Origin of the sequence: Paenibacillus nicotianae (assembly GCF_042681745.1) — a bacterium.
Classification (GTDB): domain Bacteria; phylum Bacillota; class Bacilli; order Paenibacillales; family Paenibacillaceae; genus Saccharibacillus; species Saccharibacillus nicotianae.
This window is the reverse complement of record NZ_JBHUGF010000010.1, coordinates 3,181,908-3,297,250: the sequence shown is the minus strand read 5'-3', so window position 1 is coordinate 3,297,250 and position 115,343 is coordinate 3,181,908. Positions and strand designations below refer to the sequence as shown.

Below are 115,343 nucleotides of genomic sequence, written 5' to 3'. Positions count from 1 at the left end.
GAATAGTAGATGACAGCAAAATTAGTGATCATCATGCGATTATCCCGACAGAAGAAATAGTATCTTTGAATGTACTTACAGCGGATGAACGCAAACTATATGATCTTATTGCGCGCCGTTTTATCAGTTTATTTTACCCACCGGCTACTTATGATACGGTTCAAGTGATTATCGAAGCGGCAGGAGAGCAGTTTTATGCCAAAGGGGTTACAGTCAAAGACTCGGGTTGGCGTGCTGTATATGGTGATCAGTGGAATGAAGAAGATGAGGATGAAGAAACAGAGCAACATCATCATCGTTCATCAGAGCGTGGAGCAGATCATCGGGGAACACAGAAATTACCTAAACTCAAACAAGGGGAATCGAAAATGATTGCTCGCTGCGTTGTCAAAGCAGGTCGTACGATGCCTCCTAAACGGTATACCGAAGCAGCTCTGTTATCACAAATGGAAAAACATAGTCTGGGTACACCAGCAACCAGAGCGGATATTATTGAAAAATTGGTCTCTTCAGATACGATCGAACGCAAAGGCAATCATCTGCATCCTACAGGAAAAGGTGCACAATTGATCGAATTGGTCTCGCCTGAACTGCGAACACCTGAACTCACAGCACGCTGGGAACAACAATTAGAAAAAATTGCTCGTGGACAAGGACAACCGGCTCCATTTTTGCAAGAGATTCGTCAAATGGCTCAATCGATGGTCGATGGTGTGAAAAAGAGTGATGTGCATTACAAACCGCATAATGTCTCGTCAAGTCATTGCCCTGAGTGCGGAACACGAATGTTAGAGAAAAAATCGAAGCGCGGCACATTCTTGATCTGTCCAAGTGAAGATTGTAGTTATCGCCGTTCAACAGAAAAGCAGTTATCCAATCGTCGCTGTCCACAATGTCATAAAAAAATGGAAATCAAAGACGGTAAAGCTGGAAAGTATGTACAATGTCTGGCTTGCGGAATTACCGAAACGCTGAATAAAGACGGTGGTCGTCCGGTCAATAAACGAGAACAGCAAAAGTTAGTGAAGCAATTTGAACAAAAAGAATCGTTTGGTTCAAGTCTGGGCGATTTGTTGAAAGCTGCTCTGGAAGAGAAAAAAGAATAGATATAACCTCATCATATAACCGTAAGCTCTTTAGCTATTTCATCTGCTAAAGGGCTTTTTGGTATAGCATTATATTTATTTTCTTCAAATAGTCATTGACGAAAATAGTTTTCATAATCTATATTTAAAAGAAAATATTTTCAGGTGGTGGAAACGAATGAAAACTTTTTTCGAGAAGGCACAACGGTTTGGTAAATCTTTTATGCTTCCGATTGCTGTATTACCGGCAGCAGGGTTATTGCTAGGAATAGGGGGAGCGCTCTCTAATCCGAATACGGTAAGTACCTATCCTGTATTGCAGATTAGCTGGTTACAGTATATTTTCAAAGTGATGAGTAGTGCAGGAGATATTACCTTTAGCAATCTAGCATTGATTTTTGCAATCGGGGTAGCAGTTGGACTAGCACGTTCGGATAAAGGAACAGCAGGGCTTGCGGCGGCACTCGCATATCTAGTAATGAATGCTTCGATCAATGCTATGTTGATCAATAGCAATCAACTGGTTACTGATAATATGGCGGCAGCCGGTCAAGGCATGATTCTCGGTATTCAATCGTTACAGACAGGTGTACTAGGCGGAATTATTATCGGTCTGGTGACAGCGGGTCTTCATAACCGATATAACAAAATTGAGTTACCTCCATTTCTAGGATTTTTCGGCGGGTCACGTTTTATTCCGATTGTTTCTTCATTTGCAGCTATCTTTGTAGGGTTAGTATTATTTCTAGTATGGCCAACTATTCAGTTGGGTATTACGAAGCTAGGTGGAATTGTAGATGCGACCGGATATATAGGCACATTATTTTATGGATTCTTTCTACGGATGTTAGGGCCGCTTGGATTGCATCATATTTTTTATCTCCCTTTCTGGCAAACCGGACTTGGTGGTACAATGGAAGTATCTGGTAAGATAGTGGAAGGAACCCAGAACATTTTCTTTGCTCAATTAGGCGACCCTTCGACTGAAAAATATTTCTCAGGCACATCGCGTTTTATGTCAGGACGCTTTATTACGATGATGTTCGGATTATTGGGAGCGGCATTGGCGATCTATCATACGGCACGTCCAGAACGCAAAAAGGTTGTCGGTGGATTAATGCTATCAGCAGCATTGACTTCTTTTTTGACAGGGATTACAGAACCACTGGAATTTGCTTTTTTGTTTGTAGCTCCATTTTTATATGTGATTCATGCTGTGTTTGATGGGTTTGCTTTTATGCTGGCACATATATTTCAGATTACGATTGGTCAGACATTCTCGGGTGGGTTGATTGACTTTATTTTATTCGGTATTTTACAGGGAAATGCTAAAACTAACTGGATCTATGTACCGATGATCGGTGTGGTCTGGTTCGCTCTGTACTATGTCACATTCCGCTTTTTGATTGTAAAATTCAATCTCAAAACACCAGGCCGTGAAGATGAGACCGTAGTAGAGACGAGCGGAAATACAGCAGGTGGAAGTGGATCAACAACATCTATAACAGATGCTGTACCTACAGATCATAATGAAGTGAATACTTCTCGCCCGGCTGTGATTCTCAGTGCATTGGGTGGCAAAGAAAATATCAAAGACCTGGATTGTTGTGCAACTCGTCTACGCATATCTGTCTATCAACCTGATCAGGTATCTCAAGATCGCTTGAAACATTCAGGGGCTAAAGGTGTGCTGATTAATGGTAACGGGGTGCAAGTGATCTATGGTCCGCAAGTGAGTGTGATTAAAAATGAGATCGAGGAATATATGGAAATGGAGTGAACACAATATGGATTTGGATTCATTAGGATTACAGCAGGGGTTGATCGTATCATGTCAGGCGCTAGAACATGAACCTCTGCATAGTTCTTTGATTATGGGAAAAATGGCAGTTGCTGCGCAAGAAGGAGGAGCTGTCGGTATTCGAGCGAATACAGCGCAAGATATCAAAGAGATCAAACAACAAGTATCATTACCTGTAATCGGAATCGTCAAACGCAACTATGGCGATCATCCTGTATTTATTACACCGACGATAACCGAAATTCATGAATTAGCAGAGTCTGGTTGTGAGATTATAGCATTGGATGCTACTTCACGTCCTCGCCCGGATGGTGTGGAATTAGCGGATCTGGTTAAACAAATTCGTCTACTGTATCCTGAACTGTTATTGATGGCAGATGTATCAACGGTGGAAGAAGGGCTTGTTGCTGAACAGTTAGGATTTGATCTGGTGTCGGCTACACTGGTAGGATATACCGAGCAGACGGCGCATCAGAAAGTCTACGAAAATGATTTTGCTATTCTCAAAGAAATGATTCGCCAAATTAAAACACCTATCGTAGCTGAAGGCAATATTATGACACCGGAGATGGCGGCACGTTGTCTGGAACTCGGTGTATACAGCGTGGTAGTAGGCGGCGCGATTACACGTCCACAACAGATCACAGCACGTTTTATAGACAAAATGAAACAAGTTCGTCCTGCATCGACTGTTAGAGAATAGACTGGTATTTCAAATTCTATGTGATCGATATAAATCATAACAATATCAAAAAAGAACCGAATATGATTATCGGTTCTTTTCTTTGTATAGAATTAGCGTTACGAATGATCTTGTTTGTACAAAGCATGGAGTGTACGCTGACGTGCGGATAGTAGTTCTTCATTTTGAAGCAATAACATAGAGATCATATCGAGCACATAAATAATCGCTAATTGGCTATTGATAAACGGGATATCGCCCATACGCTGTAACCCGGGTGTGAACAGACATAAATCGGTTATTTCTGTAAAAGGCGTATGATCAAAGTTAGTAATACCGACAATCTTAGCTTGATTCGATTTGGCAATACGTAGAGCACTATTCACTTCAGTAGTATGACCGGAGTTGGATAATCCAATCACTACATCTTGTTCATCCATAAGAGATGCATTCATCATCATCATATGAGAATCCGTAACAGCGTCGATTAAGATATTCATTCGCATTAAGCGATACTTGAATTCTAGTGCTGATAATCCAGAACTACCTAATCCGAATACATAGACACGTCTGGCTTGCTGAATCTGCTGAACCACTTCTTCAATCATCTGAGGCTTGATCATATCGGCAGTCGCCATAATAATTTCATTGTATAAATGCCTTGTCTGTGCAAAAAAATTGAGTTCATCTCGTGGAATATCAATTTCTCGATTCAAGCTTAGCTTAAAATCTATAAAATTACTAAATCCGGCTTTGCGACAAAAACGTGTGATTGTAGACATCGAAGCTTGTGTGCGCTCGGAGAGATCGCGAATATTGATATTATGAATAGAATTTTTATTACGCATAATGTAATCTGCAATCTCTTTTTCTTTGGCAGATAATTGTTGGTATCGTAATTGTAGTTCATCGAGTACATTAAGAGCCATAGTTAATCCTCCTTCAACGCTTGATGATATAAGCGCGACTCAGCTTCTAACAAAAAATGATCTGGTATGATCTTGATCCATATAGATTAGATCGCATATAGATAGTAGGAATCGAACAATTGATTTGTTTCTATTATAGTATAGTTTGAAGAGTGATCTCTATATTATAGGATAGTGCCATCAAATAATGGAATTATGCTATGTGCTTTTGACCATTTTGCCGTTACACTAAAAACAAATACGCTAGAATAACTGGATATTCGGCCTTGAGCCGATCCATCAGAAAGGGATTATTCCATGTCTATATTTTTCGATACAACGCAATCGACGTTTCATTTACAATCTCGTTCAACGAGTTATGTGATTCAATTAATGAAATCGACTCACCTGGTTCATTTATATTGGGGACCTCGTCTACAAGGAACATCTATTGGTAGTCTGTTACAACAAATAGAGCGTGCTTCTTTTAGCCCGAATTATCATGCAGATGATCGTACTTTTTCATTTGATACTTTACCACAAGAATATCCAGGGTATGGTCGTGGCGATTATGGCGAACCAGCTTTTGAAGCAAAACATAGCAATGGTACCACAGTCAATGATCTACATTATGTAAGTCATACGATTACAGCAGGCAAACCGACACTTGAAGGATTACCAGCTACTTATGTAGAGCAGGAGCAAGAAGCAGATACACTGGAAATTGTATTGCGCGATGAACTGACTGGACTTGAAGCGGTGGTCAGCTATACGGTATTCAATGAATTGAATGCGATTACACGTTCTGTGAAGTTCCGTAATGACGGAGCAACAACACTTCATATTCAGCGCGCATTAAGTAGTAGCGTTGATTTAGCAGACGATGAATATCGTATGATGCAATTGTCGGGTGCATGGATACGTGAGCGTCATGTTCATTACCGTACACTGGCTCCAGGATTGCAACGGATCGAAAGTAAACGTGGTTCCAGTAGTCATCAGCAAAATCCGTTTATCGCTTTGCTTGGTAAAGATGCAAATGAAGATCAAGGGCAAGTCTATGGTATGAGCCTTGTCTATAGCGGTAACTTTGTCGCTCAAGTCGAAGTTGATCAATTCCATACGACTCGTATGCAAATCGGATTATCACCGTTTGATTTTGAATGGAAATTAGAAGCAGGTGACACATTCCAGACACCTGAGGCAGTACTGGTTCATTCTTCTGAAGGATTGGGAGGAATGTCTCGTACGTATCACAAATTATATCGTACCCGTCTCAGTCGCGGAGAGCATCGTGATCAAGTGCGACCAATATTGATTAACAACTGGGAAGCGACTTATTTTAACTTTGATGCACCTAAGATCAAATCTATTGCAGCAGCAGGTAAAGAATTAGGGATCGAGTTATTTGTACTCGATGATGGTTGGTTCGGTCATCGTGATGATGATCGTACGTCACTTGGCGATTGGGTAGAAGATCGTCGCAAATTACCAGAAGGTCTGGGCAAACTGGCAAAAGAAATTACAGCTACTGGGATGCAATTCGGATTGTGGTTTGAGCCAGAAATGGTATCGCCTGATAGTGACTTATATCGCGCTCATCCTGACTGGTGTCTTCATGTGCCGGATCGCAGTCGTACAATGGGACGAGAGCAGTTAATTCTGGATTTGTCCCGTCAAGATGTGTGTGATTATATTGTAGAGTCTGTTAGCGCTGTGCTATCTTCTGCACCGATTACGTATGTAAAATGGGATATGAACCGCAATATGTCCGAGATCGGTTCTGCTCTATTACCAGCCGATCGTCAACGCGAAACCGCGCATCGGTATATGCTTGGATTGTATAGCGTATTAGAAAAAATCACTTCAACGTTCCCGCATATTTTATTTGAAAGTTGCTCCGGTGGTGGAGGTCGATTTGACCCGGGAATGCTATATTATATGCCACAAACATGGACAAGTGATGATACAGATGCAGTAGAACGTCTTAAAATTCAGTACGGTACCAGTATGGTATATCCAGCAAGCGCTATGGGTGCACATGTATCTGATGTACCGAATCATCAAGTAGGACGAATGACTTCGTTTACAACTCGTGGTCATGTCGCGATGTCTGGTAACTTTGGTTATGAATTGGATCTAACCAAGCTGACTGATACAGAAAAGCAAGAAGTAAAAGAACAAGTAGCTCAGTATAAAGAGTTGCGCGAGCTGATTCAATTTGGTGAATTTTATCGATTGCTCAGTCCTTTTGAAAGTAATATTACATCCTGGATGTTTGTCTCGGAAGATCAGCAAGAAGCATTTGCAGGTTATTTCCAAGTGTTAAGTGTTCCGAATGGCCCACTTCGTCGCCTGAAATTAAAAGGGCTAGATCCACATCGTCGTTACTCGATGTCTGTCAACGGTGTTACAGATGCTAACACTTATGCAGGTGATGAATTGATGTATCATGGTATTATTGCTCCGTATGCACAAGCAGATTTCTATAGTGCTTTGTTTGTATTCAAAGCGGTGGAATAGTACACTTACACTGTAGAGATTGAATTTATGGAGGCAGGCAGAAATGGAACAGCTATTATGGGTCTGGCTGCTGATTGTCAATATTGTTGCTTATATCGTAATGGCAACAGACAAAAAACGGGCACAACGTCATCGCAGTCGTGAACGTATACCGGAGAAAACATTATTTATCTGGGCGGCTATTGGTGGCGCATTAGGAATTTGGATTGCTATGATGACCAAGCGCCACAAAACCAAACATCGTTCATTTGTTATAGGCGTTCCACTGCTATTGATTTTTAATATCGTAGTATACGGCTATGTATGGATAACGTGGATACGCTAAATAAAGCAACAAGCAAAGACCTGATGAACATTCGTCAGGTCTTTGTTTCGTTTCATCAAATAAGCATAACGGGTAATAAAGGAGTATACTAAAAGTATAACACTTAGGCTACATGAGATAAGTGTTACGGATGGATGATATCTTCATTCTGTTGACCAGCTTACATAACAACAGATATCCTACAGAATCCTGATCTCAGAAATCCAGACGCAGCATAATCACACCACCAATGGATACCCACTGGCATAGAGGAGATGGATAATATGTTATTTTCCAAAATTTTATTAGCATACGATGGTTCTAAAGCATCCAACAAAGCATTAGATCGTGCAGTGGAATTAGCCAAAGCAGCGCCACATGCTGAGATTCATGCGATTCATGTGTTTGATTTTCCACGTTACTTTGTAGGCGAAGGGATTGTGCCTGTACCGACAACGTCTAACGAGGAATTGTATGAATTAGCAACACAGACAGCGAAAGAAGCAAAACGTCGTCTAGAAGCAGCCGAAATCAGTAATACGATCAGTGTTGAAATGATTCAAGGAGCAGCAGCACAAAATATATTGGAATATGCTGAAGCCAATCACTGTGATGTTATCATTATCGGTAGCCGCGGACTTGGTAGTATTCGTGAATTTGTACTCGGTAGTGTCAGTCATAATGTAGTGCAACATGCTAAAATTCCAGTATTGATTGTGAAGTAAATGTACAGCAATCGATAAGAGTTATCAGTAAAGAGTAATGTGTTAAGGCGATGAAGACGCATCGAATCCTTGTCCAAGCGATAATGGTTCAATGCGTCTTTTTTATTTTGATATCTAGTAACAGATAAAAAAATCAAAGCTGAAAGCCTTTAAATACGAACAATAGAATATTAGCAACATAAAACGTTCGTCTTTAAGTTGACATGATGTGTTGTAGATTGGTACACTAACACATGAAGCTTATTAAACGTGTGAAATAATGACTCGTATAAAACCGGGAATATGGCCCGGACGTTTCTACCCGAATACCGTAAATGTTCGGACTACGAGAGCAAACAGATGGATTGATGTGATTGCAGTTATTACAGCAGAACATTCCTTTGTGTTGAAAGGATATGTCTGCGCAGGCTGATGACATCACTTTCTTTTTCTGTCTGCTCCTGAAGTCCAAAGAACCTGGAAATGAACATCTTTCTAACAGGATCTGCGGATTTTTTTCGTGTTAAACGGTTCTAACATTGTGAGAACAAGTGAATGCTATGCTAATTACAATTACAGATTACTTATAGAACACGATAAATTAATTTTATTCTGGAAAGTAGGTTATCACATGTCGGTACAGGTTGCTGTTGTGATGGGTAGTAAGTCAGATTGGGAAACGATGCAACATGCTTGTCAGATGCTAGATGAATTAGAAATTGCGTATGAGAAAAAAGTGGTATCAGCGCATCGTACACCGGATTTGATGTTTGAATTTGCAGAACAGGCACAAGAACGAGGCATTAAAGTGATTATTGCAGGTGCAGGCGGGGCGGCTCACTTGCCAGGTATGATTGCAGCCAAAACATTGTTGCCTGTCATCGGAGTACCTGTCCAATCAGCCGCTCTTAAAGGTCTGGATTCATTGTTATCGATTGTTCAAATGCCTGGTGGAATTCCTGTAGCGACAGTAGCGATTGGTAAAGCAGGAGCCACCAATGCAGGATTGTTAGCGGCGCAGATGATCGGTGCTTTTGACCCTGAAGTGATGAAGCGTGCAGAAGCGAGACGTGAACGGATTCGCTTAGAAGTGATCGCTTCGAGTGATACGCTATGAGTGAGATTCGATCTTCTAAAGTGATCCCGCCCGGTTCTACAATCGGTATTCTGGGTGGCGGACAATTAGGACGGATGATGGTACTTCAAGGTTCACCACTAGGGTATCAATTTATTACACTTGATCCAGCGACCAATGCGCCTTGTGGTCAGGTGAGTCAGCAAATTGTAGGACGATATGATGATCCACAAGCGGCTGAAATGTTAGCCAGTCAAGCCGATGTGATCACTTATGAATTTGAAAATGTAGATGCAGATGTAGCCGCATTGTTAGAGCAGAAATCGTATGTACCGCAAGGAAGCCAATTGTTATACACAACGCAACATCGCTTACGTGAAAAGCGCGCTATTGAAGCGGCAGGGGCAACAGTTGCTCCCTATATGGAAGTGCGAAGTGCAGCCGAAACATTAGAAGCTGTTCAACAGTTCGGAACACCTTGTGTACTCAAAACAGCTACAGGCGGATACGATGGCAAAGGGCAATTCGTTATTCGAAGTGAAGAGCAAGCGGGGCAAGCATACGATGAATTAAGCGTCGCAGGAACAGAGTTAGTGGTCGAGCAATTTATTCATTTTCAATGTGAGTTATCTGTGATTGCTGCTCGTAGCTCCAATGGAGAAATCAAAACTTTTCCCGTAGCTGAAAATATCCATATCGATAATATTCTTCATCTCTCGATTGTACCTGCTCGTGTAGCGGAAGAAGTACAGCGCCGGGCAGAACAGATGGCGGCAGATATTGCAGAGTCGATGGATGCGGTAGGATTATTAGCGGTTGAACTGTTTTGTACCGAAGATGGACAGTTATATGTGAATGAATTAGCACCTCGTCCTCACAATTCAGGTCACTATACCATCGAAGCATGCGAGACGTCGCAGTTTGAACAGCATGTAAGAGCAATCTGCGGATTGCCTTTAGGAAGTACAGCGTTACGCTCACCTGTGGTGATGGTCAATATTCTAGGAGAACATATTCCAGCGATTACTGAAAAGATGGTACAGGTGGATCTCTCGGCAACAGCATTACATGTGAATCCTAAGTACCATTTATATGGGAAAGAAGAAGCCAAACACAAGCGCAAGATGGGACATATCAATGTGCTGTGTCATAATATAGAAGATGCTCTGGCATGGATAGACCAAACGAATATATGGAGGCACGAATAAACTTATGATCGAACGTTATAGCAGACCTGAAATGAGAAATATCTGGAGTGAAGAAAACAAATTCAAAGCATGGTTGGAAGTTGAAATTTGTGCTTGTGAAGCATGGTCAGAATTAGGTGTTATTCCGAAAGAGGACGTCGAAAAATTACGTGCAGGTGCTTCTTTTGATATGGATCGTATTTATGAAATTGAAAAAGAAACCCGTCATGATGTTATCGCGTTTACCCGTGCAGTCTCTGAAAGTCTTGGAGAAGAACGCAAATGGGTACATTACGGCTTAACTTCTACAGATGTAGTTGATACAGCACTTGGTTATCTGTTGCGCCAAGCGAATGAAATCTTAGAACGTGATATTATCAATTTTATCGAAATTTTGAAAGAAAAAGCGATCGCTTATAAAGATACACCGATGATGGGACGTACGCATGGTGTTCATGCAGAACCAACAACTTTTGGCCTGAAAATGGCATTGTGGCATGAAGAAATGAAACGTAACTTGGAGCGTTTCCGTCATGCAGCCGACAATGTTCAATACGGTAAAATCTCTGGAGCTGTAGGAACGTATGCGAATATCGATCCGTTTGTAGAAGAATTTGTATGTAACAAGCTAGGCACCAAAGCGGCTCCAATCTCTACCCAAACGTTGCAACGTGATCGTCATGCTGAATATATGGCAACACTCGCGTTGGTAGCGACATCGCTTGATAAATTTGCAACCGAAGTACGTGCTCTACAGAAGAGTGAAGTTCGTGAAGTGGAAGAAGCGTTTGCTAAAGGTCAAAAAGGTTCATCTGCTATGCCTCACAAACGTAATCCGATCAGCTCTGAAAATATTTCCGGTCTGTCCCGCGTGATTCGTGGTCATATGGTATCGGCTTATGAAAATGTAACATTGTGGCATGAACGCGATATTTCACATTCATCGGTAGAACGTATTATTTTACCGGATGCAACGATGCTGTTGAACTATATGCTTAATCGCTTTGGTAACATTATCAAAAACTTGACTGTATTCCCTGAAAATATGCAACGTAATATTCAACGTACGTATGGTGTTCCTTTCTCTGGTCGTGTGATGACCAAGTTGATCGATAAAGGAATCAGTCGTGAGCAAGCGTATGATACAGTTCAACCTCGTGCGATGCAAGCATGGGAAGAACAGCGTTCATTCAAAGACATTATTTTGGAAACTCCTGCTATCACAGAACTATTGAATGCTGAAGAAATTGAAGAAGCGTTTAATCCATCGTGGCATTTGAAGCACGTTGATACGATTTTCAAAAAACTCGGTCTGGAATAGGAAAGAGGGGACACAACACATGATATCGCAAGCAATCACAACAGCGGTTGATCTGGTCAATGCACCGCTAATTTACAAAGGTAAAGTGCGCGAATTGTATGATCTGGGTGAACATTATCTGATTGTTGTTACCGATCGCATTTCTGCATTCGATTATGTACTTGATCCACCTGTACCACACAAAGGTGAAGTATTGAATCGCTTGAGCGCTTTCTGGTTCGGGCAAACGACTAACCTGATTGATAACCATGTTGTACATATCGATGTTGATCAATTGGGGGATATTGTACGTGACAAGGATGCACTGCGTAACCGTATTATGGTGACACGTAAAGCAGAGCGAATCGATATGGAGTGTGTCGTACGTGGTTATATTACAGGCGGTGGATGGAGACAATATCAAGAAACCGGTCAGGTGAACGGTATTGATCTTCCAGAAGGCTTGCATAAAAATGGTGTGTTCCCCAATCCGTTGTTCACTCCAGCCGCCAAAAATGATATCGGTCATGATGAAGATATTTCTTTTGACGAAATGAAAAAGCGTATCGGTGCTGAGCTAGCTGAAGAGTTGAAAGCGAAGAGTATTCAACTGTATGAATATGCCCGTCACTATTGCGATCAACATGATATTATTTTAGCGGATTGCAAGTTTGAATTTGGTTTGATCGATGGAAAAGTAATCTTGATCGATGAAATTTTCACACCGGATTCGTCACGTTTTTGGGCGAAAAATAATTATGCGCTGGATATCGAAATCGACAGTATGGACAAAGAGCCTGTACGTACGTATCTTGCAGGCACCGATTGGGATAAAAACAGTCAACCTGCTCCTTTACCGGAATCTGTCGTCCAAGCCACATCCGACCGCTACCTAGCTATCTATCAGAAGTTGACGGGGGCGAAATTGGTTTGATCCTTGGGGACCGCTGCGGGAAAGAATCATCCTGCCGATCGCTGGTAAGACTTGGATATCTTGAATAACCGCCCAGCGGTTGATATCCAAATCTTAAAGGCGAACGCTACGCTTCTTATGTATGATTTCTTTCCCTCCGCTCCGTCGGATCGAGATCAATTTGCGCTCCTTAGGGGTAGGGCAGAAAAGATAGGATAAAGGCATGATAGGGTTCATTTTGTAGATTTTTTATATCGAAGTGGTGGCGTGAGATTAAAGAGTGTAAACAAGTGATTGGAGAACATAACGAAACTCAAAACCTCTACGATCTTAATCAATCACGATAGCGGTCTACCAAGTAACATTGTCTGCTCACCCCACCATCTGAATTGAGATTGCGAACTGACCTATCAACCATAATTGTAGCTCTTTGCTCCAACAAAGCACTTCTAAATAAGTACAAATGAAGTGATTCTTCGTTCCAAGCGAAAGGAACGGAATGATTCTGAAAGGAGCCTTTAAGACTCGGATATCGACCGCCGTGCGGTCATTCAAGATATCCGATCTTACCAGCGACGACCAGAATCATCCGCGACCGTAGCGAGGTATCTACAGAATCACCAAATCTTTATTTTCAAAGTAAAGCAATCACTACCTGATACACCAAGCAGTATCAAATCAGCATCACCTAATCTAAGGAGGAACAAAAATAACATGATTAAAGCTACTGTCTACGTGACTATCAAACAAAGCGTACTTGATCCACAAGGTGTTGCTGTTCAAGGTGCACTTCATTCTTTAGGATTCAATGAAGTGGAGAGTCTTCGCATCGGGAAGTACATGGAGATTGAATTGGATACAGATAATCGTGAAGAAGCAGAAGAACGCCTGAAAGTGATGTGCGAGAAGTTGCTAGCTAATACGGTTGTTGAAAATTACCGTTTCGAACTGGAGGGTTAAATCCATGAAATTTGCAGTCTTGGTATTTCCGGGCTCTAACTGTGATATTGACTGTTTTAAAGCAGTTGAAGATACGTTAGGGGAATCGGTAGAGTATGTATGGCACACAGCGACAGACTTATCAGCGTATGATTGTATTTTAGTTCCAGGTGGCTTTTCGTATGGAGATTACTTGAGATGTGGAGCGATTTCTCAATTTGCTCCGGTGATGACTGAAGTTGCCAAAGCAGCAGAGCAAGGCAAATATGTACTGGGTATTTGTAATGGATTCCAGATTTTGACCGAAGCTCGTCTGTTACCAGGTGCATTGCTTCGTAATGAATCAATGAAATTCCGTTGTCATGATACTTTGCTTACAGTAGTGAATAATCAGACTCCATTTACTCGTGATTATGCAGATGGAGAAGAAATAACGATTCCGATTGCTCATGGTGAAGGCAATTATTATTGTGATGATGCGACGTTAGAACAACTGAAAGCAAACAATCAGATTGTTTTCCAATACGGACATAATCCGAATGGATCGCTACATGATATTGCAGGCATTTGTAATGAGCGTGGAAATGTTGTAGGTATGATGCCTCACCCTGAACGTGCAGTAGATGAATTGTTAGGATCAGCAGACGGTAAAAAAATGTTTACATCTATTTTGAAAGCTTGGAGGGATCAACATGACGCAGCAAACATCCGTTAAGGAACCGACGGCGGAGCAAGTCGCAGACCAGCAAATATACAAACAAATGGGTGTATCGGACAGCGAGTATGAGTTGATCTGCGGTTTTCTCGGACGGAAACCGAACTACACAGAAATCGGCGTATTTAGTGTAATGTGGTCGGAACACTGCGCGTACAAAAACTCCAAACCGTTACTTCGTCGCTTCCCGACTTCTGGCCCGCGTGTATTGATGGGACCGGGTGAAGGTGCAGGGATTGTCGATATCGGTGACAATCAAGCGGTTGTTTTCAAAATTGAAAGTCATAATCACCCATCTGCGGTAGAGCCTTTTCAAGGAGCGGCAACAGGTGTAGGCGGAATTATCCGCGATATTTTTTCTATGGGCGCACGACCTGTAGCAGTATTGAACTCTTTACGCTTCGGTAAATTGGAAAGTGAACGTGTCAAATATTTGTTCGAGCATGTGGTATCCGGGATTGCAGGTTATGGGAACTGTATCGGTATTCCAACGGTTGGCGGCGAAGTGATGTTTGATGAAAGTTATGATGGTAATCCGCTCGTCAATGCAATGTGTGTCGGATTAATCGACCATGACAAAATTCAACGTGGTGTCGCTAAAGGGGTAGGTAACCCTGTATTTTATGTAGGCCCTCCTACAGGACGCGATGGGATTCATGGTGCTACATTTGCATCTGAAGAATTGACAGAAGAATCAGAAGCTCGTCGTACCGCAGTACAAGTTGGTGACCCATTTATGGAGAAGCTAGTTATGGAATCTTGCCTGGAATTGATTGATTCCGGTATTGTGCTCGGGATTCAAGATATGGGTGCGGCTGGTCTAACATGCTCTAGTGCGGAAATGGCAAGTAAAGCAGGCAATGGTCTGGAATTGTATCTGGATCAAGTACCTCAACGTGAAGACGGTATGACTGCTTATGAAATGATGCTTTCTGAATCTCAAGAACGGATGTTGTTCGTTGTTGAGCCGAAAGACGAAGCGCAAGCGATGGAAATTTTTGAACGTTGGGGCGTAATTTGTGCCAAAGTTGGTAAAGTTACCGATGATGGACGTCTCAAATTATTGCATCATGGCGAAGTGGTTGGCGATATGCCTGTTCATGCTCTAGTCGATGAATGCCCTATCTACGACAAGCCTTCTTCAGTACCTGCTTATTATGAGCAACAAGCCAATGTTGATACCAATCGTTATGAAGAAGTGACTGACTTGAATGGTGCTTTGAAATCGATTCTTGCTTCACCAACGGTAGCTAGCAAAGCATGGGTCTATGATCAATATGATTATATGGTTCGTACAAGCACAGCCGTTCGTCCGGGTTCCGATGCAGCAGTCATCACGATTCGTGGCACACGCAAAGCACTTGCAATGACTACCGATTGTAATGGACGCTATGTCTATCTTGACCCAGAAGTAGGCGGTAAAATTGCTGTCAGTGAAGCGGCTCGTAATATTGTCTGCTCAGGCGCAGAACCATTAGCAATTACAGACAACTTAAACTTTGGTAGCCCGGAAAAACCAGATATTTTCTGGCAAATGGAAAAATCAGTAGACGGTATGGCAGAAGCTTGTCGTGTACTGGATACTCCGGTTATCGGCGGTAATGTTAGTCTTTATAATGAAAATACTCGTGGTGCGATCTATCCTACACCTGTTGTTGGGATGGTTGGATTGGTACATGATACCGATCATATCACTACACAAGGATTCAAAAACGAAGGCGATATTATTTTCGTATTAGGTGATACATTTGCAGAATTGGGCGGTAGCGAATTCCAGAAAGTGTTGCATAATGTTACAGAAGGTCGCCCGCCTGCATTAGATTTAGAGATCGAAAAGAAATTGCTAGGTAGCGTACTGAGTGCAATTCAAAGTGGACTGGTACAGTCTGCACATGATCTATCTGAAGGTGGATTATCTGTAGCTTTAGCAGAGTCTTGTATTAGTGGTACATTAGGTGCAACAGTCGCTCTAGATAGTGAAGGTCTGCGTCATGATTTGTTGTTATTCAGCGAAAGTCAATCTCGTATTTTGTTATCAGCTACTCCTGCGCAAGCAGATGCTTTGGAAAGTCATATTCAATCTCAAGGTGTACCTGTACGTCGTATCGGTCAAGTGCAAGGAACAGAACTTCAAATCCAAGTGGACGGCAAACAAGTCTTGGCAGAGCAGGTGAGCAATCTGCGTCAAGTCTGGGAGGATGCGATTCCATGTCTGATGAATTAAACAAACAGACGTTGTGGACAGGTGATTACTATAATCAAGGCACCGGTCCGAATGATATTTTTGATACGTTAAAAGAAGAATGCGGCGTTTTCGGAGTCTACGGACATTCCGAAGCCGCTTCCCTTTCTTATTATGGATTACATGCGCTTCAACATCGTGGGGAAGAAAGCGCAGGTTTATGTGTAAGTGATCGTAATCAATTCCATTACCATCGGGGTATGGGACTGGTAAAAGAAGTCTTTGATAAAGATACATTAGGTTCATTAACAGGCGATATCTCGATCGGTCATGTACGTTATTCGACCAGTGGAGATAGTCGTCTGACTAATGCACAACCATTGGTATTCCGTTATCGTGCAGGTGAGTTAGCACTAGCGACTAACGGTAATATCGTCAATGCTCCGCAGATTCGGCGTGAGCTAGAAGAAGCGGGTTCGATTTTTCAAACGACCAGTGATACAGAAGTGGTCGCTCACTTAATCGCACGTTCCAATAAACCTCTAGTGGAAGCGGCAAAAGATGCGTTTCGACAAATTGTAGGCGGTTTTGCTTTTATGATTATGACCAATGAGCAATTAATCGTTGCTTCTGATCCTAACGGATTGCGTCCAATCACAATGGGTCGTCTGGGTGAAGCGTATATTTTTGCTTCCGAGACCTGTGCTCTGGAAACGATTGGCGCAGAGTTAGTACGAGATGTTCAACCAGGAGAATTACTGATTTTGGATCAACACGGATTGATCGAAGATCGTTATATCGAACCGCAACGTAAAGCGCTATGTTCGATGGAATATATTTATTTTGCAAGACCGGATAGTGATATGAATGGTGCTAATCTGCATGCCGCTCGCAAACGGATGGGTTCGGTGATGGCACAGGAATCATTTATCGATGCTGATCTTGTCACAGGTGTACCGGATTCCAGTATTTCAGCGGCGATCGGATTCGCTGAACAAACCGGTATCCCGTATGAACTTGGGATGATCAAAAATAAATACACCGGGCGTACATTTATTCAACCAAGTCAGGAATTGCGCGAACAAGGGGTCAAAATGAAGCTCAGTGCTGTGCGCCGTGTGGTTGAAGGCAAACGTGTCGTCATGATCGATGATTCGATTGTACGTGGAACCACTTCACGCCGGATCGTGAATATGTTACGTGATGCAGGAGCGACAGAAGTACATGTACGGATCACGTCTCCACCTTTTAAAAATCCATGCTTCTATGGAATCGATACACCGGATCGACGTGAACTGATCGCTTCAACGATGTCGATTGAAGAAATGCGCAAAGAGTTGAATGCCGATTCTTTAACCTTTTTGAGCTTTGAAGGATTAATCAAAGCCGTTGGTGGCGACAACAGCACCGACTACAAAGGCGGTATGTGTATGGCATGCTTTGACAACGACTATCCTACCCAAACCGACTTCGGCGGCGAAGAACAATTCGGATGTGGGTGTTAGTCGAAGGCTTTACATCGGGAAAGGGTGGCTGGTGTTTGAGCTAGGGACCGCTATGGGATAGGAATGATCTTCCCGATCGCTTGTTGTAGATGGATTTTTTGAACAACCGCTCTGCGGTTAAAATCCATCTACAAAGGCGAACGCTACGCTTCTTACAGATTCATTCCTATCCCGTCGCTCCGACGCTCAAAAGCCACCATTTCAGAGTGATGCAAAGTTCGATCTAGTGGGAGTGGCAGGGTAGATCAGAATGATCTAAAGCAGTGGATTTTGATGCTATTCTTTTAGGGAGAGTTTGAAGAAGGGTAAGGCACTGTATTGTCCTGTCGTCCTCACAGTAGGGATTTAGAACTTTTTGAACTTATGATGATAGATTTTAGAAAAATAACTATTTGTATCATATGTATAGTACTACCGAATTTTAGAGTTTCGTATGGAATTGTATTCAATATTGTTTTTGAAATATAAATAGAAAGTTTAAGAAATCTACGCTTTTTGGAATTCATGAAAAGTGTACATTCTCTCTGAATGTTCATTCTATTTTTACCTACTATATTGAGTCTATGTTAAACAGCGCTATACTCTCTATAAAAATGAATTAAGTTTTCAATCTAAATAGCAATTTCTCAAAGATCACCTATATCTATTTAAATTAAAAATTATAAACTTAGTCAACAAGCAACAAGCAACAAGCAACAAGCAACAAGAATGAACTCATACCAACAAAACCAGCGATTACGAAGTAGAGCCTCCTCAATCTACATTACCAAAACAACCTTAGAGAATTAGGGTCTGCCTTTAGAAAAGTTGAACCACGCTCAAGCGGAGAGGAAAAGGATTGTTCGAAAGAGCGAAGCGCTCGCCTTACAAGTTTTCGATAGAAAACTACATCGGAAGCATAAGCTAAGGTTGGATATCGACTGCTCAGCAGTCCTATCAAGATATCCAATCTTAACAGCGACGATAGAACAACCTTTTCCTCGCAGCGCTGTAGCTCACCAACTCTTCTACCCGCAACCCCATTTCCTAAGCCCAAACGAAAGGTGCGATGTACAGTGTCAGATGCCTATAAAAGTGCCGGGGTCGATATCGCGGCAGGGAATGAAGCAGTAGAACGTATGAAAAAGCACGTCAAAACAACGTTTCGCCCGGAAGTGATGACAGAGCTTGGTGGTTTCGGTGCATTGTTTGGCCTGAACAAAGATAAATATGATGAGCCTGTACTCGTATCCGGTACAGATGGTGTCGGTACAAAGCTAAAACTGGCATTTGCGATGGATAAGCATGATACGATCGGGATTGATGCTGTTGCCATGTGTGTGAACGATATCGTTGTACAAGGAGCAGAACCGTTATTTTTCTTAGATTATCTAGCCTGTGATCGTGTTATTCCTGAAAAGATTGAAGCGATTGTATCAGGTATTGCAGACGGTTGTCGCCAAGCTGGATGTGCGCTGATCGGTGGCGAAACGGCTGAAATGCCAGGAATGTACTCGGAAGGTGAATATGATATTGCTGGATTTACAGTAGGTATCGTAGATAAGCCTAAAGTGATCACAGGTAGTGATATTGCAGCGGGTGATATCGTATTAGGACTAGCTTCAAGCGGTATCCACAGTAATGGATTCTCACTGGTACGCAAATTGTTACTTGAAGATGGTGGATATGATCTCAAAGATACGGTAGCCGAACTGGATGGTGCTGTACTTGGAGATGTATTGCTAGAGCCTACTAAAATTTATGTGAAGTCTACACTTGCGCTTCAAGAAGCCGTTAAAGTCAAAGGAATGGCACATATTACAGGCGGAGGCTTTATCGAAAATATTCCGCGGATGTTGCCGGAACATGTAAATGTAGATATCGAGTATGGCAACTGGCCGATATTGCCGATTTTCCAATTGATGCAAGCTAAAGGCGGTATCAGCCATAAAGATATGTTTACAACATTCAATATGGGGATCGGAATGGTTATTGTGGTGCCTGCGAATCAAGCAGAACAAGCATTGACATTGCTAGCAGAACAAGGTGAAACCGCATATCAAATAGGTACAGTGCAAGCAGGAACTAAAGTGGTAACATTTACCGGAGTCGATGTGTAATGAAGCCTTTTCGAATTGCTGTTTTTGCTTCGGGCGAAGGCACTAATTTTCAAGCGATGGTAGAAGCATGGCAACAAGGATATTTCGGTGAACCAGATGCGACAACGATCGAATTATTAGTATCCGACAAACCACAAGCTCCTGTTGTTCAGCGTGCGATACAAGCAGGTGTGGATACGTATGTTTTTCAACCTAAAGAATACAGCAGTCGTGAACAATATGAACTGGAAATCGTAGCTGAATTGAAACGTCGCGAGATTGATCTGATTGTGCTAGCAGGATATATGCGCCTGCTAACTCCAACGATTGTAGATCCATATATGGGTCGAATGATCAACGTGCATCCATCGTTATTGCCTGCTTTTCCAGGTAAAGATGCGTTAGGTCAAGCGCTATCATACGGTGTGAAGGTAACCGGGATTACGGTTCATTTTGTCGATAATGGAATGGATACAGGGCCGATTATTGCGCAACAATCGATCGAAGTACAGCAACAAGATACAGCAGAGACATTAGCAGAGCGGATACACGATATCGAACGGACATTGTATCCGCAGGTTGTAGCTCAGATTGCTAAAGGAAAAGTAACACTTGAAGGACGACAGGTGATTGTGCAAGCTTAAATTCTTTTTAAATTTGAAGGAGGAATACATCCATCATGAGTATCAAAAGAGCGCTAGTGAGCGTGTCCGACAAAGCAGGTGTGGTTGATTTTTGCCGCGAGTTGTCTCAATTAGGTGTTGAAATTATTTCGACAGGTGGGACTAAAAATCTACTTGCTGAAGCAGGCGTACCGGTAATCGGCATTTCAGAGGTGACAGGATTTCCAGAGATTTTAGATGGACGTGTCAAAACGTTACATCCGGCAGTACATAGTGGTCTGTTGGCAGTTCGCGATAGTGCAGAACACCAACAGCAAATGAAAGATTTGGAATTGGGATATATCGATCTTGTCGTTGTTAATCTGTATCCTTTCCAAGAAACTATCTCCAAACCAGATGTAGCTTATGAAGATGCGATCGAAAATATTGATATCGGTGGACCTACTATGCTACGCAGTGCAGCGAAAAATCATGCATTTGTTAGCGTGGTCGTTGATTCTAATGATTATACTAAAGTATTAGAAGAAGTACGTGCAGAAGGCGACACCACACTGGATACACGTAAACGTCTAGCAGCTAAAGTGTTCCGTCATACTGCGGCTTATGATGCATTGATCTCTGATTATTTGTGTGATGTATTGGGCGATCCTTTGCCAGAGCGATATACAGTTACTTACGAGAAAATCCAAGACCTTCGTTATGGCGAAAATCCGCATCAAGCAGCGGCATTCTACCGTAAACCGATGGCTCCAGCAGGTACGCTTACGACTGCTGAACAATTACATGGTAAAGAATTATCTTACAACAATATCAACGATGCGAATGCGGCGCTACAAATTGTAAAAGAATTTACAGAGCCTGCTGTTGTTGCTGTTAAACATATGAATCCTTGCGGAGTGGGTGTAGGCGAAACGATCGCTGAAGCGTACAACAAAGCATACAATGCAGATCCTACTTCTATTTTCGGTGGAATTGTAGCGGCTAATCGTACAATTGATGCAGCTACAGCGCAACCGCTCAGCGAAATTTTCTTAGAGATTGTATTAGCACCAGACTTTACACCGGAAGCGTTAGAGATTTTGACGAAAAAGAAAAATATTCGTTTGCTTAAAATGGGTGAATTGACTTCATCGGAAGCACGTACTGCACAACATGTTGTGACTACGATTGAAGGCGGTATGGTGGTACAAGAAAGTGATGTACATTCAATTACGACAGATGATCTCAAAGTCGTGACAGATCGCTCTCCTTCTGGCGAAGAATTAAAGCAATTGTTATTTGGTTGGAAAGTCGTGAAGCATGTAAAATCCAATGCAATCGTACTAGCCGCTGATGATATGACGGTAGGCGTAGGTGCAGGACAAATGAATCGTGTCGGAGCGGCGAAAATTGCAATCGAACAAGCAGGAGACAAAGCAAACGGAGCGATTCTTGCATCAGATGCCTTTTTCCCGATGGGCGATACCGTTGAATTAGCAGCCAAAGCAGGCATCAAAGCGATTATTCAACCAGGTGGATCGATCAAAGACGAAGAATCGATCAAAATGGCAAATGAATATGGAATCGCTATGGTATTCACAGGCGTGCGTCATTTCAAACACTAAGTATAGGACTATAATTTTGCAAGAATGAAGATAGATTCACTGAGAGATCGTTATCAATAGTTGTTGGTATTTCTATAAATCGACTTGCAATAAGCAACAAAACAGACCGAATATTTTTTGTTCGGTCTGTTGCTTTGTTAGTTGGTTGCATTTGCTTAATATGCTTGAAATAGAGCTTTGTTATGCTAGTTTGAGGCTTTGTCGAAAGTGAAATAATGCTATCAAAATAGTTAGAAAAATCCTTCTCTATTCAAAGGAGTGTGACGTTATGGATATTTTAGTTGTTGGTGGTGGCGGACGTGAGCATGCAATCATCTGGTCACTTGCTCAAAGTCCCAAAGCAGACAAAATCTACTGTGCACCTGGTAATGCAGGAATTGCACAATTAGCAGAATGTGTACCGATTCAAGTGAATGAATTTGAGAAATTAGCTGATTTTGCCACAGAAAAAAAAGTAGGTTTGGTTGTGATCGGGCCTGACGATCCGTTAGCAGATGGAATTGTCGATGTTTTTGAGAACCGCCAGATTCCTGTCTACGGCCCTCGAAAAAATGCAGCACATATCGAAGGTAGCAAAACATTTATGAAGGACTTGCTACATAAATATAATATCCCTACTGCTGCTTATGCGAAGTTCGATGACTATGATTCTGCACTGCATTATCTAGAGCAACAATCGATGCCTATTGTTATCAAAGCAGATGGTCTTGCCGCAGGTAAAGGGGTAACAGTGGCTCATCATATGGATGAAGCAATCGATGCGTTACAGTCGATTATGCAAGATAAAGTATTTGGAGAAGCTGGTAGCAAAGTGGTTATCGAGGAATTTCTAGAAGGACAAGAAATGTCGATTTTGGCATTTGTCGATGGCGAAACGGTTCGTCCGATGCCTGCGGCGCAAGATCATAAGCCTGCCTATGATCATGATTTGGGGCCCAATACAGGTGGAATGGGTACGTATTCTCCTCTTCCTCATATCAAGCAAAGTATTATTGATCAAGCGATCGAGACGATTATTGTACCAACAGCTAAAGCAATGGTTGCTGAAGGACGTTCATTTAGCGGTGTGTTATTTGCCGGGCTGATGATCTCACCGGATGGTACTCCAAAAACGATTGAATTTAATGCACGTTTTGGTGATCCCGAGACTCAAGTCGTATTACCGCGTCTAGAAAGTGATTTACTTGAGATTTTTCTAGCAACGGTTAACGGTACACTTGCAGATATCGAGATCAAGTGGAGCGAGGAAGCGGCAGTATGTGTGATTTTGGCTTCAGGTGGGTATCCAGCATCTTATCCCAAAGGATTGCCGATTAGCGGACTTGAACATACAGATAAACAGGCGCTAGTCTTTCATGCAGGCACAGCACTAAGCACAAATGGAGACGTCGTCACCAACGGTGGACGTGTACTGGGTGTTGTTGGTGTAGGAGCAGATATTGCAACAGCACGTGCCAAAGCTTATGAACATGCTGAAAAGATTACATTTGAAGGTAAGCATCAACGTAGTGATATTGCAGCTAAAGCATTGTTGGATGTATAAATGAAGCAAGCCGTCTGAGTAACCATAGACGGCTTTTTTTGTTGATATGATCTTTGAAGTCACACAGTTAATTAAGCGTATGAAATATAAAATGACGTTAAAAAATATTTTACAGAAAATTTACGGTTATTTTCCAGAATTATGTTGACTGATTTCCCATATATTGATTAGATAGTAAGGTCTATTCTTTTTCAGGAAAGAATAATCTAAAGGTGAAAAAGATTGTCATTACTGAGGAGGTGAATACAAAACAATTGAAAAATTTAACTTTTGCTAGCTAAGTTGCATCAATCAATGATATTGAAAAGGGAGAGGGAATCAATACAATGAGAAAGATTAGTACAATCGTCATACTCAGTATGATTAGTATGTTACTCACAGCTCCATTTATGTATGCAGCAGAGTATCAATATGATGATCTAGGTCGAGTCATTTCAGTAACCAAAGATGGCAAGCAAACCCTATATACGTATGATCAAGGTGGGAACTTGTTAAGTGTGACATCCAACACGAATACTAAATCGTTACGCCAAGCATCTAATATAATGGCAGGTTGGACAGCGTATAGTACGAAAGGAATCAAAGCGAATTATCGTACAGCAACAGAAGATGTATATGCACCTATAGCAAATATGACACCTCAATCAGTTGTACATAATGTATATGGCGACAATACCGTAGCAAGCGATGTATACCATTCCTCTTCTTCTATGATGAACACACAATGGATCGATGTATCTTCCAAACGCACAGGTGGAGCTAATATTTATCGCGATATTCCTGTCAAAGCAGGACAAACGTACTCTTATAATGGCTGGGTACAGAGTAGCAATATCAAAGATGCTGTCGTGCAAGTGATTATTAATTATTACGATAAAAATAATAAATTGGTACATTACAACAATATTTTAAATCTCAAGCAAAATTCGGACTGGCATACATATGGTGCTAACTTAAAAGCTCCAGCGAAAGCAGTCAAAGCCCGTGTTCATTTACAGATTGTTCTTCTCAAACCAAACGGTACAGCGCAAGCCGGATTTGCTGATCGCACCTTTGAACAGACAATACAGGAGGACAACCGTTAATGAAAAATAAATATATACGGTTAGCCTTTCTTTTTGTTGTCTTATTGGCTATTTTTGTAGGTTTTAAAATGCATTCTGCTTCTGCGGCAACAGGTGTATATTCACTTGGCTCAGGGCAAAGTGTAGATATTACTTACACAGCTTCTTCTTCTGCTACTGTATATGTAACAGGTAGCAATTATGATTATGTAAAGTACTTAGCAAGCGGAGATGTATCAGGTTTTTATACCAAAACTGCATATGCTCCACTTAGTTTGTCTACTAATCAAAAATTAAGGATTACTAATAATTCTTCTTCTAGTATGACAATTGATATGAAGTCAAAAACATTTGATTTAGTTTCCACTGTTGTACCTGCTTTAAATCGATTTAATTTATTACCAGGTAACAGTGTTTTAGTTCAAAATCAGAATCCGGATTATTCGCAGCCTGTTGATATTGGTGGAGTCAACGCTAATATTCATTATGGAGCGGATGGAGAATTATCCTCTGCTACATTTATACGGAAAAAAGCAAAGGGTTCAGAAACTGTAGCCAAAAATGGCTCAATGATTGTAACAAATCGGGATACAGTAGCATATGATCTTGTTGCACCTGCATTTCCTATTCAGTTTTTAGGTTCTGCTCAACCAGCAGATTTTCGCTATAACGTTCCTATTGGTGGATCGTTTCAAGCGACTAACCAATTGAGCAAACCATTCTATGTCTATGTTGATAATGGTGGAACTTACGAATTTACTTTATATAATGAGGACGGTTCTGTAAGTTCAACAGGCACAACCAAAACAGTAACCAAATATGTTGGTGCGGGTGAGACACTAATTGTTACTAATGTCGATGGGCCATCGATGTTAGTCAGTGGAGCCTATGGAGCATTCTATACTACGACTCAAGTAGAACCGCCAATGATTACCAAAACATTAGCTCCCGGCAAAAGTATTAAAGTGCTCAACAACTCTGGCGATACCATGAAACTATTAACCGATAACGGGGATAAAGGGTTTCAGATTGCTGAGTATAAGTCCAATGGCGCTGTAGATAGCTATGATATTTTGAATACAAGTGCTAACTATATTATGGGAATTGGTAACTATGTTGTTATTACCAACCCTGCTTATAATGGACAAGCGATTAAAATTAAAATTCCTAAAGTGAATTCAGTGATCTCAGATTCGGCTGATCCTGCTTTACTGGAACAAAATATTTCTCCAGGTAATTCGGTCGAAGTGAAGAACGTATCTCCTACCAAAACCGGATTGTTTGTGACAGGTGAATTTGATTATGCTGTGTATGATAGCGCAGGAATTAATGAGTATGCACCTAACGTAGGATCTTCACATCTATATCCTGATCCAGGTGAAAAAGTAGCTGTAACTAACACAAGCAAAGGCAATGTCACCATGAGTATCAACGGGCCTTATGAAGCGTTTGTAGCTACTGCTCGCACGCAACCGGTCACGTTTAATCGTGTACTGAATGTAGGCGAAACGTTAAAAACGATCAATACATCTAATTATTCATTCTATGTCAATGCAAGTGGACAGCATCATTATGCTATTTATAAAAAAGAGAATAATAAAGTCGATGATTTTGATAATCCAATTGTGAATGCAAAACATCTGATTAGTAAAGACGAGAAAATGATCACCACCAATAGCGGTAATCAAGCGATGACGGTATCCGGGCCTTACGATGCATTTGATATCAGCAGTCGCGCAGAACCGGCTCTATACAAAGGTTATCTGAATGCAGGGCAAAGCGTAAAATTAAGCAACACCAGTCCGGCGATGTTCAGTATGTATACAGATGGCATGTACGATCAAGCGAGTTATCGTGCAGATGACACATTACGCTCATTGGATCATGATCGTGTCGCCAAATCACTCCCTTTTTATAATGGAGAACGAGTAACATTAACCAATTCAGGTAGTAGTCAGCTTGTTGTATTGAGTCCGTATGATGTAACGACTGCTCAATCCAGTAGCGACCCTGCACTCCTTGTGAAGCAATTAGCGATTAATCAGAGTGCCGAGTTTATCAACAAAGATAAATCAAACGAAACGGTTTATTTTACAGGTAAACATGACTTGATGGATTATGATACCGCAGATCAACCTAATAGCTATTATCGCGGTACAACGACAACGTATCGTTCGGTAGATCCTAATCAGCGCTTAGCTGTTATGAATACTGATGCAAAAACAATCGATGCGTACGCTGCATTTGAATTGTTCACAGGTAAAGATCGCATCAATCCAGTAACATTTAAGAAAACATTATCTACAAAACAAAGTCTGGATTTTACGAATAAAACAAGCAAAACATTCTTTGTCTATCCAACAGGAACTTACGATTTTGCAGAGTATCAAGCAGGGCAATCTATAGATATGGGCAAAAATGAGACAAGTTCTACTCAAAGTATCCCTACATCTAACAGAATGTCGTTTACTAATGCTAGCTCTACCAATCTCACAGTAGAAGGCCCCTATGATGCTTTCACGATTCAATCACGTACGAATCCTGCTTTGGTAGAATACAGTCTAGCTCCACGTCAAAGTGTAGAAGCAGAATACACAGGAGTAAAATCAGGACAAATACGTGTAACAGTTGATTACGATTCTGCATTATTTGTAAATAACATATTGAATGTATATAGCCGTAACCATATCAGTTCTACTGCCCAAATCGTAGAGAATGGTGAACGTCTAGCTGTACAGAATATGGATGAAACTTCTGGATCTATGTATGGAGCATATGACACATTCAAAGTCACCTCACGTACAAATCCAGTCACATTCCAGAAGGTATTAAATACTGACGAGAATGTGGATATTACCAATACGCAACCGTCCAAATCATTTAGCGTGTATCTCAATGCTGTAGATAATATCTACGATTATGTCAAACGAGATGCAAATGGTGGAATCGATGCAGTAGCACGAGCAGCATCAAGCGGTGTTGAACTTCTAGAGCATGGAGAACGTATTGCGATTACAGCACCTACAGCGCATTCGGTAACGATTGAAGGGTCTTATGATGCGTTCAAGATTGCTAATCGTACCAACCCGGCTTTGGTGAAAAAAGCATTAGCACCTGGTCAAAGTCTGGAAGCCACTAATATAGACAGTATTCCTTCTCAATTAACGATTGAGCAAACCTATGATATGGCGACTTATGACAGTACAGGAGCATTAAAACAATACAGTTTTGGATTAAGTGGAACACCGAGACAAATGCTAGATCCTAACGCTAAAATAGCGATTCAAAATAGTGCTAGCATGTCCAATGTGGTGTATGGTCCTTTCGAATCGTTCCGGTTCGTTGATCGAAGCAATCCAGTCACATTTATCAAAACGTTATCTACGACTGATTCTATAGCGTTTGAGCAAAATGCGTTAAATCAAATGTTTTTATATTTCAATGGTAATCCTTATGATTACGCACAATACAAAGCGAATAAAGAAGTGCGTGAGTATAGTTGGGGAGAACTCTCTTCACAAGCGATGACCAAAGGAGATCGTCTTGTTGTTGCAGCATCAGGTACATCTAACGTAACAGTTCAAGGATCGTACGATGCGTACAAAATAACAAACGTTAGCGGCAAACCTGTAACGATCAAAACGCTTGAAATCGGTGAAAGCTATTCGATCCGTAATATTTCACCAGGAAGCTTTTTCGCCAAATTAGCAGGTAATCATAGTTATCAACTGTACAATGCGAATGGCACACTAACCACTTCGAGTACAGGAACAACAGCCAGTTATCACGCTGTTCCTGCTTCGTCACGTCTCGTAGTTACTAATGTCGATGTAGCACCGATTACCGTCTATGCACCAACTGAAGCGATCAGAGTGACACAAGGTGATGATCTATTAGTCAAAACATTGACGATGGATCAGACGATGAAAGCTACCAATACATCAAGCAATTCAGCTACTTTATCTGTAGATGGTAAATATGATGTGGCAGTGTACGATGCTTCAGGTCAACCTGTTCAGTATGATCGCAAAACAACCGGTAATTCGGTATCTGTTCCGGCAGGTGGTTATGCGATTCTAACAGGTCAACAAACAGCGAATACACTGGTTAACGGCAATAAAGATAACTTTAATTTCGAAGATCAAGAAAATCCTGCACTATCGCTCTATACATTAGCACCGGATGCGATGGTCAAAGTCAAAAATGTACACGATCATGCACGTACGCTTAATGTAGGCAGTAAGTTCAGTTATTGGACAGAGCAAGGAGAAGAACAAACAGGTTCAGGTACAGTTACGATCGGAGCAGGTAATACGACCGTTATTCGTAACACAGGTACAACGACGTATGAACTGTACAGTCCTTATGGATCGTTCCAAATGGAAGCTACCACAACGACTCCAGTTCCTGTACCACCAGTAGTGAACCCTTCTGTGGGGACAATCGATCCAGCCGATTATGATCAACAGACGTATTATGCAGATCCAGTAGACACTTCTACAGGAGCACAAATTATTAACAAAACGATGATGGTTGCTCATGGAACTGTCGATATTCCTTTCCAAGCTCAGTACTATGCTCTTTTACAAGGCAATGGTGGTCTGGGTAAAGGATGGAGTCATAACTTTGAAATGCGTTTGAGTAAAAACAATACAACAGGTCAGATGACGGTGTATTGGAATGCTTTCCGCACCAATAACTTTACGCTAAATAGTGATAAAGCTACCTATACTCCTGTTGAACGTGCAATCCGTAATGACCAATTGCAAAAAAATGCAAATGGCACATACACATTGACTCGTTACGATGGAACGCATTATATTTTCGCTGCTAACGGAGCACTACAATCGATGGGTGAACGTGGCGGCATTACAATGACGATGCAATATGATAGTGCAGGCAAATTACTATCGGTGACTGAACCGACCAGCGGAGCGAAGATCGTCATCACTTATAATGCGATCGGTAAAGTAGCAACTGTTGCCGATCAAGCCGGTCGTACATCTACATTCACGTATGATGATACCGGTCGATTAATTACACTAACTGATCCAGGCAGTCACAAGACGACGTATACGTATAACAAAAATAATCAGATTATGACAGGTTCATTAGACGGCAAGCTGGTATTCTCAAATGCGTATGATAGCAAAGGCAGAATACTGCGCCAGAATGATGGAATCACTACACATCAACCAACAACATTTGCTTATAGTAATGCAGATGGTATGCTCACGACGACGATTACAGATCGCAACGGTGATATTCAAAAACGTGTGCATAATATCAACTATCAATTAGTTGAAGTTCAAGATGGCAATAGCGGTAAAACAAGCTATACCTATGATGCTCAAGGCAATCGTACCAGTATTACAAATGCGCTAGGTCAGACAGCGAAGTTCGAATACGATAGCAAAGGGAATTTGACCAAAAATACCGATCCATCTGGTCTATCGATGACTTTGACCTATGATGCTAAAGGGAATCTACTCAAAGCAACAGGCCCTGATGGCAACAGTATTACAAGCACGTATGATGCCAATAGTCGTCTACTCAGCACAACCGATACCGAAGGTTATAAAGTATCGTATGAGTACAATGACAAAGGCATGTTAACAGCCGCAACCGATCCTCGTGGTGGCAAAACGATCTATAGCTATAATGGCTACAAGTTAGATACGGTCACTGCATCTACAGGCGAGATCATGAAAGTAGGTTATGATGCCGCAGGTCGTATGACGACTCAAAGCGATGCAGAAGGTAACCTTTCACAAGTCGTTTACAATTATAATGATCAATTAATCAATACGATTGATCCGCTCAAAAACAAAGTAAGCTACACGTATGATCGTCAAGACAATCTAGCAAGTGTTACTGATGCGCGTGGCAATACAACAAGTTACACCTATGATGCCAATGGACAATTAACAGCGGTTCGTAATGCACTAGGTGGAACACTTTCGATCACTTATGATAGCGAAGGCAATATGACGGCTGTCACTGATCCATTAGGTCGTAAGAGTTCATTTACGTATGATCCTGCTGGTCGTCTAATGACAGAAACGAATGCCGCAGGTGCAACTGTGAAGTATGCATATGATAAGTTGGGTCGTCCGATCGAAGCTTATGATGCACTCAATCACAAAATGTATACGGTGGAATACGATACCGCAGGCAATCCGGTCAAAATGACAGATGCGCTAGGATATACGTATACAAGCACGTACAACGATCTTAATCAGTTAACCCAATCGGTCGATCCATTAAAACGCACAACGACTTATGGATACGATCGTAAAAACCAATTAACATCGGTTAAAGATGCGATTCAAGGCAGTACATCGCAGACAATTGATGCATTTAGCCAGATTACTCAAATGGTCGATGCTAACGGTAATCGTGCCAAATACCAGTACGATCTGCTTGGACGCCTGACTTCAGAGCAAGACGAAGCAGGAGGCAACCATAGCTACACGTACAACAACGTAGGATTACTGGGTAGCGATACCGATAAAAATGGTCGTCACAGTCAATATAGCTACGATGCCGCAGGGAACTTGAGCCAATTTACCGATGAAGCAGGTACTGTATCATATGACTATGATGCCAATGGAAATATCACTTCCGTTAAAGGTAGTAATGGCGAAGTATTAGTACGTAACTATGACAAATTGAACCGCGTAGAATCGTTCACTAACGGAGATGGACAGACCATTTCATATAGTTACGATGCCGCAGGACAATTAACAGGACTTACGTATCCAGATGGCAAAAAAGTAGCGTATACGTATAATGCCAATGGTCGACTAGCTACAGTGACCGATTGGGCAGGACGCCAAACTTCTTACACATATGATGCGAACAGTCGCTTATTATCGACAACTCGTCCAGATGGAACGAAAGAAGTTCGTACGTATGATGCCGCAGGACAAGTATTAACATTGAAAGACCTGCAAGCAGATGGAACGGTATTGTACGAATACAACTATACGTATGATCAAGTAGGACAAGTGAAGAATGAAGACGGTGGCGAAATCACCACTGATCTGACTGGCGTTACTTCAGATGTCTATGGCCCTGGATTATCACCATCGCTTGAAGATGTGATGATTCAAAGCGAAGGATTGCCACAAACCACAGACAATGTATCATCAGATGTTCAAACCGATGTATACACACAGCCAGCAAGTGTAACCGCAGATGTATACGGTACAGGCGATATGACCATGACATATAGTGCAGACAATCGTCTCGCTACAGTCAATGGCGAAGCTGTGAAATACGATGCCGAAGGAAATATGTTAGTCGGTCCACTTGCTGGACAGATGCAAAATTATACCTTCGATGCTCGGAATCGTCTGGTGGAAGCCGGCGGTGTACAATACGGCTATGATAACGAAAATCATCGCACGTCGATGACCGTTAACGGAACCACGACAAAATATGTGATTAATCCAGAAGCTGTGTTGTCTCAAGTGCTGATGGAAACAGATGCATCAGGCAAACCAACCGCATGGTATGTGTATGGTAACGGCTTAATTGGACGCCAAGATGCCAATGGAGCGTACCAGAGCTACCACTACGACCGTCGTGGAAGTACACTAGCATTAACCGATGCTAACGGACAACTGACCGATACGTACAGCTATGGTACCTACGGAGAATCGTTAGGACACGAAGGCACCACCGAGCAACCGTTCCAATACAACGGACGCGACGGAGTCATGACCGATCCGAACGGGTTGTACCAGATGCGAGCAAGGTACTACAATCCAGAGATCAAACGCTTCGTGAACCGAGATGTTCTGAGTGGAAGTATCGACGACGGACTGACGATGAACCGCTATGCGTATGTGAATGGGAATCCAATATCGTATATCGATCCGTTTGGACTGAGTGCAGATGGAGATTCGTGGGTAACGACAGGATTGAGCTACGGAGCCGATGCGATTCCTTATGTAGGAACGGTAAAAGGGATTCAAGAAACGATTACGGGAGTCAACTACATTACAGGAGAACAACTCTCTGTAGGAGATCGCGTTGCTAATGGTGTCGGTACATTAACAAGTTTGATTCCAATTCCAGGTGCGAAGTATGTCGGAAAGTATGGAACGGAAGGTGTTATTGACGCAGGTAGTTGGGTTCTTAAGCAGTTTGGGAAGAATGAAACAAAGCAAGTAACGAGTAATTATCGATTAAGGATGAATTTACAGTTGTTTGCTGAGGGGACGGTTAATGGTAATATAACGTCAAAGGAACTTAACGCATTTGGGAATCGTACTGAACCGAGAGGTGCTAGACCTTCAAATGACTTTGGGGTTTCAGAATCCACCGATGTCGTTGGACCTCAAGCACCCCCACTTCCAAATGGAGCTTCTACTGTAACTGATGTAAATCGTATACCACTTAGTGGACACTACCATACTCTTCCTGAAGGAACAGAGTTACCTGATGGGTTAGGTGTAATTCATGATGGAAGTGATGTTTTACCAAATTCACCTCGTGGTCATGGACACAATACCATTTATCCAACTAGGCCAATGACTGTAGAAGAATTTAATCAATTATTTAAATCATTACCTTGGAGATATGGAGGTAAAAAATAAGTGAACGATGGAATAATTCCACCATATGAATTGAGACTTCAAAACGAACTTAATAAAGTATCACCAAACGTATATGACAGAACGGACGACATCGAAAGTTTACCTGAAAGCATTGGAAAAAAAGTTCTCGCCGTACTTGTCGAATTTGCCTGTTATTCTCAAAATCTGACTATGATTGAGTTAGCAAGAAATAAGATTAAAACAATTCCTTCTAATTGGTTAATGAAGTATTTCCCGGAGGTAGCAAAAAAGTCGATTAATTTTGAAGACGAATGGGAGTATCGTAGATTGTTAGAGCTTTTATCAGAAGCAACTCCAATTTTATTGAAATGGGGAGTAGAGCTTGGAGTAAATTCAACAAATGAAGAGGTTAGAGAAGCGGCAGAGGATTTTAAGGGACAGTAATTAGATTATTAAGGACAAAGGAAAATGCGTTGAAACCTCGATTGGCTTGTGCCTTTCGAGGTTTCTTTTAAGTGGCTATACCAAGTGCCGAATGAATCCATTATTCAACCAATAACACATTTAATACTCGTATAAAGATTTCGTCATTTCGGTTGTATGTACGAAAATTTTTAATTTTACACCCTAAATAACGCTATTTCGTTTTATCAAACAGGTCAATTATGGTCAGATATCACCATGATTGACCTGTTTTTCTATCTCCATTTTATTACTTTTTTTAAAATTAAAAGGAATTTTTCAGATAGAAACTCCGATGGATACATTATCAGAGAAAATATACTTACAATGCCACAGGACAAGTATTGACACTCAAAGACCTGCAAGCCGACGGAACTTTATTGTACGAATACAATTACACGTACGATCAGTTTGGACAAGGCACCAATGAAGACGGCGGAGATATCAACGCCCATCTGAATAGGGTTACAGTCGATGTCTATGATAGAGACGTATAGTACAGACAATCGCTTAGCTACAGTGAATGGCGAAGCGGTGAAATACGATGCCGAAGGAAATATGCTAGTCGGTCCACTGGCTGGACAAATGCAAAACTATACTTTTGATGCACGTAACCGTCTGGTGGAAGCCGGCGGGGTACAATACGGATACGATAACGAAAATCATCGCACGTCGATGAACGTTAACGGAACCACGACGAAATATGTGATTAATCCAGAAGCAGTTCTGTCTCAAGTGCTGATGGAAACTGACGCATCAGGCAAACCGACAGCATGGTATGTGTATGGTAACGGCTTAATTGGACGACAAGATGCAAATGGAGCTTATCAGAGCTACCACTACGACCGTCGTGGAAGTACACTGGCATTAACTGATGCTAAGGGACAACTAACCGATACGTACAGCTACGGCACCTATGGTGAATCGCTGGGACACGAAGGCACCACCGAGCAACCGTTCCAATACAACGGACGCGACGGAGTCATGACCGATCCGAACGGGTTGTACCAGATGCGAGCAAGGTACTACAATCCAGAGATCAAACGCTTCGTGAACCGAGATGTTCTGAGTGGAAGTATCGACGACGGACTGACGATGAACCGCTATGCGTATGTGAATGGGAATCCAATATCGTATATCGATCCGTTTGGACTGAGTGCAGATGGAGATTCGTGGGTAACGACAGGATTGAGCTACGGAGCCGATGCGATTCCTTATGTAGGAACGGTAAAAGGGATTCAAGAAACGATTACGGGAGTCAACTACATTACAGGAGAACAACTCTCTGTAGGAGATCGCGTTGCTAATGGTGTCGGTACATTAACAAGTTTGATTCCAATTCCAGGTGCGAAGTATGTCGGAAAGTATGGAACGGAAGGTGTTATTGACGCAGGTAGTTGGGTTCTTAAGCAGTTTGGGAAGACTAGCGTTGATAGCAAAGTTATACATGAAACCCTAGATTACCGAAAAGTGCAAATTCTCAAAAATAGTAGAGGAGAAAATTTAGCATCTAGGAAAGAGATTCGGCAATTCAAGAAAGCATGGGGACAAGCTGGTATTACTATAAATGTAGATAAAAAAGGAAAAGTTCTTACAGGAAAATTTGAAGCAGGATTTGATTATAGCAATGGAGCAATATGGATCAAGAAAAATCCGAGTCTTATTAATTTATATCATGAAGGATATCATGCGGAGCAATGGTTAGCGATAGGGAAAGAAGCTTATATGAATCTTAGTCGATTAGAACGAGAGGAATATGTCTATTCAAGAGTAATGCAAAATGAAGAATTGTTTGACGATAACTCAATCAATCATTCAAAAGAATATATTAATGATTTGCGATTAAAACACAGATGATTTGGAAGGTGAGTAGAATTGAAAAGATATAATAGAACTAAAGAAGAATTAAAAAAAATACTCGATGAAGTAGATCGGAATTTTCCAAGACATCATCGCAGAATAAACGAGATTACTATGGATACTGTATTAACACCAGAAGAAGCAATAGCAATTGCTAAAAAATATCATGAAGAAAATAAAGAGGAAGGGATCGTAAGTGAAGAAATCGAAAGATTATATTTTGATGAAGGATATACGTTCAAAAGAGATGAAAATAATAGAGAAAATGATGATATCCGACCAGCATGGCGAGTAACCGTAGATTTACCACCTAACCCTTTTTTGTTTGAAGATTATACGTTAATTGTATCGGATCGAGATCGTAAAGTAATGGGAATGTTAGGTCAAAATGGACAACCAGTAGAATTGTAACGGTTGCGTATGAAAAAAGAAATTTTGGAAGATTATTTCTTTCAAGATTTCTTTTTATTTAATAATTTTCTGATCATACTATACGTACAAACTATTAAATTTCCAAATGTGTACGACACCTACAGTGAATCTTTAGGATGCGATGAAGCCATATCCGATCCAAACGAGTGGTGCACGAGATGAAAAACGTATTACAATCCAGAGATCAAACGTGTCGTCAATCGAGATTTTCTAATTGGAAGTATAGACGATGGACTGACGATGAACCGCTATGCGTATGTAAATGGGAACCCAATTTCGTATATTGATCCGTTTGGATTGAGTGCGGACGGAGCTTCTTAGGCAACGACAGGATTGAGCTGTAGCACTGAAGCGATTCTATATCTAGGAGCGTTGAAAGGCTTCAAAGAAACAATTACCGGAGTTAACTAAATTACAGGTGAGCATCTATCTATAGGAGATCGTATTGCAAATGGTGTAGATACACTAACAACGTTGCTTCCCATTCTTGGGCGAAATAAGTTAGGACATAATGTAATATTGGATGTAGGGAGATCATAAAATGAGAGGGTTAATATGGAACTTATATCATATAAATATTTATGGGAGACTAATGAATATTTTTTGGAAAAAATGAGTGAAGGTTATTTGATTATGCATAAAAAAATAATGCTGCGCTCCTAATAGAAGATGATGGCTTATACGATAAAATCGTAGAGCAAATGATAAAAGCTAAATGTGAAATTGTAGATTAATTTAGATTACTAATGACGAATCAAACAAAGAAAGTAGCGAGCAAGTTACCACTAAAAGTTAATTTGCAGGGGAAAGACCAGAATTTATGATAACTCATAGAATAGAAGTTAAATTAAAAAATGATTATTATCATTTATTAGATGCAGAAACTCAAAGTAATGAATTTATTTTTAGAGGATCTATTCGTAATAGTAAGCATGCTGATTTTAATGTAAAGGAGAATGATTTCTAAATGAGTAAGAAAAAACTAATCATTGAGAAAGAAACAGAACTTCTTGCTTTACACCGTATTTTATTTGAAACTAAATTTACTCCTCATCTAACAGATAATCGTATAAGTGCAAGTCCATTTACGGCAAATTTAGCTAACTCTACTTTAGAAGCAATTATTAATTTACAGTGTGAGCAAAATGCTTCTAAATTAAAAAGTTGGAAGGATTGGCTTGAGAAAAAACAACCTTGGATATGGAGACGTTCATTATCTTATTTATTGCAACGACCACCTTTTCAATGGGATAAGATGAAACTTGAAAATCGATTTAATTATATAAGATGGGTTTTTAGTCCATATCCTATTGCAGATGATGAAATATCAAAATTCATAAAGGAATATGAGCATTATCTACAGATTACACAAGATGGATACGATTCCAAATTGAGAACATTTGGGCAGGCTACAGAATCCATGATTGAAAAGTTTACAGATTACCATAAAATTTCTCTTCCTGAAGATTATAAGATGTTTTTGAAAAATAATAATGGTGGTACTATATTAACTCATTATTGGTTATTCATAGTACAGGAAATAAACGAGGCGATTCCTTTAGAAGCTTTATATGGAATTGAAATAGAATCTTCTATGAGTTTAGAAGTATGGAATAGAGACCAAGACGAAATTCCATCTCATTATTTGGTCATAGGTGAGAGTGGAGATAATGGTAAGATTTTATTAGATACTGGTTTGTCTAATGAAATTTATTTTATGAAAAATGAATTTAGAGAAGAACCAGAAAGTGAAAATGGAATATATCGAATCGCAGAAAGTTTTGATGATTTTATGAAAAGTTTAAAAAAATTTGATAGTAAAATTAGACTATAACAAATCTGAATTAAAATTTTAAATATTTATTTTATTGATGTAGATTAGAAATATATAGAATATGATTCCATTAAAAAATATGTTCTAAAGTAGTAAAGCTTTAACTATGAGAAAGAGAAACCTTGATTGGCTTTTGTGCTTTTCAAGGTTTCTTCTTTACCTATCTAAATTGAAGGTAAAAGCTACAATGAAAAAATGGAATAATAACGAATTTCTTTCAGACTAAATAATAAAAATTCCATTTAGTCTGCATCATCCTAAAGTCTATACCAGAGAATTTAATTCATTATGGTACAAATTTTGGGGAGGTTAGAAAAATGAATACTATTTTTGATTTAGGCAAATTCAGAAAGGCAGTAGTATGGAAAGATGAACATCCACTCATTATGGATAAAGCAGATTATGAATTAAAAACGTTATTACAATTGAATGAACCAATAATTTCTAAATATCAAAAAATAGTACTTGAGTTAAAATTGCCTAGGAACAGTTCATACTATGCCATGCTTGGGGTAGAATATAACCCTAATCAAAAATCAGAATTAATGATTAAAATTAAAGTAAAGAATTCTAATACTATTTTTTATAAATCTAAGCTTCAATTACATGAAGAGATTTATTTAGGTATTCCCACTGAATATGTTGATTCAATCATTAGTTCTGCAAAGGAGAAAATACTTGAGTCTAATTGGAAGTATACAGGTAGCATTGTTTTTCTCTTAGGTGCTCATAGTTTGATTGGTTCTAGTGAAACAGTATTCTCAAAAGCTACAAAAATTTTAATCGCTTTATTATTAAATGAATTGTCTGAAGAATCTTGTTTAAGTGATGATTCAGTAATTAAAGAAGAATTAGATAGCTATCAATACAATAATAGCTTTGCTTAGCTTGATGCTTTGCAAAGTTTCTTTGTTGTGAAGTGCTATTCATTGTGGAAATCAAATCTCGTGCACTGATCCATTTTTACTAAGTGTGGATAGCGGTGAGATATTTAAAACGTTTAGCAATTTCTTAGCTATGCCTATTTTGGGAACGGTAAAAACTGTATAGGAAGTTTTTACAGGAACAGATTATGTGACAGGTCAAAAACTTTTTGTAAGAGATTGAGTTGTCACTGGCATGGACACGTTGGTTAGCTTTATCCCTGGTTCTAGTTGGCTATTTAGGCATTTTAATAAATAAGTATGATATGCCAAACCTTCTGATTTATTCAAAGAAAATACGTATGCTCCTTTTGGACAAAGAATTGCTCCAAAAAATCTTTATCATGAGTTGAATAAATCTCAAGTAGGGCAAGAAATAATTAGATTGCTACAAAGTAATAGCACAAAATTAGATTATGGGGAATTACCAACTGATAAGATAGGTAACCAGACCTTAGGGAAAGCAAATATGCTTACCAATAATGCTACAATTTATGTGAAAGGAACCGAGTCAACTACTAAAACGGCTCAAACAATTATTCATGAGGTTACGCATATTTCGCTTCAAAATCCTATATATAATCAGCGTGAAGAAGTGATTGCTTTCATGAGAGAAGTTAAACATTCAAGAGATAATCTTTCTTATACACAAATAAAAGCGATTATTCAGGAAGTGAAGTCTCTTTATCCAACTATACCTCATAGATAAAGGAGAACTGATATGAATTTAAAAGAAGAAAATTCAGATATTGACAAAAGAGTTTTAAAAGGTGAACAAGTACCTTGTCCGTATTGTGGTGAAATTTTAATATATCAAAGCATAGAAACAGGAAAACATCCGGCTATTATTTGTAGCAACGGAGATTATTGTGTTTTATTGGAAATTAAAAGAAGTAGTATATTAGATGATTTAGGATTAACAAAAAGAAAAAGCAAAAATTAAATAATAAAAAAACCTGAAGGAATTTAATTCTTTTAGGTTTTTTTATTATTCAGTCTATAGGAGAATGAATAGCTGATTATGAAATTATTACAATATTATCATCAGAAAAGTATGAAATAATAAATGTTACTGAGTATAGAGAAACGCAAAAATTTGATTAACATACTATTTATTCTGATGGTAAGTATATCTATGATCCTCGATTTAGTAATCAATCGATTACTACTAAAGGTTATATAGACATATTAAAGGAGCTAAATGGTGGGAAAATATCTATAAGTAAATACACTTTAAAGTAGGTGAAAAGAAATGGTTCCTAATAGTATTTATTTTTCAGAAAATGGAGAAGTGGCAGATTTTGAGTTGATGGCTTATACTATTTCAAAACTAGGATCATTTGAATGGCATCGGACATCAATGTATAATCCTGGTAATATTTATGATCGTCCAGCAGGTTTTTATTTCAGATTTCATAATGAGAATGAAGTGTATTTACAGTTACAGAAATGTATTCATATGTTTAAAGGTAACCTTAAATGGGGTATGAATATCAGTCATCATACTCGTCATAGGAATTATATCATCGAGCCAACTCAGGTTTATGAAGCTAAGTTGAGTGATAAACATGCTATTAGTTATGACTTAAAGGAGATTCTAAAAGATGATTATGAAAGTTTGTGTGAAAAGGCAATATTAGATATCCCGTCTTTATGTAATCATATTGAAGTCTGGTTTGAACTAGAAAAAAAACGTCCTTTTTGCCAACTATGCCAGAGTAATTTAAAGCTAATACTTCAATGTCATAAGTAATTAATAATGTTAAATAATTCTTTTATTTGTTCAACATGTATCATTTATTCTAAACTCCTTTCTTTTTATAAAAACCAAGTCAATTAGAGTTAGATAATAATTGACTTGGTTTTTTTACGTAGAAAATTTTAAGGTTTACTCCAAATTATGATTATAACGGACGCGACGGTGTTATGACTGATCCGAACGGATTGTATCAGATGCGAGCAAGATACTACAATTCAAAGATTAAGCGCTTTGTGAACCGAGATGTTCTGAGTGGCAGTATCGACGATGTCATTGTCTCAAGAACTACATCCTAAAGTTACTGGAATTTACGAAATAGAGTATAGACTTCCTGCATTAGATAGGGAATTAACGGTAGTGTCTGGGCAGTATAAAACTATTTCTCAACCAAAGACAGTCTATGATCCTAGCGTAGTTTCGAATGAACAAATTATTGCATGGGGAAAAGAAGCTATGAATAATGGTGTGATCAATGGTAGATTAGTGAATGGATATTCATCTAATGGACTTAGGTTCACTGGATATCTTGATAATAATGGTAACATTACAAATTTTCATCCTTCATTTTAGTTGAAATAGGGAGGAAAAAGTATGTCAAATGAGAATGATTCTGTAAATAAGTTAATAGATCTTTACTATTTTGCTATCGGAGATAGTAACTTTATCAAAGCTTTGGAAAAGTATTGTAAAGGACAGGGCTTTGGTAATGAGCATATCTGGTGTTTATTGGCAGGTGAACTAGAGGAATGGGAAGAAGGGTACTTCGGAGAAGATGGAATTTGTTATTTTTTTGATCAGCCTGCAGTTGATAAAGATGTAACTCTCGTATTGAATTACCATGCTTTCTATATTTATCTCAAAGAAGCAAGCCAAGCATATTTATTAAGGCGTTCTGATGATACGGATATAGTTGAATCTCGATTATGTGAAATTAAACGAAGATTTAAATTATATGAGTAGTATTTTGTTGATTGCAAATGAATCCATCATGCAACCCATAATTTCTAAAATCTTTTTATAAAGATTTTTTAGTTTGGGTATAAGTATGTAAGCTTCAAATTTTATAACTCAAATAATGTTGTTTCTTTACTTTAATAAGTCAATTATGGGGAGGTGAAACCATAATTGACTTGTTTTTCTTACCCTTATTTCATTGTTTTTTGATTATTACAACTGCATAATTTTGAATATGACATTAAAAATGAGAATGAAATAAAATAATAATTATTTGATGAATAATCAAATTTTTAAAAATTGTAAAGTGAAAGGTTCTAAATATGTATAGAGAATTAGATAATCTCCTATCAGCTAACACAACAGTAGATTCTTGGTATAATGACGGTTGTACAATTGCAAGTGAGATTCTATCAGAATTTAACAAAGAGGATTGGGGAAAATTATCAATTGAAATATTTAATAAGTCCTTAGAATGGCAAAAAAAAATAGCCTATTGTTTGGATAGTAACTGTAACATATATGAATTGAAAATTTTGTTATCATTGCTTGAGACTAAAGATGAAGAGCTTTTTCAAATATGTATAGATACTTTAAGAAGTTTTACAACTTCAGAGAATAAACAAATGATAATCAAAAATGCATCTATCTTACAGCGAATTAATAATTTATTACCTAAGTCAGGTATAGCAGTAAAAAAAGTATTAGAAGATTTTGTCATTAAAATTTATTCTTAGAGTTTTAACGGAAAAATATTTTTTGGAATCACGAGTGATTATTTAGTAATTAGCAGAAACAATTTATAACCAAACAGGAAGGAACAGTTTCAGCTTCGATAGAGGTGAAAATATAGGTGAAGGGTATTTAAGGGGCGGACAAAATTTAGTTTCTTCTTCTAAAGTAACTGCTGTTTTTAGAAATGGGAAATTATATACCTTATATCCTAAATTAAGAAATTGAGAGGTGTTATATTAGTGATTATTATGAATTCCGATTTACTAGATTTATTTTTAGCTCCAATTACTGGATTAGGAGATGATAGTGAATCAGTTGAATATTATCGAAAATTAAAAATTCAAGATAAGAATGATTATAAAAAAATAATCAATGAAATTATTGTAGAAGAATTTGAAGAATTAAACGAACAGCAAAAACTAAATGCAAAATTAGTCTTAAGCTATTATTTAACAAGTAATGCTATTGATTTTGAGAGAGTTTTTGAATCAGTTTTACCACCATTTGATCCACCTTATCCAGTAAGAAATTTCTTCTTATGGATTTGGGAGTGTATTTTTCTAAATGAAAGTTATGAGTTTACAGAAGAGTATTATAAAATAATTAAATAATTTATAGTATGTAAGCAATCTACTTTTTTATGAAAGTAGATTGCTTTTTTATCTTAATTCACAAATTGACTAAACTATAATTTAATCTAGGATATGAAAACCATCTTATTAGAGCTGAAAATTTTACACAGAAAAGCGGAGTGAGTGATGGACATAATTTGAAGGATATTTTGATGAAACTGGGGCAGTGAAAAATCTTTATCTGACTATAAATCGCTAATTAGGAGATGAGATTTTGACATTTAGAATATTTAGAAAAAAAGTTGAAAATGATTTATTGCCAGCAATTAATTTCTTCAATGCTATTCCAAACCATAGATTTGTTGAAGTAGTAACCTTTTTATCTAAAGGTATAGGATATACTATTGAATATTGTAGTTGTGATTTTTCAGATGATTTGTATCTATGGGAAGAGCCTTTTGAGGGAATACGGTTTGTCAACTCTGCTTTGGATATAGAGAGCATTCTTGATTACGAGATTGTTCAAGAACTTCTAAGAGAGTCGAGTCATTCTTTTTTGAAAGAACGTCCAGAATATATGGATATTATTAATCAATCCTTATTTGATTTTTCAAAAAAGTATAATTTGCTATTTAAGAAATTATACTTTTGAGCCACAATCGGAAATCTTCATTCGATTGTGGCTTTTATTAATTTATATTATGAAGGGTATCATACAGAGCAATGATTAACACTAGGCAAAGATTCTTATATAAACTTAAGTCGCTTGGAACGAGAGGAATATGTATATTCAAGAGTAATGCAAAATGAAACAATATTTGACTAGGCATCAATAGACCACTCAATAGACTATATTGAGAACTTAAGAGAACAGCTTAAATAAGAAGGAGGAGTAACGATGTTTTCAGATAAGTACAAAAAAATGTCTGATAAGGAATTTAAAAATTTAAATAAAAAAGAATTTAAAGAATATTTGAGGTTGCTCGATGAGGATTTTCCAAGACATCATCGTAGAGTGAATGAAATTACGGTAGAGACTGTATTAACACCAGAAGAAGCCATAGCAATCGCTAAAAAATATCATGAAGAAAATAAAGAAGAAGGAATCGTAAGTGAAGAAATTGAAAGATTATATTTTGATGAAGCCTATACGTTTGGAATTAATGAAGAGGATCGAGATAATGATGATATTCGACCAGCATGGCGAGTAACGGTAGATCTACCACCTAACCCTTTTTTGTTTGAAGACTACAGGTTAATTGTATCGGATCGAGATCGTAAAGTAATGGACATTTTAGATGTAAATGGTCATCCAGCTAATTTAAGATAATTATAAATAAAGGGATTTAAAAGGAATGGATCATAGATAATTACTATATGGGAGTTTTTGTTTGTTTTTGAGAGCGTATAAAGGTAATTTACCAATTGGATCCTGATGAAAACACAATGGGAAACATTAAATTTAAATCTTTAAAAAATTGGATAGACTTGACCCTGTCGAAGGCTCTTTTTTATTTTGTATAAATTATGTATTTAAGGAGTGAGTACCTTGAATGATAATTATTTGAAAAAATCTACATTTTTAATTCGACTGCATGAGAAGCATTTCAAAGATGAGTTCAATTGTTTAGGAAAGCAACTGGTTGAAATATTGCATAGCATTAGAGAGGAAATTGCTGATCTTATTTGGTTTCCATTTGATGTAGTTGGTAGCCGTGATCAAGTAGTTACAGAGTTATTTTCGCATCCATATATAACCTTTCTAAGTACAGATGAATTGATTCACAAGTCAAATGAGGTTGTTCAGTTCTATTCAGGGGTGTTTATAGGCATTAAGAAAGGTAAACATGTAGAATGGAACTCTGATATGTTACCAGAAACCGAAGAAGATGAAGGCTTACAGCACCCCGAAGCTGAAATCGAAATTCGACCATTTGATACTTCTTATTTTGAAGTCTATGGTATGGATCGCAGTATCGAAAATAAAATTAAATCGTATTTTATGCTATCCGATCAATAATATAGTTTAAATAAAAACGAAGTAGAAAGACCTTTTAGATAAAGGAGAAAATAAAGTGAAAAACAAGCCACAATATGCAGAAAATATTATCGTTTTAGTTAGATATATGGAATCTTACAAATGGTTTGTTACCGATAAAGAAATATGGTTTTTAGATCTCAAAAAACGAATCACTGCGTATATTGAAAAAGGGTTTCACTTTCCCAATCCAAATGATTTTTCAGAAAGATTTGATATTCCAATAGTCAACGAAAATACAGCACAAGAATTTTTGGAGCATATTAGCGATAATGAAGTTAAAATAGAAGAATTCAAACATATATTGAAGCAAGACATAGATACTGATATTTCAGATATGTATCCTGCTTTATATATCGATTTTGATCAAAAAGTATTAATATCTTACTATCCTGAACCTGCATCTTACGAATTGTATGTACCGGATGGATGGAATGGATATTATAAAAATAATGTTGAAGATATTCCCGAACAATATTGGTATTGGATCATAGATGGGAAAAATATATTTACCTAAGTAGATGAAGTGAAATTATGCAAAATAATCGATACAGAAATGAGACATTTCTATGACTTTCAAATACTCTCTTATAGACGACAATAGTAACCTTACAATTGGATATTGCAATACTGTGCAATTCTCAAATACGCCTATTCACTTACTTGCTAATCAGCTAGTACTTAATCTATTTACATTTACAGAAGAATTCAAATCATACATAATACAGCGCAAAGAATCTTTTTCTAGACTGGCTTACATCGGAATACTTAATAAACATCATCATGTTATCGGTAAATACCCGATCTTTATTCATGACGATATCAAATATCACCAGTTAGGTTTTCCCGCTATACCTGTCCACGTACATCTGAATATTTCTTCGGACTATATTCCGTCTGTCAAGCAGCTTCAACTATGGGAACGATGGAGAGAGTCTAGACCTACTAAAAAGAATGAATGGGCTGTATATGATGAAGAGAGTAAGCGAGATTGGTTAAATATAGTGAGTCTTTATAATGACTTCTATAGGATACAACAAGCTAATAAGTCAGTTAACCACCATTTTGAACTCGATGGTACATGTATTGTAGATTATTCTTCATTTTTTTGTGCAATAGGCGAAGCTGTAAATGGAGCAGGTGGTTATTTTGGCAAAAACATCTATTCAATGATTGACTGTACTTACGGTGGATACGGCGCGTTAGCTCCATTTACACTTGTATGGATGAACAGCCATATAGCAAAAAATAACTTAGATCAACAAGCATGGCAAAAGGAGATTGAAGCGGTACGCCAGCAAAATACTTTTATCGGTGAAGAAGATTTTTTGGGAGAAATCGGAGATCGTCCTTTAATCGATGCAATAGTAGAGAACTTGGAGCGGGTCGGTGTGACTGTTATTTTGAGATAAGATAACGCTTCTTCTATACGATAGCCAATATGTACATATCTCAATACCAAGACCTCAATGCTAAGACTTAAACACAACAACACTGAAACGGGGGAATTACAGATGCAACTGGAAACACAGCGATTGATTATTCGTGAAATACAACCTAACGATTGGGAAGCGATTCATATCTATACACAATTGCCTGAAGTGACTCAACATACCGCATGGGGACCTAATACAGAAGCAGATACTAATACATATGTGGAAGAGGTCATCGCTCAGCAACAGCAACCTTTGCGTCAAGACTATGAATTAGCGATTTGCCTGAAAAATGAAGAACTATTGATTGGTGGGATCGGTATTCATGTCCAGAATACTAATGCTGAAATAGGCTATGTGCTCAACCCGGCTTATCAGGGCAAAGGTTATATGACAGAAGCCGCACAGGCTGTACTAGCTTATGGATTTGAGACATTAGGAGTACATCGAATCTTTGCCACCTGTCGTCCGGCTAATAGTGCTTCGGAGAAAGTGATGCAAAAAATTGGAATGAAATGCGAAGGAATCATGCGTGAACACTGGTATTATAAAGGTCAATTTCACGATTCGTGCTTGTATTCTATACTGGCAAAAGAATATGCAGATCATTCCAAATACTAAGCACTATTAGATGATTTATACACGTATATAACTCTATAATGACACTTTAACCGACAAAGAAACCCTGATAAGGATATACCTTTCAGGGTTTCTTTATAATACTCATTACCAAAGAAAGTAGACTCTAGAATGACTATATTTTGCTATTATGCAAAGCATTTTTCAAATTTGATTAGCAATTTAGGGTTACCTTTGAGCCGTAGTTTTCCTGTGAGTAAAGCTAGACCTACATTTTTTTCTTTTGCTACGATTTTAAGCCATGTTTTGCTATCTACTGTAATCTGTATGTCTGGTGTACCATGCAAACCGTCCTGTACCTGAAGCTTTTTATCTCGAATATCGAAAGTGGTTTGTCTATTTTCATTACCGGTGAATGTAAAATGATACGTGCAGTTTAAGTCTGCTGACTGATTCGGTTGGAATACATGAGGCATCAGCGTCACCAGAAGACTGACCGAATTGGGGATCAGACCATTTCCCACACGTTTGGTCGTTTTATGGGGGAACCGTTTTTTAACATATGCTTCTGCATCTGAGTTCGGAATGACATAAATCGTCTCTTCTTTCGCTTGTAGCGGTTTTACTATATCTTTCATAAATCCTTTACGATCTTCTAGAAATGGCCCGATAACATCGTCGCCTGCCGGGCAAACAGATAAGCAATAAGCCGCTTTATAATTAGCTCCAAAACTCAAACTTTGCCACCATGAAGCCGATTCTGTGATAGGTACTTCACTGCGAAAGTCTTTGGTATTTTTGCTCTCTACAATCGTTTCTACGAAATCACTAAAACCGCCCATAAATTCGCGGTAATTATGCGTAGCACAAGAGGAGAAATTGAATTGTCCGTCTGCACCGATTGCACCTACCGGGCAGGCTGCTACACAAAGTTTGCATTCAAGACAAGGATTATAGTCGATTGGACGATCTTCTTTGTTAACCGGAGCATCTAATATAATAGCGCCAAGTAGAATAAAGTTCCCGAATTTGGGATGAATCACATTGCGATGAATACCCATCTTGCCTAATCCTGCTGCAACCGCAACCGGTTTGAGTGAAACAACCCATGCTTTTCCAGGAAACTTATCCATTTCCATCGGGAAACCCATAGCTGCATTCAAAGCCCGTATTCCTTTGGCTTCTAATTTAGATACGATGTTATGAGAAATATCGGCTACCCTATCACCAGTATGATGAAATTCAATATTAGCCAGTGAGCGAGCAGGGGTGCGGATCGGTTCGCGATTCATTTTGGCCACAAAACTAATCATCGTCTTAGCATGGGGAAATGCAGATAGAATATCATCACGTTGATCATCCAATTCGGAGCGTTCCATAGAGATAACACCTACATCATCGGCTCCGGCTTCCATACATAAATCACGTATCCAATCATAATCAAGCATTTCATTTTGAACAGTAGTAGATTGTCCGGCAGATTCATAGTAACGCAAAACAGTAGGATGTTTTTTCATATCAGCCATGTATATCAATCCTTTCAAAAATAAGTGCATATACACCTAATTGGGCAAAAAAAATTAATTTTGTCTATTTAGCTTAACAATATCAGATAATTGTCCAAGTAATCCTCGATAACGATCTTCACCCATATATTCTTGAACACGAACTTGTGCCTGTTCCCATAATGGCAATGCAGTATTAAGAAGTTGCTGACCATCAGGTGTCAAAGCAATAAAACGTTTTCTACGATCTTCTCCTGGTGTAATAGATACCCATCCATTTCTCTCAAGCGGTTTTAGATCGCGTGGTAGTGTAGTCCGATCCATCAAAAGTAATTCAGCCAGAGTAGTAATAGTGACAGAGCCTGCTTGTTCGAGTGCCATCAGCAATGATAACTGGGTCGCTCGAAGTCCTACAGGTCTTAAATATTCATCGTACAAGTTAGTGATAAAACGTGACGCTTTTCTAAAATTTAAGCAGGCGCACTCTGCTGTATAATCGGTTGTTTTTGGAAGATTAGAATTATAGTTTCTCATAAATATGAGTATATACACATATTTCTTGATGTCAATCTTTATACTTGTTGTGCTACGCAATGAGCAGATTAGATATTCTTCAAAAATAGCCATTTGTGCTACAATGAATCCTTACACTATGATAATATTCAAACACAGATACACCATATCGATATGAGCATCTGTAACTACACTCGGATCATAGAGAAAGGGCACTAACTATGGCGAAAATGACAATGGCAGATGTAGCTCGTGAAGCAGGAGTATCCAAAAGTACAGTCTCCCAATATCTCAACGGGCGTTATGAATATATGAGCAGTACCACTAAAGATAAAATAGCTGTGGCGATTAAAGCATTGGATTATCGTCCAAATGTATTAGCACGTAGTCTCAAACAAAAACGTACGTTTACAATTGGCGTAATCGTTGCAAATATGTTACATCAATTTTCTTTGGAGATTTGTCGGGGAATCGAGAGCTATTGCCGAGAACAGGGGATTAGCGTGATTTTATGTAATACCGATGAAGATGAAGCGAGAGAACGTGAAGATCTAGAATTATTGCGTTCCAAACAAGTGGATGGAGTGATCGCTTTTCCATCCGGTCAATTAGCGCCTTTGTATCAGAAGTTAGTGGAAGAAGGTTTTCCATTAGTATTTGTTGATCGCAAGCTTGAAGAGGTACAAGTGAGTCGTGTAGTTGTAGATAATGAACAAGCTGCCTACAAAGCGACAGAACATTTGATTGATGCAGGTCACCAACATATCGCAATGCTTACCGCACCGTTGTCTATTTCTACTCGTGTCGAGCGGGTAGATGGATATACCCATGCGATGAAGAACAAATTACCACAGATTGCACCGATCATACTATCTGATGAAGTCAAGCAATTGCGTCATACATTACGTGTTTGGGCGAAGCAACAGCAGTTGCCTACAGCTATTATTGCAGGTAATGATCTGGTATTGCTAGAAGTGCTTGCTTTTCTCAAAGAATATCAATTGCAGATTCCGCAAGATATGGCATTAATCGTATTTGATAATATACCGTTTGCTGAATTGCTTACTCCAACGTTGTCTACTATTGTGCAACCTTCTCATGATATGGGAAGACAAGCCGCCGAAATGTTGATTGCTTCTATTTCTGCGCAGAGTACACAACAAGAACAGCCGGCTATACAAGAAAAGCAATTTACTTGTACATTGATGATTCGCGAATCATCTGCGCAACCGATGAATATACAATAAAATGAATAAATGATATTAAAAAAATAATGATTAGAATATACGTTTATCATAAAAAAAAGACGATCTAAAATCAGATGAATTTGATTTTAGATCGCCTTTTTTTGTGTTATACAATCATATAATCGACCCAATCGATTTTTGTACATCCCATCCGATCGAAAAAGCGATGCGCACGTGTATTATGTGGTGCAGCTACCCAGCTCATATGAGCAAATCCATGATCTTGAGTATATGTCTGACAGTGCTTAAATAGTTGAACTTCCACCTCGGTATCACGCAAATGTTCTTGTAGATAAAGATCGTTCATAATCGTGACTTTATCGGCTTTGATAGAGCTATATGAAAAGTATAATGTAGCAAAACCTACAGTCTGCTGTTGTTGTTCGACTACAAACTGTACACCAGCTTGACCTTGCAATAGTGAAGTGATGAGCTGATACAACTTTTCTACAGGAGGCTTAGGCTTTTGATAAAAATCTCCGATATATTCATTCATAATCGTGATCAATGCTTCGATATCTTCTGTAGTGGCTTGGCGAATTACTGTCGGTACAGTCTCCAAACATATCATCTCCTTTATATGTAAAATATAAATATACGTAAAAATGAATTAAAATACAAATATAATTATATTTATTAGGTATTTATTTCACAGTGGGTCGAAAGTACCTTTTACCATATAAATACAGATAACGTTTACAAAAAGACTTGTATTTATAAAATTGTTGCATTATACTGACCTCATAAACCGATTTACTAAACCGATTTATGTAATATAAATGATCTTATACTGTAGAACACTTTTGTATGATTGAAGCTGATTTGAATAGATGGTAGTACCAAGTATTTGACACGATAAGCGCATCACACTCTAATAAAAAATGATTTTTACCAAGCAAAAAATCTTACATCCTATTTTTTAGGTGAAAGGAGATTATCAATGTCGATCACTATTATTCCGACTTCTGTTTTTGCGGATGTTGTTAGTCAAGAAGTTGCACAATCACAAGTAGCTACACGGGTTGCTAATCTTGGAGCACAAGGAATAGAGATTCGTCGTGAACTTTTTGTAGAGTCAGATGATCATTTGCCTTTAGAACAGTGCAGACAAGCGATCCAACAGTCTAATCTTTCATTTACCGTCTATTCTGTACCTGCCTCACTATGGCAAGAAAATCATTTGCTGAATCAAAAAATATTATATCGTTCTTTGAACGAAGCACAGCAATTAGGAGCTTACGCCGTCAAATTATCACTCGGGCATTATGATCGTGAGCACTCTTCTATAGACTTATTACTTACAAGTTTGGATCAATTTTTTGCAGAGCATTCGTCTGCCGCTCCTATCCACTTATGGATCGAAAATGATCAGACCCTATACGGTGGAGATCCTATACGTCTACTACAGTTTTTTGAGCAATTAACTACTTTGGAAGCGCATTCGCAATGGTATTCTATCGGAATGACATTTGATATAGGTAACTGGTTGTATGCAGGACAAGATGCGCTTGAAGCGGCGCAACGCTTATCGCCTTATGTGACTTATATTCATGCCAAACATGCAGTGAAGCAACACAATACGTATATGACTCTTCCTTTACCGACAGAAGAACAAGCATTATGGAAACAAGTGATTGCTCTTCTTCCAGACCAAGCTTGGCGAGCAATTGAATTTACATTATCTGATGATACACAGATTGGATATTACAACGATTTACTAAGTACAGCAGAAGGGAGTATGTATACGATGAGCGACAATCGGGAACAGAATCTTTTACTATCATCTATATTATCTACACCAGTCGATTCGACGTTACTGGATATTGTGACATTTGGCGAAGCGATGACTATGTTTGTAGCTGAAGAAGTAGGCGATCTACATGAGGTGGCTTTATTTAGTAAACGTTTAGCAGGAGCGGAAGCCAATGCAGCGATTGGATTTGCACGTCTGGGTCTTCGATCCGGTTGGGCAAGTAAAGTTGGCGCAGATGCGTTTGGTACTTTTGTACAACAAAAGCTAGCAAGTGAGCATGTGAATCTAGATCATGTACGGGTAGATACAGAGCATCCTACAGGATTTCAGCTCAAGTCCAAAGTGATCAGCGGTGATCCACAAGTACAATATTTTCGTCGTGGATCAGCAGCAAGTCAGATGAGTGTAGATGATCTTGATTCTACTTATTTTAGCTCTGCACGACATTTGCATATGACTGGTATCCCTTTAGCATTATCAGATCGTAATCGTGAATTTGCACAGCATGTGATACAACAGATGCGCGCTCATCATAGAAGTATTTCATTTGATCCGAATTTGCGTCCAGCATTGTGGAGCAGTCACACCGAAATGATCCAGACGATCAACGCTTTTGCTGTTCAAGCTGATATCGTGTTGCCTGGTATAGAAGAAGGGCAGATATTAACAGGATCAGCGGTACCTGAAAAAATTGCTGAATTTTACTTGAAGCAAGGTGTCAAAGCGGTCGTCGTCAAATTAGGGCCAAGCGGTGCTTATTATCGCACGCAGGAACAATCAGGTACAGTATCTGGTTTTATAGTTGATCAGGTCATTGATACAGTAGGTGCAGGAGATGGATTTGCTGTTGGAACGGTTAGCGGTTGGTTAGCAGGGCTACCCATAGAAGAAGCAATAACCAGAGGATGTGCGATAGGAGCTTTAGCTGTACAATCGATCGGTGATCATGAAGGATACCCGTCTGAAAACGAATTACAACAGTTTATAGAGACTTGCCCGCGTTATCTATCCGATCAAGTTCTTTTGACTGAAAATGCTGAAAATGAAAAATCTACTGTTGAACATGATTATAGCCCTGACCCATCTTTGGAAGGAGTGAAATAAACATGCAAGAAAAGACAGCATTACCTGCTTCTCGTTGGTTGAGACTGATTCCGGTTATTTTTATTACGTATAGTCTTGCTTATCTAGATCGAGCTAATTATAGTTTTGGCGCGGCATCAGGTATGGCACATGATCTTAATATCTCGGCAGCGATGTCCTCATTACTGGGAGCGCTTTTCTTTCTAGGTTATTTCTTTTTCCAAATTCCAGGTGCTCATTATGCAGAGAAAAAGAGTGCGAAAAAACTTATTTTCTGGTCGTTGATTCTGTGGGGTGGACTTGCATCGGCTACAGGTATGATTACCAATGTCAATCTGTTGATCGTGATCCGGTTCGCGCTTGGTGTTGTTGAAAGTGCAGTTATGCCAGCGATGCTTGTATTTAATGCACACTGGTTTACGAATAAAGAACGCTCGCGTGCAAATACATTTCTAATTCTAGGTAATCCTGCAACTGTATTATGGATGTCGATTATTTCCGGTTATTTAGTGACTGCTGTAGGTTGGCGCTGGATGTTTATTATTGAAGGTATGCCAGCTATTATCTGGGCATTTGTATGGTGGAAAGTCGTACAGGATAAGCCTTCACAAGCCAAATGGCTAACGGATGCTGAAAAGCAAGCTTTAGAAGATGAGTTAGAACGTGAACAAGCAGGAATGAAGCAAGTGAAGAATTACCGCGAAGCTTTTCGGTCACCGACTGTGATCAAATTAAGCTTACAATACTTTTTCTGGAGTATCGGGGTGTATGGATTTGTGATGTGGTTGCCTTCGATTATTGCTAAAGCTCCAAATATGAATATGGTATCGACAGGTTGGTTAGCGGCTGTTCCTTATTTGCTCGCTGTTATTCTTATGCTAGTGACTTCATTCTTTTCTGATAAAATGCAAAGTCGCAAAAACTTTGTCTGGCCGTTTCTATTGATCGGAGCACTTGCTTTTTATGGTTCCTATCTGATTGGGCCAAATCATTTCTGGATTTCATTTGTGCTATTGGTGATTGCTGGCGGAGCGATGTATGCACCGTACGGGCCATTTTTTGCTATTGTACCGGAAGTATTGCCACGTAATGTAGCAGGTGGAGCGATGGCTTTGATTAACAGTATGGGAGCGTTAGGTTCATTTGCAGGTTCTTATATTGTAGGATATCTGAATGATCTGACAGGCGGGTTCGATGCATCGTATATGTTTATGGCAGGTTCACTGCTTCTGTCTGCGATCTTAACGATGATGGTACGCAAGCCACAGCCGCAGAAACCTCAAGCTTCTCCAGAATGGAAAGCAAAAGTCAGTGCAACGTAATCACAATAGGCATAGAAGCGCAAAATAGCGTCATACTAGAAAATAAAGTAGGTCGTTTCGATAGACTTTACAACCAAGATTAAAATGTATAAGACATTTTATAAGATCATGCAATCACAAGATGATCACAGTGCATCTCTTTATATATAAGAATGCTCCAAATATAATCTATATTTGATAAAGGAGTGAATTTCGAATGACTGAACAACAACCAGTACGTGTACAGTTAGCGTTAGATCGAATGACTATTCAGGAAGCGATCACAATGGCAAAGCAAGTGGAACAATATATCGATTGGATCGAAGTCGGTACATCGCTGATCAAAGAGTTCGGTATCGAAAGTGTACGTCAGATCAAGCAGGCTTTTCCAGATAAAATTATCGTAGCAGATATCAAAACATTTGATAATGCTACATATGAATTTGAACTTTGTTTTGAAGCAGGAGCAGATGTAGCAACTGTGATGGGAGCCGCGCCTGATGCTACATTAGAATTATGTATGAAGGCAGCACATCGCTATCAAAAACAGACAATGATCGATCTACTTAGTGTATCGCCTGATCGAATCTATGATCTTGAACGTTATACTGATGCTGTATTATGCCATCATGTTAGTAAAGACGAGCAAGAACATAATGGACAAATGGCTGGACAATCGCAGAATCACAAAGTTCATTCCGCTACTCATTCCACCACTACAATTCCTCAGATTGCGGTAGCAGGAGGAATTACGTTAACAACGTTACCAACGATTTTGCAACAATCGCCGTCTGTTATTATTGTAGGTTCCGCGATTACTCAAGCTTCTGAACCTGCTCAAGCAGCGCAGCAGATTCGCGAACAGATCAACCTATTTTCTAATCAACCGTCCAATCCTTTAGCTTCTCTATAATGATTCTATAACGATACAACAAGGAGTGATATTTAATGAATCAAGTTCAATCCACAGCAACAGCAGAGCAGATTATGGCAGAGATCAATCAAGTCATCACAAAGGTTCCTCAAGAAACCATCCAACAGTTAGCAACCCAGTTAGTCAATAGTCAGCGTATTTTTGTAACCGGTGAAGGACGATCTGGATTTATGGCTAAATCATTCGCTATGCGCTTAATGCATCTAGGGGCAGATTGCCATGTGATAGGAGAAACCGTCACACCTGCGCTTGCTGCGGGCGATCTATTAGTGGCTGTGTCTGGATCAGGAACAACCAAAGCGGCTGTATGGACAGCAGACAAAGCCAAAGAATTAGGATGCCACATTGTGGCGGTGACTACCGACGATTCATCGCCACTGGGTACTTTAGCAGATACAATCTTGCATATTCCAGCAGCTACAAAGTACAGACGAGAAGGAGAAGCGCCAAGTATTCAACCACTAGGTTCTTTATTTGATCAATGTACCCATGTTTTATTGGATGCTGTTTGCTTAACGTATGGACAGCTCAAGCAAGTTCAGCATGATGATGTATTTGCCAAACACAGCAATGTAGAATAAGTGGTTATATCTACTTTTGGGATAATAGATAGACAAGAATACGTTAAATACCAAAAACCCTGCACACCATGTTTGGATAAAAAACACTTGGAAGTAAAAAGTGCTTATCCATCAGGTGAGCAGGGTTTTGGTGTATTATTGGCTATAGAAAAAATGGCTAGTAACATAAAGCTACAATAATAGGATACTACTTACTATTAGCTTATCCCCAAAGATAAGTGACAATCATGACTAGATAAACAGGTAAACTAAATAACAACATACTCCATGAATTCACCATATTGCGATCTCTAGAACTAGGATCAATCGCTTGATTCGCACGCATCCGATCTCCACTGACCATTGTACCTGAAAGAGCCAGTGTCGCAATAATTAAAATGATGGTTACGACTCTAAGGATATCATTGAAGTCGTATGGTAATAGAAAATGAATCAAATACAGCAAGCCAAGAAAAAGAGCACCTGATCCTAAAAGCAAACCTGATTTTTTCATATTCATCTACACCTTTCTACTATGTATGGAAAACGATGATCAATCTACAATCTACGATGATAAAACAAAAGACTGTCGAATAATCTATTCGCAGTCTTTTGTCTATTATATCAATTAAACATTTGACATTATACCTAGCAACTAACAATAAGATATTTACAATCGAACGTCACGATGCTAATGCTACAATATTGCTTTATAACTTAAAGTACTTTTTCTAAAAAGCTAATCGTACGTTCATGCTGAGGATTGCCAAATACTTCTTCAGGCGTACCATCTTCGACAACATAACCGCCATCCATAAAGATCACACGATCAGCGACTTCGCGAGCAAAGCCCATTTCATGAGTTACGATCATCATCGTCATTCCTTCTTTAGCAAGGGAATTCATAACACCCAATACTTCACCAACCATTTCAGGGTCAAGTGCAGAAGTCGGTTCATCGAATAACATTACATCTGGATTCATAGCGAGTGCACGCGCAATAGCGACACGTTGCTTTTGTCCACCAGACAATTGGTTAGGTAGAGCATCTGCTTTATCAGCGAGACCAACGCGGTCTAACAATTGCAAAGCAATTTTACGAGCTTCTGCGGGAGAAGATTTTTTGAGTTCGGTTGGAGCTAACATAATATTTTTGATCACACTCATATGCGGGAAAAGGTTAAAGTGCTGGAATACCATTCCGATATTTTCGCGTACTTTGTTGATATCGGTTTGTTTATCATTGATATTGTGATCATCCACAATGACTGTACCTGCTGTAATATCTTCCAGACGATTAATACAACGAAGGAAGGTACTTTTACCAGAACCGGATGGACCAATAACGCATACCACTTCGCCTTCTTTAACTTCCAGATCGATACCTTTCAGTACATGATTGGAACCAAAGCTTTTTTTCAGACCGGTTACTTTAATTTTATCCATTGCTGACCTTCCTTTCGATGTGGTTAGAGATTTTAGTAAGAATAGTGATCACGATCAAGTACATTAGAGCAACCATTAACCAGATTGTAAATGAATCCAGTGTACGAGCAATAACGATTTTACCGGATTGAGTCAATTCAACTAAACCGATTGCAGATAAAATTGATGTATCTTTCAACGTAATAACCAACTGATTAATGAAAGAAGGAATCATTAATTTAACAGCTTGTGGAATAATAATTTTGATCATGGCTGTACGATAAGGTAGACCTAGTGAACGAGCGGCTTCCATTTGTCCACGATCAATCGATTGAATACCACCACGAATAATTTCAGTTACGTATGCCCCTGCATTCAGACTTAATGCCAAAATGGAAGCAACGAACAATGGCATTGTAAATCCTAAAGCTCCTGGAATACCAAAATAAATAAAGAATGCTAATACCAACAATGGAACTCCGCGGAATACATCTACAAATACTGTTGCAATACCTCTTAAAATACGATTATGGCTAACTTTCATAAATCCAAAGATTAGACCTAAAATAAACGCAAAGAATAAAGAAACAATAGTGTAAAGTAGAGTTTTTAATAAGCCATCTACTAGATAAGGGAAAGATTGTTGAATTAATTCCCACCGACTTAATTTCTCTGTAACTACACCTTTACCGTCTTTACCTAAATATTTTTCTAAAATCTTATCATATTCTCCATTACTACGAAGATTTGCAAGACCATCATTGAACTTTTGCAATAATTCTTGATTTTGTCCTTTGCTTACAGCAAATCCATAAGAACCACCCGGTTCCTTTTCAGTAACTAATTTTAGTCCTGTATTTTGTGTAACACCATAAGCCAAAACAGGATAATCATCAAAACAAGCTACAGAATTTCCTGTCTTTACATCATCGTACATTTGTGAAGAATCATCGAATGGAACCATAGTGAATCCATACTTATCTTTAATCGAATCAGCAAAAGTATATCCTTCTGTTCCAGTTTTAACAGCTACACGTTTGCCACGCAAATCTTCATACGTTTTTACAGTGTCATTATCTTGTTTAACAGCCATGACTACACCAGAATCAAAATAAGGCTTGGAGAAATCAAATGTTTGTTTGCGCTCATCGGTGATGCTCATACCTGCGATAACACCATCAACCTGGTTAGATTGGAGTGCTTGAACAGCAGCATTAAATCCTAGAGGTTTAATTTCATAACTAAAGTTCTGGTCTTTGGCGATTGCTGCCATCAGATCCATATCAATTCCTACAAATTGTCCCTTTGAATTTTGGAATTCGAAAGGAGCAAAAGTAATATCTGTAGCAATTTGATAAGTTTTGCCTTCCTGTGCTTGTGCAGTTGTGGCAAAGCTTCCTGTAGATACTCCAAAGAAAAGAAGGAGAGCCATTACTAACCACATTACCCTAGATTTCTTCATAAAATCCTCCATTTCATTGACTTCTTCATGTACATTAGCAATTATTATTGTGCATATACTTGAATCGAGTAAAAACTAATTTACTTACGATTCATATTGCTTACAATAGATATCTTAAATTGATATCTTACATCACATGTCTTCCCATTCTACAAAAAAAACAAGCTATTGACTATAGTTCATTCTACTTTTCGGTTAAATATGTATCACGTAAACGGTATCATTAAAATATTCATGTCAGGTATTCAAAAAAAATTAATTTAATTTGTAATCAATGTATGATATTAACAAGAAATTTAAATATAAAATCCCCTCAAGAATTGATCATCTTGAGGGGGAAAGTTAGAGTTTAAAAAACTCCTTGTCCATTTATAAATAGTTGCCATTGAAAAGATTGATTCTTACGATCATCTCCTATAAATTTAGCAGTAAGTTGAATACCAAGTTGCGTAGCAAGACCACCATCTAGTACTTCTGTCCAACCAGTATTTTGCAAATTAACTAACTTTGTCGTGCCAACTTTATATGTTAAATATTGCGAAGGTAGAGTCATAGTTTGAAGTTTTGCTTTACCATCAAGTCCAGGTCCTGATTGATTAACTCTACCATTTACACTTAGAAGGGGACCTTTAGTATTTGGTTTATCATATCGATAATAAATTTTGTCTAAACCAAGATAACTATTTCCATCACTTTTAGTTTTGGTATGATAAAATAGCCGAATAGTAAGGCTTAAACCACTAGCAGCATCTTTTTCTGTACCTTTTCGTTCATAAGAACCGGGTGCTGAAACTGAAAGATCAGTTACATATTGATTTAAAGTATTTCCTGTATTTACATCTTGCAATTCTCTATACAAATGAGTTTCTTCATTATTCACTTTATTATATGTGTTTTTTGATACGCTATCGTTTTCAATTGAATCGGTAGATATAGAGTTTTGCTTTTTTTCTAGAGTAGTCATTGAATTTACTTCTACGGGATTACTTACTCTTGTATTTTCATCATTAATATCATACTGTTTGATTACTTTGTAACCTTCTGGAATACTTTCGTCTTGAGGCATTCCATTTGGTTCAGCGGCTGAAGCTAAGCTGACTGAGGATAATGTTAATGCACTAGCCATGATTACGCTAAATAACTTCTTTGGAATTTCTTTCATCTTCTGTACCTCCATAAGTTATAATTTTTTTCTTGTAATATGTTAAAGCATGCATATTAAAAATTCAAGTTTACTACAATTCTACATATTAGCTATTATTTTAAGTGGTCTCAAACTGCCTATCCTTTTACACCTTCACCACATATGATAAAATGCAATGAACATACAAGAAGGGGACGGGATATATGAAATTAGTTATTTTAGATGTAGATACAGGGATCGATGATTCATTAGCGCTAGCATATGCGGCTCATTCACCTGAATTGGATATTTTGGGAGTGACGACGGTATTCGGGAATATTACAGTCGAAGAAGCCACACGCAATACGTTGGTGGTGCTCGACAAATTAGAGCGCGAAGAAATTCCAGTCTATGCCGGGGAAAGTAAGCCGATGAGTCGAGAATATACGAAGCCATTTGCTCGCCATATTCATGGAGAAGATGGTATTGGTAATCAGTATCGAGAACCGTCTGAACGTCAAGCAGAGAAAATGAGTGCGTCTGACTTTATCGTCCAACAAATTATGGCCTCTCCAGGAAAAGTCACTGTGGTTGCTGTAGGGCCTTTGACCAATATCGCCAAAGCTATACAGACCAATCCAGAGATCGTACATACGATTGAGCGATTAGTAATCATGGGGGGAGCAGTGACTGTACCGGGTAATGTAACTCCCTATGCTGAAGCTAACATTTATTCAGATCCTGACGCAGCCGCACTTGTTTTAACTTCTGGAATGCCAATTACACTGGTTGGATTGGATGTCACGATGAAAACATTGCTGACCGGTGTTCATCTGGATGAATGGAGACGGGAAAACAGTTCGTTATCTGTCTTTTTAGCAGATATGACTGAATTTTATATGGGTGCCTACAATGAGATTGTGACCGGTGGTAAAGGTTGTGCGCTGCATGATCCACTAGCTGTAGGTGTGGCAATCGATCCAACGATCGTACAGACAACTTCGTATGCAGTCCATGTAGAATGCACAGAACCAGACACATTAGGCAATACAACAGGTAAACACGATAGTTTGTTACCACATATTGATGTTGCTTTAGATGTAGATTCTTCGCGCTTTTTGAATCACTTTTTAAGCCGAATTGTATAATCACTTTTACGTAGATATAAATAGAGTCTGTGTAGCTTATATAAGGATATAGTTTGTCTTTATACAGCTACACAGACTTTTTTATCATATGCGGACTTTATGGATAAGCATCTTTTCAAAGGATATATAGTGGCAAATAAAATATTATGTACATATAAATGATAATCATTATCAATTTAATTTTGATCGATTTGCTCAAATAAATAAGGAATATACAGATTCTCTTTCATTTTTTATTGTTACTGTAAGGTAAATACGGTATCATTGAAGTATGTAACTATAAGTTATTGATAAACGCTTACACGAATCGTTTCGACACGAATGAGCATTGTATTAGATGCTGATCTATATACGTTTGACAATATATAATAGTAAGGCCAGGTGTAACTCCATGAGCAGTAAAAATCCAAAGCGACAAGACACTACATCCGCAGCACAACGCAAGCTGGAGACGCTGCGAATTTTGGAAGCGGAAGGAACTGTGCGGGTATCCGGACTTAGTCGCCGTTTTCAAGTAACTGAAGAGACAATAAGACGTGATCTGGAACGTCTGGAACATGAAGGTGCTGTCGTTCGTACGCATGGCGGAGCTGTATTTAACCGTAATCGGGAACAATATGAATCTCCGGCTGTTCAGCGTGAGACACAGAACCTAGAAGAGAAAAAAGCAATTGTTGAGTATGCTCTATCTTTGATAGAACCCGGTGATGTAATTGCACTAGATGCGAGTACGACTTGTCTACATTTGGTCAAACAATTACCGAATCGGTCACTTACTGTACTCACATATTCACTAGCCATTGCTAACGAATTGGTACAAAAAACCGAGATTAATGTGATTGTAATCGGAGGTTACCTGGATCGAGATTCGATGGCGAATACCGGGATTCATGCAGAGAAAATGGTCGAAAGTTATCATGTCGATAAATTTCTATTTTCCTGTCATGGCTTTGATCTAACACGCGGTTTGACAGAACCTTCTGAAGCGCATGTTCAATTAAAGAAAAAGATTATTGAGATTTCAGATGAGTTAATTTTACTAACTGATAGCACCAAGTTTCGCCGCAAATCATTAGTACGTCTGATGGGTATGGAAGATTTGAATCGTTTTGTAACCGATGATCAGTTACCTCAAGAAGCGATTCAAGATTTGCAAGATATGGGTGTCGATGTCATCGTTGTCGAGTAACAGTATGATGATTGCACACTGCATTTAAGCCTTTTCCTTTAAGGAAAAGGTTTTTTTGTATGCATAAAAAAATGTAAGATTTTTGTTGGTTTTAGATTAAATTTCAACAAATTCATCGGATAAGCTTGAAAATAGGGTACGTTAGGAGTACTTTAGATAAATGAGAAAACGTTGAGAACCGTATAGAGATGGTTGAGATCAATGAGGCGTTTGGAGTGAGGAGAGAATCAATGACAGCAACTGGTGAATATAATCCGCAAATCGTAGGCATGGAAGATATCGTTCGTGCTCATCATGTTTTACGCGAAGTAATTGTGCGTACCCCGTTACAACGAGACCATACACTATCTGAAAAATACGAATGTAATATCTTTTTGAAGCGTGAAGATATGCAAGTCGTTCGTTCATTCAAAATCCGCGGGTCGTATAACCGTATTCGTAGTCTTTCACAGGCTGAATTAGATAAAGGAATTGTATGTGCCAGTGCAGGTAACCATGCACAGGGTGTAGCTTTTTCCTGTTATGCGCTTAATATTCATGGCAAAATCTATATGCCAAGTACAACACCGAATCAAAAAGTAAAAATGGTGAAAAAGTTTGGCGGCAAAAATGTAGAAGTCATTCTGGTTGGAGATACATTTGACGATGCTTATGAAGAAGCGATGAAAACATGTGAGGAACAAGGCATGGCATTTATTCATCCATTTGATGATCCGAAGATTATTGCAGGCAACGGCACAATTGGTATGGAAATTATGGAAAGTCTAGATGTACCGGCTGATTATATTTTTCTAACGATCGGTGGTGGCGGTCTGGCTGCTGGTGTAGGGCAATATATGAACACGATGAGTCCATCTACACAATTGATCGGTGTAGAACCGGCAGGCGCAGCTTCTATGAGTGAAGCGATCGCTCGCAATGAAGTAGTTACACTGGGTGAAATTGATAAATTTATCGATGGTGCAGCAGTTAAGCGTGTCGGTCAGCTCACATTCGATATTTGCCGTGATGTGTTGCACGATGTTGTGAAAGTACCGGAAGGTAAAGTATGTTCAGCTATTCTTGATCTATACAACGAAAATGCGATTGTAGCTGAACCGGCAGGAGCTTTGCCGATTGCGGCACTTGATATGTATCGTGAACAGATTAAAGGCAAAACGGTTGTCTGTATTATCAGTGGTGGTAATAATGATATTGACCGGATGCAAGAGATCAAAGAGCGCTCACTGATCTACGAAGGATTGAAGCACTACTTTATGATTAATTTCCCGCAACGTGCAGGAGCTTTACGTGAATTTTTGGAAAAAGTATTAGGGCCGAATGATGATATCGCTCGCTTTGAATATACCAAAAAGCATAATAAAGAAAACGGGCCAGCGTTAGTCGGTATCGAACTAAGTACACCTGAAGATTACGGTGCATTAGTCGAACGCATGGAAAACCACGGTATTAAATATACAGAGCTGAATCGTGATCTGAATTTGTTCAATTTATTGATCTGATGAGTATTCTTAGAGTTATAGTTGGGTTTTGAGCGGAATTACTATATAATTAATAAGTCGTGCCAGTTTATTATTTATAGGAGGCTTTACCCCAATGTTAGTAATTCATGCTGAAATATTGATTCAACCAGAACACGTAGAAACTTTTCTACAACTTGCTGATCCTTTTGTGAGTGCTTCACAAGCAGAAGCAGGCAATATTCGTTATACACTGATGGTGGATTTACATCAGTCCAACTTATTCACAATGGTTGAAGAATGGGAAAGCCAAGAAGCGCTTACCGCTCATGAACAAAGTGCTCATTTTCTGAAGCATATCAATGATACAAAAGATATGGCGGCTGCACCTTTGAAAGTTAAAATGTATGAAGTGATGCAGTTGCCTGTAGTGTAATTAAGTAAATAAGCTTGTACTGTACAAAGGCTATTTCTTTCGAGAAGTAGCCTTTTGTTTATCAATATAGGTAGTTTCTAATATTTAAATTTCGTAGGTTTACAATATAATTTGGGTTTTGGCATCATATAGGTTATAATTAGTAAGTGAGATTTTTAGATCATTAAAAAAATCATATTACATTATATACTTATAGGAGGTTTACTTATATGTTTGTTATTCATGCTAATATCACGATTAAACCTGACAGAGTAGAAGAATTCTTGGTGGAAGCAGAAGGTTTGGTTAGTGCTTCTCAAGCAGAAGCAGGTTGTATCCGTTACACATTGATGCGTGATCTTCACCAACCGAACTTCTTTACAATGGTTGAAGAGTGGAAAGATGAGCAAGCTGTACAAGAGCATAACCAAAGTGCTCATTTCCAAAAATTCGTTAAAGATATGCAAGAATTTGCAGGTGCACCTTTGGATGCTAAACTGTTTAACGCAACAGAAGTACCAAGAGGTTAATTCCATATATAACGATTTACGTAAGCAAACGTTCTTTCCATTGGAAAGGACGTTTTTTTTATTATATATGGCATATTATTCTCAAAACAGTATACATAATTCTTAAAAGTGATCCGATAAATGCTATAAGGTAAATGTCGAAATTGCTCGAAATAAAAAGAAAGGTGTAGCTGAAGTAGATAGCAAAATCATATTTTACTGTCGAAAATTATATTTTCCACTATTTAATTTTACGTAATCTGAAATGAAAAAGTGTACGTACTATAAATAGTGTCTTATAGCAAAGTGTTTTATTTTATCTATCTAAAGGAGAATCAGTGAATGAAAAAATATATCGCTATCGTAGCTTCTTCATTGCTTACATTATCTCTAGTGCATACCGGCTTAGTCTACGGAGAAGAATCAGTACCTTCTGCAACAGGCCCAGATCAAGAAGTTGTTATTGTCTACAAAAATGAAGCAGGGAAAGAAGCTGCTATCGACCAGAGTGTAGAAGTACAACATGAATTTAAAACATTACCTGCTGTATCTGCAACTGTTAGTGCAGGCGAATTACAAGATCTTGTGCAAGACCCTAATATCGCTTATATCGAACGTAATGTTCCTTTTCAAGTGACCGATTCATCTGATTTTCAAGTATTAGGTTCGACTGTAAATGCAACCGAACAATCACAATGGAATTATCAAGCAGTACAACCTAACCAAATGTGGGACAAAGGATATAACGGATCAGGGATCAAAGTGGCTGTTATCGATTCAGGTGTAGCCGCTCATAGTGAGCTTACGATTGCTGGCGGTGTATCCACTGTAGATTACACAACATCTTATGCAGACGATAATGGACATGGTACTCATGTCAGCGGAATTATTGCAGCTCATAGCGGCGATGGTGCTGTAACAGGAACAGCTCCTGGTGTGCAATTATATGGAGTCAAAGCATTAGGCGCAGATGGTAAAGGCAATTTGCAAGATGTATTAGAAGGGATCGATTGGGCGATCCAAAATCATATGGATATTATTAATATGTCTTTGGGAACCGAATACGATTCACAAGCTTTGCACGATATGGTTGATAAAGCTTATAAAAATGGGATTTTGGTTGTCTGTTCTGCGGGAAATAGTGGAGCAGGAACAGATACAGTTAATTACCCTGCACAATACAGTAGCGTGATCGCTGTAGCAGCAGTCGACAAAAATTTAAATCGGGGTGACTTTTCTTCTACAGGCCCCAAAGTAGAAGTGTCTGCACCGGGCGTTAATATTGTCTCTACGTATTTAAATGGTAAATATGCAGTGGCTAGCGGAACATCTCAAGCCGCTCCTCATATTGCAGGCATACTAGCGATTTTAAAACAAGAACATCCTACAGAATCGATAGCGAATTTACGTACCGATTTGGAAGATTATACTGTCGATCTTGGAGCAACCGGAAGAGATAATTCATACGGATATGGATTTGTAACATTCGCTCCTAAAGTAGACAAAATAGCTCCAGCAGAAGTGAGCAACTTAACCGTAAGTAATGCGACTACTCACTCCTTAACATTGAACTGGCAAAACCCGGCAGACAAAGACTTTGCCAAAGTAAATATTTATAATGATACAGGCAAGTTCGTTACTTCTGTGACTCAAAATGTATATCAAGCAGAAGATTTATCTCCATCGACAACGTACTCCTTTACATTGAAAACAGTAGATGCGACAGGTAACGAATCAACAGGGAAATTCATCTCAGGTCAGACATTAGCTACACCTAGCGATTCTGCACCTATCGTTGAAAGTAAACCCGTTGTTCCAGCACCATCACCTGTTGTAGCGCCAACACCGGCTGTAACTGTACCGGTGGTCACCACGCCAGCACCAACTAATCTGGTCGCTGCTGTTCCATCTGGTGGTGGGGGCGGAGGCGGTGGTGGAGGTGGCGGCGGTATTCCACGCCAACCATCTACACCAAGCACAACCGTTACTGCACCTGTAGCTGCGCCAACACCAACACCGACTCAAAAAGCAACACAACAACTCAACACAGCCAAAACATCTGGCAAAGCGGCAGACTGGTTGAAAGCTAAATTTGACGGTAAAAATGTAACAGATGCTAATTTCCAGAAGCAATTAGCCCAAATCAAACAATCAATGGGTATTAAAGACTTGCCAAGCAAAGCGAAATTATCTCCTTCTATCCCGGTGAGTGTCAGCTTGCAAGTCGCACTCAAAAATAAACAATACAAATATATCGATCCATCTTCTATTACAGCAGATCATGTCACAGTGCTTAATAGTAACGGAGAAGTAGTCACTAATGTGAACCTGTCTGTAAAATGGAATCGTATCTTTATCACACCCACAACAGGTGGATTTGCCAAAAATGAAACGTATAATATCATTATCGAAAAAGGCATTAAAGCGAAGCCAACAGCCAATAGTGATCAACAAGTCGCATCGACCACGCCACTAATCTTGCAATTCACAACACGTTAAAATAACACAGATCAGAAAGGTGCACACCGATGAAAATAAAATCAGTATTTCAGCTTGGACTTACGCTATGTCTGGTAGTGTCTTTGTTCGGCACTATATTTTCTGCCAGAGCACAAGCCGCAGATGGACTTCCTTTTTCAGATATTTCGAATAATTACTGGGCAAAAGATACGATTCAATGGGGATATGAAGCAGGCTTAGTCAACGGATACAAAGATGGTCAATTCAAACCGAACAAAACAGTCAGTGAAGCTGAATTTTTGGCAATGTTGATTCGTACGTTTGAGCCAGAAGTGACCAGTAGCAAAACAGGCAATTGGGCAAATCCTTATTATGCTCGTGCCAAAGCTTTAAATTATCCGGTTAGCAGTTACACCAATGTATCGACACGTAATCAAATTCTAACTCGTACCCAAGTCGCCGAGCTGATCTCTTCTGCGGAAGGTGTGAATTATACGGGGAATGATGCGATTCAATATATGTTAGCTTTGGGTCTTGCTAACGGTAGCGATGCTTCTCAAGTATCGATTGCTTCATTCAAAGGAAGCAAAGTATTAACTCGGGCAGAAGCATTACAATTTATCAAAAACTTTGCAGATTATGGAGTAGGCGGATTGCTTGATCGTCCTACAGAAGCTTCAAATCCAGCCGACCTTCCAGCATTGCCAACAGCCAATTAAACGCACTGTTCTTAATTAACCGTTATATAGAAGAGATAAGATCAATAGGAAAAGAAACGAATCGCGGATAATCACAGCGCAGTTCGTTTCTTTTTTTATGATTGATTTGGATAACAAAGTGCCTTTATATTCATAAAGAATATTTTAAAAAAAGCTACTTCTGCGTATAGGTAGAATGCCTATAGCGAAGTAGCTTTTTACGTTTATTCTATATGATAGAAATAGTTGAGTTAAGGTGCAACCGGTGAAGTACCATCAGGATCATGATCCATATTCAGCAATTCTCCGATATTGGTATTGGATACGACAGTTAATCGTTTAAGTGTTAACGGATCATCTCCAGGTCGTACAAATCCTTGATGGACTGTAAATGCCATCCGGTAGCCGGATTCTTTCAGTGCATAGACCATTTGCATACGAAAATCTCCAAAAGGATAAGCAAAATACGGTGTATTGATACCTGCTTCAGAACGCATAATTTTGTCATCAGCGATAAAGCTAGCTTCATTCATACCTGCGGCATAATCATCGCCACAGTGAAGTAATGTTTTGTAATGTAGATTGTACGTATGACTGTTATATTCAAAAACATCTTTAGAAGCTTCCATTTCTTCTTTAGAAACATAGCTTGTTTTGTGTGGATCAAATACTGTTGTTTTGCTTTGAATGCGTGAACCAATCACAAATAGTGTTGCATGGAATCCGTACTTTTTAAGAATTGGATACGCATAGATAATATTATTTTGATAACCATCGTCAAATGAGATAACGACTGTTTTTTCAGGTAACGAGATTTCTTCATCAACATACTTTTCCAATTGTTGCAGTGTTGCGGTATGGTAACCGTTATCGTGTAAGTATTTCATATCCGCTTCAAAAGCTTCTAAATTCACAATGGAATTGTTTGTAGGTTCAGTATTGTCTTTTTGAGGGGTAATATAATGGTACATCAGTACAGGAATTTTATCGGCTGTACCTGTAGGAACCACATAATCTGCTGCCAGTGCGACATTGCGTTCATTTAATGCGTTGTGGTGCTCATAGTAAAACAATTCGTTTTGAGCAGCTACCCAAGAGCTACATATTTTATGTGCAAGTACAGATGATTTGGGGAAATTCACCCCTAGAACATAGACGACGAGCAACACTGCCATTAGGGCAAGCGAGTATTTCTTCCAATGCTTTTTCATGCGTAGTTAAGTACTCCTTTATACTGGTGGTCAAATCTTATTATCGGACAAGTGCTACTTTTTTTAAATGGACACAACAAGTAATTTGCAAAAATAATATCCATCACTTTACCGATCCATTGAAGCAGAAACATGACATCTGCACTTTATTTTAAACGAAATCACTATATAAAAAGTTACACTGACCTCTTGAAATAGTAACAATATTTTTGCTTATGGGTAACATCAATGAATTAGAAGTATGATTAAGATCAATAAGGAGATGGATTACGATGAAAAAAAGAATAGACTCTAATAAGGGCAAAAAAGGAAGAAAATTAGGTTCTTTTATAGATCTAATGATGGAAATTATATTCTGGTGGCGTTAAAAAGAAGCGCAAATCAAAGAGCACCTTTTAAAAATATACAGTACAACGTTTGATACCTATCATTTAAGGTTACATATATAAAGTGAGCGAATATATTTTTTTGTTAAAAATTTGATTGTGCACAAAAAAGTTGTATAATACTAAATATACAATATGTATAAAAGTTCATAATCAATTATTAAAACTATCTACACACATTTTCTAATTCAAATATAAGGAGTCGATTAATATGACTAAAAAAGTATTGTTAGTAGCGACAAGTGCTACAGAAATGAACGGACACCCTACAGGACTATGGTTAGAAGAATTGGCTGCACCTTACCATGTATTTCAAGATGCAGGCGTAGAACCTACGATTGTATCGGTTAAAGGCGGTAAAGTCACTATCGACAAAAACTCTATTCCAGACGGTATTCCTGCTGAACAGCAATCAGTAGCTGATATGCTGGAAGATACTAAAGCTCTTGCAGACGTTAATGTCAGCGATTTCGATGGCGTATTATTTGCTGGTGGACATGGCCCTATGGTCGATTTCGCAAGCAATCCAGTGATCGCTCAATTGATTCACGATACAGAAGCACATGACGGTGTAGTCGGTGCAGTGTGTCATGGTGTTGGTGCTCTTGTTGATGTGAAAAAAGCAGACGGTTCTTATTATGTACAAGGCAAAAACATCACAGGTTTCACTGATGAAGAAGAAGATATGGTGAAATTGACGAAATATGTTCCGTTCTTACTCGAAAGCAAATTGCGTGAGCAAGGTGCAGCATTTGTAGCAGCTTCTGCTTTTGCAGATCATGTGATTGTTGATGGCAAATTAGTAACAGGACAAAATCCTGCTTCTAGTGAAGGCACAGCAAAAGCGATGCTTGAATTGCTATAATTTCCGATTTCTAATTGCTATAATAGCTACTATGTTAATATACAAAAGCGAAAGTTCTCTAGCTAATATCTGAGAGCTTTCGCTTTTTTTATTGTAGTCTATCTAATTATGCGTTGTGTATATTGATAACGATTAGGTTTTATCGGTTAAAGAGATATTCTATAAAAAAATATGTAATCAATACAAAATTTGAATAGCTAGCTAAGTAAATATGTACACAGTTTTAATTGAAAAACGATTGTGACAATGATGCAAATAAGATAGACTGACTTTAACTGTAATCAAAATAGATCAATATTTTGTAAATAGAAGCTTGTACAGGTCAGGAGGAACTCGCATGAAAGAACAGGAAGAACGTCGCCGGGTAGGCATTATGGATATAGGATCAAACTCTATTCGACTGGTTATTTACGAAACAGGCAACGGTGGAGGATATCAGGTTCTTAAAGAGTGCCGGGAATCTGCTCGCCTTAGTGCAATTGTTACACCTCAAGGAGATATGCCGCTTGAAGCAGTCAGTGTTATTGTGCCTGTATTGAAGCAATTTGCGGAAGTGAGTGCGGCTTATGAAGTTGAAGAGATACGCGCGGTAGCGACAGCAGCTATTCGTAACGCTAGTAATGGCGGAGAAGTGATCGATTATTTGAATCGTGAAACTGGACTTACGATAGAGTTGTTACCCGGTGAAATGGAAGGACATTATGGTTTTATTGGTGTAGTGAATCGAATCGATATCGAAGATGGATACATTATTGATATCGGAGGCGGAAGTACAGAAGTTACGTTGTTCCGCGATCGGACTCGTGTATCTACAGTATCTTTCCCTTTCGGAGCTGTAAATATGAATGTACGATTTGGTAACGAGACAACAGGACGCTGGGAAGAATCGTCTGTCAATGAACTCCAACAACTGGTACTAGATGCCGCACAAAAGCATGATTGGATCAGTCAGTATCCTGATCTTCCGATGGTCGGTCTGGGAGGAACAATTCGTGCTGTAGGAAAAATGCATCAACGTAAATTAAAATATTCGCTTGAGCAGATTCATCATTATACGTTAGAAGCAGAAGACACCGATTATTATTATCAACAACTTCCAGCGATGAGTAATGATCAACGCAAACGTATTGCCGGTCTATCCAAAACACGCAGTGATATTATTGTGCCTGGTGTTATTATTTTAAATACATTATTCCGTTACATGCATTGTTCTCATTATGTGATTAGTGGAACAGGCTTACGGGATGGATTGTTTTTTGAATGGGAACGCGGTAAAGATCATGTGATTGTTGAAGATGTATTAGAATATGAGATTGGTGCGGCGTTACATGGAGAGCCATTGCCCCGTCAACGCCATTTGCGCTGGGTACAGCAGTTATCTTCTGAACTGTATGAAGCGCTTGGAGAAGGTCAGGGAGATATCTCTAATCGCAAAATATTGCGTACTGCTTCTTTATTGTATCGTGTAGGCATGAAAATTGGTTATCATGACTTTGAAGAACATACTCGTTATTTGCTGACGACTCGTGCTGTTGCCGGACTGAATCATCGCGAAACAGTTCTGGTTGCTTTTATCGCTATTTTCGGAAGTAAAGGCAAAATCAAAAAAAGACGTATTTCTACAGAGTATGCTGATATCTTACACCCTAAAGATGAAGAACGTATCCGTCGCTTAGGAGCTGTACTGCAATTAGCGGCTGCGATGGATGTGAGCGAGACTCAACCAGTAGATCGCTTGGTCGCTGTACGCAAAGGAAGAGACTTCGAGCTGACAGTTCACTGTCATACCGAAGCCTCTATGGAAACACATGAAATTACAGAAGCGGTTAGAGATTTGGAGAAGGAGTGGGACGTGAGAGTGAGACTGGTGGTACATATGGTTTCCAAGAGTTAATTTCCCACGCTTTGAACTGACTGCGTAACGGAGGTTTACCGTTATCGAATCGCTCATAACTGCCACTAGGTAGTAGCAATCTGGCTTTGATATTATCCGCAAGGATAAGGTCTAGAATGCGCTGCATAGTGGCTTTTGTGTTTTTATCGAATAATGGACACATCAACTCAACACGACGGGTCAGATTGCGAGTCATCCAATCTGCACTGGATAACCAGATCTCCAGATCTCCTCCATTTTCAAAAGAATAAATACGGGAGTGCTCCAGATAACGATCGACAATACTCCGAACAGTAATGCGTTCACTCAGACCTGTGACACCCGGACGTAGACAGCAGACTCCACGTATAATCAGATCGATATTTACTCCTGCTTGAGAAGCAATATACAGTTCATCAATAATTTGCTGGTTAGATAATGAGTTCATTTTGGCAATGATTCGTGCAGGTCTGCCGTTACGTGCATGTTCGGCTTCACGCTGAATCAATTCGATAAATTTATTCATCATCGTATCCGGTGCTACAGCGACAGCTTGCCATTGGTGGCTTTCTGTATATCCTGTAATATGGTTGAACACTTCAGAAGCATCTTCGCCAATATGAGGATTCATCGTTAACAGCCCGATATCTGTATATGATTTTGCGGTAGAAGCATTATAATTACCTGTACCAATATGAATATAACGTTTGAGACCATCGGCTTCGCGGCGCACAACTAGAATCAATTTGGCATGCGTTTTGAGTCCAACCAGACCATAGACCACATGACAACCTGCTTTTTCCAGTGTACGTGCCCATGCAATATTACGTTCTTCGTCAAACCTGGCTTTCAGTTCTACCACAACTGTTACCTGTTTGCCCGATTCAGCCGCTTTGGCAAGCGCTTGAATAATCGAAGAGCGACCACTTACCCGATACAATGTCATTTTGATCGCCATGACATCATCATCTTCGGCAGCTTGTTCTATAAAATCACTGATCACATCAAATGATTCGTATGGATGATACAGCAATACATCACGTTCTTTTAAGATGCTGAAAAAGTCTGTATCGCTACCTTCAGGGAACTCTGGTGCATAACGCGGAATTTCTGACGGATAACGCAACGACTCATGATTTTGCACTGAATCTGAGAATGGCAATAAAAATCCAAGATCAAGTGGGCCATCAATTTCATAGATAGCTTCGGATACATCAAATTCTTCTTGCAACATGCGAAGAGCAAATGGATGGAAGTCTTTCTCCACTTCAAGACGCACAGGAGCACCACGACGACGCTTGCGTAGCTTGTTCTCAATTTCTTCTAATAAGTCCTCGGCTTCTTCTTCATTGATATCTAGATCTGTATTACGTGTCAAACGGAAAGCATTCACGCCTACAGGCTGATAGCCGCCGAATAATGTATGAATATGATGACAAATCAATTCTTCAAGGATAATATACTGTTGTTTTTTACTATTTTGACGATGCGGCAAAGGTACCAATCTAGGCAGATTAGAAGGAATCTGGACGATTGCAAAATAAAACGCATCATGTTCATTTTCCGTAATAGGTTCTCTACCGCCATGTTCAAGCACAACAGACAAATAAACATTCAGTCCATGAACCAAAGGAAATGGACGACTCTGATCGACAGCCATTGGAGTCAGTACAGGAAAAATCACATCTTCATAATACGTATCTGCCGCTTTGCGCTGAGTGGCACTAAGATCCGTATAACGATTGACCGTAATGCCCTGCTTACCAAGTAGGCGCATCAGTTCGCGGTATGTACGATATTGAGTATGAACCATTTTTTCTACTTTTTTGGTCAGACGTTTGAATAGACCAGACGGAGTATAGCCGGTAAAATCTTTTTTGAGATAACCTTCTTTGATTTGATTACGAATCCCAGCAACACGTACACTCATAAATTCGTCTAAATTACGGGATACAATGCCCAAAAATTTGATACGTTCTAACAGTGGAGCTTCTGAATCTTGAGCTTCTTCCAGTACTCGGCTGTTGAATTCGATCCAGCTTAGATCACGATTAATATAGCTTGAATGAGTAGGATGGTTTACATGTTTGTTTTCCATAATGCCTCCGCTTAATCATTGTTATCCAATCATATTCTCTATTCTAGTGTAACGCGCAGTATGTGGAATACCAAATGTTGAGTATGCTACTACTTTTGTCATAAGGTGTCAAAACAACTCGTATAGAGTCATTATAACGTTCAATTGTTAACGCTGTGTAAAAGACGATTACCATTCATTCCACAAATTAGGGCCGCCTACTTTGCCGATCGCTTTTTTCTGTGTACGCCCAAAGTTAAAACCATGAGTGCGCAGTTCATAACCTTCTTCATTTAATTGATCCGCAGGAATCGTTTTTTGCAATTCGGCAACCGAACGGGTAAGATAACCAGGCTTATGCATATTCACAAGTAATAAATCATGATGTAAATGACTCAAACATTCTGCTAATGTCATCAAATGTAGACTCCTTTGGATAATTACATGGCTTACTTTTAATATATTACCCTGATCGCTTCATTTTGATAATAGAAGAGACCGCAAAAAATACCTGATCTCTACATGGGTTGCGTCAAACGCATTGTAGAAATCAGGTATTTGTGGTTAATCTTTTAGATGAAGAATATGCTTGAGTTCGGTATGAGAATTCACATTCATTCGTGATAAATGCATCAAATCATCACCGGGATGAACAAAACCAGGTCTTACAGTGAACGCCATACGATACCCATTTTCTCGTAACGTATAGATCATCTGATCTTGATACTCTCCATAAGGATAAGCAAAGTAAGGTGTATCGATTTTTGTTTTGGTTTTCATTAATTCAATATCGTTTTTGAGGCGATCATTTTCTAGACCGACTGCCGCAGTATCTCCGCATTGAATTGTATTTTTGTAGTGGAGATTATACGTATGGCTATTGTATTCAAATACATCTTTGGTTGCTTTCATTTCTTGACGCGAAATCGTTGTTTTTTCTTTAGGTAGAAATTTTTGTGTTTTACTTTTGAGCTTGGTGCCTACAATAAAGATTGAAGCATGGAAGCCATATTTTTTCAATACAGGATAAGCATAGATCACATTATTCTGATATCCATCGTCAAATGTAAGCACGACAGTCTTTTCAGGTAATTGAATCTCTCCATTCACATATTGCTCAAGCTCAGACAAAGTGGCTGTTTTGTAGCCGTTATCGTGTAGATATTTCATTCCTCTGGTAAACGATTCTAAGCTCATACGAGCATTGTTTTTCTTTTCTACATTGTATTTCTCAGGAACTACATAATGGTACATCAATACAGGAATACGTGCCGCTTTACCTTTAGGAGCCGTTTTGATCGATTCGGAAGCCGAAGCCACATTATCTTCCCCTGCGTTAAGTAAATTAGCAAACAAATCATTCTTCGTATCATAAGAAGCTTTGCAAGTCTTATAAGAAAAAGCTGAGGCATGCGGATACTTTAGGCTAAGTATGTAGAACGTGATTACAAATGCGATTGAAATATAGAGCATGAGTACAAATAAATGTCGAGCACGCATGACTACTTTCTCCTTTCTAAGCGCTTGATTATTGAAGCGCAATTTGTTCTAAAATAAATGTAGTATGACTTTTACGAACTAAACTATCTTTCTTTTCTATACTATAACATCGGTTAAATCACGATAAAATTTTATGGTACTCTAGTTCTATCTTAGAAGCACTAGCTGCTGTGATCTGAATCATATATTATCGTGTAGGCTTTAAACCAATAGAATAAACAGCAATCGGTACAGATCATTATAAATTGAACTTTTTTGCTGTAAATAGACGCCAACTAGATACAAAATAAAGAAATATATTATTGCAAACGCTTTACTATAACGTACTTGATGATAATTATCAGTGACATAGATCACTTGGTTTGGATGCACGAAGGAGTATAGTTGTCTGTAGTGATAAGTATCATATAGCGCTATAGTAACAAACGCTTTATCTTGCACGCGAAAAAAGTAAGGTCTCTCTGTCGGTCGGGAATATAAAGCAGTAGACTGTAATTATCCAAAAGGATGTGTAAATCATGGCAGATTTCGTCAGATCAGTAACTTCACCTAGAAAATTTATTACAGGTCAGCATTTATTATCTAAATTAAATGATTATACGCGTGGTTATGGTGATCATGCTTATATCATTTGTGATGAATTTATATTAGAGCGTGCACAAACAGAAGCTGAACCTACATTTACAGCAGCTAATCACAAAGCACATTTTGAGAAATTTGAATATGAATGTACCAAAGAAGAAGTGATGCGTCATCGCGAATTGGTACAACAATCCGGTGCGAATGTGATTGTCGGAATTGGTGGCGGTAAAACGCTAGATACAGCGAAAGCAACAGCTTACTATGAGCAACTTCCAGTCGTTATTTTCCCAACGATTGCGTCTACAGATGCACCTTGTACAGCACTTGCAGTTATTTACAAAAAAGACGGTTCATTTGATGAATATTTATTCTTACCAAATAATCCAGATACGGTACTTGCCGATATGGGTATTCTTGCAGGCGCACCTGTTCGTTTCTTCGCTGCGGGTGTCGGCGATGCTCTAGCTACTTATTTTGAAGCTCGTGCGTGTTATGCTTCTAATGGAGATAATCTGGCTCTAATGAAACCAACAGCTACAGGGTTAGGACTTGCTAAATTATGTTATGAAATGTTGCTCGATAATGCTGTCAGTGCAACCAAAGCAGTTGAACAAAAAGTGGTAACTAAAGCAGTAGAAAATACGATCGAAGCTACGATCTACTTGAGTGGGGTAGGTGCTGAGTCTGGTGGACTTGCTGCTGCGCATGCCATTCATAACGGAATGACTGCTGTTCCTTCAATCCATCGTGCACAACATGGTGAAAAAGTAACATTCGGTTTGTTAGCACAATTGGTACTTGAGAACTCACCTAAAGAAGAGTTTGAAACAGTAGTCAACTTGATCAAAGCAGTAGGTCTTCCATTGACACTTGAAGATCTAGGTATGACTGAATTTGTAGAAGCGGAATGGAGACAAGTCGCTGAATCTGCTTGTGCACCAGACGATACTATGGGACATATGCCTTTCCCTGTAACAGCAGATGATGTCTACAATGCGATTGTAGCTGCTAATGCGATCGCTCATACGTATAAATAAGTTACCTTTTAAATAATATATTTTTATGCCAGTATAAAAAAAGAAGCTTTACCTGAGTAATAGGTAAGCTTCTTTTTTTGTATATAATTTTATAGAACATGATTACTGCATAGCGTGATTAAGTGTTTTGGGTTATAATTGTATAAAAGGTATTTATTATTCGAAATGGGGAGAATAATTGGTGGAGTCTGTTAGCAAACCCAATTTGTTTATTGGTTCTTCTAAAGAATCTATTGAGATAGCAAGAGCAGTGAATGCACACTTAAGTCATTATGCTCAAGTGACTCCGTGGTATGCAGGTGCTTTTCCTGCTAATGAGTATACAATGGAATCTATTGAAAAACAGTTAGATATCAGTGATTTTGCAGTTTTTATTTTTGCACCTGATGATATTATTCAGCATCGCGGACAGCTTTATTTTGCAACTCGTGATAATACATTGTTTGAAATGGGCTTATTTTGGGGGAAGTTAGGACGTAAAAGAGTATTTTGTATTCTTCCTGAATATGTTGAGCCTATCGTTAATAAAGAAGAGTTAGTAAAACAATATCGTTTGTTATCTGATCTACAAGGATTAACTCCATTACATTATGAATATCGTACAGATTCCAACTGGACGGCTGCTGTAGATATCGCTTGTGGTGAAATTAGCCAATATATTCAACGTTCTGGAAAGTATATTAATCTTCAATTGGAACTAGAACATCACAAGTTGCAATTACAACAGAAGCAGAACATTCTTCATTTCTTATTGATTATGAACCAAGAAAGTTTGCAAGAGGAGAAGCAGGAGAAGTTTGACGATATGTGCAGTGCATTGAAAGTATCGTTCTCAATTCCGTCGGCATACTACGTAACAGGAACGGCTTTTTGGCAAGCTCAAGATGAAGGGATAAAACAAATTGGTGGAGATGTAGGTCAAGGCTTTTTTTATCCTTATCATGTCAATGAACATAAGCAAGCAGAAGAACCACGAATTGCTGTAGTCGACGCTTATAGACAACAAAAATGGTCTTATTTGAAAAAGAATAATCGTGTTGCGCCTACCTATATGCTATGTTATCCTATTGGAACTCAATATGTTTTGACTATTCATATTACAGGAAAGATTAGTTTGAAAGAACAAGAACTATGGGATATTTTAAAGGCTAATGAAGAGTTATTAGATACGATACATTATTTAATAGGAGGGGAATGGGAATGAGACATAAAAATGTAGCTAAAGGAAAATTTTCAAATTCAGGTGTTTTTTCTAATGTAGGTTATACTCATTCTAGATCTTTACGCAATTCCAAATCGATGCCTTCTACAAACAGATCGGGTTCATCCATTTACCTTGGACCTGCGCCAGATGGAACTAATCAAGAATATAATCGTGTTATTAGTGGACATGTGAATTATAAAAAGCCTTCTTTTGCATAATCATTAAATTAAATATACTTAATAAAAATAGATCAACAGTAAAAAAGCTTCTCCTTTGTATTAGGAGAAGCTCTTTTTATTTTCTATCATAGATACATATCATAGGGAAACGGCAATGGTCTTAAAACATACCATTTTCATTCACTGTTTTGGCAGGGACGTCTTGAGACAGCATCCACATTTCAGCAATCTCATTGTTTTCTACACGGAAGATTTGGACAACCGATTGACCAGCGTCATTAGCATTCTTTTTCATCTGACTTTGGATCAATACCATATCACCTTCTGCAACCATATTAACTACAGTAGCAGTGCTATCTGGATTAGCGCGGAATTGAGCAAGGTAGTTGTTGACTAATGGCTCGATACCGTCTTTCATTTTCACATTATGTTGAACCAATGATTCACTCACAACACCAGAAGCAGCATCTGTATTATGGTCTACAAAAAAGCTGTTAAAGAAGTTGCTTACAAATTGAGCATTAGAAGCTACCACTGCTTTGTCTGTAGCAGCTACATCTGCGGTTGTAGAAGCACTTGGTAATAGATTTTGGATCATACTTGCAGCACCTGTTACCGATTGAACGGTATTCCAGTGCTCTACGATTTTACCATCAGTTACGCGGAAAATGTCTACAGCCGCTTGACCTGGATCATCCGGGTTAGCCATCGGATAATTCATTACAGCCACTAGATCATTTTGACCGATCATACCTTTGACATTCACTTTGTAATCAGGATTAGACTTGATAAAGGAAGCGATATACGTTTTGAATGCTTCTTTACCAGTAGCAATCATAGGATCATGCTCTTTGTAATCATCGGCAAGATACATATCTATTTTATCGGTCTGATGACCATTAAGTACATCTTGATACATACTTGCAACGACTTTTTTGTTGGCTACAATTTTGGCATTTTGAGCAGAAGCCGACTCGGTACTAGCTGGATCAGTAGGTGTGCTACCTTCTGTCGGTGTTGTTGCTTCTGGATTGGTTGTTGCCGGATCACCTGTACCTGTATTTTCAGTAGTAGGTGTTGTTGCAGGTTGGTTTGTCGTACTGGAATTACTTGTACATGCTGCAAGAGCAGACATTAACAATATACTGGTTAGGATTAAACTGATTTTTTTCATTATAAAACTCCTTTGTCATAAATAGTGAAAAATCGTTCGCTTGGCAAACATCACTTTTAGTATGTGATAGTAGAAAGGTATCCTTTTTCTATTACCCATAGTTATCTATGATATCCCTAAAATGACAAAATCGACAACTTTCACGATAGATCCAAGACAGTAAAAAACCGTCTCCCTATGCTAGCAAAGACGGTCAGATCACAGGTTATGTTGCACTTTTTGATAAAGTTCTATAATTCTAGAGGAGCTACTTGTGTTCGGTAGGCTTCAAGCTTGGATGTTAGTTTGTAATTAGATTGTGCTGCCAAATCCATCAATCCATGCAGATCACTCAGAAGAGTACTGGATGGATAATCTTCTGCCGTATCTTTATCATTTAACAAATTAAGGTATTGCTTTTGAGCATCGGGATCGATCGCTTTGGTTGTGCTATCGAATAGTGGAGTATTATCTGCACCATAAAATACAGTATACACAGCGTAACTATAATTTTGCTGAATAACCGCTAGACGATTAGAATGAGGATATTTTAAAATAAATTGCTCCATATCCAATGTGCGTACTAAAAGCTTGTCCCAACCGATCACAAGCCCTGCATCCATTAGCGCGGGTTCATCTGACTCTTCAGCCATAATATCGACATAATCATTGATATCTTTGGTGACATAGTCGTCGTAGGCATCATACTGATCGTAATCGATAATAGGCATGTAATAGCCTTCTACATTGATGATTTGATAACCGCTATTTTTGGTGTTAGATAATAGCTTTTTAAGCGCAGGGTCTGAAGTACGCTTTATCATATCGTCCATTTTTTCATCGCCATATACGCCAGCCGATGTATACATATTCATTAGTTTCTTTTGCATAGATTCTGTATATTGATTTGTCCAATCATCCAGATATTTATTTTGAGCATTTTCCAAAGTTAGCACTAATAAAGTCGCGGTGTAAGGAGTCACTTTGTTGATATTTTTTTTGAGGTAAGAGACGGCTTGAGGAAGCTTGGAACTGCTTGTTAGCATTTTTTTGAAATTAGCAACAGTAATTGTAGATGATGTTGTTGCAGGCTTTGATGAAGCAACAGTTGTGCTTTTGGGAGCAGGAGCAGCAAGTGCAGGAGTGCTCTCAAAAGAAGAACTAACCGCAGGAAGTGCAGATGTATGTTGTTGACTATATCCCAACGTCTGTAAAACCAGTAATGCAGTCACAGTAGATATGCCGATCGGGTTGGACAATTTCATTGGTGATCGTTCCCCTCTATAGAAAAATATAAACAGACATTTAAATGATATAAATAGATACCGCTTACAACATCGTTATGTATATCCGTACCCTTGCTTATTTACAGTGAATCGAAAGTAAATATAATGTCATTTCTGCTTACTTTGCAGAGTATAAAGCGATGTAAAATCATGAAATAGATTGTAATTGATAATGATTATCATTAAAATAGAAAAAAGATAGATTGGATATCCAAGAAGAATAGGTTTGTTCAAAGGGGTTAATCATGAATCTAGATCATTATATTAAGCTGTGGAATCAAGCTTCGATTCAGGTAATAGATGTTCAGCATCATTTACTTACAGCCAAGCAACTATCGCCACCATATTATGTACCGGAAAATGGATTTTTATATACTGTTCGTGGAAATGCTTTGATTACTATCGATGATAAGACATATACAACAGAACGATTTCATATTATTCATAGCAGCACAAAAAGTATTTTTCAGATTGAACTATATGACGAGTTATTAGAATATTATTTGATAGTATACCGACCACAATTAGTTACCTCTAGTCGATCTACCCGCTCATTATTAGAACCTCATTCTGTATTAGATACTGCTTATGAGCTTAAACCACATCATCCTATTCTATTGTACGATAAAATCAAACAATTGCACCACGCATGGACTGATATTCATCCACTACAACAATTGCAAGTACGTACTTCCTTTTTACAAATGGTATACGATATTTTGGAACAGTTACAGACCACAGGCGGTGAGAACGCAACTACAGATCTTGTCTCGCAAGCTGTTCGTTACATCCATGAACATTATGAACTTCCACTGACAATCGATTCACTGGCTACTATATTAGAATGCAGTCCACGTCATTTAGCCCGATTATTCCGTAATAGCGATATTGGTCAAAGTCCGTCGGATTATCTAATTCAATTTCGTATGCAAAAAGCGAGTGAACTGCTGATTCAGACAGAGCTAACACTGCAAGATATTGCGATTAATGTAGGCTATCAAGATGGATATTATTTTAGTCGTATGTTCAAAAAGTATATGGGATTGTCTCCGATCCGTTATCGCCAACAACATCGTCAGAAGGTACAAAGTCTCAATATGACATCCACGATGTCCGATTTCTCTATTGTTGGGTTAGCTGGACACCGTTATAGTGATAATGATTCTCAAAACTATACGGTAAGCGGAGGTTCTTTAATCATGCATAATCCGATAAGACGTTCAGCAGTTTTGATGCTGCTTCTTAGTTTTACTCTTTTGTTAGGTGCTTGTTCAGCTCCAGCCTCTTCAACAGGTCAGACTAATGAAACCAATTCAACCAAGCAAAGTGCCAGTGGAGAACATGCAACGCAAGTATCTACACGTACGATCACTCATGATCTAGGAAGTACAGAAGTGCCTGATCAACCCGAGCGTATCGTTGTATTAGAGCAAGGATTTACCCAGACTGTAGCAGAACTGGAAGTCAAACCTGTCGGCGTAGCAGATGATAATAAACCTGAGCGTTTTCCACAAGATACATTGGCTTATATTGAAGGATATACATCTGTAGGTACACGTTCGGAGCCGAATTTGGAAGTTATCCGTACACTCCAACCCGATCTGATTATTGCCGATACCAGTCGTCATAGCAATGTGTATGAAGAATTATCTGCTATTGCACCTACAATTGTATTCAAAAATGATACAGCAAATTATACCGATATTATGAAATCTACTCAGGCGATTGGCGAAGCTTTGGGCAAAGCAGATGAGACAACAGCGATGCTGGAAGAACATCAACAACAATTGGAAAAACTAAAGCAGTCGATTAACAGCAATCAATCTGTGCTTATTATTGCGGCTGATGAAGAAGCAAGCAATTCGTTTCAAGTACGGACAGATCAAGCGTTCCATGCTTCATTCCTTCAAACGGTGGGTCTAAATTATGCTTTGACAGATGCAGAAGAAGTAAGTCAATTGATGACTACAGAGCAATTGTTGGCGATTGATCCTGATCAATTGTTAATTTTGATTAATGAAGATGATCCTTCTGTATTAGCAGGTCAACAAAACAATCTACTCTGGAATCAACTAAAAGCTGTACAAACAGGCAAAGCTCATGAAGTTGAATTGGCGAAATGGTCCAGACAACGCAGTATTCCGGCACTGACCCATATTATGAATGAAGCGACCACTTATTTTAAATGATTAACAAGCTGATCTTAGCAGTAGGAAGTCTAGCAATCTTGATCATACTGTTTATTTTGTCGCTAATGATAGGCTCCTCGTGGATATCAGTAGCAACAGTGATCGATTATTTATTTCAGTATTCCACAACAGTCAAAGAACATATTATTTTGCATATTTTAAGAATGCCGCGTGCTATAGCAGTGATGTTGATAGGTGCTAATCTCAGTATTGCCGGCTGTATTATGCAAGCTTTGACGCGTAATCCATTGGCTTCGCCTAGTATATTTGGCATTAATGCAGGAGCTTCTTTTATGATCGTTTTGTGTACGATTGTGTTGCCAGCAGTCAATGGATGGATTCTAGCTGGAGCAGGTTTTGCAGGTGGATGGATAACAGTGATGATTGTATTGATCATGAGTATTGCGATTCGTGGAGGTAAAGTTGAAGTGCGTATGGCATTAATCGGTGTTGTCATTCAAGCACTATTATCTTCTTTTACACAGGGGTTATTGATTTTCAATGAAGAATCGGCTAGCAAAATAGTGTTCTGGCTTGCTGGTTCAGCAGCAGGAGTGAAGTGGGATGAAATCAGACTATTAGCGATAGTAAGCACTATTGGCTTGGGTATAGCTATAGGTCTTAGTCGTTCGTTATCTCTGATTAGTCTAGGCGAAGATATTGCACGCGGACTCGGGCAGAAAATATGGACTGTACGTGTTGTCGGTAGTGTGAGCGTTATTGTGTTAGCAGGGATATCGGTGTCTGTGGTTGGCCCGATTGGATTTGTCGGTTTGATTGTACCGCATATTACACGTTATCTTCTGGGGACAGATTATCGTTTGTTGATTCCTTTTGCCGGACTATTCGGAGCTATTTTATTAACGCTTGCTGATATCGGTTCTCGCTTTGTAAATTTTCCAGCGGAGACGCCTGTAGGAATCCTAACAGCTCTTATTGGTGCACCTTATTTTGTGTATTTAGCTAGACGGCAGAGTAGGAGTACATTATGAATCATCACAGCGGAGAAAAGCGGAACTTTATCATTATGATAGGACTTGTTGCGATCACTTTTGTTTTGATCATGATAAGTATTCAAGTAGGTGCTGTACGAATAAGCTGGCAAGATATCGGTAAGGCATTTACACATCGCGGAGATCCTGATCTAACCTATATTATTCTTTATTATCGCTTGCCTCGCATTGTGCTTGCTATCTTCGTAGGAAGCGGGCTTGCGGTGTCTGGACTGATCGCTCAAGCTATTTTGCGTAATCCATTGGCAGCTCCCGATACATTAGGTATTTCCGCAGGAGCTGCATTAGGAGCGGTCTGTACTGTACTTCTTTTGCCTACAGATCTACAGAGTACATGGCTTACATCGTTGACAGCTTTTGTTGGTGGAGCGATCGGTGCTTTGTCTGTATATCTGTTGTCTTATCGAAATGGAGTCGATCCTGTTCGTCTAGCACTTGTCGGGATTGCGGTCAGTGCTTGTGGGAGTACTTTGGTACAGTTATTGATTACACAATCATCTGCAAATACAAATACAGTTCTTCTATGGTTAAATGGTTCGTTATGGGGACGTAATTGGGAGCAAGTCGTTCAATTAGCACCTATTATTATAGTTATTGTGCCTATTGTCTGGATATTAGCCAAATCATTAGATATTTTCGGGCTGAGTGAAGAATCTTCCAAAGGGCTAGGATTACGGATCGAGTGGATGCGTGCTATATTGCTTCTACTGACCGTAGTATTAGCTAGTGGTTCCGTAGCTGTTGTAGGCATGGTGGGCTTTGTTGGTCTGGTAAGTCCTCATATAGCGCGGCGTCTAGTATCAGGTGGGCATCGTTATTTTGTACCTGTTGCGGCACTGGTAGGAGCGATCATGATGTTACTAGCAGATGTGATTGGACGTGTGCTTGCTCCACCTTTGGAGTTTCCTGTAGGCTTAGTTACTTCTGTGATTGGAGCACCGTATTTTTTATTTTTATTGTGGCGTGAATATAGAAGCAAAAATCGTACAGGGTAAAGTCCTATCTGTGCGGTTTTTTGGCGTTTCTTTTGCTATTACAGCGATTGCTTGATCGATAAGGAAGAGGGCAAGCGTTGTTCTGCATGCTGGATAGCTTGTTGCATCGCTTGATAAGGATCGGTGATCATCGCACCATGACCTACAGCAAGTAGACTTGGATGTAATGCTAACAATTTACGAGCGCTTTGTAGAGAACGTTCTTTACTCCATGTTGCTAGAGCAGGGAAAGGGAACGCTAGACGTACTGAACCTGCTACTGCAACCCCGCCTCTAGTCTGGAAAGCATCGCCAGCTATTAATGATTGATCTCTAGTATCCCATAGCGAAATCGAACCAGGCGTATGACCCGGGGTGGAGATAACTTGAAGAGAACCTACCCGATCGCCTTCATGTAACAAAACAGAAGGACGTGTTTGGAGACGTTTGGGAACACTACCTTTGATCTTAGTCTGAGGTTCATCGGAATCTAACGTCAGATCGCCGACCATTAAGCGTGCATCCCGCTGTGATACATATACAGGCACATCAGGATAAAGCTGATGCAGTGTATCTAACGAACCAACATGATCATCATGAATATGAGTTAGAACGATAGCACCTAGTGGCTTACCTATTTGAGAGATAGCTTGCTGAATACCTTTATAACTATTAGGTAATCCGGCATCAATTAAAGTCAGACTGGATTCTTCTTCGATCATATAACAATTCACCGGAAATATACCTGGTAAAAAAATAAGTTGATGCAAGTTATTTTTGCTAATTATTTTCATATCAATCACCTCTTAATTACACTATAAACTAATAGTATTAGTTTAATCAATAACTATATTCATTATTTTGAAAAAATATAGATCAATTATGGAATAAAATATCAGCGTCTATACAAATCTAACGATGATTCCATTAAAAAAAGCATAAAAATACACCACTTTACAGGCAAAATAAGATACCTAAAGGGTACTTATCGCTGTAAAAGTGGTGCATGTACTTAGTTATGATTCGATGGTACTGTATGAAGACCTTGCAAAAAAGTATTAATAATCAATTCAAAACTTTGATCGATATCTACATTCAGACCGAATCCGCCGATGCGTTCTAGTGAACTAAAGCCATGCAGAACACTGCGTAATCCGCGTATTGCATGAATCAACGCTTCATCGCTCAAATCAAAGCCAGTTAACACTTGTATAAATAATTCTAGCGTTTGATTTTTGATCTCATTGATCTCTGTATCATCTATATCTGATGTATACAACGTCGCTTCATATAATCCGGGATGAGCACGAGCAAATTCAAGGTATGCACGTGACATTTCACGTATTGCTTTGTCTTCTGAGCGTCCTACCGCAGCGCGCATCAATGTATCTTTGAGCTGATGTAACCCTGCCAAAGCCATTTCGCGTCGTAATCCCGGTAATCCGTTCACATGATTATACAGAGAAGGCGAACGAACTCCTAGCTTTTGAGCTAATATCGTAAGTGTAACTTCGTTCAATCCATGTTCATCTGCTAACGCTGTAGCTGCTTGCAAAATAGACTGAAGAGTAAGACCGGTGCGAGGTGGCAAAGTATAAACCTCCTTCAACTATAACTATACCTATTCGTATGATATGAATATGATTCGTTTATAAGCTATCTGTATTCACAAATCGTATTTATTGTAAGCGATAAAGGATATGTTTAGCAAAATAAAAAGAAATCTATCATCTTGCATCTATCTTATTTGCGCATAAAAATAAATTTCTGTCCTACGACACCGATAACGAATAGCACTAAGCTTACCCAGGGAGCAATCGTAATCACAGGCATCACTTCACGTAAAAAGATTCCTACACCGAAAATCAGTACCAAAATAACCAGATACGTTAAGATAGCACGCGCATTAATTTGCATACCCGGCTTGGTCGTATCGCTTTGTTCAACAGGCTGATCGGTGAAGCGTGTAAGCATTTCGACTAAAGCAATCGAACCCACAGCTACAATAATCAGAGTCGCTACATTGATCTGCCCCACAATTCCTGAATCGCTAATACTGATTCTGAATAACCCCATTAATGCTTGAATCAGAAATACCCATGTTAGCGCTACCCACGGAATCATCAAATAATACATAGGCTTGCTCAACTGCCGTTTTTCGGGTAGATTACGAATTAATACATTGCCGTATTCTATCGATTCTTTACCGAATAATTGTTTGGCAGTTTTGCCTTTTTTCTGGGCTTCTAATAAATGATGACCCATTTCTAAAAGTAATTCTTCGCCTGCTTCACGATCAATTCGTGCATCCCGTACATGTACAATAACATCATCATAATAATCCAAATTTTCTGGTTTTAGCTGATCTCGTACTACATTAATATCTTTAACCATTTGGCGTATTGAACTCATGATTCATTCCTCCATTCTCGTTGTTCGAAGCTACTATTTTGCCATACTTTCCTTGCGTTGACAATGATCTAACGTTAATGATAATATGGTTGCAAGATTAAAACACATTAAACTGATCGGAATTGTTTATTTAAGAGGAGGAATCATCATGGAACGCAATATCGTCATTCGACATCACGACTTGGATCTGACAGCTAGTATTCATTATCCTGAACAGGAACCACAATTAGCAGGACGAGGCAAAAGCCGTACACCGCTGATTGTAATCTGCCATGGTTTTGTTGGCAGCCGTATCGGAGTGGATCGCTTATTTGTTAGTACAGCACGTGAATTGGCGGCTGACGGTTATATGGTGGTTCGCTTTGATTATGCAGGTTGCGGTGAAAGCGGCGGCGACTATGGCAAAGAAGGATTAGAATCTATGGTCGCTCAGACTCGTACTGTACTTGATTATGCGATGACTTGCAGTGATATTGATCCGACACGCGTCACATTGATCGGTCATAGTCTGGGTGGCGCTGTAGCTATTCTTACTTCTGTACGTGATCATCGGGTCAAAAGCTTAATCCTTTGGTCAGCGGTAGGGCATCCATTTAACGATATTATCAAATTAACCGGTCGTGACAAATACGATCAAGCTGTTATCGAAGGGCAAGCAGATCATTTAGGGTATTCCTTTACACCTGTATACTTTGATTCGCTGGGCAATTTCCAACCGTTTCAAGAAGCCAAGCAATTTGGTGGCGATGTGCTTGTAATTCATGGTACAGGAGACGATGTGATTCCGGTAGATTATGCCTTTTTGTATCAAAAAGTATTCTGGACACGTTCGGAAGGACGTTGTGATAAAGAAATCATTTTTCAAGCCGATCACACATATTCCAACGGATCACATCGCCGCGAACTATTGGACAAAACCCGTCAATGGCTCACCGAACGCAACGTCGCTCAGACCGATTGGCAACACTGGATGATCTAAGCGCTTATATTTCCAAGCGCCTATATAGTAAGATATTAACCAATTTCTTATGCTTTACCAGATCATTCACCAGTGGTATGGTAAGAAAGAATAATCGAATAGTTACTGATTTCACTAGGGGAGCCTGTTGGCTGAGACGAAAATAGATTTTCGGACCCTTGGAACCTGATCTGGATCATACCAGCGGAGGGAAGTGGAGGCTGAATTTTCACTCATGTTGTTAGTATACCTGAATGAATGTTTGACCCATTTGTCTCTTCTGGAGATGGATGGGTCTTTATTACGTTATAGGAGGCAATATCGATGACTTTTCTAGCCAAAGTACAAGCGCAACATCCACTGATTCACAATATTACCAATATGGTTGTCACTAATTTTACAGCAAACGGCTTGCTGGCTTTGGGAGCTTCTCCTTTTATGGCATATGCGCATGAAGAAGTAGCCGATGTTGCAGCGATGGCGAACGCGGTCGTACTCAATATGGGTACGCTCGATCCTTACACTGTCGAATCTATTCAACGTGCAGGGCGTTCAGCGAATCAAGCAGGCGTGTCTGTTGTATTTGATCCGGTAGGTGCTGGAGCAACGTCATATCGTACACAGTCGGCTTTGCAGATTATCGAACATGTTCAAGTAGATGTGTTACGTGGCAATATCGCCGAAGTGGCTCATGTCATTGGTCAACCCTGGGAGATCAAAGGTGTAGATGCAGGAACCGGTGAAGGCAATTTGATACAGATCGCAGAGCAGGCTGCCACACAATTAAAGTGCATTGTAGCGATCACCGGCGAAAAAGACGTCGTCACAGATGGACAGAGTACGTATATTATCGCCAATAGTCACAAGATACTAACGCAAGTCACAGGCGGAGGCTGTTTATTAAGTGCAGTGGTCGGTGCATTTATCGCAGTAGCCGATCCAACACAAGCTCAAGAGCGCCTGCAAGCTGTAGCAGAAGCTTTGGCATTTTACGGTATCGCCGCAGAGATCGCCTATGAACAGACAGCAGGGCAAGGCACAGGCAGTTTTCAAGTACAATTTATCAATCAATTGTCTCTCGTCACTCCCGAGATCGTAGCTACACGAGCCCTAATCACTTTATCTTAGAGCATACTGCTGAATATATTTACACTATAAAGGAGTGAGACAAAATGAGCGTGTATCAAGCATTGACGATTGCAGGTTCAGATAGTGGTGGAGGGGCAGGGATTCAAGCTGATCTCAAAACATTTCAAGAACTCGGGGTCTATGGCATGTCTGTTATCACAGCTATTACCGCGCAGAATACTACAGGTGTACAAGGTGTCTATCCTGTAGAGATTGAAGGGATTGTACAGCAATTGGATTCGATCGGAACAGACCTACAACCTCGCGCGGTCAAAACAGGCATGTTATTTAGTGCTGATATTATTCGTCATGTTGCTGAAAAAGTAAAACAGTATCAGTGGCAACATCTGGTGATTGATCCGGTGATGGTCGCTAAAGGAGGATCGGTACTGTTACAACAAGAAGCATTGCAGGCATTGATCACTGATCTGATTCCACTGGCTGAGATCATCACGCCTAATTTGCCAGAAGCCGAGTTACTGACAGGTCTAGCGATTACCAATCTACAGCAACGCGAACAAGCCGCCAGACAATTGATAGAGATGGGAGCAACGTATGTAGTGATCAAAGGAGGACATGATACTTCCACTTCTACCGTTATTGATCTGTTGTACGATGGGCAGCGATTTGATTATTTGGAAAGTGAGCGGATCGATACACCTCATACGCATGGAACAGGATGCACCTTTTCAGCGGCATTAACAGCAGAACTTGCCAAAGGACAATCTATTCACGAAGCTGTACATACCGCCAAGCAATTTATTCAAGCAGCAATTGAAGATGGACTCGGTATCGGCTCCGGTCATGGGCCTACCAATCATTTTGCTTATCAACAAAGGAGAAAAGTCTATGATCACCAAGCCTGATATTCTGCATATCCGCCAGTATTTACGTCTGTATCTGGTTATGGGGAGTGTGAATTGTACCCGACCACCAGAAGAAGTATTAACATCTGCCATTGCAGGCGGAATCACTCTTTTTCAATTTCGCGAAAAAGGGGTCGGTGCTTTAACAGGACAAGCGTATTATCAGCTTGGAGAACGTCTACAACAGATATGCAAAACGCATCAGATTCCGTTTATTGTAAATGACGATATAGAGTTAGCAATCGCTCTGGATGCGGATGGGATTCATGTAGGACAAGACGATGCACCCGCAGAGGGGATTCGGGCACGTCTAGGATATAACAAAATGATCGGCGTATCTGCTCATAACGTAACTGAAGCTAGACAAGCGATTCAAGATGGCGCTGATTATTTAGGCATAGGACCGATCTATCCTACAATCTCCAAAGCTGATGCGCAAGCCGTACAAGGAACAAGCACAATTACAGCCCTCAAGAACTATCATATCGATATTCCAGTAGTTGGTATTGGAGGGATTCACGCACATAATGCCGAGCCTATCTTTACTGCTGGTGCTGACGGGATTGCTGTCATATCTGCGATTGCAGGGCAGGACAATGTCGAGCAAGCGACTCAACAATTAAATACATTAACTCGGCGTTTGATGATAAATTAAGCAAAATGCTATACCAGATTTTAAATATAGCAAATCATTCTGCGCTGTACATTTATTGTAAAATACAAAAAAGTCATTCTGTCTACCAGATGAGAAGATTGGTAGATAGAATGACTTTTAAAGTGAAATGCTAATTTGTTTTTGTATGTTACAGTAGGTTCTCTCTGTGATACATGATCATGATCTGAATGTTACTGCGAATAACAACGATCACTTTCTAGATCAAAAGGTACTTGGTTTGTTATAGTGTTAGGCTATTTTATGCTGATTAGGCAATGTATCTTGTTGTTTGTTACGACGGTTGAAGAAGCGAGTACGTAGGTAAGGAACAATCCAACGATCCAGACCAATTTTACCAGCGTTTGCGCCAGCGACTACGATAAAGATTTCAGCAAGTAACAAGTAAGGGTTAGTGCTTACAGTACCCGAGAATAAGAAAGCAAAGTTCATGACCATTCCCATTAATGCTGCGAGTGTAGTGCAAGCGCCTAAGATCAATCCAAGTCCGACAAGAAATTCACCGATAGGAACAAGAACATTGAATAATCCGACATTTGGTAACGCAAAGTGTTGTAAAAATGCGCCCCAGCCTGCTTGTACACTTGGATGTTCTCCGCCTGTATTCGCGATAGCACCTGTCAAAAATCCACTAGCATCAAATCCGCCACCGCTTAATTTTTCCCATCCACCGCTAATCCATTTGAATCCGATGTATACCCGTACGATAGTCAATAACCACATTGCCACACTATTTTCTCTTAGCCATCTGTTCATGATTGCCACTCCCCTGAATAATGTTTTATTTTTTTAAAGTATGTGTTAACTTGTTGTGTTGGTGATGATCATCTCTTCCATGTCTTTATTTTAAATCACAACTAAATTTTTAAATGTGATAAAAATCACAATCATATATAAATTTTTAATATTTTATTATTGGACTGTTAAAATATGGTATATATAATAAAAAAGAGATGTTTGAACATTTGAATTGGCTAATTACGCTATATGTATTCTATATAGAAGAAGCTTATGTTTTAATAAATAGGAAGCTGTTTGTAACATCTTTGGCTCATACATAAGTTAAAAAAGAAAGTATTGAATTCATTTGAAGTTCATATGCGTGTTCTATAGTAGGAATATATCCTGCTAGTGACATCTGAATGAGCTACTACCCTGTCTAATGATGTTAATCACCGAGGAGGATACTATTGTAATGAATCAATCCCGATTATGGAAAGTCACTAAATGGTCAGTACCGCTGGTGTTAACGATAAGCTTGATTGCTTGCGGATCTGAAGAAGTGGCGACACCTGCTCCACAGCAACAACCGGAGCCAGCCAAAGTCACAGAACCGATAACACCGGAAAAACCAGCAGAAGTCGTCTATACAGCACCGCTTACAGGGTTGCCTGTAGATCAACCTTCTATTTCCAGACCTATTGCGGTCATGATCAATAATGCTCCTGCTGCACGTCCGCAATCAGGATTAGCACAAGCAGATATGGTCTATGAAGTGCTAGCAGAGGGAGGAATCACCCGTCTTATTGCGGTGTATCAGAGTTATCATGGTGATGTAACGATCGGGCCTGTGCGAAGTATTCGTCCGTATTTGATCGGAATCGGGGAAAGTATGAATGCATTACTGGTTCATGCCGGTGGTAGCCCTGAAGCATACAGTATATTGCAACAAGGAAATAAAGAGCATCTCGATGAAATTACCAATGCAAGTGTGCCATTCTGGCGAGATTCTAGTCGCAAAGCTCCTCATAATTTGTATACGAATGAAGAGAAGTTACGTAAAGGAGCACTGCAAAAAAAATATAAACAAGAAGTAACTATGCCAACGTATCCTTTTTTGCCATCTACAGCATCTTCTAATGTATCCAATGCGACAACAGATTCTCTAAATACAGATGCTAGTTCTGTTGCAAAAGATAGCGATTCACTCCATACGAATAAAGTTTCTGCCGATAATAGTAGTGGTATTACAAATACAACAGAGACTCAACATTCTACTGATTCTACCGATGAAATGAGTTCTACAGGCATTATCTCATCTGTACCGACAGCTACAAAAGCGACATCGATCGAACTGCAATTTTTGCTGGAAAGTTATAAAGTAGGCTATGACTACAATGCCAAAAGTGGAGTCTACACTCGTAGTATGAACCATGAACCGCATATTGATCTGAACAGTGGCAAGCCTTTAACAGCTTCCAATATTATCGTGCTTGGTGGAGATTATAAGGTATTAGATGATATCGGTAGATTGAGTCTGAATCTGGATGCTGGCGGAGAAGCTATTTTATTTCAGCAAGGTCAACAGATTAAAGGTCAATGGAGCAAAAAAAGTGGTGATGTGATTCGCTTTATGAGCAATGGTCAAGAAGTGCCGCTTGTGCCTGGTGTGACGTATTACAATATTGTTCCCAATAGCCCGTCGTTTGAAAATCATTTAACAATAGATGGTAAAAAGTTGAGCGAAAACGGGTAAAAAAGGAAAAATATGCTAAAATGATGAAAGTAAAGTCGATTTTTGTATGATTTTTGTACGATAAATGTAAACAGAATCTTTACAAACCTATGTACAGATTGATAAGATAACAAAGGTTGTTATGAAATCATTTTGTTTTCATAATTCTAATTTACGACATTTTTCGGCAAAATTTCGAAAAGGGGTTATAGAAATGCGTGTTAAGAAAAAGGATATCTTTTTTCAAACGCTGGAGAACATGGCAGATGCTATCGTGCAGGCTGCAGATTACTTTGCGGAACAAGTTCCTAACTTGAAGGATATTCCACAGTTTACGAAACAAATGAAGGCGTACGAGAATCAATGTGACGATTACACGCACACCATTATTACCGAACTGAACAAAACATTTATCACACCTATTGAACGTGATGATATTATGGATTTGACGACAACGATGGATGATGTATTAGACGGTCTGGAAGCTTGTGCTTCTCGTTTTGATATGTATCATATGACTGAGCCGGATAACTATATTGTTCAATTTGCTGAAATTTTGCGTGAATCTGCTTATGAAATTCAAAAAGCTATTCACTTGTTGTCTCATAAAAAACTGCTGGCTATTCGTGAACACACGATTCGTCTGAACGATCTGGAAAACCAGGGTGATGACGTTTTGCGTAACTGTATTAAAGATTTATTTGCCACAGTCAAAGACCCGATCGAACTTATTAAGAAAAAAGAAATATATGAGCGTTTGGAAACAACGACTGATGCTTGCGAAGATGTAGCGAATAGACTCGAATCTATTATTATGCGTAATTCCTAAAATTGCTTACAAGATACGCATATTGATCCATTTTGCTGAGTATAGATGGATGTAATATGCAGAGATGCAATAATCTGTAACAGATAACTAAGGAGGTAGGATTGCGCAGATTCTCTTGATTGGAGTGCAAGAGATCCATCTGGGCGATGAATGATATGGTAGAAACCTCAATATGGATACTGGCTATCGTCGTATTTTTGGCTTTAGCGTTCGATTTTATTAATGGATTCCATGATACAGCAAATGCTATTGCTACATCGGTTTCTACTCGAGCGTTACCGCCACGTACAGCGATTTTGATGGCGGCAGTGATGAACTTTTTGGGAGCAATCACGTTCACAGGCGTAGCCAAAACGATAGGTGGTAGTGTAGCCGATCCAGCAACTTTGGATAACGGTATAGAGATCGTTATTGCGACACTGATTGCTGCAATTATCTGGAACTTAGCAACATGGTGGTTCGGTATTCCTTCTTCTTCTTCACATGCGTTGATTGGTGCACTAGCAGGAGCTGTATTTGTTGGAGCAGGTTCAAGTTCAGTGAACTGGAGCGGATTTATCAAAATTGTAGAAGGATTGATTCTGTCACCTTTGATTGCATTTGCGATTGGTTATATTGTGATGACCATTCTGAAATGGATTTTTGCTAAACGTAGCCCGCACAATGTTAATAAAGGGTTTCGGACAATGCAAATTTTGACAGCAGCGATTCAATCGTTTACTCATGGTACGAATGATGCACAAAAAGCGATGGGTATTATTACATTTGCTCTTGTTGCGGCTGGTGTTCAGGATAATCTAGATGTACCGCTATGGGTTAAAATTTCAGCAGCAACAGCGATGGCTCTTGGTACCTCTGTCGGTGGTTGGAAAATCATCAAAACAATGGGAACCAAAATTTTCAAAATCGAGCCTATCAATGGATTCGCGGCTGATATCTCAGCAGCATCGGTTATTTTTACAGCAACATTGACTCACTTACCTGTAAGTACAACACATGCGATTACATCTGCTATTCTAGGTGTAGGTTCTGCCAAGCGCTTCCGCGAAGTAAAATGGGGACTTGCTGGACGTATCGTAATTGCATGGGTCGTTACGATTCCTATTGCAGCGGTATTATCAGGGCTTATTTTCAAATTATTATTCGATTTGTTCTAATTCAGTCGGATCATTATAGATCACTTCCGCCGTTTCTTGCGAACGGCGGTTTTTTGTGCGATTCTAAGTGAAATAGGGATAAAAGTAGAAAATTATCGCAGACGATCTTTCTATATTTGATACAAAGGAAGTGAATGTGGTCAATGATTCGCATTATCGGTGTTACTCAAGAACATGAAATTGTACAGAATATACAGTTAGAAGAGATAGAGTCTAGCGATTACTTATGGTACTGGGTAGATTTTAATCAACCTACAGAAGAAGAGTCCAAGTTATTAAGTACTTTTTTTCATTTTCATCCATTAGCTGTAGAAGATTGTCTGCATGTGCTTCAGCGTCCGAAGATTGATTATTATGGTGAAGTGCAATTTCTTGTTCTGCACGCTATGCATCCCGAGACATTACTGGTCGAAGAAGTCGATTTATTTGTAAGTGAGAAGTTCTTAGTCTCTTTTCATCATAGCGATCTACGGGAAATTGAATCGGCTTGGCAACGGATTATTAGTTATGGTCAGCAAGGCAATCGTCCCAAATGGGCGAACGGCCCGATTGCTGCGGCTTATATCATTACAGACAAAATCGTTGATGAATATTTTCCTTGTGTGTATGAAATTGAAGATGAATTGAATGAACTTGAAAATACAGGGCCTGACGAACCGGTTGATGATCTGTTAGCGCAGGTATTTGTACTGCGTTCGCGTCTATTGAAGTTAAGACGTACGATTATTCCGATGCGTGATCTGATGTATCGGGTGATTAATTCACAACATATTCAGAAAGTCGATCAGCATCACTCGTATTTTGGTGATATTTACGATCATTTGCTCAAGTTGTCTGATATGATTGAATCGAATCGTGAAATGACCTCCGATCTACGGGATAGTTATATCTCGCTCAATTCCAATCGGATGAATACGATTATGAAAACGTTAACGGTGATTACGACCATATTTATGCCACTGACATTGATTGCCGGGATTTACGGTATGAACTTTGAAAATATGCCAGAGCTAAAATGGAAATATGGATATTTTGGTGTATTGTTGCTGATGTTTGCTTTGGGAGCAGGGATGATGACTGCTTTTACCAAGCGTGGATGGTTTAAATAATAGAATTGACTGTTAAAGGAAGCTTGATTTGAGCGGTAATGATTGTTCAACGTGAAATATAAATAGGTTGCTACAGCAAAAATCTGGTATCCTGTAATGCTGTACATCGTTAATGCTTGAAAAAATAACCAGTAATCTATACAATGTAGGTACAGTAACCGTAGTAGGGGATGATCTAATCGTGCAACTTAAAAAACTTGATGATAAAAGTGTTGATCAATTATTCGAAGCGATTTTGACACTAAAAAATTTAGAAGAATGTTATGTCTTTTTTGATGATTTGTGCACAGTTAACGAGATTCAGTCTCTGTCACAACGCCTTGAAGTCGCACGTATGCTAGGTAAAGGTTCAACTTATAATCAGATTGAAGCAGAAACGGGTGCAAGTACAGCTACCATTTCTCGTGTAAAACGCTGTCTGAATTATGGTAATGATGGATACAAAATGACATTGGAACGTCTAGGGAGGTAATCTCTATGAAGCCCGGTGTATTAATAATTAGTCATGGTTCGCCGGAAACATCTTGGATGGAGCAGATTGATGAAGCGGTTTCTCATATCCATCTGCCAAGCGATCTACCTGTCAATGCAGTCTTCCTGGACAATGTTCCGGGAAGATTTATTCAGGATGGAATCGATGCATTGGAAGCACAAGGTGTGACCGATCTTTTGGTTGTTCCGCTATTTGTGTCCTCTGGTAGTACACATATGGACGAGATTGCGTACGCTTTGGGTGTCAAAGAAACACCGGATCGCGAGACCAATCTTGAACCTTTTACGATTCAAGCGAATGTTCATTTCGGTTATCCAGCCGATGATGATGAAGATATCGCCCGAATGGTCTGGGATCAAGTAAAGCATCTATCAGTTGCACCTGAGAATGAAGTGGTGTTAGTTGTCGGTCATGGCAGTATTCATGATGGATTCAGACAGCGCTGGGAGAAAGGCATTTCTTCTTTAGCTCAGCGGGTAGGACAGGTTAGTGAAGTGGCTCATACTGACTATGCATTACTTAATCCAGATAGTCTGCGCGCCAAAACAGAAGAATGGACAGCACGCGGCTATAAAGTGCTAATAGCGCCACTTTTTCTAAGCAAAGGGATATTCCTGAATCAAGTGATTCCGGGGCGTGTAGAAGGGTTAAGCTATGAATATGCAGGTACAGCATTGTTGCCACATCCACTGCTATCTCACTGGATGGAACGTCAGATTCAGTCATTGTTGAACCAACTCATAACAACATAATTTATATTAGGTGGCATGATGGAATGAAAAGAGCGAGACTAATATATAATCCTTCTTCTGGTCGGGAGGAAATGAAGCGCCGATTACCGGATATTTTGGATCGGTTAGACAAAGGCGGGATCGAAGCCAGTTGTCATGCGACCACAGGTGAAGGAGATGCTACTTTGTCTGCTTCCAAAGCGATCGAAGATGGATATGATCTGATTATTGCCGCCGGTGGTGATGGCACGATCTACGAAGTCATTAACGGTATGGCTGAATATGATAATCCACCGCCACTTGGTGTTTTTCCACTAGGTACAACCAATGATCTATCGCGTGCTTTAGGCGTACCGAGACATTGGGAAGATTATTGCGATCTGGTGATTCGCCAGAATGCGAGACCGATCGATGTAGGGCGCTTTAACGATCGCTATTTTATCAATATTGCTGGCGGAGGATCACTGACCGAGCTGACTTACGAAGTACCTAGTCGACTCAAAACGATGATCGGACAGATGGCGTATTATATGAAAGGCATCGAGAAAGTCGTTAACTTAACACCGACCGAATTGAAAATCACAGCGAATGGTCAAGAACCTCTACATGAGGAATTTATGATTTTCCTTGTTGCCAATACCAACTCTGTAGGCGGATTTGAAAAGTTAGCACCTGGTGCACGAATCGATGATGGATTATTTGATTTTATCGGTGTTAAAAAGTGTAATATCGCCGAATTTATCCGCTTAATCTCTATCGCTGCTCGTGGTGAGCATCTGAACGATCCGAAGATTATTTATTTCCAGACCGATCGTTTAGAGATCGAAGCGCCTAGTAATAATGTACAAATTAATCTAGACGGTGAACTCGGTGGATCATTACCGGGGATTTTTGAGATTTTGCCACAGAAATTGCAAGTGTTCTCGGATCTTAAATAAATGATCTCAACGTTAAAAAACGCCTTTTTCCTTTGGGGAATAGGCGTTTTTTGTGTAATGATGTATGGTGAGGCTAGTTAGAAGAATGTTAGTTTACTTTATTCAAAAAATGCGTAACCCATTCATGATTATCTTCGGCTACATCAATAAACAAATTATGACCGCTATTTCCTAAAATAGTCGTGGTAGAATGAGGATATTTTGTAAAGAAATCGATCTGATCTTGATAACCAACCACATTATCCATTTTGCCTAACAATACATGAAGAACAGTGTCATCATGCAAAGACAGTTGCTCTTCTAATGCATAACGATAATATTGTTGCCCTTCTCGCTGAATACGATCCATAAAGTCATGATCTGCTCGGCGTACTGCCGGCAAAATAAGTTGTTGATAAAGCTCCCAAGTCTTAGCATTGATCCGAATATTCATACTCAAATAATCTTGATATTCACCTGTGCTTGTATCTGTAATAATCTCTTCTTCAATGATAGGCACTTGCTGTTCGACTCGTCGTTGGTCAAATTTTCCGATCACCACAGGGCAAGTAAGATAAGCTCCTTTGACCCGGTGTTGTAGTTTATTCATAATCCCAAGACTTAGATATCCCCCGTAAGAATGTCCGAACAATAGAATATCTTCATTACCAGCAACCTGTTGGATAAAGGCTAGCAGTATGTCTAACATATCGTCAGTGCTGTTAATTGACAGACTACTTGTAGAGCTACCCATCCCTGGTAAGTCTATATAGATGCGTCGGTATCCAGAGATCGTTTGAAAAATAGGTTCGTACGAATGCTGCATACTTAGTTTATCAAGCGCATTGCCATGTAAAAATAAAATCGTTGTCCCTTCGCCAAACATTTCGTAATCCAGTTCAATATCTTTAATAGTAGCTTTCATCATGTACTCCTTTTGCCGATTATATAGTGATATGTATAGCAGAAAATGTAGGACTAGAAGCTGTATGCTATGTGTTTATCGCATGCTTATTTGTTATGATCGAGTCTATATATTTTAACAGAATTTCTTTTGGAATAGCAACATATGTTCTGTATATTCTATTTATATGTATCGTAAAATGACGTTATTATCTCCTAGAGCCCTCGTATTACGTTATAATAAAATAGATGTGCCGATATCCACAATTTTAGATAAGAGATCGCTTAGATCATTATGTTAAATATTCAATGAAAAGATAGGGATAGTTATTGTAAGTATAGGTATTTTTCTATACAATCTTTAGAGGAATTGTTCTTCGGAATGTCCATTCGTAGTGGACAATGTATTTATAAAGTAAGATGTTGGATAGAGCCGAGCAATCTATGAAATGCAGTCATGTGTATACAGAAATGGAGCCAAATGAGATGAGTAAAGACCGCAGAGGCGGCAGAAAATATAGTAACAATCGGCAACAGCCGAGTCAAGCGACAGCCCTTGCGCTGGCGAACTTACCTGTTGCCAAAAATGACGAGTTGGAATTAGAGATTATCGGTATGAATCACGACGGAGAAGGCGTAGGTCGAGCAGAAGGATATACGCTGTTCGTTCAAGGCGCTTTGCCCGGTGAGAAGATTCAAGCCAAAGTACTCAAAACGAAAAAACAATACGGTTATGCGAAAATGACCGCTATCCTAGAATCCAGCCCAGATCGCGTAGAAGCCCCTTGCCCGATCTACAATCAATGTGGCGGTTGTCAGGTACAACATATGAGCTATGACGCTCAATTGGAATGGAAACGTCAGCATGTGATAGATAATTTACAACGGATCGGTAAGCTGAATGTACAGGTAGATGAACAGGTTCAGCATGATTCCAATCACAACGCAGATACACAGAACGATTCCGAAAATAAAGGAATCAAAGTCTTACCTACTCTAGGCATGGCTGAACCGTGGCGTTATCGGAACAAAGCACAGGTGCCAATCAGTGAAATCAATGGTCAATTGGTTGCTGGTTTCTACGCGCGTGGCAGTCACCGTATTATCGATATGGATACCTGTCTTATTCAAGATACCCGTAACGATGAACTGATCGCCAAAGTGAAACAGATCGGCAAAGAGCTAGGTGTATCTGCATATAATGAAGAATCAGGTACAGGTCTATTACGTCATGTGGTTGTCAAAGTCGGCTTCCGTACCGGTGAGATGATGGTCGTCCTCGTCACCAACGGAGAACGTCTACCACGCCCAAGCGAATGGATCGACCGTATCCGTCTCGAAATGCCACAGGTGGTCAGTATTTGCCAGAATGTAAATACCAAGACGACCAACGTTATTTTCGGCGATACCACCAAAGTATTATGGGGACGCGAAGTGATCCACGATTATATCGGTGATGTGAAGTTTGCGATATCAGCACGTTCTTTTTATCAGGTGAATCCGGTGCAGACGGATGTGTTATATAGCAAGACGGTTGAATATGCTGGACTGACAGGGAAAGAAACCGTTATTGATGCGTACTGCGGAATTGGAACGATTTCACTCTTTTTGGCGCAACATGCGAAGCAAGTGTATGGGGTGGAGATTGTAAAAGAAGCGATCGAAGATGCTCGGTCTAATGCGGTATTGAACGGAATGACCAATGTAGAATTTGAAGTGGGTGCATCTGAGGATGTGATTCCGCGTTGGAAAGAGAATGGAATTACACCGGACGTGATCGTTGTCGATCCACCGAGAAAAGGATGCGATCCGAGGTTGTTGGAAACGATTCTAGCGATGCAACCGGAGCGTGTGGTGTATGTGTCGTGTAATCCAGCGACGTTGGCGAGAGACTTGCGTGTGCTGGAAGATGGAGGGTATGTGACGGTGGAAGTTCAGCCAGTGGACATGTTCCCGCATACGGTGCATGTGGAATGTACAGTGTTACTTAAATTAATAGGGGCTTCCGATTAAGCCCTGTAATAATTCGCCGATTCCTGTAGGGTGGGCGACGTTGTAATGAATTGTTTTTACAGTACCTTCTTTATTAACTTTAATCTTTTGAATGAGTCTTTGAAGTAGCTGCTTCAAAACTTGTTCATCCTCGATGTCTAGTTTAGCGAAGCGGGATGTTTGCTGCTTAAAGGCATGGACTTGGTGCTCCATGTCTTTTTTCGCATCTAACTTAGATTCAATTTCTGATTTGCTTTGCAAAAGTTTTGTTTGTTCAGCTTGAATGTATTCGTTTTGTAACCTAAATTGCTTGATGTCGATTACTTTTTCAGAATACAGCTGTAAGAGGCTTTGAAATTCTTTGTTTAGTTGACTAAGCAGGTTGTTGATTTTCGCCAACTCTTTAGTGTAGCTACTTGGTTGTTTATTAGCTTTCTCGTTAGTCGCCCCGTATATCTTTTCTAGCTTAACGTTATCTGCTATAAGCCCTTTGAGGTCGTCTTTTACGGCGCTTGTAGTTCTTGACCTTATGATTATGTGAGACGAAAAGTAAGAGCGTTTACGTTTAACGTACCCTCCACAAACATAAGCCCCATTCTTCAGTCTGTCATTACGGAATACCATCCCCTTTCCACAAGCAGAGCAAACGGCAATATGAGCAAATATACTTTCCTGCCCGTTGCTTTTGTTCCTACCTTTTTGCTTCATCTTCTCTTGTACAGCGAGCTACTCTTCCATTGAAATGATTTCAGAATGAGCATTTTCATAAACAATTTGCTGATCAGGGGCTACCCGTTTTCATTTTTTGGAAATAAAATCCTTTTTTATCGAAGATGAACAAGTGTCCCTGTATACACCATGTTGCTTAAAATTAGTTTCACGATGCTTTGATGCCATAATTGTCCAGCATTGCTTCCCCTGATACTGTTCTTGGGGTGGGAATGCCCTTTTCGATAAGATAGTTGCTAATTTTGTGCATGCCCCAATTTTTATAAAAATAAAGATCAAATATTTCTTTCACAATAGGGGCATAATCTTCATTCAACTCCAATTACTTATTTAGGCAAACTCTTTTAGATCATCGATGTGAATTCTCGACCTACCTCCGCATCTTTTTGCGGGTAAGTAACCTCTTTCAATGAAACTTGTAACAGTTGAAATATTTACATCCAATTTCTCTGCTGCTTCTTGAACAGTCAAAAGTTCTGAGAATGTGCTCATGTGTTTTTACTCCTAGTAAATATTTAGCGTAGCAATAAGATTCTTATGTCTCACCCTCCCTATCAAAATTAGTAAATAAAGTGTTGCGAAATAACAAAAAAATTAAAGGATGCCTTCCAGAATCTGTCGAAATTAGTATAGTGTCCAACATAAATGTCGGGAGGTTTAAAATGTCTAAAATAAACCAAATTCAAAATAGAATTCGTGAATTAAGTGGGGATGTATTTCAGAAGGTTTCTGACGCTTATCTGCATGTGAAGGGTTATAGCGATATTAATCCGTTAGGGTCAGTCATTGGTGCTGATAAAGTTAGAAAAGGTACACCTGATTCCTTATGCACACTTACTAATGGAAAATATGCTTTCTTTGAGTACACAACACAGCAATCAAATTTATACAAGAAAATTATTGAAGATTTAGAGAAGTGTTTTGATGAAGGTAAAACAGGTATAGCTGTCGATCTAATCGATGAGGTTGTTTACTGTCATACCTCTTCACTTTCGACAGAAGAAGAAAAAGGTATAAGAAAGCTATGCCAAGACAAAGGTGTTAATATTAATATTTTTGGAATAGGTCCCCTTTCTTTCGACTTGTATCAAAAGTATCCAGGTATTGCAAGGGATCTGTTAGGCATTGAAGTTGACACTGGTCAAGTCATTACAATAGAAGATTTTGTTTTATCTTATAATAAAAGTGCAGTGGCGACTCCGTTAGACACTCAATTCCACTTCAGAGAAGAAGAAGTAAATGCCATAGTAACTGCACTGGAAACTACAGATTTAATAGTGATCTCTGGACGATCGGGAGTAGGGAAATCAAGAATAGCCTTAGAGTGTTGTCATAAATTTAAACAAATTCATTTAGATTACGAGATAAGGTGCATTTTTAACAGAGGAGTTAGTATTTTTGAAGATTTAGCTGTGCACTTTTCTGACTCTAAGCCCTTTTTAATCTTTGTTGATGATGCTAATAGGTTAAACCAACTTGATTATGTACTCCAATGGATACACAAGCAGGAATTCGGTCGAAAAATAAAAATCATTGTTACAGTGAGGGATTACGCAATAGAGAAGATTCAAAATATTGCCCGCCAGTACGGTGGTGGTTATGAATTAGAAATTAATCCGTTGACTAATGAGCAGATTAGTAATCTAATCGAAGAAGAATTCGAAATAAAAAACGGTCATTACTTAGAAAGAATATCTGAAATAGCAAAGGGAAATCCACGGCTTGCTATTATGGCTGCGAAAGTAGCAAAAAAGGAGAATAACCTTCAGAGTATTAGAGATGTAACTATGATTTATGAAGAATATTATGAGTCAATAAAAAGGGATATTGATGCGTTAGATGATGTAAATATAAAGAAAACCGCTGGAATAGTTTCTTTTTTTCGCACTATAGACTTCTCAAATAACGATCAAATGACCTCTATCGAGGAAGCATTTTTTATTTCTAAGTACGAATTTTGGGAAGCCTTAAAGAAATTACATGATATTGAAGTGTTTGATATGTATGAAAACGAAGCAGTAAGAGTTTCGGATCAAGTTTTGGCTACATATCTATTCTATTTGACGGTTTTTAAGGAGAGCATTATCGATTTTTCATGCTTACTAAATAAATTCTTTCCGAAAAGAAAACAGTTAATAATTGATGCTATTAACCCTGTGTTAAATTCCTTAAATAGCAAAGATATTATGGAGAAAATGAGTTCTCACGTTAAGAATGCATTAGCTATTGCAAAAGAAAAAGGCGATGGGGAAACAACTATTGAACTTTATAGTATGTTTTGGTTTATAGATCAAACATCAACACTTTTATATGTTAGAGACAGTGTGAAAGGGCTAGAGCCAGAGGGATTCGACTATAAGGACTTCCATATAAAAAAGGACAATAACATACCTAAACCATCTCTTCTTAGTATATTGAGTGCTTTTATATCATCGGAAAAAGAGATGTTCAAAATAGCAAATGAACTTCTTTTATCATTGTTTGATAAACGCCCAAGTCTAGCCTCATATGTGTATACGATATTAACGGAGACATTCGGTTTTGATTTAGATTCCCATTTGTTCGAATATGAATACCAACACATTGTAATAGATGTATTGTGGAATGAAATCCAAATTAATAAAAATGATGTTTTGATGAAATTATTAGTTAAAATTGCAGATAACTATCTTAAAACAAAATTCGAAAGTACCGATTACCATGGGAAATCAGTACGGTTTAGAAAATTTGAGTTATACAATTCAGAATCTATCAATCAATTAAGAACAAAAATATGGAATTATATATTTGAGTTGTACAATAAAAAGGAACTACGTAGCGAAGTACTTGAAATGATATATAACTATAGTTCGTCACGTTTAGATGTTTGCACTACAGAAATAATACAAAGTGATTACATCGTCCTATTTCCATTTGTCGTGAATTTCTTTGATAAAGAAAGCTATTTGGAATGCAGCATTTTACAAGAATATTTCGATTTGTTAGAGGATCATAAAATTGAGTTCGACATAAAGATGCAGGAGAAATTTAAAAATGAAACGTATATTTTATCTGAGTTGTTATTTGGGGAACTAGAAGAGTTAGATGGGGAGGGGTTTGACTACAGTAAAATAACAGAGATGAGAAATGAAAAAATTAGAGACTTTTTTAGAGAATATACTCAGGTTGATTATCTAAACTTCTTTAAGCAATGTATCGATATTAAAACGAGTGGCTTTCTTAAAAATCGAGACGAGTATAGGTTTTACGAAAGTTTATTTGAGGTCTTCGGTGCACTATTAGATCGAGATGCTACACTGGGTATAACGGTCTTTAATGAATACTTGAATCTAAACGATCCGTTATCCATTAATCCGATATCCCTTTTGGCTGTATTCACTTCAAGAGTGGAAGATTATAAATCACTGTCCAGTATTATTAGCAATTCGCATGTTACCTCGATAAATAATTGGCTATATGGATACTTGTTCCATTTGCCAAAAGATAATATAACAGAAGAAGATGCTAGTTTATTACTCACTCTTTACAAAGAAGCTAGCGCTGAGCATATGCCATATCAAACAGATTATCTTTTAAAATATATGGACAAGAATGAAAAAATGATTACCACAGTTATTACAATACTTTTGGAAAGGACTAATGTTAACAAACAATTTGCTGGGGCATTTGAGATGATGTTTAATCCTCATACAGAAATCAATAAAAATCTTACAATGCTTTTTAAGGCCGATATTGACCTTTTGAAACGGGCTTATTTAGTGGTGCTTGAGTGTAGTCATCATCATGTTGATTACGATGGTTCAAACCTGAATAAAATTCTTAAACTAGAACCTAAATTTATGCTTGAATTAATAGAAAGATACGAGGATTTGAGAAATCGCCGATACAATGATGATAATGATTATTCTTGTGTTTGGCTGCATGAAGAATATGATGAAATCATGGAAGAAGTATTACTCTCTATATTTGAATATCAAAAAACTAGATATTCATATAGAGAACCTCTATTAGAAACTATTTTCTTACACAACAGAGAGGAAAATTCCTTAGTTATAGAGAGGCAAGATAACTTTTTGAAGCAGATCATTTCCAAGTTGAATTCAAACATAGAACTTATGAAAATGATTTTCCATATTGTTTCACACTTTTCTACGGAAAGAAGATTGTCCTTACTTCAAGAATTTTTATTATATAATCAGGATTATAGTTATTTCAGAAAACTACCGCTTGAGGAAAGTTCAAGAAGTTGGTCGGGAAGTGAGGTTCCTATTCTACAACAAAGGATAGCTTATTTTGAATCGGTATTAGGACTTTTAAATTCTGTTGACTTACTTGAACATAAACATGGAATAGAAGGTCAAATAAGTTATTTGCGGGATAGAATCGAGCAAGAAAAGAAGAGGGATTTTCTAGACGACTGAGTTCAACGGATTTAGCGATAGAAGGAGTGATGATTTTTGAAAAGAGTTAATCATCCAAATTATATATTATATAGGTAAGAGGGCTAGCCTCTTAGTAAAGTGTAGTCCTTTCTGATCTAACGGGAGGAAAACAACGAAATGATGAAGTTAAGCAATATGGTTAAAGGTCTGTCTGAAGATTATATCGCCAAAAGTTTTATGCAACATTGGGAACACGACGAAGGTAGCTTGATGTTCTGGCGTGCTAGTTCTAACTTTGTATATGCGTTCGAGCATAAGCAGACACGATACTTTTTGCGATTCAGCTATCAGCAAGAGAGTTCAATTGAACAGATTACAGGTGAGCTTGCCTTTATGGAATATTTGATATCGAATGACTATCCTTGTGTGGCTCCTGTTCTTTCTGTTAATGGAAAGTATATAGAAACGGTACAGCATCCAGAAGGAGCATATTTTGCGGTTGTATTTCATGCAGCTACAGGCGTTGGATTAGACGAGAGTATTACCAAAGTTCAATGTGAAGATTGGGGGGAAATCACTTGCTTCCCTGCATCAGTTATCTGAATTATACGATCCAAGTTCTAACAGACAATGGGACTGGCAGGATATACTACAGAAAATAAATACAATATTACAATCTTATCCGAATGAGAAAGAAGCTATACAGGAATTGCATACACTTACGGCATATCTTCAAAATTTGCCTATCTCAAGTAGTAATTATGGTTTGATTCATTATGATTTTCAGCTAGACAACTTGTTTTATGAAGAGAAATACCGTTCGTTTCATGTTATCGATTTTGATGATGCAGTATACAGTTGGTATGCGCATGATATTGTTACAGCTCTGGATGATTTTTTGGACGATGCTACACATGTGGATCATTTGCCAGTGAAGTTCTTCTTACAAGGTTATCGTTCGATTCGTTCGTTAAGTGATGAGGATATAAAATCATTTCCGTATTTCCAAAGATTTATGAAGTTGTATCAATTTTCGAAATTGTTATGGACACTGGAAGGTTCAGATATAGTAGATGCACCACAGTGGCTTGATGATCTTAAATTGAAGCTGATTCGCGCAAGAGATCGCTTGAGACACAGTTTCTGTAAATAAACTTGTTATATAGAAAACAAATCCACCTGAGATACTATAGGGTGGATTTGTTTGTTTTGAGAATATAAAACTGTGAGGATAGTCTTCGATGTAAGCTTGAAAATAATTTCCAATATACAATTTATAAAGTTATTGAAACTTTAAATGAAAAGAAGATTTATATGATCTAAAGTTAATTTTAAATATGGGTTGTAAAAACAAGTTAATTTTCTACTTTATATATGAAGAAGCATTTGATTACTTCTATCGTAAAGAAAGGAAATAAGTGTGGAACTTTTGTCTTTTAATAGTTAAAAATATGCAAAGAACACAAGATTTATATTTCATAAAATATTAGGAGGAAATTAGTATGGCATTTAGCGCAGCAATCAAAATACGTTCTTTTATTGCGGAAGATTGGGTTGATTTTCCGAATAGTGTAGAGCAATACAAAGTAGAATTTAAAGGTGACAATCGAAGCTTTACAACCGCTGATAATGTTACTGCTCGTACAAGGCAGTATTTAACGTTTAAGTATTCAACAGGTTCTGGTGGATTTGAATTTTCTGGTGATACTCGTACAGGCACGACATTTGAGAGACTTACAAATTTGTTTACTAAAAAAGTATCAATTACAAGCGACAAGGCAGATGATAATACCATTCGACATGAGGTTGTTTCAAAAGATGCCACAAAAATAAAGATTAAATGCATTTGTCACTCAGCAAATCCCAAAATGACTGGAGCACCTGCTATTGACTATGTATTTTATATTACTCTTCATAATACAGGTAAATTAGAACTTGAAGGCATCCACGATGGTTTTCCTTGCTATGAAGTCTATGCTCGTTATAATAATAATGATTGGCAAACGGTCTATACCTTTAAAGAACAAACTATCTTAAGTTTATTTGGAGAACCTGAAATCAGTGTAAAAAAAACAAAACAATTATTCTAGTCTTATCCATAAAAGGGAATCTGCTTTTAAAGCAGGTTTCCTTTTATATTAATCCGCAGAGATGTACATATACACTATACTCTTTAAATAGTTGACATTTATTAAAGTTTGATCAAAGATATTTAGGCAGACTATAGAATAGCAAAGTTCAACCTTGTTTATTTTTAAGTATACACATGCCATCTTGGGATGATATTCAATATACAAGTAAAATAATGTTGATTCTCATATAGAACGAAAGGATTTTTAACATGACAGACAATTTTTGGCGTGATTTACCGAAGCCGTTTTTTATACTGGCTCCGATGGAGGATGTGACGGATGTGGTGTTTCGTCATGTGGTGAGTGAGGCGGCTAGACCGGATGTGTTTTTTACCGAGTTTGCGAATACGGAGAGTTATTGTCATCCTGAAGGGCATCATAGTGTGCGTGGGCGGTTGATGTTTACCGAGGACGAACAGCCGATCGTGGCTCATATCTGGGGAGATAAGCCCGAGTTTTTTCGGCAGATGAGTATTGGTATGGCAGAGCAAGGCTTTAAAGGGATCGACATCAACATGGGTTGTCCTGTACCGAATGTAGCCGAGAATGGCAAAGGGAGCGGGCTGATCTGTCGTCCTGAACTCGCAGGAGAGATTATTCAAGCAGCCAAAGCAGGCGGTCTGCCTGTGAGTGTCAAAACACGTCTTGGCTTTGCAGAAGTGGATGAATGGCAGGATTGGTTGACTCATATTTTCAAACAAGATATTGTGAATCTGTCGATTCATTTGCGTACTAGAGATGAAATGAGCAAAGTGCCTGCACACTGGGAACTGATTCCAGAGATCAAAAAGCTACGTGATGAAATCGCCCCGAATACACTACTTACGATTAACGGCGATATTGCTGATCGGGAAGCTGGTATGAAGTTAGTGGAGCAGTACGGTGTAGACGGTGTGATGATCGGACGCGGGATTTTCAGTAACCCGTTTGCTTTTGAACAAGAGTCTAGAGAACATAGCAGTACAGAATTGCTGGATTTGTTAAGAATACACATGGATTTGCATGACAAATATTCTGAAATCGAACCTCGTTCGTTCAAGCCACTTCCTCGCTTTTTCAAGATTTACGTTCGTGGGTTCCGTGGAGCCAGTGAGCTAAGAAATGAACTGATGAGCGCCAAGAATACCAATGAAGTACGAGCGTTGCTTGATGAGTTTGCGGCGAAGCAATTAGAGACGGTGCAAGAATAGTAGAAGTATATTATTTAGGCACAAACAGAGTAATTACAAGATTAATGTAAAATTGTCCTCTCATTCAAGGGAGGACGTTTTTATTTTATAAGGTTATTAGAAAGTGATACTGATTAATAAAATTATGTTATTCGCAATATTATTGGAATATCTAAGCAATTAGTAAGTGTATGCAAAATTCCAGAGTTTAGCTGGATGAATAGCATTTAATTTATATGGATTTGCAGATACATAGCCAATAGTAGTCTTATTGAACATGATTTGTGGAGGAGTTAAAGTATTTATATTCCAAGCGCTATATAGTGAATAGTCGCTACCGTAGAGTCCATATTGATTCCAAATACTTTTGGTACTTAGAGAACTACCATAACCTCCAGACGAATTGAAAACCGAAGAACGATTATTAATATTAGTAGATAAATTACCTAGATATACTTTACCATCATATGAAGTTAAATAAAGATTAGCTGATCTGTTACCATAAGCATTAATAATTTGTGGTGAGGATAAAGGCGTAATCAAAATTATAAATAATAAAACAAGAGTAATTTTTTTTGACATTGTAGTTCTCCTTATTAACGTTTGGAAATACTTAGTATAATAATATTGTATATATCGTTAAATAGAAATATAAAATGAAGTTAAATGATATAATATAATGAATGTTGTTATAAGCAACATACTAACTTAAAAATACAGCCTGACAACCATTCTATTGGTCGTCAGGCTTTCACAACATAGGAGGAAGTATGTCCTGGAGTAAATTGAAGCAGAATTTAGAAGGTTTTCTCGCTCCGTCACTACAAGGAAAAGTAGAATACCGCGCAACCAGTTACAGCTATCTGACCGGCAAATCGGGTAACTGTTATATCACAGTAGATAAGAAGAACATTTTCAATATGAATGACAAAACCAGTCCAATCACTTGGTATCAGAGCGAAATGGAAATTAAAAACGATCCCAATCTGCGCATTCCGATCAGCATGGATGAGATCGAAGCGCTTCGCAAAGAGACCAATGGAGCGGTTCCTGAAGATCGCTTGAAAGTCATGGCACGTAATCGCAAAATGAACGGACTTGCCAAAGAACTGTTATCTGCGCAGACGGCACTTAGCAAATCGAATTTTACCGCAACGGCAACCAAGTTTTTAGCAACCCCTATTGATGAAAGTCTAGAGGGTCAGGATATCTTGCTGAACATCCTGGCTTTGATGGATCGAAGAGTAGGGAAAAAGCGGGTTTTGAGCATGTCAGAAAGTGTTAAATTAAAGCATCCTATTGTGCAGTACTTCCATGGATTGCGTATGTAGTCACAATAATCTTTTAGTATTCTTTTAATGATAAATAAGACTATGAAGCTAGTATTGTAAGTTTCCTTAGAGAAATACTATGAGTATCTTCTTTAAGGAATCTATTATTTTATAAAGTTAATACGATGTACATACTCAAAAAGAAGGTGCAACATGCATAAATTCAACTGTCCTTGTTGTGGTTATCCTACACTAGATGAACAAGGAAGATACGATATTTGTTGGTTATGTGATTGGGAAGATGATGGTCAAACCGATTTGGATGCAGATCGGGTAAGGGGCGGCCCTAATGCAGATTATTCACTAACAGAAGCAAGACATCATTTTAAAAACCATTATACAATGTATAGAGAAACCAACTCTGGCTCAATTCAAAATCAGAAAAAGCTTTGTATTAAAAAAAATGCAATTGATGAATTTGAAAAATTGAAAACTGCAAATAATAAAGACACTTCGCACATATGGGCTAACATCAATATTCTTGAACAAAAACTAGCCTGTATTTCTTACAAACATGACACGTACGATAGTCATATTATAGAAAATGATAAAGAAGTGCTTGCGTTAATTTATTCGGATGATCCTGATGCTATTGTTACGGGATTAGTTTCTTTAGCGTTATATGCAGAAGATCCAGCATTTATCCAAGATACTATGTTGAAATACAGCCAGCACCCTCATGATAATGTAAAAGGAATTGCTATATTATGCTTTGGACATCTGGCGAGAAGGTTTGGAATAATCGATAAAGAATTAGTACTGCCTATTGTATATGCTGGATTGCAAGATGAGAGTGAAATTGTAAGAGGTCATGCTGATTCCACTTTGGACGATATTAACATGTTCGGCCTTTGACTCAAATTAGATAGAACACAGTAAAAAGAAGATTTTATGCCCAATTTGGATTACACCAGAAAGAAAATTCGCGGATGGAAACGTGAAATAACAAAATTAAATGATAGAAAAACGTCATTTTCATCTGGATGTAGGTCAGTTTCACTTTTATGATCATAATTTTGATCTAAGTCATGAGCAAGAATTATTTCTGTTACATTAACTATGTTATATTCTTCGATATCTCAAAGTTTACGTAGAAACTTGCGATATAAGCAGATAATTATTTATTTTTAAATTACAAGAAGATATTTATTAGGGTTTGGGACAGATAATCAAAGTACAAGGCATTAAAAATAAAGTGTATAGATATTAAAGTATACAATTTAATAATAGTGAGAATGGATTGTATAACTTTGAAGGAGATTTGGATCAAAGGTATAGAAAAAAGCAAGTTTTGATTACAGAAAAAAGTGTTGAATTAAAGCATCATATTTTGCAATATTTCTATAAATTATAGCTTTAGATGTGAATAAATAATATGTATATTAGTTATATGAAGAAGCTTATGACTTTCAAAGATTAGGTATATATTCTCATGTCTAATTTAAATAAAAGGAGGAGAAAATGAATATTGATGAGTTTTTTAAAGAAGTTAATATTGTTTCTTTAAGCGATATTGATAAAGGTTACAGTATTAGAAAAACAAAAATAAAAAAAAATAAAAAGATTATAAGGGAAAGTAAAGTTCAAAATGATTATAATCCATTTGACTCTCAAAAAATGAAGGAATTGACCACCTCTATATCTAAATTAGCATCAGTAAACAATATTAAGTATTTAAGCAAATGGAAAGATATTGATCTTACCCGATTAGTCGATAAAAAAGATTACGATAATTGGGAATTAGAAGATATACTAAGTGCTTTAAAATCAGAAATTAATCAACAAAATTCTTCTAGATTAGATAAAAAACAAATAGCAGAATATAGGAAATCAGAAGAAGATAATAAAGAAATTTATATTGATTCACTTGAGATTATTAAAAAATACAAAAATGGTGATCCTTACGTAAAAAGAAATGAAGTAACTAAGTCATATACAATCGAAAATTCACAATGGCATCCACTCATATCCCAAAACATAAAAATAAAAATAAAAAATTGGGCAAATGAGAACATTGATATTTTTTATAATAGAGCAAAAAAATTATTAATTGTAGAACCAAGAAATAATGATTTAATAATTTTAATATCAAAACTATCTGAGCTGATTTACGAAAGAGATACTATTAATACACAAGCTCAAGAAATAGAACAAATTATATTATTAGAGGCAGATGAGAATTCTTTAGCTGATATAATTCTTTTTCGAGTAGAATCTATTATTAAACCTCATATTGAAGTTATAGAGAAAAATATTATTAGCGGAGGAAGATTAATATTCGCAGATATGTGGAATATTCAATTTAAAGAATCACTGAAAAATGAAGTTAGAGAGCGTGATGGACATAAATGTTTAGTTTGCGAATCTGAAGTTGATCTTCATATTCATCACAAAATACCCCGTAATTTAGGAGGAGTTCATCACTTAGATAACTTAGTAACTTTGTGTGCTTCTTGTCACGGAGTTATTGAACAAGTAGATGTACAGAAGTCATTTAATAAAGGTTTATCTAATTATAAAAAAAACTTAATTAAAGGTTCTTTGGATATTGAAATACCTCTTAGTAAAATTAATATCAATTTAAAAATTGAAGAAAAACTCGATAATTTATTAAATAAATTAGATAAAAGAAATCAAGATTTAATTACAGAAGTTGTTGAATTGATGGCTTATTTCGAAAAACTTAAGGAATTTTAATGATTGAAAGTATTAATTAATAATAGAAATATTAAATAAAAAAGGAGCCCCTTCGCATACATTGTGCAAAGTGACTCTTTTTTATTCTTTAACTCTTCGGCGCATGACTCAAGTCTACTGTCTCATTCAATCCAGGTTCGGATTTTGGATCAGAAGTTTTACCGACTGCTTTTTTAAGCAAATGAGTGACCATTTTGATCGCACTACCGCTTTCCCAGTACTCGGCTGTTTCGGTATGGATTTTGATCAATAACAGGTTGGGATCGTCTGGAGAGGTGTCCAGAATTTTTTCGATAATTTTATTCAGCATTTCTTTTTTACGAGCAGGATCATCGACGAATTCAGCGGTTCCGCTAATCGACACATAAGATTTACCTGCATACGATACATTGACCCGAGGGTCTTGTAGAATATCTTCGTATTTGGATGTATCTTTTTTTGTGAGGAACCAGAGGTCGCCATCGAATTCGATTTCTTGCGTTTTCATCGGACGGGATACCAGACGTCCTCCCGAAATCGTTGTTAGCATAGCAGTATCAATATCTTTAATCAGTTCTTTGACCGTTTCAATCGCTTCTGGATCTGTAGTTAAATGTGCAGACATATCATTTTCCACCTTTCCTAATCGTTGAAATGTGTATAAACACCGTTGCTAACCATTACACATAAGTCGCTGTAGATAAACGGTAGAGTTACAATTAAAATAGAAGAGCACAACCTCAACACATGATTCACCTACTCTAAGCTATATAGATTGATTAGCACTCAATCGTGATCTGATGATATTTATAGAAATGGATGGATATTTTCAGCAAGTTATCATTTACGGCAAGTACTGCAATCTCTATGAATTAAAACAAATGTATGCTCAAGTTCTACAAGAAACAACAACGATGCAAGAGCAGATTGCAGTTTTTTGTACATTACATCATTTCAGCGTTATTCCGTTTGTGGAAAATAGAAAAGTCCATTATGTGATTGATATGGATATTGAACATATTTACATCCCTATATATTAAGTAGAACAATAGCAGATTCTTTGATTATTTCAACACTCCCCCTCGCGCCAAAATAACATGTTCC

The 115,343-nt window shown here is 38.6% G+C and carries 105 protein-coding genes, 2 pseudogenes and 2 riboswitches (2 of these 109 cut by a window edge); of the genes and pseudogenes, 82 read left to right on the top strand and 25 right to left on the bottom strand.

The annotated features are described in order from the left end of the window. The 3 genes from ACFSGI_RS18640 to ACFSGI_RS18630 form a co-directional block, all read left to right on the top strand. Positions 1-1,106, top strand: partial view of a DNA topoisomerase III gene (locus tag ACFSGI_RS18640; protein ID WP_204825666.1) — the 3' portion only. The gene continues 1,057 nt to the left of window position 1, outside the view; the window shows 1,106 of its 2,163 coding nt (coding positions 1,058-2,163); its start codon lies off the left edge, out of view; the stop codon is at positions 1,104-1,106. Between the two features lie 157 nt (positions 1,107-1,263). Then, a complete protein-coding gene (locus ACFSGI_RS18635) occupies positions 1,264-2,865 on the top strand; it encodes a maltose/glucose-specific PTS transporter subunit IIC (protein ID WP_204825665.1) in 1,602 nt (533 codons plus the stop codon). Positions 2,866-2,872: 7 nt separating this feature from the next. After that, entirely contained in the window at positions 2,873-3,589 is a 717-nt protein-coding gene (locus tag ACFSGI_RS18630; RefSeq protein WP_204825664.1) for an N-acetylmannosamine-6-phosphate 2-epimerase, read from the top strand. A gap of 98 nt (positions 3,590-3,687) precedes the next feature. On the opposite strand, the gene ACFSGI_RS18625 is transcribed toward ACFSGI_RS18630, so the two are convergent. Beyond that, positions 3,688-4,497, bottom strand: coding sequence for a MurR/RpiR family transcriptional regulator (locus ACFSGI_RS18625; RefSeq protein ID WP_204825663.1), 810 nt, complete (start codon positions 4,495-4,497; stop codon positions 3,688-3,690). A 297-nt stretch (positions 4,498-4,794) separates the two neighbouring features. Here ACFSGI_RS18625 and ACFSGI_RS18620 point away from each other — a divergent pair, with 297 nt between their 5' ends. From ACFSGI_RS18620 to ACFSGI_RS18435, 38 genes and pseudogenes are all read left to right on the top strand, one after another. Beyond that, positions 4,795-6,999 (top strand): alpha-galactosidase, encoded by a 2,205-nt coding sequence (locus ACFSGI_RS18620; protein WP_204825662.1) that lies wholly within the window; start codon positions 4,795-4,797, stop codon positions 6,997-6,999. Between the two features lie 43 nt (positions 7,000-7,042). Further along, a complete protein-coding gene (locus tag ACFSGI_RS18615) occupies positions 7,043-7,324 on the top strand; it encodes a DUF1294 domain-containing protein (RefSeq protein ID WP_204825661.1) in 282 nt (93 codons plus the stop codon). 263 nt (positions 7,325-7,587) lie between these two features. Beyond that, positions 7,588-8,028 (top strand): universal stress protein, encoded by a 441-nt coding sequence (locus tag ACFSGI_RS18610; protein WP_204825660.1) that lies wholly within the window; start codon positions 7,588-7,590, stop codon positions 8,026-8,028. Positions 8,029-8,272: 244 nt separating this feature from the next. Next, positions 8,273-8,374: riboswitch (purine riboswitch) on the top strand. Positions 8,375-8,638: 264 nt separating this feature from the next. Then, entirely contained in the window at positions 8,639-9,124 is a 486-nt protein-coding gene (gene purE / locus ACFSGI_RS18605; RefSeq protein WP_204825659.1) for a 5-(carboxyamino)imidazole ribonucleotide mutase, read from the top strand. Continuing rightward, a complete protein-coding gene (purK, locus tag ACFSGI_RS18600; RefSeq protein WP_204825658.1) occupies positions 9,121-10,290 on the top strand; it encodes a 5-(carboxyamino)imidazole ribonucleotide synthase in 1,170 nt (389 codons plus the stop codon). The genes purE and purK overlap by 4 nt, the downstream gene beginning before the upstream one ends. Before the next feature lie 4 nt (positions 10,291-10,294). After that, positions 10,295-11,590, top strand: a complete 1,296-nt coding sequence (purB, locus tag ACFSGI_RS18595; protein ID WP_204825657.1) for an adenylosuccinate lyase — start codon at positions 10,295-10,297, stop codon at positions 11,588-11,590. 19 nt (positions 11,591-11,609) lie between these two features. Then, on the top strand, positions 11,610-12,503 hold the full coding sequence (locus ACFSGI_RS18590; protein WP_204825656.1) for a phosphoribosylaminoimidazolesuccinocarboxamide synthase: 894 nt from the start codon (positions 11,610-11,612) through the stop codon (positions 12,501-12,503). A gap of 693 nt (positions 12,504-13,196) precedes the next feature. Further along, positions 13,197-13,442, top strand: a complete 246-nt coding sequence (purS, locus tag ACFSGI_RS18585; protein ID WP_069328921.1) for a phosphoribosylformylglycinamidine synthase subunit PurS — start codon at positions 13,197-13,199, stop codon at positions 13,440-13,442. A gap of 4 nt (positions 13,443-13,446) precedes the next feature. Further along, positions 13,447-14,136, top strand: a complete 690-nt coding sequence (gene purQ / locus ACFSGI_RS18580) for a phosphoribosylformylglycinamidine synthase subunit PurQ (protein WP_204825655.1) — start codon at positions 13,447-13,449, stop codon at positions 14,134-14,136. Further along, positions 14,114-16,360 carry a phosphoribosylformylglycinamidine synthase subunit PurL gene (gene purL / locus ACFSGI_RS18575; RefSeq protein WP_204825654.1) on the top strand — a complete coding sequence of 749 codons (2,247 nt, stop codon included), beginning with the start codon at positions 14,114-14,116 and terminating at the stop codon, positions 16,358-16,360. The genes purQ and purL overlap by 23 nt, the downstream gene beginning before the upstream one ends. Continuing rightward, complete coding sequence (purF, locus tag ACFSGI_RS18570) at positions 16,345-17,823, top strand: amidophosphoribosyltransferase (RefSeq protein ID WP_069328924.1); 1,479 nt, start codon at positions 16,345-16,347, stop codon at positions 17,821-17,823. Before purL ends, purF begins: the two co-directional genes overlap by 16 nt. A gap of 1,055 nt (positions 17,824-18,878) precedes the next feature. After that, entirely contained in the window at positions 18,879-19,922 is a 1,044-nt protein-coding gene (gene purM, locus ACFSGI_RS18565; RefSeq protein ID WP_204825653.1) for a phosphoribosylformylglycinamidine cyclo-ligase, read from the top strand. Further along, the gene (gene purN / locus ACFSGI_RS18560) at positions 19,922-20,545 is read left to right on the top strand and encodes a phosphoribosylglycinamide formyltransferase (protein WP_204825652.1); all 624 of its coding nucleotides are present in this window, start codon (positions 19,922-19,924) and stop codon (positions 20,543-20,545) included. Before purM ends, purN begins: the two co-directional genes overlap by 1 nt. A gap of 35 nt (positions 20,546-20,580) precedes the next feature. Next, on the top strand, positions 20,581-22,128 hold the full coding sequence (gene purH / locus ACFSGI_RS18555) for a bifunctional phosphoribosylaminoimidazolecarboxamide formyltransferase/IMP cyclohydrolase (RefSeq protein ID WP_204825651.1): 1,548 nt from the start codon (positions 20,581-20,583) through the stop codon (positions 22,126-22,128). 268 nt (positions 22,129-22,396) lie between these two features. Further along, a complete protein-coding gene (purD, locus tag ACFSGI_RS18550) occupies positions 22,397-23,671 on the top strand; it encodes a phosphoribosylamine--glycine ligase (protein ID WP_204825650.1) in 1,275 nt (424 codons plus the stop codon). Positions 23,672-23,997: 326 nt separating this feature from the next. After that, positions 23,998-24,756 (top strand): RHS repeat domain-containing protein, encoded by a 759-nt coding sequence (locus ACFSGI_RS18545; protein WP_204825649.1) that lies wholly within the window; start codon positions 23,998-24,000, stop codon positions 24,754-24,756. Beyond that, the gene (locus tag ACFSGI_RS18540) at positions 24,756-33,341 is read left to right on the top strand and encodes an RHS repeat-associated core domain-containing protein (protein ID WP_204825648.1); all 8,586 of its coding nucleotides are present in this window, start codon (positions 24,756-24,758) and stop codon (positions 33,339-33,341) included. Before ACFSGI_RS18545 ends, ACFSGI_RS18540 begins: the two co-directional genes overlap by 1 nt. After that, the gene (locus ACFSGI_RS18535; protein ID WP_204825647.1) at positions 33,342-33,746 is read left to right on the top strand and encodes a hypothetical protein; all 405 of its coding nucleotides are present in this window, start codon (positions 33,342-33,344) and stop codon (positions 33,744-33,746) included. A 362-nt stretch (positions 33,747-34,108) separates the two neighbouring features. After that, positions 34,109-34,261, top strand: a complete 153-nt coding sequence (locus tag ACFSGI_RS18530) for a hypothetical protein (RefSeq protein ID WP_204825646.1) — start codon at positions 34,109-34,111, stop codon at positions 34,259-34,261. Continuing rightward, positions 34,239-35,621, top strand: a complete 1,383-nt coding sequence (locus ACFSGI_RS18525; protein ID WP_204825645.1) for a zincin-like metallopeptidase toxin domain-containing protein — start codon at positions 34,239-34,241, stop codon at positions 35,619-35,621. Before ACFSGI_RS18530 ends, ACFSGI_RS18525 begins: the two co-directional genes overlap by 23 nt. An 18-nt stretch (positions 35,622-35,639) precedes the next feature. Continuing rightward, complete coding sequence (locus ACFSGI_RS18520; protein WP_204825644.1) at positions 35,640-36,035, top strand: PepSY domain-containing protein; 396 nt, start codon at positions 35,640-35,642, stop codon at positions 36,033-36,035. 201 nt (positions 36,036-36,236) lie between these two features. After that, positions 36,237-36,377: pseudogene (locus tag ACFSGI_RS18515) on the top strand (hypothetical protein); the annotation flags it as partial. A 646-nt stretch (positions 36,378-37,023) separates the two neighbouring features. Continuing rightward, positions 37,024-37,890 (top strand): SMI1/KNR4 family protein, encoded by an 867-nt coding sequence (locus tag ACFSGI_RS18510; protein WP_204825643.1) that lies wholly within the window; start codon positions 37,024-37,026, stop codon positions 37,888-37,890. A 317-nt stretch (positions 37,891-38,207) separates the two neighbouring features. Beyond that, complete coding sequence (locus ACFSGI_RS18505; protein WP_204825642.1) at positions 38,208-38,777, top strand: hypothetical protein; 570 nt, start codon at positions 38,208-38,210, stop codon at positions 38,775-38,777. A 385-nt stretch (positions 38,778-39,162) separates the two neighbouring features. Beyond that, positions 39,163-39,522 carry a hypothetical protein gene (locus tag ACFSGI_RS18500; RefSeq protein WP_379283905.1) on the top strand — a complete coding sequence of 120 codons (360 nt, stop codon included), beginning with the start codon at positions 39,163-39,165 and terminating at the stop codon, positions 39,520-39,522. Positions 39,523-39,534: 12 nt separating this feature from the next. Beyond that, positions 39,535-39,756: a hypothetical protein gene (locus tag ACFSGI_RS18495; RefSeq protein ID WP_204825640.1), complete on the top strand. Its 222-nt coding sequence runs from the start codon at positions 39,535-39,537 to the stop codon at positions 39,754-39,756. Between the two features lie 309 nt (positions 39,757-40,065). Next, positions 40,066-40,566, top strand: coding sequence for a hypothetical protein (locus ACFSGI_RS18490; RefSeq protein ID WP_204825639.1), 501 nt, complete (start codon positions 40,066-40,068; stop codon positions 40,564-40,566). 273 nt (positions 40,567-40,839) lie between these two features. Continuing rightward, positions 40,840-41,142, top strand: coding sequence for a CdiA family toxin C-terminal domain-containing protein (locus ACFSGI_RS18485; protein ID WP_204825638.1), 303 nt, complete (start codon positions 40,840-40,842; stop codon positions 41,140-41,142). A gap of 21 nt (positions 41,143-41,163) precedes the next feature. Next, a complete protein-coding gene (gene cdiI / locus ACFSGI_RS18480; protein ID WP_204825637.1) occupies positions 41,164-41,532 on the top strand; it encodes a ribonuclease toxin immunity protein CdiI in 369 nt (122 codons plus the stop codon). 317 nt (positions 41,533-41,849) lie between these two features. After that, entirely contained in the window at positions 41,850-42,263 is a 414-nt protein-coding gene (locus ACFSGI_RS18475; RefSeq protein WP_204825636.1) for a hypothetical protein, read from the top strand. 237 nt (positions 42,264-42,500) lie between these two features. After that, on the top strand, positions 42,501-42,872 hold the full coding sequence (locus ACFSGI_RS18470; RefSeq protein ID WP_204825635.1) for a hypothetical protein: 372 nt from the start codon (positions 42,501-42,503) through the stop codon (positions 42,870-42,872). Positions 42,873-43,107: 235 nt separating this feature from the next. Beyond that, entirely contained in the window at positions 43,108-43,485 is a 378-nt protein-coding gene (gene cdiI, locus ACFSGI_RS18465; RefSeq protein ID WP_204825634.1) for a ribonuclease toxin immunity protein CdiI, read from the top strand. A 90-nt stretch (positions 43,486-43,575) separates the two neighbouring features. Then, a pseudogene (locus ACFSGI_RS18460) lies at positions 43,576-43,659 on the top strand (zincin-like metallopeptidase toxin domain-containing protein); the annotation flags it as partial. Positions 43,660-43,731: 72 nt separating this feature from the next. Continuing rightward, positions 43,732-44,163: a hypothetical protein gene (locus ACFSGI_RS18455; RefSeq protein WP_204825633.1), complete on the top strand. Its 432-nt coding sequence runs from the start codon at positions 43,732-43,734 to the stop codon at positions 44,161-44,163. Between the two features lie 219 nt (positions 44,164-44,382). Then, positions 44,383-44,853, top strand: a complete 471-nt coding sequence (locus ACFSGI_RS18450) for a hypothetical protein (RefSeq protein WP_204825632.1) — start codon at positions 44,383-44,385, stop codon at positions 44,851-44,853. 55 nt (positions 44,854-44,908) lie between these two features. Continuing rightward, positions 44,909-45,388, top strand: coding sequence for a hypothetical protein (locus tag ACFSGI_RS18445; protein WP_204825631.1), 480 nt, complete (start codon positions 44,909-44,911; stop codon positions 45,386-45,388). A gap of 52 nt (positions 45,389-45,440) precedes the next feature. Next, positions 45,441-46,283: a barstar family protein gene (locus ACFSGI_RS18440; RefSeq protein ID WP_204825630.1), complete on the top strand. Its 843-nt coding sequence runs from the start codon at positions 45,441-45,443 to the stop codon at positions 46,281-46,283. A 102-nt stretch (positions 46,284-46,385) separates the two neighbouring features. Continuing rightward, a complete protein-coding gene (locus ACFSGI_RS18435) occupies positions 46,386-46,925 on the top strand; it encodes a GNAT family N-acetyltransferase (RefSeq protein ID WP_204825629.1) in 540 nt (179 codons plus the stop codon). 146 nt (positions 46,926-47,071) lie between these two features. Here ACFSGI_RS18435 and ACFSGI_RS18430 read toward each other — a convergent pair whose 3' ends face one another. Both ACFSGI_RS18430 and ACFSGI_RS18425 read right to left on the bottom strand, forming a co-directional pair. Continuing rightward, on the bottom strand, positions 47,072-48,409 hold the full coding sequence (locus ACFSGI_RS18430; protein WP_379283899.1) for an SCP2 sterol-binding domain-containing protein: 1,338 nt from the start codon (positions 48,407-48,409) through the stop codon (positions 47,072-47,074). A gap of 54 nt (positions 48,410-48,463) precedes the next feature. Beyond that, complete coding sequence (locus ACFSGI_RS18425; protein ID WP_204825627.1) at positions 48,464-48,922, bottom strand: MarR family winged helix-turn-helix transcriptional regulator; 459 nt, start codon at positions 48,920-48,922, stop codon at positions 48,464-48,466. A 200-nt stretch (positions 48,923-49,122) separates the two neighbouring features. On the opposite strand from ACFSGI_RS18425, the gene ACFSGI_RS18420 reads away from it, so the two are divergent. Then, the gene (locus ACFSGI_RS18420; protein WP_204825626.1) at positions 49,123-50,148 is read left to right on the top strand and encodes a LacI family DNA-binding transcriptional regulator; all 1,026 of its coding nucleotides are present in this window, start codon (positions 49,123-49,125) and stop codon (positions 50,146-50,148) included. A gap of 106 nt (positions 50,149-50,254) precedes the next feature. Here ACFSGI_RS18420 and ACFSGI_RS18415 read toward each other — a convergent pair whose 3' ends face one another. Next, positions 50,255-50,710, bottom strand: coding sequence for a GNAT family N-acetyltransferase (locus ACFSGI_RS18415; RefSeq protein WP_379283896.1), 456 nt, complete (start codon positions 50,708-50,710; stop codon positions 50,255-50,257). A gap of 378 nt (positions 50,711-51,088) precedes the next feature. Here ACFSGI_RS18415 and ACFSGI_RS18410 point away from each other — a divergent pair, with 378 nt between their 5' ends. The 4 genes from ACFSGI_RS18410 (at position 51,089) to hxlB (ending at position 55,800) form a co-directional block, all read left to right on the top strand. Beyond that, positions 51,089-53,005: a PfkB family carbohydrate kinase gene (locus tag ACFSGI_RS18410; RefSeq protein WP_204825624.1), complete on the top strand. Its 1,917-nt coding sequence runs from the start codon at positions 51,089-51,091 to the stop codon at positions 53,003-53,005. A 2-nt stretch (positions 53,006-53,007) separates the two neighbouring features. Continuing rightward, the gene (locus ACFSGI_RS18405) at positions 53,008-54,306 is read left to right on the top strand and encodes an MFS transporter (protein ID WP_204825623.1); all 1,299 of its coding nucleotides are present in this window, start codon (positions 53,008-53,010) and stop codon (positions 54,304-54,306) included. A gap of 196 nt (positions 54,307-54,502) precedes the next feature. Further along, positions 54,503-55,198 (top strand): 3-hexulose-6-phosphate synthase, encoded by a 696-nt coding sequence (hxlA, locus tag ACFSGI_RS18400; RefSeq protein ID WP_204825622.1) that lies wholly within the window; start codon positions 54,503-54,505, stop codon positions 55,196-55,198. Positions 55,199-55,233: 35 nt separating this feature from the next. Continuing rightward, positions 55,234-55,800, top strand: a complete 567-nt coding sequence (gene hxlB / locus ACFSGI_RS18395) for a 6-phospho-3-hexuloisomerase (protein WP_204825621.1) — start codon at positions 55,234-55,236, stop codon at positions 55,798-55,800. Positions 55,801-56,002: 202 nt separating this feature from the next. Here the strand turns inward: hxlB and ACFSGI_RS18390 are convergent, their stop codons facing one another. The 4 genes from ACFSGI_RS18390 to ACFSGI_RS18375 all read right to left on the bottom strand — a co-directional run bounded on the left by ACFSGI_RS18390 (position 56,003) and on the right by ACFSGI_RS18375 (position 59,828). Further along, complete coding sequence (locus ACFSGI_RS18390) at positions 56,003-56,293, bottom strand: DUF5316 family protein (protein WP_204825620.1); 291 nt, start codon at positions 56,291-56,293, stop codon at positions 56,003-56,005. Between the two features lie 203 nt (positions 56,294-56,496). Then, entirely contained in the window at positions 56,497-57,225 is a 729-nt protein-coding gene (locus ACFSGI_RS18385) for an amino acid ABC transporter ATP-binding protein (protein WP_204825619.1), read from the bottom strand. Beyond that, positions 57,218-58,666 carry an amino acid ABC transporter substrate-binding protein/permease gene (locus ACFSGI_RS18380; RefSeq protein WP_204825618.1) on the bottom strand — a complete coding sequence of 483 codons (1,449 nt, stop codon included), beginning with the start codon at positions 58,664-58,666 and terminating at the stop codon, positions 57,218-57,220. Before ACFSGI_RS18380 ends, ACFSGI_RS18385 begins: the two co-directional genes overlap by 8 nt. A gap of 349 nt (positions 58,667-59,015) precedes the next feature. Beyond that, positions 59,016-59,828, bottom strand: a complete 813-nt coding sequence (locus ACFSGI_RS18375; RefSeq protein ID WP_204825617.1) for a hypothetical protein — start codon at positions 59,826-59,828, stop codon at positions 59,016-59,018. A 185-nt stretch (positions 59,829-60,013) separates the two neighbouring features. Here ACFSGI_RS18375 and ACFSGI_RS18370 point away from each other — a divergent pair, with 185 nt between their 5' ends. The 7 genes from ACFSGI_RS18370 (at position 60,014) to ACFSGI_RS18340 (ending at position 67,689) form a co-directional block, all read left to right on the top strand. Further along, positions 60,014-60,937 (top strand): nucleoside hydrolase, encoded by a 924-nt coding sequence (locus tag ACFSGI_RS18370; protein ID WP_204825616.1) that lies wholly within the window; start codon positions 60,014-60,016, stop codon positions 60,935-60,937. A 391-nt stretch (positions 60,938-61,328) separates the two neighbouring features. Beyond that, a complete protein-coding gene (locus tag ACFSGI_RS18365; protein ID WP_204825615.1) occupies positions 61,329-62,126 on the top strand; it encodes a DeoR/GlpR family DNA-binding transcription regulator in 798 nt (265 codons plus the stop codon). A 230-nt stretch (positions 62,127-62,356) separates the two neighbouring features. Continuing rightward, entirely contained in the window at positions 62,357-63,628 is a 1,272-nt protein-coding gene (gene ilvA / locus ACFSGI_RS18360; RefSeq protein WP_204825614.1) for a threonine ammonia-lyase IlvA, read from the top strand. Between the two features lie 94 nt (positions 63,629-63,722). Continuing rightward, positions 63,723-64,022 (top strand): putative quinol monooxygenase, encoded by a 300-nt coding sequence (locus ACFSGI_RS18355; protein WP_204825613.1) that lies wholly within the window; start codon positions 63,723-63,725, stop codon positions 64,020-64,022. Between the two features lie 209 nt (positions 64,023-64,231). Next, complete coding sequence (locus tag ACFSGI_RS18350) at positions 64,232-64,531, top strand: putative quinol monooxygenase (protein WP_204825612.1); 300 nt, start codon at positions 64,232-64,234, stop codon at positions 64,529-64,531. Positions 64,532-64,852: 321 nt separating this feature from the next. Continuing rightward, positions 64,853-67,009, top strand: a complete 2,157-nt coding sequence (locus ACFSGI_RS18345) for a S8 family serine peptidase (protein ID WP_204825611.1) — start codon at positions 64,853-64,855, stop codon at positions 67,007-67,009. 29 nt (positions 67,010-67,038) lie between these two features. After that, complete coding sequence (locus tag ACFSGI_RS18340; RefSeq protein WP_204825610.1) at positions 67,039-67,689, top strand: S-layer homology domain-containing protein; 651 nt, start codon at positions 67,039-67,041, stop codon at positions 67,687-67,689. Positions 67,690-67,919: 230 nt separating this feature from the next. Here ACFSGI_RS18340 and ACFSGI_RS18335 read toward each other — a convergent pair whose 3' ends face one another. After that, on the bottom strand, positions 67,920-68,879 hold the full coding sequence (locus tag ACFSGI_RS18335) for a polysaccharide deacetylase family protein (protein ID WP_204825609.1): 960 nt from the start codon (positions 68,877-68,879) through the stop codon (positions 67,920-67,922). Positions 68,880-69,476: 597 nt separating this feature from the next. Here ACFSGI_RS18335 and ACFSGI_RS18330 point away from each other — a divergent pair. Both ACFSGI_RS18330 and ACFSGI_RS18325 read left to right on the top strand, forming a co-directional pair. Continuing rightward, positions 69,477-70,130, top strand: a complete 654-nt coding sequence (locus ACFSGI_RS18330) for a type 1 glutamine amidotransferase domain-containing protein (RefSeq protein WP_204825608.1) — start codon at positions 69,477-69,479, stop codon at positions 70,128-70,130. A 337-nt stretch (positions 70,131-70,467) separates the two neighbouring features. Further along, positions 70,468-72,024 carry a Ppx/GppA phosphatase family protein gene (locus ACFSGI_RS18325; RefSeq protein WP_204825607.1) on the top strand — a complete coding sequence of 519 codons (1,557 nt, stop codon included), beginning with the start codon at positions 70,468-70,470 and terminating at the stop codon, positions 72,022-72,024. Here the strand turns inward: ACFSGI_RS18325 and ppk1 are convergent. The 3 genes from ppk1 to ACFSGI_RS18310 all read right to left on the bottom strand — a co-directional run bounded on the left by ppk1 (position 71,957) and on the right by ACFSGI_RS18310 (position 75,580). Next, on the bottom strand, positions 71,957-74,101 hold the full coding sequence (gene ppk1 / locus ACFSGI_RS18320) for a polyphosphate kinase 1 (RefSeq protein ID WP_204825606.1): 2,145 nt from the start codon (positions 74,099-74,101) through the stop codon (positions 71,957-71,959). The genes ACFSGI_RS18325 and ppk1 overlap by 68 nt on opposite strands. 168 nt (positions 74,102-74,269) lie before the next feature. Continuing rightward, positions 74,270-74,497: a hypothetical protein gene (locus ACFSGI_RS18315; protein WP_204825605.1), complete on the bottom strand. Its 228-nt coding sequence runs from the start codon at positions 74,495-74,497 to the stop codon at positions 74,270-74,272. Between the two features lie 147 nt (positions 74,498-74,644). Continuing rightward, entirely contained in the window at positions 74,645-75,580 is a 936-nt protein-coding gene (locus ACFSGI_RS18310; RefSeq protein ID WP_204825604.1) for a polysaccharide deacetylase family protein, read from the bottom strand. Positions 75,581-76,098: 518 nt separating this feature from the next. On the opposite strand from ACFSGI_RS18310, the gene ACFSGI_RS18305 reads away from it, so the two are divergent. From ACFSGI_RS18305 to ACFSGI_RS18295, 3 genes are all read left to right on the top strand, one after another. Further along, a complete protein-coding gene (locus ACFSGI_RS18305) occupies positions 76,099-77,199 on the top strand; it encodes a glycerol dehydrogenase (protein WP_204825603.1) in 1,101 nt (366 codons plus the stop codon). 181 nt (positions 77,200-77,380) lie between these two features. Then, positions 77,381-78,403 carry a TIR domain-containing protein gene (locus ACFSGI_RS18300; RefSeq protein ID WP_204825602.1) on the top strand — a complete coding sequence of 341 codons (1,023 nt, stop codon included), beginning with the start codon at positions 77,381-77,383 and terminating at the stop codon, positions 78,401-78,403. Further along, positions 78,400-78,621, top strand: a complete 222-nt coding sequence (locus ACFSGI_RS18295; protein ID WP_204825601.1) for a hypothetical protein — start codon at positions 78,400-78,402, stop codon at positions 78,619-78,621. Before ACFSGI_RS18300 ends, ACFSGI_RS18295 begins: the two co-directional genes overlap by 4 nt. A 121-nt stretch (positions 78,622-78,742) precedes the next feature. Here the strand turns inward: ACFSGI_RS18295 and ACFSGI_RS18290 are convergent, their stop codons facing one another. Together ACFSGI_RS18290 and ACFSGI_RS18285 are read right to left on the bottom strand one after the other, a co-directional pair. Further along, positions 78,743-79,756, bottom strand: coding sequence for a nuclear transport factor 2 family protein (locus tag ACFSGI_RS18290; protein ID WP_204825600.1), 1,014 nt, complete (start codon positions 79,754-79,756; stop codon positions 78,743-78,745). 230 nt (positions 79,757-79,986) lie between these two features. Further along, a complete protein-coding gene (locus ACFSGI_RS18285) occupies positions 79,987-81,000 on the bottom strand; it encodes a hypothetical protein (protein ID WP_204825599.1) in 1,014 nt (337 codons plus the stop codon). Positions 81,001-81,266: 266 nt separating this feature from the next. Between ACFSGI_RS18285 and ACFSGI_RS18280 the strand changes: the two genes are divergently transcribed. From ACFSGI_RS18280 to ACFSGI_RS18270, 3 genes are read left to right on the top strand one after another with little or no spacing between them, the layout of a single operon-like run. Continuing rightward, a complete protein-coding gene (locus tag ACFSGI_RS18280; RefSeq protein WP_204825598.1) occupies positions 81,267-83,210 on the top strand; it encodes an ABC transporter substrate-binding protein in 1,944 nt (647 codons plus the stop codon). Next, positions 83,207-84,202 carry a FecCD family ABC transporter permease gene (locus tag ACFSGI_RS18275; RefSeq protein WP_204825597.1) on the top strand — a complete coding sequence of 332 codons (996 nt, stop codon included), beginning with the start codon at positions 83,207-83,209 and terminating at the stop codon, positions 84,200-84,202. The genes ACFSGI_RS18280 and ACFSGI_RS18275 overlap by 4 nt, the downstream gene beginning before the upstream one ends. After that, entirely contained in the window at positions 84,199-85,218 is a 1,020-nt protein-coding gene (locus ACFSGI_RS18270) for a FecCD family ABC transporter permease (protein ID WP_379283885.1), read from the top strand. The genes ACFSGI_RS18275 and ACFSGI_RS18270 overlap by 4 nt, the downstream gene beginning before the upstream one ends. Before the next feature lie 38 nt (positions 85,219-85,256). Here ACFSGI_RS18270 and ACFSGI_RS18265 read toward each other — a convergent pair whose 3' ends face one another. From ACFSGI_RS18265 to ACFSGI_RS18255, 3 genes are all read right to left on the bottom strand, one after another. Further along, positions 85,257-85,991, bottom strand: a complete 735-nt coding sequence (locus ACFSGI_RS18265; RefSeq protein ID WP_204825596.1) for an MBL fold metallo-hydrolase — start codon at positions 85,989-85,991, stop codon at positions 85,257-85,259. Positions 85,992-86,209: 218 nt separating this feature from the next. Beyond that, positions 86,210-86,788 (bottom strand): TetR/AcrR family transcriptional regulator, encoded by a 579-nt coding sequence (locus ACFSGI_RS18260; RefSeq protein ID WP_204825595.1) that lies wholly within the window; start codon positions 86,786-86,788, stop codon positions 86,210-86,212. A gap of 152 nt (positions 86,789-86,940) precedes the next feature. Continuing rightward, positions 86,941-87,609, bottom strand: a complete 669-nt coding sequence (locus ACFSGI_RS18255) for a DUF1129 family protein (protein WP_204825594.1) — start codon at positions 87,607-87,609, stop codon at positions 86,941-86,943. A 148-nt stretch (positions 87,610-87,757) separates the two neighbouring features. Between ACFSGI_RS18255 and ACFSGI_RS18250 the strand changes: the two genes are divergently transcribed. From ACFSGI_RS18250 to thiE, 4 genes are all read left to right on the top strand, one after another. After that, the gene (locus tag ACFSGI_RS18250; RefSeq protein WP_204825593.1) at positions 87,758-88,588 is read left to right on the top strand and encodes an alpha/beta hydrolase; all 831 of its coding nucleotides are present in this window, start codon (positions 87,758-87,760) and stop codon (positions 88,586-88,588) included. A 106-nt stretch (positions 88,589-88,694) separates the two neighbouring features. Beyond that, a riboswitch (TPP riboswitch) is annotated at positions 88,695-88,797 on the top strand. Between the two features lie 94 nt (positions 88,798-88,891). Beyond that, complete coding sequence (gene thiM / locus ACFSGI_RS18245; protein WP_204825592.1) at positions 88,892-89,695, top strand: hydroxyethylthiazole kinase; 804 nt, start codon at positions 88,892-88,894, stop codon at positions 89,693-89,695. A gap of 44 nt (positions 89,696-89,739) precedes the next feature. Then, positions 89,740-90,561, top strand: coding sequence for a bifunctional hydroxymethylpyrimidine kinase/phosphomethylpyrimidine kinase (gene thiD, locus ACFSGI_RS18240; protein ID WP_204825591.1), 822 nt, complete (start codon positions 89,740-89,742; stop codon positions 90,559-90,561). Beyond that, positions 90,545-91,216: a thiamine phosphate synthase gene (thiE, locus tag ACFSGI_RS18235; RefSeq protein ID WP_204825590.1), complete on the top strand. Its 672-nt coding sequence runs from the start codon at positions 90,545-90,547 to the stop codon at positions 91,214-91,216. The genes thiD and thiE overlap by 17 nt, the downstream gene beginning before the upstream one ends. Before the next feature lie 249 nt (positions 91,217-91,465). Here the strand turns inward: thiE and ACFSGI_RS18230 are convergent, their stop codons facing one another. Next, a complete protein-coding gene (locus ACFSGI_RS18230; RefSeq protein WP_204825728.1) occupies positions 91,466-91,993 on the bottom strand; it encodes a DoxX family protein in 528 nt (175 codons plus the stop codon). A gap of 436 nt (positions 91,994-92,429) precedes the next feature. On the opposite strand from ACFSGI_RS18230, the gene ACFSGI_RS18225 reads away from it, so the two are divergent. The 7 genes from ACFSGI_RS18225 to ACFSGI_RS18195 all read left to right on the top strand — a co-directional run bounded on the left by ACFSGI_RS18225 (position 92,430) and on the right by ACFSGI_RS18195 (position 98,946). Continuing rightward, entirely contained in the window at positions 92,430-93,710 is a 1,281-nt protein-coding gene (locus ACFSGI_RS18225; protein WP_204825589.1) for a DUF3048 domain-containing protein, read from the top strand. A 193-nt stretch (positions 93,711-93,903) separates the two neighbouring features. Beyond that, positions 93,904-94,518 (top strand): DUF47 domain-containing protein, encoded by a 615-nt coding sequence (locus ACFSGI_RS18220; protein WP_204825588.1) that lies wholly within the window; start codon positions 93,904-93,906, stop codon positions 94,516-94,518. A 155-nt stretch (positions 94,519-94,673) separates the two neighbouring features. Next, on the top strand, positions 94,674-95,675 hold the full coding sequence (locus tag ACFSGI_RS18215; RefSeq protein WP_204825727.1) for an inorganic phosphate transporter: 1,002 nt from the start codon (positions 94,674-94,676) through the stop codon (positions 95,673-95,675). Between the two features lie 143 nt (positions 95,676-95,818). Continuing rightward, the gene (gene corA, locus ACFSGI_RS18210) at positions 95,819-96,784 is read left to right on the top strand and encodes a magnesium/cobalt transporter CorA (protein WP_204825587.1); all 966 of its coding nucleotides are present in this window, start codon (positions 95,819-95,821) and stop codon (positions 96,782-96,784) included. A gap of 181 nt (positions 96,785-96,965) precedes the next feature. Further along, positions 96,966-97,256 carry a YerC/YecD family TrpR-related protein gene (locus ACFSGI_RS18205; RefSeq protein WP_069327488.1) on the top strand — a complete coding sequence of 97 codons (291 nt, stop codon included), beginning with the start codon at positions 96,966-96,968 and terminating at the stop codon, positions 97,254-97,256. A gap of 5 nt (positions 97,257-97,261) precedes the next feature. Further along, on the top strand, positions 97,262-98,029 hold the full coding sequence (locus ACFSGI_RS18200) for a sirohydrochlorin chelatase (protein WP_204825586.1): 768 nt from the start codon (positions 97,262-97,264) through the stop codon (positions 98,027-98,029). Between the two features lie 23 nt (positions 98,030-98,052). Next, positions 98,053-98,946 (top strand): diacylglycerol kinase, encoded by an 894-nt coding sequence (locus tag ACFSGI_RS18195; protein WP_204825585.1) that lies wholly within the window; start codon positions 98,053-98,055, stop codon positions 98,944-98,946. An 88-nt stretch (positions 98,947-99,034) separates the two neighbouring features. Here the strand turns inward: ACFSGI_RS18195 and ACFSGI_RS18190 are convergent, their stop codons facing one another. After that, the gene (locus tag ACFSGI_RS18190; RefSeq protein WP_204825584.1) at positions 99,035-99,850 is read right to left on the bottom strand and encodes an alpha/beta fold hydrolase; all 816 of its coding nucleotides are present in this window, start codon (positions 99,848-99,850) and stop codon (positions 99,035-99,037) included. Positions 99,851-100,314: 464 nt separating this feature from the next. Between ACFSGI_RS18190 and rlmD the strand changes: the two genes are divergently transcribed. After that, the gene (gene rlmD / locus ACFSGI_RS18185; protein WP_204825583.1) at positions 100,315-101,841 is read left to right on the top strand and encodes a 23S rRNA (uracil(1939)-C(5))-methyltransferase RlmD; all 1,527 of its coding nucleotides are present in this window, start codon (positions 100,315-100,317) and stop codon (positions 101,839-101,841) included. Here the strand turns inward: rlmD and ACFSGI_RS18180 are convergent. From ACFSGI_RS18180 to ACFSGI_RS18170, 3 genes are all read right to left on the bottom strand, one after another. Further along, entirely contained in the window at positions 101,821-102,528 is a 708-nt protein-coding gene (locus ACFSGI_RS18180; protein ID WP_379283878.1) for a recombinase zinc ribbon domain-containing protein, read from the bottom strand. The two genes, rlmD and ACFSGI_RS18180, sit on opposite strands and share 21 nt — an antisense overlap. A 169-nt stretch (positions 102,529-102,697) precedes the next feature. Continuing rightward, positions 102,698-102,871 (bottom strand): recombinase family protein, encoded by a 174-nt coding sequence (locus tag ACFSGI_RS18175; RefSeq protein WP_379283876.1) that lies wholly within the window; start codon positions 102,869-102,871, stop codon positions 102,698-102,700. Between the two features lie 8 nt (positions 102,872-102,879). Then, the gene (locus tag ACFSGI_RS18170; RefSeq protein WP_204825581.1) at positions 102,880-103,041 is read right to left on the bottom strand and encodes a helix-turn-helix domain-containing protein; all 162 of its coding nucleotides are present in this window, start codon (positions 103,039-103,041) and stop codon (positions 102,880-102,882) included. Positions 103,042-103,211: 170 nt separating this feature from the next. Between ACFSGI_RS18170 and ACFSGI_RS18165 the strand changes: the two genes are divergently transcribed. The 5 genes from ACFSGI_RS18165 to ACFSGI_RS18145 all read left to right on the top strand — a co-directional run bounded on the left by ACFSGI_RS18165 (position 103,212) and on the right by ACFSGI_RS18145 (position 110,253). Then, the gene (locus ACFSGI_RS18165; RefSeq protein WP_204825580.1) at positions 103,212-106,970 is read left to right on the top strand and encodes an nSTAND3 domain-containing NTPase; all 3,759 of its coding nucleotides are present in this window, start codon (positions 103,212-103,214) and stop codon (positions 106,968-106,970) included. 138 nt (positions 106,971-107,108) lie between these two features. Further along, positions 107,109-107,534 (top strand): aminoglycoside phosphotransferase/kinase family protein, encoded by a 426-nt coding sequence (locus tag ACFSGI_RS18160; protein WP_379283874.1) that lies wholly within the window; start codon positions 107,109-107,111, stop codon positions 107,532-107,534. Further along, positions 107,488-108,084: a phosphotransferase enzyme family protein gene (locus ACFSGI_RS18155; RefSeq protein ID WP_379283872.1), complete on the top strand. Its 597-nt coding sequence runs from the start codon at positions 107,488-107,490 to the stop codon at positions 108,082-108,084. Before ACFSGI_RS18160 ends, ACFSGI_RS18155 begins: the two co-directional genes overlap by 47 nt. A gap of 349 nt (positions 108,085-108,433) precedes the next feature. Further along, the gene (locus ACFSGI_RS18150) at positions 108,434-109,021 is read left to right on the top strand and encodes a DUF3238 domain-containing protein (protein WP_204825579.1); all 588 of its coding nucleotides are present in this window, start codon (positions 108,434-108,436) and stop codon (positions 109,019-109,021) included. A gap of 251 nt (positions 109,022-109,272) precedes the next feature. Next, positions 109,273-110,253, top strand: a complete 981-nt coding sequence (locus ACFSGI_RS18145; RefSeq protein ID WP_204825578.1) for a tRNA dihydrouridine synthase — start codon at positions 109,273-109,275, stop codon at positions 110,251-110,253. A 159-nt stretch (positions 110,254-110,412) separates the two neighbouring features. Here the strand turns inward: ACFSGI_RS18145 and ACFSGI_RS18140 are convergent, their stop codons facing one another. Further along, entirely contained in the window at positions 110,413-110,814 is a 402-nt protein-coding gene (locus ACFSGI_RS18140) for a hypothetical protein (RefSeq protein WP_204825577.1), read from the bottom strand. A 188-nt stretch (positions 110,815-111,002) separates the two neighbouring features. On the opposite strand from ACFSGI_RS18140, the gene ACFSGI_RS18135 reads away from it, so the two are divergent. The 3 genes from ACFSGI_RS18135 to ACFSGI_RS18125 all read left to right on the top strand — a co-directional run bounded on the left by ACFSGI_RS18135 (position 111,003) and on the right by ACFSGI_RS18125 (position 114,260). Further along, a complete protein-coding gene (locus ACFSGI_RS18135) occupies positions 111,003-111,563 on the top strand; it encodes an SF0329 family protein (RefSeq protein WP_204825576.1) in 561 nt (186 codons plus the stop codon). Positions 111,564-111,716: 153 nt separating this feature from the next. Next, a complete protein-coding gene (locus ACFSGI_RS18130; protein WP_204825575.1) occupies positions 111,717-112,418 on the top strand; it encodes a CPCC family cysteine-rich protein in 702 nt (233 codons plus the stop codon). 606 nt (positions 112,419-113,024) lie between these two features. After that, on the top strand, positions 113,025-114,260 hold the full coding sequence (locus ACFSGI_RS18125; RefSeq protein ID WP_204825574.1) for an HNH endonuclease: 1,236 nt from the start codon (positions 113,025-113,027) through the stop codon (positions 114,258-114,260). Between the two features lie 88 nt (positions 114,261-114,348). Here the strand turns inward: ACFSGI_RS18125 and ACFSGI_RS18120 are convergent, their stop codons facing one another. Next, the gene (locus ACFSGI_RS18120; protein ID WP_204825573.1) at positions 114,349-114,864 is read right to left on the bottom strand and encodes a pyridoxamine 5'-phosphate oxidase family protein; all 516 of its coding nucleotides are present in this window, start codon (positions 114,862-114,864) and stop codon (positions 114,349-114,351) included. Between the two features lie 175 nt (positions 114,865-115,039). Between ACFSGI_RS18120 and ACFSGI_RS18115 the strand changes: the two genes are divergently transcribed. Beyond that, entirely contained in the window at positions 115,040-115,279 is a 240-nt protein-coding gene (locus tag ACFSGI_RS18115) for a hypothetical protein (protein ID WP_379283868.1), read from the top strand. Between the two features lie 24 nt (positions 115,280-115,303). On the opposite strand, the gene ACFSGI_RS18110 is transcribed toward ACFSGI_RS18115, so the two are convergent. Then, on the bottom strand, positions 115,304-115,343 hold the end of the coding sequence (locus ACFSGI_RS18110) for a leucine-rich repeat domain-containing protein (protein ID WP_204825572.1). Its footprint extends 1,121 nt past the window's final position; the window shows 40 of its 1,161 coding nt (coding positions 1,122-1,161); its start codon lies beyond the right edge, outside the window; the stop codon is at positions 115,304-115,306.

Coding starts and splice junctions, on each gene's coding strand:
- ppk1 (WP_204825606.1), bottom strand. CDS start 74,101: ATGGAAAACAAACATGTAAACCATCCTACTCATTCAAGCTATATTAAT.
- ACFSGI_RS18510 (WP_204825643.1), top strand. CDS start 37,024: ATGAGTAAGAAAAAACTAATCATTGAGAAAGAAACAGAACTTCTTGCT.
- ACFSGI_RS18390 (WP_204825620.1), bottom strand. CDS start 56,293: ATGAAAAAATCAGGTTTGCTTTTAGGATCAGGTGCTCTTTTTCTTGGC.
- purH (WP_204825651.1), top strand. CDS start 20,581: ATGAGTATCAAAAGAGCGCTAGTGAGCGTGTCCGACAAAGCAGGTGTG.
- ACFSGI_RS18545 (WP_204825649.1), top strand. CDS start 23,998: ATGAGAAAGATTAGTACAATCGTCATACTCAGTATGATTAGTATGTTA.
- thiE (WP_204825590.1), top strand. CDS start 90,545: ATGATCACCAAGCCTGATATTCTGCATATCCGCCAGTATTTACGTCTG.
- ACFSGI_RS18165 (WP_204825580.1), top strand. CDS start 103,212: ATGTCTAAAATAAACCAAATTCAAAATAGAATTCGTGAATTAAGTGGG.
- ACFSGI_RS18295 (WP_204825601.1), top strand. CDS start 78,400: ATGAGACATAAAAATGTAGCTAAAGGAAAATTTTCAAATTCAGGTGTT.
- ACFSGI_RS18225 (WP_204825589.1), top strand. CDS start 92,430: ATGAATCAATCCCGATTATGGAAAGTCACTAAATGGTCAGTACCGCTG.
- ACFSGI_RS18355 (WP_204825613.1), top strand. CDS start 63,723: ATGTTAGTAATTCATGCTGAAATATTGATTCAACCAGAACACGTAGAA.
- ACFSGI_RS18625 (WP_204825663.1), bottom strand. CDS start 4,497: ATGGCTCTTAATGTACTCGATGAACTACAATTACGATACCAACAATTA.
- ACFSGI_RS18130 (WP_204825575.1), top strand. CDS start 111,717: ATGCATAAATTCAACTGTCCTTGTTGTGGTTATCCTACACTAGATGAA.
- ACFSGI_RS18345 (WP_204825611.1), top strand. CDS start 64,853: ATGAAAAAATATATCGCTATCGTAGCTTCTTCATTGCTTACATTATCT.
- ACFSGI_RS18505 (WP_204825642.1), top strand. CDS start 38,208: ATGAATACTATTTTTGATTTAGGCAAATTCAGAAAGGCAGTAGTATGG.
- ACFSGI_RS18540 (WP_204825648.1), top strand. CDS start 24,756: ATGAAAAATAAATATATACGGTTAGCCTTTCTTTTTGTTGTCTTATTG.
- ACFSGI_RS18215 (WP_204825727.1), top strand. CDS start 94,674: ATGGTAGAAACCTCAATATGGATACTGGCTATCGTCGTATTTTTGGCT.
- ACFSGI_RS18170 (WP_204825581.1), bottom strand. CDS start 103,041: ATGAGCACATTCTCAGAACTTTTGACTGTTCAAGAAGCAGCAGAGAAA.
- ACFSGI_RS18525 (WP_204825645.1), top strand. CDS start 34,239: ATGTCTATGATAGAGACGTATAGTACAGACAATCGCTTAGCTACAGTG.
- ACFSGI_RS18485 (WP_204825638.1), top strand. CDS start 40,840: ATGTCATTGTCTCAAGAACTACATCCTAAAGTTACTGGAATTTACGAA.
- ACFSGI_RS18435 (WP_204825629.1), top strand. CDS start 46,386: ATGCAACTGGAAACACAGCGATTGATTATTCGTGAAATACAACCTAAC.
- ACFSGI_RS18145 (WP_204825578.1), top strand. CDS start 109,273: ATGACAGACAATTTTTGGCGTGATTTACCGAAGCCGTTTTTTATACTG.
- thiD (WP_204825591.1), top strand. CDS start 89,740: ATGAGCGTGTATCAAGCATTGACGATTGCAGGTTCAGATAGTGGTGGA.
- ACFSGI_RS18135 (WP_204825576.1), top strand. CDS start 111,003: ATGTCCTGGAGTAAATTGAAGCAGAATTTAGAAGGTTTTCTCGCTCCG.
- purL (WP_204825654.1), top strand. CDS start 14,114: ATGACGCAGCAAACATCCGTTAAGGAACCGACGGCGGAGCAAGTCGCA.
- ACFSGI_RS18325 (WP_204825607.1), top strand. CDS start 70,468: ATGAAAGAACAGGAAGAACGTCGCCGGGTAGGCATTATGGATATAGGA.
- ACFSGI_RS18330 (WP_204825608.1), top strand. CDS start 69,477: ATGACTAAAAAAGTATTGTTAGTAGCGACAAGTGCTACAGAAATGAAC.
- ACFSGI_RS18380 (WP_204825618.1), bottom strand. CDS start 58,666: ATGAAGAAATCTAGGGTAATGTGGTTAGTAATGGCTCTCCTTCTTTTC.
- ACFSGI_RS18335 (WP_204825609.1), bottom strand. CDS start 68,879: ATGAAAAAGCATTGGAAGAAATACTCGCTTGCCCTAATGGCAGTGTTG.
- purN (WP_204825652.1), top strand. CDS start 19,922: ATGAAGCCTTTTCGAATTGCTGTTTTTGCTTCGGGCGAAGGCACTAAT.
- ACFSGI_RS18425 (WP_204825627.1), bottom strand. CDS start 48,922: ATGAGAAACTATAATTCTAATCTTCCAAAAACAACCGATTATACAGCA.
- purE (WP_204825659.1), top strand. CDS start 8,639: ATGTCGGTACAGGTTGCTGTTGTGATGGGTAGTAAGTCAGATTGGGAA.
- ACFSGI_RS18590 (WP_204825656.1), top strand. CDS start 11,610: ATGATATCGCAAGCAATCACAACAGCGGTTGATCTGGTCAATGCACCG.
- ACFSGI_RS18370 (WP_204825616.1), top strand. CDS start 60,014: ATGAAATTAGTTATTTTAGATGTAGATACAGGGATCGATGATTCATTA.
- ilvA (WP_204825614.1), top strand. CDS start 62,357: ATGACAGCAACTGGTGAATATAATCCGCAAATCGTAGGCATGGAAGAT.
- ACFSGI_RS18365 (WP_204825615.1), top strand. CDS start 61,329: ATGAGCAGTAAAAATCCAAAGCGACAAGACACTACATCCGCAGCACAA.
- ACFSGI_RS18275 (WP_204825597.1), top strand. CDS start 83,207: ATGATTAACAAGCTGATCTTAGCAGTAGGAAGTCTAGCAATCTTGATC.
- ACFSGI_RS18455 (WP_204825633.1), top strand. CDS start 43,732: ATGTTTTCAGATAAGTACAAAAAAATGTCTGATAAGGAATTTAAAAAT.
- ACFSGI_RS18490 (WP_204825639.1), top strand. CDS start 40,066: ATGGTTCCTAATAGTATTTATTTTTCAGAAAATGGAGAAGTGGCAGAT.
- ACFSGI_RS18615 (WP_204825661.1), top strand. CDS start 7,043: ATGGAACAGCTATTATGGGTCTGGCTGCTGATTGTCAATATTGTTGCT.
- ACFSGI_RS18220 (WP_204825588.1), top strand. CDS start 93,904: ATGCGTGTTAAGAAAAAGGATATCTTTTTTCAAACGCTGGAGAACATG.
- ACFSGI_RS18630 (WP_204825664.1), top strand. CDS start 2,873: ATGGATTTGGATTCATTAGGATTACAGCAGGGGTTGATCGTATCATGT.
- hxlB (WP_204825621.1), top strand. CDS start 55,234: ATGAATCAAGTTCAATCCACAGCAACAGCAGAGCAGATTATGGCAGAG.
- purD (WP_204825650.1), top strand. CDS start 22,397: ATGGATATTTTAGTTGTTGGTGGTGGCGGACGTGAGCATGCAATCATC.
- ACFSGI_RS18620 (WP_204825662.1), top strand. CDS start 4,795: ATGTCTATATTTTTCGATACAACGCAATCGACGTTTCATTTACAATCT.
- purS (WP_069328921.1), top strand. CDS start 13,197: ATGATTAAAGCTACTGTCTACGTGACTATCAAACAAAGCGTACTTGAT.
- ACFSGI_RS18350 (WP_204825612.1), top strand. CDS start 64,232: ATGTTTGTTATTCATGCTAATATCACGATTAAACCTGACAGAGTAGAA.
- ACFSGI_RS18610 (WP_204825660.1), top strand. CDS start 7,588: ATGTTATTTTCCAAAATTTTATTAGCATACGATGGTTCTAAAGCATCC.
- ACFSGI_RS18195 (WP_204825585.1), top strand. CDS start 98,053: ATGAAAAGAGCGAGACTAATATATAATCCTTCTTCTGGTCGGGAGGAA.
- ACFSGI_RS18475 (WP_204825636.1), top strand. CDS start 41,850: ATGTATAGAGAATTAGATAATCTCCTATCAGCTAACACAACAGTAGAT.
- ACFSGI_RS18315 (WP_204825605.1), bottom strand. CDS start 74,497: ATGACATTAGCAGAATGTTTGAGTCATTTACATCATGATTTATTACTT.
- ACFSGI_RS18305 (WP_204825603.1), top strand. CDS start 76,099: ATGGCAGATTTCGTCAGATCAGTAACTTCACCTAGAAAATTTATTACA.
- ACFSGI_RS18160 (WP_379283874.1), top strand. CDS start 107,109: ATGATGAAGTTAAGCAATATGGTTAAAGGTCTGTCTGAAGATTATATC.
- ACFSGI_RS18180 (WP_379283878.1), bottom strand. CDS start 102,528: ATGAAGCAAAAAGGTAGGAACAAAAGCAACGGGCAGGAAAGTATATTT.
- ACFSGI_RS18140 (WP_204825577.1), bottom strand. CDS start 110,814: ATGTCAAAAAAAATTACTCTTGTTTTATTATTTATAATTTTGATTACG.
- ACFSGI_RS18290 (WP_204825600.1), bottom strand. CDS start 79,756: ATGAAAAAAATCAGTTTAATCCTAACCAGTATATTGTTAATGTCTGCT.
- ACFSGI_RS18255 (WP_204825594.1), bottom strand. CDS start 87,609: ATGAGTTCAATACGCCAAATGGTTAAAGATATTAATGTAGTACGAGAT.
- ACFSGI_RS18280 (WP_204825598.1), top strand. CDS start 81,267: ATGAATCTAGATCATTATATTAAGCTGTGGAATCAAGCTTCGATTCAG.
- ACFSGI_RS18200 (WP_204825586.1), top strand. CDS start 97,262: ATGAAGCCCGGTGTATTAATAATTAGTCATGGTTCGCCGGAAACATCT.
- ACFSGI_RS18410 (WP_204825624.1), top strand. CDS start 51,089: ATGTCGATCACTATTATTCCGACTTCTGTTTTTGCGGATGTTGTTAGT.
- ACFSGI_RS18385 (WP_204825619.1), bottom strand. CDS start 57,225: ATGGATAAAATTAAAGTAACCGGTCTGAAAAAAAGCTTTGGTTCCAAT.
- purK (WP_204825658.1), top strand. CDS start 9,121: ATGAGTGAGATTCGATCTTCTAAAGTGATCCCGCCCGGTTCTACAATC.
- ACFSGI_RS18635 (WP_204825665.1), top strand. CDS start 1,264: ATGAAAACTTTTTTCGAGAAGGCACAACGGTTTGGTAAATCTTTTATG.
- ACFSGI_RS18250 (WP_204825593.1), top strand. CDS start 87,758: ATGGAACGCAATATCGTCATTCGACATCACGACTTGGATCTGACAGCT.
- ACFSGI_RS18420 (WP_204825626.1), top strand. CDS start 49,123: ATGGCGAAAATGACAATGGCAGATGTAGCTCGTGAAGCAGGAGTATCC.
- ACFSGI_RS18270 (WP_379283885.1), top strand. CDS start 84,199: ATGAATCATCACAGCGGAGAAAAGCGGAACTTTATCATTATGATAGGA.
- hxlA (WP_204825622.1), top strand. CDS start 54,503: ATGACTGAACAACAACCAGTACGTGTACAGTTAGCGTTAGATCGAATG.
- ACFSGI_RS18265 (WP_204825596.1), bottom strand. CDS start 85,991: ATGAAAATAATTAGCAAAAATAACTTGCATCAACTTATTTTTTTACCA.
- ACFSGI_RS18495 (WP_204825640.1), top strand. CDS start 39,535: ATGAATTTAAAAGAAGAAAATTCAGATATTGACAAAAGAGTTTTAAAA.
- rlmD (WP_204825583.1), top strand. CDS start 100,315: ATGAGTAAAGACCGCAGAGGCGGCAGAAAATATAGTAACAATCGGCAA.
- ACFSGI_RS18120 (WP_204825573.1), bottom strand. CDS start 114,864: ATGTCTGCACATTTAACTACAGATCCAGAAGCGATTGAAACGGTCAAA.
- purF (WP_069328924.1), top strand. CDS start 16,345: ATGTCTGATGAATTAAACAAACAGACGTTGTGGACAGGTGATTACTAT.
- ACFSGI_RS18310 (WP_204825604.1), bottom strand. CDS start 75,580: ATGCGTGCTCGACATTTATTTGTACTCATGCTCTATATTTCAATCGCA.
- ACFSGI_RS18375 (WP_204825617.1), bottom strand. CDS start 59,828: ATGAAAGAAATTCCAAAGAAGTTATTTAGCGTAATCATGGCTAGTGCA.
- ACFSGI_RS18285 (WP_204825599.1), bottom strand. CDS start 81,000: ATGAAATTGTCCAACCCGATCGGCATATCTACTGTGACTGCATTACTG.
- purQ (WP_204825655.1), top strand. CDS start 13,447: ATGAAATTTGCAGTCTTGGTATTTCCGGGCTCTAACTGTGATATTGAC.
- cdiI (WP_204825637.1), top strand. CDS start 41,164: ATGTCAAATGAGAATGATTCTGTAAATAAGTTAATAGATCTTTACTAT.
- thiM (WP_204825592.1), top strand. CDS start 88,892: ATGACTTTTCTAGCCAAAGTACAAGCGCAACATCCACTGATTCACAAT.
- corA (WP_204825587.1), top strand. CDS start 95,819: ATGATTCGCATTATCGGTGTTACTCAAGAACATGAAATTGTACAGAAT.
- ACFSGI_RS18115 (WP_379283868.1), top strand. CDS start 115,040: ATGATATTTATAGAAATGGATGGATATTTTCAGCAAGTTATCATTTAC.
- ACFSGI_RS18340 (WP_204825610.1), top strand. CDS start 67,039: ATGAAAATAAAATCAGTATTTCAGCTTGGACTTACGCTATGTCTGGTA.
- ACFSGI_RS18125 (WP_204825574.1), top strand. CDS start 113,025: ATGAATATTGATGAGTTTTTTAAAGAAGTTAATATTGTTTCTTTAAGC.
- ACFSGI_RS18150 (WP_204825579.1), top strand. CDS start 108,434: ATGGCATTTAGCGCAGCAATCAAAATACGTTCTTTTATTGCGGAAGAT.
- ACFSGI_RS18405 (WP_204825623.1), top strand. CDS start 53,008: ATGCAAGAAAAGACAGCATTACCTGCTTCTCGTTGGTTGAGACTGATT.
- purB (WP_204825657.1), top strand. CDS start 10,295: ATGATCGAACGTTATAGCAGACCTGAAATGAGAAATATCTGGAGTGAA.
- ACFSGI_RS18190 (WP_204825584.1), bottom strand. CDS start 99,850: ATGAAAGCTACTATTAAAGATATTGAACTGGATTACGAAATGTTTGGC.
- ACFSGI_RS18440 (WP_204825630.1), top strand. CDS start 45,441: ATGACTTTCAAATACTCTCTTATAGACGACAATAGTAACCTTACAATT.
- ACFSGI_RS18430 (WP_379283899.1), bottom strand. CDS start 48,409: ATGGCTGATATGAAAAAACATCCTACTGTTTTGCGTTACTATGAATCT.